The sequence below is a fragment of the Kribbella sp. NPDC104740 genome (assembly GCF_055583505.1).
The window spans coordinates 1,800,390-1,912,236 of record NZ_JBVJNV010000001.1 but is presented as its reverse complement, the minus strand read 5'-3'; the positions used below and the strand labels follow the sequence as shown (position 1 = coordinate 1,912,236).

Annotated in this window: 99 protein-coding genes, 2 tRNA genes and 2 riboswitches; of the genes, 43 read left to right on the top strand and 58 right to left on the bottom strand. The window is 68.5% G+C overall.

Features of this window, described 5'->3' with window-relative positions; all coding sequences use genetic code 11:
• Window positions 1–165: 165 nt before the first annotated feature.
• The 5 genes from ACZ6Z4_RS08950 to ACZ6Z4_RS08930 all read right to left on the bottom strand — a co-directional run bounded on the left by ACZ6Z4_RS08950 (window position 166) and on the right by ACZ6Z4_RS08930 (window position 7,212).
• A complete protein-coding gene (locus tag ACZ6Z4_RS08950) occupies window positions 166–1,230 on the bottom strand; it encodes a 2-dehydropantoate 2-reductase (protein WP_465560143.1) in 1,065 nt (354 codons plus the stop codon).
• Between the two features lie 12 nt (window positions 1,231–1,242).
• Window positions 1,243–3,018, bottom strand: coding sequence for a glyoxylate carboligase (gcl, locus tag ACZ6Z4_RS08945; RefSeq protein ID WP_465560140.1), 1,776 nt, complete (start codon window positions 3,016–3,018; stop codon window positions 1,243–1,245).
• A 16-nt stretch (window positions 3,019–3,034) separates the two neighbouring features.
• Entirely contained in the window at window positions 3,035–3,850 is an 816-nt protein-coding gene (locus tag ACZ6Z4_RS08940; protein ID WP_465560137.1) for a hydroxypyruvate isomerase family protein, read from the bottom strand.
• Between the two features lie 195 nt (window positions 3,851–4,045).
• Window positions 4,046–6,664: an FAD/NAD(P)-binding protein gene (locus tag ACZ6Z4_RS08935; protein WP_465560134.1), complete on the bottom strand. Its 2,619-nt coding sequence runs from the start codon at window positions 6,662–6,664 to the stop codon at window positions 4,046–4,048.
• Between the two features lie 110 nt (window positions 6,665–6,774).
• A complete protein-coding gene (locus ACZ6Z4_RS08930) occupies window positions 6,775–7,212 on the bottom strand; it encodes a MarR family winged helix-turn-helix transcriptional regulator (RefSeq protein WP_465560130.1) in 438 nt (145 codons plus the stop codon).
• 50 nt (window positions 7,213–7,262) lie between these two features.
• Here ACZ6Z4_RS08930 and ACZ6Z4_RS08925 point away from each other — a divergent pair, with 50 nt between their 5' ends.
• The 3 genes from ACZ6Z4_RS08925 to ACZ6Z4_RS08915 all read left to right on the top strand — a co-directional run bounded on the left by ACZ6Z4_RS08925 (window position 7,263) and on the right by ACZ6Z4_RS08915 (window position 10,052).
• Entirely contained in the window at window positions 7,263–8,705 is a 1,443-nt protein-coding gene (locus tag ACZ6Z4_RS08925) for an MFS transporter (protein WP_465560127.1), read from the top strand.
• 219 nt (window positions 8,706–8,924) lie between these two features.
• The gene (locus ACZ6Z4_RS08920) at window positions 8,925–9,128 is read left to right on the top strand and encodes a cold-shock protein (protein ID WP_012919747.1); all 204 of its coding nucleotides are present in this window, start codon (window positions 8,925–8,927) and stop codon (window positions 9,126–9,128) included.
• A gap of 147 nt (window positions 9,129–9,275) precedes the next feature.
• Entirely contained in the window at window positions 9,276–10,052 is a 777-nt protein-coding gene (locus ACZ6Z4_RS08915; protein ID WP_465560124.1) for a maleylpyruvate isomerase family mycothiol-dependent enzyme, read from the top strand.
• On the opposite strand, the gene ACZ6Z4_RS08910 is transcribed toward ACZ6Z4_RS08915, so the two are convergent.
• Window positions 10,049–10,516 carry a GNAT family N-acetyltransferase gene (locus ACZ6Z4_RS08910; RefSeq protein ID WP_465560122.1) on the bottom strand — a complete coding sequence of 156 codons (468 nt, stop codon included), beginning with the start codon at window positions 10,514–10,516 and terminating at the stop codon, window positions 10,049–10,051. The genes ACZ6Z4_RS08915 and ACZ6Z4_RS08910 overlap by 4 nt on opposite strands.
• Window positions 10,517–10,600: 84 nt before the next feature.
• Between ACZ6Z4_RS08910 and orn the strand changes: the two genes are divergently transcribed.
• From orn to ACZ6Z4_RS08885, 5 genes are all read left to right on the top strand, one after another.
• Window positions 10,601–11,209: an oligoribonuclease gene (gene orn / locus ACZ6Z4_RS08905; protein WP_363672599.1), complete on the top strand. Its 609-nt coding sequence runs from the start codon at window positions 10,601–10,603 to the stop codon at window positions 11,207–11,209.
• 46 nt (window positions 11,210–11,255) lie between these two features.
• Window positions 11,256–11,328, top strand: a tRNA-His gene (locus tag ACZ6Z4_RS08900).
• A gap of 321 nt (window positions 11,329–11,649) precedes the next feature.
• Window positions 11,650–12,792, top strand: coding sequence for a hypothetical protein (locus ACZ6Z4_RS08895; RefSeq protein ID WP_465560120.1), 1,143 nt, complete (start codon window positions 11,650–11,652; stop codon window positions 12,790–12,792).
• A 24-nt stretch (window positions 12,793–12,816) separates the two neighbouring features.
• Window positions 12,817–13,635, top strand: coding sequence for an Fpg/Nei family DNA glycosylase (locus ACZ6Z4_RS08890; RefSeq protein ID WP_465560117.1), 819 nt, complete (start codon window positions 12,817–12,819; stop codon window positions 13,633–13,635).
• Window positions 13,636–13,696: 61 nt separating this feature from the next.
• Entirely contained in the window at window positions 13,697–14,200 is a 504-nt protein-coding gene (locus ACZ6Z4_RS08885; RefSeq protein ID WP_465560114.1) for a hypothetical protein, read from the top strand.
• Here ACZ6Z4_RS08885 and ACZ6Z4_RS08880 read toward each other — a convergent pair.
• From ACZ6Z4_RS08880 to ACZ6Z4_RS08860, 5 genes are read right to left on the bottom strand one after another with little or no spacing between them, the layout of a single operon-like run.
• A complete protein-coding gene (locus ACZ6Z4_RS08880) occupies window positions 14,156–15,493 on the bottom strand; it encodes a Gfo/Idh/MocA family protein (RefSeq protein ID WP_465560111.1) in 1,338 nt (445 codons plus the stop codon). The genes ACZ6Z4_RS08885 and ACZ6Z4_RS08880 overlap by 45 nt on opposite strands.
• A 19-nt stretch (window positions 15,494–15,512) precedes the next feature.
• On the bottom strand, window positions 15,513–17,522 hold the full coding sequence (locus ACZ6Z4_RS08875) for a hypothetical protein (RefSeq protein ID WP_465560108.1): 2,010 nt from the start codon (window positions 17,520–17,522) through the stop codon (window positions 15,513–15,515).
• The gene (locus ACZ6Z4_RS08870) at window positions 17,519–18,820 is read right to left on the bottom strand and encodes an ABC transporter substrate-binding protein (protein WP_465560105.1); all 1,302 of its coding nucleotides are present in this window, start codon (window positions 18,818–18,820) and stop codon (window positions 17,519–17,521) included. Before ACZ6Z4_RS08870 ends, ACZ6Z4_RS08875 begins: the two co-directional genes overlap by 4 nt.
• A gap of 23 nt (window positions 18,821–18,843) precedes the next feature.
• Window positions 18,844–19,680, bottom strand: a complete 837-nt coding sequence (locus ACZ6Z4_RS08865) for a carbohydrate ABC transporter permease (RefSeq protein ID WP_465560100.1) — start codon at window positions 19,678–19,680, stop codon at window positions 18,844–18,846.
• Complete coding sequence (locus ACZ6Z4_RS08860; RefSeq protein WP_465560097.1) at window positions 19,670–20,575, bottom strand: carbohydrate ABC transporter permease; 906 nt, start codon at window positions 20,573–20,575, stop codon at window positions 19,670–19,672. The genes ACZ6Z4_RS08865 and ACZ6Z4_RS08860 overlap by 11 nt, the downstream gene beginning before the upstream one ends.
• A gap of 139 nt (window positions 20,576–20,714) precedes the next feature.
• On the opposite strand from ACZ6Z4_RS08860, the gene ACZ6Z4_RS08855 reads away from it, so the two are divergent.
• Entirely contained in the window at window positions 20,715–21,710 is a 996-nt protein-coding gene (locus ACZ6Z4_RS08855; protein ID WP_465560094.1) for a LacI family DNA-binding transcriptional regulator, read from the top strand.
• Here the strand turns inward: ACZ6Z4_RS08855 and ACZ6Z4_RS08850 are convergent.
• Together ACZ6Z4_RS08850 and ACZ6Z4_RS08845 are read right to left on the bottom strand one after the other, a co-directional pair.
• On the bottom strand, window positions 21,700–22,116 hold the full coding sequence (locus ACZ6Z4_RS08850; protein ID WP_465560091.1) for an MEKHLA domain-containing protein: 417 nt from the start codon (window positions 22,114–22,116) through the stop codon (window positions 21,700–21,702). The genes ACZ6Z4_RS08855 and ACZ6Z4_RS08850 overlap by 11 nt on opposite strands.
• A gap of 31 nt (window positions 22,117–22,147) precedes the next feature.
• Complete coding sequence (locus tag ACZ6Z4_RS08845; protein WP_465560088.1) at window positions 22,148–23,854, bottom strand: aminotransferase class V-fold PLP-dependent enzyme; 1,707 nt, start codon at window positions 23,852–23,854, stop codon at window positions 22,148–22,150.
• A 152-nt stretch (window positions 23,855–24,006) separates the two neighbouring features.
• On the opposite strand from ACZ6Z4_RS08845, the gene tenA reads away from it, so the two are divergent.
• The 5 genes from tenA (at window position 24,007) to ACZ6Z4_RS08820 (ending at window position 28,056) form a co-directional block, all read left to right on the top strand.
• A complete protein-coding gene (gene tenA, locus ACZ6Z4_RS08840; RefSeq protein WP_465560085.1) occupies window positions 24,007–24,675 on the top strand; it encodes a thiaminase II in 669 nt (222 codons plus the stop codon).
• The gene (locus tag ACZ6Z4_RS08835) at window positions 24,672–26,225 is read left to right on the top strand and encodes a phytoene desaturase family protein (RefSeq protein WP_465560081.1); all 1,554 of its coding nucleotides are present in this window, start codon (window positions 24,672–24,674) and stop codon (window positions 26,223–26,225) included. Before tenA ends, ACZ6Z4_RS08835 begins: the two co-directional genes overlap by 4 nt.
• 76 nt (window positions 26,226–26,301) lie before the next feature.
• Window positions 26,302–26,377, top strand: a tRNA-Lys gene (locus tag ACZ6Z4_RS08830).
• A gap of 388 nt (window positions 26,378–26,765) precedes the next feature.
• On the top strand, window positions 26,766–27,275 hold the full coding sequence (locus tag ACZ6Z4_RS08825; protein ID WP_465560078.1) for a phage integrase central domain-containing protein: 510 nt from the start codon (window positions 26,766–26,768) through the stop codon (window positions 27,273–27,275).
• Window positions 27,276–27,291: 16 nt separating this feature from the next.
• A complete protein-coding gene (locus ACZ6Z4_RS08820; protein ID WP_465560075.1) occupies window positions 27,292–28,056 on the top strand; it encodes a tyrosine-type recombinase/integrase in 765 nt (254 codons plus the stop codon).
• A gap of 107 nt (window positions 28,057–28,163) precedes the next feature.
• Here the strand turns inward: ACZ6Z4_RS08820 and ACZ6Z4_RS08815 are convergent, their stop codons facing one another.
• The 5 genes from ACZ6Z4_RS08815 to ACZ6Z4_RS08795 form a co-directional block, all read right to left on the bottom strand.
• On the bottom strand, window positions 28,164–29,156 hold the full coding sequence (locus ACZ6Z4_RS08815) for an alcohol dehydrogenase catalytic domain-containing protein (protein WP_465560621.1): 993 nt from the start codon (window positions 29,154–29,156) through the stop codon (window positions 28,164–28,166).
• A 67-nt stretch (window positions 29,157–29,223) separates the two neighbouring features.
• Complete coding sequence (asnB, locus tag ACZ6Z4_RS08810; RefSeq protein ID WP_465560072.1) at window positions 29,224–30,981, bottom strand: asparagine synthase (glutamine-hydrolyzing); 1,758 nt, start codon at window positions 30,979–30,981, stop codon at window positions 29,224–29,226.
• Complete coding sequence (locus ACZ6Z4_RS08805) at window positions 30,969–32,297, bottom strand: nucleotide sugar dehydrogenase (protein ID WP_465560069.1); 1,329 nt, start codon at window positions 32,295–32,297, stop codon at window positions 30,969–30,971. Before ACZ6Z4_RS08805 ends, asnB begins: the two co-directional genes overlap by 13 nt.
• On the bottom strand, window positions 32,288–33,034 hold the full coding sequence (locus tag ACZ6Z4_RS08800; protein WP_465560065.1) for a hypothetical protein: 747 nt from the start codon (window positions 33,032–33,034) through the stop codon (window positions 32,288–32,290). The genes ACZ6Z4_RS08805 and ACZ6Z4_RS08800 overlap by 10 nt, the downstream gene beginning before the upstream one ends.
• 1,084 nt (window positions 33,035–34,118) lie before the next feature.
• The gene (locus ACZ6Z4_RS08795) at window positions 34,119–34,499 is read right to left on the bottom strand and encodes a hypothetical protein (RefSeq protein WP_465560062.1); all 381 of its coding nucleotides are present in this window, start codon (window positions 34,497–34,499) and stop codon (window positions 34,119–34,121) included.
• Window positions 34,500–34,715: 216 nt separating this feature from the next.
• Here ACZ6Z4_RS08795 and ACZ6Z4_RS08790 point away from each other — a divergent pair, with 216 nt between their 5' ends.
• Window positions 34,716–37,166 carry an NACHT domain-containing protein gene (locus ACZ6Z4_RS08790; RefSeq protein ID WP_465560059.1) on the top strand — a complete coding sequence of 817 codons (2,451 nt, stop codon included), beginning with the start codon at window positions 34,716–34,718 and terminating at the stop codon, window positions 37,164–37,166.
• Between the two features lie 539 nt (window positions 37,167–37,705).
• Here ACZ6Z4_RS08790 and ACZ6Z4_RS08785 read toward each other — a convergent pair.
• Window positions 37,706–38,578, bottom strand: coding sequence for a MazG nucleotide pyrophosphohydrolase domain-containing protein (locus ACZ6Z4_RS08785; protein WP_465560056.1), 873 nt, complete (start codon window positions 38,576–38,578; stop codon window positions 37,706–37,708).
• Between the two features lie 139 nt (window positions 38,579–38,717).
• Here ACZ6Z4_RS08785 and ACZ6Z4_RS08780 point away from each other — a divergent pair, with 139 nt between their 5' ends.
• Genes ACZ6Z4_RS08780 through ACZ6Z4_RS08765 form a run of 4 tightly spaced genes read left to right on the top strand, consistent with a single transcriptional unit; the run spans window position 38,718 to window position 41,110 of the window.
• Window positions 38,718–38,960: an acyl carrier protein gene (locus ACZ6Z4_RS08780; RefSeq protein WP_465560053.1), complete on the top strand. Its 243-nt coding sequence runs from the start codon at window positions 38,718–38,720 to the stop codon at window positions 38,958–38,960.
• Complete coding sequence (locus ACZ6Z4_RS08775) at window positions 38,957–39,358, top strand: helix-turn-helix domain-containing protein (protein WP_465560050.1); 402 nt, start codon at window positions 38,957–38,959, stop codon at window positions 39,356–39,358. Before ACZ6Z4_RS08780 ends, ACZ6Z4_RS08775 begins: the two co-directional genes overlap by 4 nt.
• Before the next feature lie 3 nt (window positions 39,359–39,361).
• Window positions 39,362–40,249: an ImmA/IrrE family metallo-endopeptidase gene (locus ACZ6Z4_RS08770; protein ID WP_465560047.1), complete on the top strand. Its 888-nt coding sequence runs from the start codon at window positions 39,362–39,364 to the stop codon at window positions 40,247–40,249.
• Window positions 40,250–40,285: 36 nt separating this feature from the next.
• The gene (locus ACZ6Z4_RS08765) at window positions 40,286–41,110 is read left to right on the top strand and encodes a thymidylate synthase family protein (RefSeq protein ID WP_465560044.1); all 825 of its coding nucleotides are present in this window, start codon (window positions 40,286–40,288) and stop codon (window positions 41,108–41,110) included.
• On the opposite strand, the gene ACZ6Z4_RS08760 is transcribed toward ACZ6Z4_RS08765, so the two are convergent.
• Complete coding sequence (locus ACZ6Z4_RS08760; RefSeq protein ID WP_465560040.1) at window positions 41,107–42,120, bottom strand: nucleotide kinase domain-containing protein; 1,014 nt, start codon at window positions 42,118–42,120, stop codon at window positions 41,107–41,109. The two genes, ACZ6Z4_RS08765 and ACZ6Z4_RS08760, sit on opposite strands and share 4 nt — an antisense overlap.
• Window positions 42,121–42,227: 107 nt before the next feature.
• Here ACZ6Z4_RS08760 and ACZ6Z4_RS08755 point away from each other — a divergent pair, with 107 nt between their 5' ends.
• From ACZ6Z4_RS08755 to ACZ6Z4_RS08740, 4 genes are all read left to right on the top strand, one after another.
• Window positions 42,228–42,464 (top strand): hypothetical protein, encoded by a 237-nt coding sequence (locus tag ACZ6Z4_RS08755; protein ID WP_465560036.1) that lies wholly within the window; start codon window positions 42,228–42,230, stop codon window positions 42,462–42,464.
• 710 nt (window positions 42,465–43,174) lie between these two features.
• Complete coding sequence (locus tag ACZ6Z4_RS08750; protein ID WP_465560033.1) at window positions 43,175–43,738, top strand: hypothetical protein; 564 nt, start codon at window positions 43,175–43,177, stop codon at window positions 43,736–43,738.
• Window positions 43,739–44,341: 603 nt separating this feature from the next.
• On the top strand, window positions 44,342–45,721 hold the full coding sequence (locus ACZ6Z4_RS08745; protein WP_465560030.1) for a hypothetical protein: 1,380 nt from the start codon (window positions 44,342–44,344) through the stop codon (window positions 45,719–45,721).
• Window positions 45,722–45,963: 242 nt separating this feature from the next.
• A complete protein-coding gene (locus tag ACZ6Z4_RS08740) occupies window positions 45,964–46,257 on the top strand; it encodes a hypothetical protein (RefSeq protein WP_465560027.1) in 294 nt (97 codons plus the stop codon).
• Window positions 46,258–47,009: 752 nt separating this feature from the next.
• Here the strand turns inward: ACZ6Z4_RS08740 and ACZ6Z4_RS08735 are convergent.
• The 3 genes from ACZ6Z4_RS08735 to ACZ6Z4_RS08725 form a co-directional block, all read right to left on the bottom strand.
• Entirely contained in the window at window positions 47,010–47,663 is a 654-nt protein-coding gene (locus ACZ6Z4_RS08735) for a hypothetical protein (protein ID WP_465560024.1), read from the bottom strand.
• 143 nt (window positions 47,664–47,806) lie between these two features.
• Window positions 47,807–48,493, bottom strand: coding sequence for a hypothetical protein (locus ACZ6Z4_RS08730; RefSeq protein WP_465560021.1), 687 nt, complete (start codon window positions 48,491–48,493; stop codon window positions 47,807–47,809).
• 75 nt (window positions 48,494–48,568) lie between these two features.
• On the bottom strand, window positions 48,569–50,410 hold the full coding sequence (locus tag ACZ6Z4_RS08725) for a ricin-type beta-trefoil lectin domain protein (RefSeq protein WP_465560018.1): 1,842 nt from the start codon (window positions 50,408–50,410) through the stop codon (window positions 48,569–48,571).
• Window positions 50,411–50,568: 158 nt separating this feature from the next.
• On the opposite strand from ACZ6Z4_RS08725, the gene ACZ6Z4_RS08720 reads away from it, so the two are divergent.
• Window positions 50,569–51,600, top strand: a complete 1,032-nt coding sequence (locus ACZ6Z4_RS08720; protein WP_465560015.1) for a LacI family DNA-binding transcriptional regulator — start codon at window positions 50,569–50,571, stop codon at window positions 51,598–51,600.
• On the opposite strand, the gene ACZ6Z4_RS08715 is transcribed toward ACZ6Z4_RS08720, so the two are convergent.
• Complete coding sequence (locus tag ACZ6Z4_RS08715) at window positions 51,593–51,928, bottom strand: VOC family protein (RefSeq protein WP_465560012.1); 336 nt, start codon at window positions 51,926–51,928, stop codon at window positions 51,593–51,595. The two genes, ACZ6Z4_RS08720 and ACZ6Z4_RS08715, sit on opposite strands and share 8 nt — an antisense overlap.
• Window positions 51,929–51,944: 16 nt before the next feature.
• Window positions 51,945–52,499, bottom strand: coding sequence for a TetR/AcrR family transcriptional regulator (locus tag ACZ6Z4_RS08710; RefSeq protein ID WP_465560009.1), 555 nt, complete (start codon window positions 52,497–52,499; stop codon window positions 51,945–51,947).
• A 90-nt stretch (window positions 52,500–52,589) separates the two neighbouring features.
• Between ACZ6Z4_RS08710 and ACZ6Z4_RS08705 the strand changes: the two genes are divergently transcribed.
• Entirely contained in the window at window positions 52,590–53,603 is a 1,014-nt protein-coding gene (locus ACZ6Z4_RS08705) for an aldo/keto reductase (protein WP_465560006.1), read from the top strand.
• A gap of 133 nt (window positions 53,604–53,736) precedes the next feature.
• Window positions 53,737–55,575, top strand: coding sequence for a transglycosylase domain-containing protein (locus ACZ6Z4_RS08700; protein ID WP_465560003.1), 1,839 nt, complete (start codon window positions 53,737–53,739; stop codon window positions 55,573–55,575).
• On the opposite strand, the gene ACZ6Z4_RS08695 is transcribed toward ACZ6Z4_RS08700, so the two are convergent.
• The 5 genes from ACZ6Z4_RS08695 to ACZ6Z4_RS08675 form a co-directional block, all read right to left on the bottom strand.
• Window positions 55,499–56,422 (bottom strand): phosphotransferase, encoded by a 924-nt coding sequence (locus ACZ6Z4_RS08695; RefSeq protein WP_465560000.1) that lies wholly within the window; start codon window positions 56,420–56,422, stop codon window positions 55,499–55,501. The genes ACZ6Z4_RS08700 and ACZ6Z4_RS08695 overlap by 77 nt on opposite strands.
• Before the next feature lie 54 nt (window positions 56,423–56,476).
• Window positions 56,477–57,010 carry an EF-hand domain-containing protein gene (locus tag ACZ6Z4_RS08690; RefSeq protein ID WP_465559997.1) on the bottom strand — a complete coding sequence of 178 codons (534 nt, stop codon included), beginning with the start codon at window positions 57,008–57,010 and terminating at the stop codon, window positions 56,477–56,479.
• Between the two features lie 174 nt (window positions 57,011–57,184).
• Entirely contained in the window at window positions 57,185–57,811 is a 627-nt protein-coding gene (locus ACZ6Z4_RS08685; protein ID WP_465559994.1) for a DUF4304 domain-containing protein, read from the bottom strand.
• Between the two features lie 21 nt (window positions 57,812–57,832).
• Complete coding sequence (locus ACZ6Z4_RS08680; RefSeq protein ID WP_465559991.1) at window positions 57,833–63,556, bottom strand: RHS repeat-associated core domain-containing protein; 5,724 nt, start codon at window positions 63,554–63,556, stop codon at window positions 57,833–57,835.
• Window positions 63,557–63,570: 14 nt separating this feature from the next.
• Window positions 63,571–70,263, bottom strand: coding sequence for a LamG domain-containing protein (locus tag ACZ6Z4_RS08675; RefSeq protein ID WP_465559988.1), 6,693 nt, complete (start codon window positions 70,261–70,263; stop codon window positions 63,571–63,573).
• Between the two features lie 261 nt (window positions 70,264–70,524).
• On the opposite strand from ACZ6Z4_RS08675, the gene ACZ6Z4_RS08670 reads away from it, so the two are divergent.
• On the top strand, window positions 70,525–73,383 hold the full coding sequence (locus tag ACZ6Z4_RS08670; protein WP_465559985.1) for an AfsR/SARP family transcriptional regulator: 2,859 nt from the start codon (window positions 70,525–70,527) through the stop codon (window positions 73,381–73,383).
• A gap of 124 nt (window positions 73,384–73,507) precedes the next feature.
• A complete protein-coding gene (locus ACZ6Z4_RS08665; protein ID WP_465559982.1) occupies window positions 73,508–74,836 on the top strand; it encodes an FAD-binding oxidoreductase in 1,329 nt (442 codons plus the stop codon).
• Window positions 74,837–74,881: 45 nt separating this feature from the next.
• On the opposite strand, the gene ACZ6Z4_RS08660 is transcribed toward ACZ6Z4_RS08665, so the two are convergent.
• Genes ACZ6Z4_RS08660 through ACZ6Z4_RS08650 form a run of 3 tightly spaced genes read right to left on the bottom strand, consistent with a single transcriptional unit; the run spans window position 74,882 to window position 78,813 of the window.
• Entirely contained in the window at window positions 74,882–75,292 is a 411-nt protein-coding gene (locus ACZ6Z4_RS08660) for a DUF805 domain-containing protein (protein WP_465559979.1), read from the bottom strand.
• An 18-nt stretch (window positions 75,293–75,310) separates the two neighbouring features.
• Window positions 75,311–77,878, bottom strand: a complete 2,568-nt coding sequence (locus ACZ6Z4_RS08655) for a tetratricopeptide repeat protein (RefSeq protein WP_465559976.1) — start codon at window positions 77,876–77,878, stop codon at window positions 75,311–75,313.
• Window positions 77,878–78,813 (bottom strand): endonuclease/exonuclease/phosphatase family protein, encoded by a 936-nt coding sequence (locus ACZ6Z4_RS08650; protein ID WP_465559973.1) that lies wholly within the window; start codon window positions 78,811–78,813, stop codon window positions 77,878–77,880. Before ACZ6Z4_RS08650 ends, ACZ6Z4_RS08655 begins: the two co-directional genes overlap by 1 nt.
• A gap of 207 nt (window positions 78,814–79,020) precedes the next feature.
• Here ACZ6Z4_RS08650 and ACZ6Z4_RS08645 point away from each other — a divergent pair, with 207 nt between their 5' ends.
• From ACZ6Z4_RS08645 to ACZ6Z4_RS08635, 3 genes are read left to right on the top strand one after another with little or no spacing between them, the layout of a single operon-like run.
• Entirely contained in the window at window positions 79,021–80,601 is a 1,581-nt protein-coding gene (locus tag ACZ6Z4_RS08645) for a discoidin domain-containing protein (protein WP_465559970.1), read from the top strand.
• A 12-nt stretch (window positions 80,602–80,613) separates the two neighbouring features.
• Window positions 80,614–81,828: an MFS transporter gene (locus ACZ6Z4_RS08640; RefSeq protein ID WP_465559966.1), complete on the top strand. Its 1,215-nt coding sequence runs from the start codon at window positions 80,614–80,616 to the stop codon at window positions 81,826–81,828.
• Window positions 81,825–82,787, top strand: a complete 963-nt coding sequence (locus ACZ6Z4_RS08635) for a hypothetical protein (protein WP_465559963.1) — start codon at window positions 81,825–81,827, stop codon at window positions 82,785–82,787. The genes ACZ6Z4_RS08640 and ACZ6Z4_RS08635 overlap by 4 nt, the downstream gene beginning before the upstream one ends.
• On the opposite strand, the gene ACZ6Z4_RS08630 is transcribed toward ACZ6Z4_RS08635, so the two are convergent.
• The gene (locus ACZ6Z4_RS08630; protein WP_465559960.1) at window positions 82,770–83,906 is read right to left on the bottom strand and encodes an MFS transporter; all 1,137 of its coding nucleotides are present in this window, start codon (window positions 83,904–83,906) and stop codon (window positions 82,770–82,772) included. The genes ACZ6Z4_RS08635 and ACZ6Z4_RS08630 overlap by 18 nt on opposite strands.
• An 88-nt stretch (window positions 83,907–83,994) precedes the next feature.
• On the opposite strand from ACZ6Z4_RS08630, the gene ACZ6Z4_RS08625 reads away from it, so the two are divergent.
• Window positions 83,995–84,426, top strand: coding sequence for a PaaI family thioesterase (locus tag ACZ6Z4_RS08625; RefSeq protein WP_465559957.1), 432 nt, complete (start codon window positions 83,995–83,997; stop codon window positions 84,424–84,426).
• 37 nt (window positions 84,427–84,463) lie between these two features.
• On the opposite strand, the gene rox is transcribed toward ACZ6Z4_RS08625, so the two are convergent.
• Window positions 84,464–85,900, bottom strand: a complete 1,437-nt coding sequence (rox, locus tag ACZ6Z4_RS08620) for a rifampin monooxygenase (RefSeq protein WP_465559954.1) — start codon at window positions 85,898–85,900, stop codon at window positions 84,464–84,466.
• A gap of 203 nt (window positions 85,901–86,103) precedes the next feature.
• Between rox and ACZ6Z4_RS08615 the strand changes: the two genes are divergently transcribed.
• On the top strand, window positions 86,104–87,489 hold the full coding sequence (locus ACZ6Z4_RS08615) for a cytochrome P450 (protein WP_465559951.1): 1,386 nt from the start codon (window positions 86,104–86,106) through the stop codon (window positions 87,487–87,489).
• Window positions 87,490–87,491: 2 nt separating this feature from the next.
• On the opposite strand, the gene ACZ6Z4_RS08610 is transcribed toward ACZ6Z4_RS08615, so the two are convergent.
• From ACZ6Z4_RS08610 to ACZ6Z4_RS08600, 3 genes are read right to left on the bottom strand one after another with little or no spacing between them, the layout of a single operon-like run.
• Entirely contained in the window at window positions 87,492–87,878 is a 387-nt protein-coding gene (locus tag ACZ6Z4_RS08610; RefSeq protein ID WP_465559948.1) for a hypothetical protein, read from the bottom strand.
• An 11-nt stretch (window positions 87,879–87,889) separates the two neighbouring features.
• Entirely contained in the window at window positions 87,890–88,492 is a 603-nt protein-coding gene (locus ACZ6Z4_RS08605) for a hypothetical protein (RefSeq protein ID WP_465559945.1), read from the bottom strand.
• A 30-nt stretch (window positions 88,493–88,522) separates the two neighbouring features.
• Window positions 88,523–88,960: an Hsp20/alpha crystallin family protein gene (locus tag ACZ6Z4_RS08600; protein ID WP_465559942.1), complete on the bottom strand. Its 438-nt coding sequence runs from the start codon at window positions 88,958–88,960 to the stop codon at window positions 88,523–88,525.
• Between the two features lie 187 nt (window positions 88,961–89,147).
• Here ACZ6Z4_RS08600 and ACZ6Z4_RS08595 point away from each other — a divergent pair, with 187 nt between their 5' ends.
• Window positions 89,148–89,336, top strand: a complete 189-nt coding sequence (locus ACZ6Z4_RS08595; protein WP_465559939.1) for a hypothetical protein — start codon at window positions 89,148–89,150, stop codon at window positions 89,334–89,336.
• Here the strand turns inward: ACZ6Z4_RS08595 and glyA are convergent.
• From glyA to ACZ6Z4_RS08575, 4 genes are all read right to left on the bottom strand, one after another.
• The gene (gene glyA / locus ACZ6Z4_RS08590; protein ID WP_465559936.1) at window positions 89,333–90,619 is read right to left on the bottom strand and encodes a serine hydroxymethyltransferase; all 1,287 of its coding nucleotides are present in this window, start codon (window positions 90,617–90,619) and stop codon (window positions 89,333–89,335) included. The genes ACZ6Z4_RS08595 and glyA overlap by 4 nt on opposite strands.
• Window positions 90,616–90,996 carry a glycine cleavage system protein GcvH gene (gene gcvH, locus ACZ6Z4_RS08585; protein WP_465559933.1) on the bottom strand — a complete coding sequence of 127 codons (381 nt, stop codon included), beginning with the start codon at window positions 90,994–90,996 and terminating at the stop codon, window positions 90,616–90,618. Before gcvH ends, glyA begins: the two co-directional genes overlap by 4 nt.
• Window positions 90,997–91,004: 8 nt before the next feature.
• The gene (gene gcvT / locus ACZ6Z4_RS08580) at window positions 91,005–92,105 is read right to left on the bottom strand and encodes a glycine cleavage system aminomethyltransferase GcvT (RefSeq protein WP_465559930.1); all 1,101 of its coding nucleotides are present in this window, start codon (window positions 92,103–92,105) and stop codon (window positions 91,005–91,007) included.
• Between the two features lie 44 nt (window positions 92,106–92,149).
• Window positions 92,150–92,243, bottom strand: a riboswitch (glycine riboswitch).
• Window positions 92,244–92,336, bottom strand: a riboswitch (glycine riboswitch). It abuts the riboswitch before it with no gap.
• Between the two features lie 83 nt (window positions 92,337–92,419).
• Window positions 92,420–93,466 (bottom strand): mandelate racemase/muconate lactonizing enzyme family protein, encoded by a 1,047-nt coding sequence (locus ACZ6Z4_RS08575; protein ID WP_465559925.1) that lies wholly within the window; start codon window positions 93,464–93,466, stop codon window positions 92,420–92,422.
• A gap of 163 nt (window positions 93,467–93,629) precedes the next feature.
• Here ACZ6Z4_RS08575 and ACZ6Z4_RS08570 point away from each other — a divergent pair, with 163 nt between their 5' ends.
• The gene (locus ACZ6Z4_RS08570) at window positions 93,630–94,103 is read left to right on the top strand and encodes a carboxymuconolactone decarboxylase family protein (RefSeq protein WP_465559920.1); all 474 of its coding nucleotides are present in this window, start codon (window positions 93,630–93,632) and stop codon (window positions 94,101–94,103) included.
• A 31-nt stretch (window positions 94,104–94,134) separates the two neighbouring features.
• Here the strand turns inward: ACZ6Z4_RS08570 and ACZ6Z4_RS08565 are convergent, their stop codons facing one another.
• Window positions 94,135–94,671, bottom strand: coding sequence for a GNAT family N-acetyltransferase (locus tag ACZ6Z4_RS08565; protein ID WP_465559917.1), 537 nt, complete (start codon window positions 94,669–94,671; stop codon window positions 94,135–94,137).
• Window positions 94,672–94,726: 55 nt separating this feature from the next.
• On the opposite strand from ACZ6Z4_RS08565, the gene ACZ6Z4_RS08560 reads away from it, so the two are divergent.
• Window positions 94,727–95,218 (top strand): winged helix-turn-helix transcriptional regulator, encoded by a 492-nt coding sequence (locus ACZ6Z4_RS08560; protein WP_465559914.1) that lies wholly within the window; start codon window positions 94,727–94,729, stop codon window positions 95,216–95,218.
• A 21-nt stretch (window positions 95,219–95,239) separates the two neighbouring features.
• On the opposite strand, the gene ACZ6Z4_RS08555 is transcribed toward ACZ6Z4_RS08560, so the two are convergent.
• Entirely contained in the window at window positions 95,240–96,073 is an 834-nt protein-coding gene (locus ACZ6Z4_RS08555) for an ABC transporter permease (RefSeq protein WP_465559911.1), read from the bottom strand.
• Window positions 96,070–96,906, bottom strand: a complete 837-nt coding sequence (locus ACZ6Z4_RS08550) for an ABC transporter ATP-binding protein (RefSeq protein ID WP_465559907.1) — start codon at window positions 96,904–96,906, stop codon at window positions 96,070–96,072. Before ACZ6Z4_RS08550 ends, ACZ6Z4_RS08555 begins: the two co-directional genes overlap by 4 nt.
• A 160-nt stretch (window positions 96,907–97,066) precedes the next feature.
• Here ACZ6Z4_RS08550 and ACZ6Z4_RS08545 point away from each other — a divergent pair, with 160 nt between their 5' ends.
• Window positions 97,067–98,008: a GbsR/MarR family transcriptional regulator gene (locus ACZ6Z4_RS08545; protein WP_465559904.1), complete on the top strand. Its 942-nt coding sequence runs from the start codon at window positions 97,067–97,069 to the stop codon at window positions 98,006–98,008.
• On the opposite strand, the gene ACZ6Z4_RS08540 is transcribed toward ACZ6Z4_RS08545, so the two are convergent.
• The 5 genes from ACZ6Z4_RS08540 to ACZ6Z4_RS08520 form a co-directional block, all read right to left on the bottom strand.
• Window positions 97,992–98,132: a hypothetical protein gene (locus tag ACZ6Z4_RS08540; RefSeq protein WP_363672730.1), complete on the bottom strand. Its 141-nt coding sequence runs from the start codon at window positions 98,130–98,132 to the stop codon at window positions 97,992–97,994. The genes ACZ6Z4_RS08545 and ACZ6Z4_RS08540 overlap by 17 nt on opposite strands.
• A gap of 104 nt (window positions 98,133–98,236) precedes the next feature.
• Window positions 98,237–99,343: an NAD(P)/FAD-dependent oxidoreductase gene (locus ACZ6Z4_RS08535; protein ID WP_465559899.1), complete on the bottom strand. Its 1,107-nt coding sequence runs from the start codon at window positions 99,341–99,343 to the stop codon at window positions 98,237–98,239.
• A gap of 12 nt (window positions 99,344–99,355) precedes the next feature.
• Window positions 99,356–100,129, bottom strand: a complete 774-nt coding sequence (locus ACZ6Z4_RS08530; protein ID WP_465559896.1) for a hypothetical protein — start codon at window positions 100,127–100,129, stop codon at window positions 99,356–99,358.
• A 96-nt stretch (window positions 100,130–100,225) separates the two neighbouring features.
• Window positions 100,226–101,044 (bottom strand): SigB/SigF/SigG family RNA polymerase sigma factor, encoded by an 819-nt coding sequence (locus ACZ6Z4_RS08525; protein ID WP_465559893.1) that lies wholly within the window; start codon window positions 101,042–101,044, stop codon window positions 100,226–100,228.
• A gap of 162 nt (window positions 101,045–101,206) precedes the next feature.
• Window positions 101,207–102,034 carry an SAM-dependent methyltransferase gene (locus ACZ6Z4_RS08520; protein WP_465559890.1) on the bottom strand — a complete coding sequence of 276 codons (828 nt, stop codon included), beginning with the start codon at window positions 102,032–102,034 and terminating at the stop codon, window positions 101,207–101,209.
• Window positions 102,035–102,462: 428 nt separating this feature from the next.
• Between ACZ6Z4_RS08520 and ACZ6Z4_RS08515 the strand changes: the two genes are divergently transcribed.
• Window positions 102,463–102,696, top strand: coding sequence for a DUF397 domain-containing protein (locus ACZ6Z4_RS08515; RefSeq protein WP_465559887.1), 234 nt, complete (start codon window positions 102,463–102,465; stop codon window positions 102,694–102,696).
• A gap of 318 nt (window positions 102,697–103,014) precedes the next feature.
• Here the strand turns inward: ACZ6Z4_RS08515 and ACZ6Z4_RS08510 are convergent, their stop codons facing one another.
• Window positions 103,015–103,206, bottom strand: coding sequence for a hypothetical protein (locus tag ACZ6Z4_RS08510; protein ID WP_012919557.1), 192 nt, complete (start codon window positions 103,204–103,206; stop codon window positions 103,015–103,017).
• Between the two features lie 23 nt (window positions 103,207–103,229).
• A complete protein-coding gene (locus tag ACZ6Z4_RS08505; RefSeq protein WP_363672743.1) occupies window positions 103,230–103,424 on the bottom strand; it encodes a hypothetical protein in 195 nt (64 codons plus the stop codon).
• Between the two features lie 458 nt (window positions 103,425–103,882).
• Here ACZ6Z4_RS08505 and ACZ6Z4_RS08500 point away from each other — a divergent pair, with 458 nt between their 5' ends.
• Window positions 103,883–104,755, top strand: coding sequence for a helix-turn-helix domain-containing protein (locus tag ACZ6Z4_RS08500; protein ID WP_465559882.1), 873 nt, complete (start codon window positions 103,883–103,885; stop codon window positions 104,753–104,755).
• 9 nt (window positions 104,756–104,764) lie between these two features.
• Here ACZ6Z4_RS08500 and ACZ6Z4_RS08495 read toward each other — a convergent pair whose 3' ends face one another.
• From ACZ6Z4_RS08495 to ACZ6Z4_RS08480, 4 genes are all read right to left on the bottom strand, one after another.
• On the bottom strand, window positions 104,765–105,202 hold the full coding sequence (locus ACZ6Z4_RS08495; RefSeq protein WP_465559879.1) for a CYTH domain-containing protein: 438 nt from the start codon (window positions 105,200–105,202) through the stop codon (window positions 104,765–104,767).
• A gap of 216 nt (window positions 105,203–105,418) precedes the next feature.
• Window positions 105,419–105,793: a hypothetical protein gene (locus ACZ6Z4_RS08490; protein WP_465559876.1), complete on the bottom strand. Its 375-nt coding sequence runs from the start codon at window positions 105,791–105,793 to the stop codon at window positions 105,419–105,421.
• A 178-nt stretch (window positions 105,794–105,971) separates the two neighbouring features.
• Complete coding sequence (locus tag ACZ6Z4_RS08485) at window positions 105,972–106,523, bottom strand: DUF5753 domain-containing protein (RefSeq protein WP_465560618.1); 552 nt, start codon at window positions 106,521–106,523, stop codon at window positions 105,972–105,974.
• Window positions 106,524–106,606: 83 nt separating this feature from the next.
• Window positions 106,607–107,233, bottom strand: a complete 627-nt coding sequence (locus tag ACZ6Z4_RS08480) for a DUF2461 domain-containing protein (RefSeq protein ID WP_465559873.1) — start codon at window positions 107,231–107,233, stop codon at window positions 106,607–106,609.
• A gap of 31 nt (window positions 107,234–107,264) precedes the next feature.
• Between ACZ6Z4_RS08480 and ACZ6Z4_RS08475 the strand changes: the two genes are divergently transcribed.
• The gene (locus tag ACZ6Z4_RS08475) at window positions 107,265–108,389 is read left to right on the top strand and encodes a MalY/PatB family protein (protein ID WP_465559870.1); all 1,125 of its coding nucleotides are present in this window, start codon (window positions 107,265–107,267) and stop codon (window positions 108,387–108,389) included.
• Here the strand turns inward: ACZ6Z4_RS08475 and ACZ6Z4_RS08470 are convergent.
• Both ACZ6Z4_RS08470 and ACZ6Z4_RS08465 read right to left on the bottom strand, forming a co-directional pair.
• Window positions 108,319–109,515 carry an epoxide hydrolase family protein gene (locus tag ACZ6Z4_RS08470; RefSeq protein ID WP_465560615.1) on the bottom strand — a complete coding sequence of 399 codons (1,197 nt, stop codon included), beginning with the start codon at window positions 109,513–109,515 and terminating at the stop codon, window positions 108,319–108,321. The two genes, ACZ6Z4_RS08475 and ACZ6Z4_RS08470, sit on opposite strands and share 71 nt — an antisense overlap.
• 14 nt (window positions 109,516–109,529) lie before the next feature.
• The gene (locus ACZ6Z4_RS08465; RefSeq protein ID WP_465559867.1) at window positions 109,530–109,784 is read right to left on the bottom strand and encodes a hypothetical protein; all 255 of its coding nucleotides are present in this window, start codon (window positions 109,782–109,784) and stop codon (window positions 109,530–109,532) included.
• A 326-nt stretch (window positions 109,785–110,110) separates the two neighbouring features.
• Here ACZ6Z4_RS08465 and ACZ6Z4_RS08460 point away from each other — a divergent pair, with 326 nt between their 5' ends.
• Genes ACZ6Z4_RS08460 through ACZ6Z4_RS08450 form a run of 3 tightly spaced genes read left to right on the top strand, consistent with a single transcriptional unit; the run spans window position 110,111 to window position 111,820 of the window.
• Complete coding sequence (locus ACZ6Z4_RS08460) at window positions 110,111–110,512, top strand: ArsR/SmtB family transcription factor (RefSeq protein WP_465559864.1); 402 nt, start codon at window positions 110,111–110,113, stop codon at window positions 110,510–110,512.
• Between the two features lie 14 nt (window positions 110,513–110,526).
• Window positions 110,527–111,516, top strand: a complete 990-nt coding sequence (locus tag ACZ6Z4_RS08455) for a cation diffusion facilitator family transporter (RefSeq protein WP_465559861.1) — start codon at window positions 110,527–110,529, stop codon at window positions 111,514–111,516.
• 31 nt (window positions 111,517–111,547) lie between these two features.
• Window positions 111,548–111,820 (top strand): DUF1905 domain-containing protein, encoded by a 273-nt coding sequence (locus ACZ6Z4_RS08450; protein WP_465559857.1) that lies wholly within the window; start codon window positions 111,548–111,550, stop codon window positions 111,818–111,820.
• The last annotated feature ends 27 nt before the right edge of the window (window positions 111,821–111,847 follow it).

Sequence of the window (111,847 nt, the reverse complement as noted above, 5' to 3'; positions counted from 1 at the left end):
TACGGCAGGACCAGCAAGACCAGTGGGCTGCTCAAGAGACCACTGGTCCTACTGGTCGAGGTATGACACTGCGCCCGAAAGACCTCGCGGAGTCCTTCGGGCGCAGCGGGTGGAACAGGTGGGCCCGGAGGGCTGTCGGCAGGGCTCGCCTCCGGACCCGCCTGGTCAGGGGGTGGGTGTCGCCGACGGTGCCACCGCGGCCGGCGCCACCGAGCCGGGGATCCGGCCCGACGTCGGCGCGTGCGCGACCTTCTCGGTGGACGTCCCGACCTTGCTGGCCAGCAGATCGGCGACGGCGTGCACCGCACGCAGCGTGGGCGCCTTGGTCCCGGTCAGGTCGGCCAGCTCGACCACCGCGGCGAGGATCACGTCGAGCTCGAGCGGCTTGTCCTTCTCCAGGTCCTGCAGCATCGACGTCTTGTGCTCGCCGACCCGTTCGGCGCCGTCGATCCGCTTGTCGACCGAGATGTCGGGTTCGCAGCCGACCGCCCGGGCGATCTCCAGCGACTCCTCCATCATCAGCTTGACCATCGCGCGGGTGCCCTGGTGGGTGGCGATCTCGACCATGGTGGCCCGGGCCAGCGCGCTGATCGGGTTGAAGGCGGCGTTGCCGAGCAGCTTAATCCAGATGTCGTTGCGGACGTCGTTCTCGACCGGGCACTTCAGCCCGCCCGCGACCATCGCCTCGCTGAACTCCAGGCAGCGCTCGCTCTGCCCACCGGCCGGCTCGCCGATCGAGAACCGGGTGCCTTCCAGGTGCCGGACGACGCCCGGCCCGTCCAGCTCGGTGGAGCAGTACACGACGCAGCCGATCGCGCGTTCGAGCTGGATGACCCGGGTCACCTCACCACCCGGGTCGACCGACTCGATCCGGTGCCCCTCGTAGGGGCCGGCCAGCCCGTGGAAGTACCACCACGGGATGCCGTTCTGGGCCGCGATCACCGCGGTCTTGTCGTGCAGCAGCGGTTCCAGCAGCGGGCCGCTGGTCGCGTAGGAGTTGGCCTTCAGGCCGAGGAAGACGAAGTCGACCGGGCCGATCTCCTTCGGGTCGTCGGTGGCCGGGGTCTTCGCGACCCAGTCGCCGCGCGGGCTGTGCACCTGGACGCCGTTCTTCCGGATGGCGTCGAGATGGGCGCCCCGGGCCACCAGGTGGACCTCGGTCCCACCGCGGTGCAGGGCCGCGCCGACGTACGCGCCGATCGCTCCGGCGCCGAGAACTGCGACTCTCATCGGGTCCCTCCTTCAGTCTCGTAGGCCGGAGGCCGTCGGGATCGGGTTGACCACACCGTCCAGCTCGTCGAACTCGACGACGTTGTCCAGCTCGGTGCCCATGGCAACATTCGTGACGCGTTCCAGGATCACCTCGACCACCACCGGCACCTCGTGCTCGACCATCAGCTTCTTGGCCTCTTCCAGTGCCGGGCCGATGCCGTCGGGCTCGAACACCCGCAGCGCCTTGCAGCCCAGTCCCTCGGCCACCTTGACGTGGTCGACGCCGTACCCGCCGAGCTCGGGGGTGTTGATGTTGTCGAACGAGAGCTGGACGCAGAAGTCCATGTCCAGCCCGCGCTGGGCCTGCCGGATCAGCCCGAGGTAGGCGTTGTTCACCACCACGTGGATGTAGGGCACCTTGAACTGGGCGCCGACCGCGAGCTCCTCGATCAGGAACTGGAAGTCGTAGTCGCCCGACAGCGCGACGACCGTCGCGTCCGGATCGGCGACCGCGACGCCGAGCGCCGCCGGCCCGGTCCAGCCGAGCGGGCCCGCCTGGCCGGCGTTGATCCAGTGCCGGGGCCGGTAGACGTGCAGCATCTGGGCGGCCTGGATCTGCGACAGCCCGATCGTGGAGACGTAGCGGACGTCCGGTCCGAAGGCACTGTTCATCTCCTGGTAGACCCGTTGCGGCTTCACCGGGACGTCGTCGAAGTCGGTACGGCGTACCAGCGTGCGCTTGCGTTCGCGGCACTCGGCGGCCCACTGCGACCGGTCCGGCAGCGCGCCCTTGGCCATCCGTTCCCGGGTGACGTGGATCAGCGTCTCCAGCGCGGCCTTGGCGTCCGACACGATGCCGAGGTCGGGCGCGAACACCCTGCCGATCTGCGTCGGCTCGATGTCGATGTGGACGAACTTGCGCTCACCGCGGTAGACGTCCAGACCACCCGTGTGCCGGTTGGCCCACCGGTTGCCGATGCCAACGACCAGGTCGGAGGCGAGCAGCGTCTGGTTGCCGTAACGGTGCGAGGTCTGCAGGCCGACCATGCCGGCCATCAGCCGGTGGTCGTCGGGGATCGTGCCCCAGCCCATCAGCGTCGGCACCACCGGTACGCCGTGCAGCTCGGCGAACTCGACCAGCAGGCCGGCCGCGTCGGCGTTCACGATGCCGCCGCCGGCCACGATCAGCGGGTGCTCGGCCTCCGCCAGCAGGTCGAGCACCTTCTCCGCCTGGGCGACGCTGGCCCGCGGCGTCGCGATCGGCAACGGGACGTACAGCTCGGGGTCGAAGTCGATCTCGGTGAGCTGGACGTCCAGCGGCAGGTCGATGAGCACCGGGCCGGGACGCCCGCTGCGCATCACCTGGAACGCCTTCTGGAAGGTGCCCGGGACCTGGGCCGCCTCCAGCACCGTGACCGCCATCTTGGTCACGGTGGCGGCGATGGACGGTACGTCGATCGCCTGGAAGTCCTCCTTGTGCAGCTTCGCCACCGGTGCCTGGCCGGTGATGCACAGGATCGGGATGGAGTCGGCCGAGGCCGAGTACAGCCCGGTGATCATGTCGGTCCCGGCCGGGCCGGAGGTCCCGACGCAGACACCGATGTTCCCGGCCTCGGCGCGGGTGTAGCCCTCGGCCATGTGCGAGGCGCCCTCGACGTGCCGGGCCAGCACGTGCTTCAGCTCGCCCTGGGCCCGGACCGCGGCGTAGAACGGGTTGATGGCGGCGCCGGGAAGGCCGAACAGGTGGGAGACGCCTTCGCGCCGGAGGATCTCCACCGCCGCGCGGGCGGCAGTCATTCGTGGCATGCCAGCTCCTTGTCGGTCAGGACGATCGGTCGGTCAGCCAGCCGAAGCTGTCGGCGCTCGCGCCGGACGGCTTGTACTCCAAGCCGATCCAGCCGTCGTAGCCGGCGTCGGCCAGCTCGGCGAGGTGCTGATCGATCGGGATCGTGCCGGTCCCGGGCTCGTTGCGTCCGGGGGCGTCCGCGATCTGCACGTGCGCGATCCGGTCGGCGTACGTCGTGATCGCCTTGCTCACGTCGTCCCCGTTGACGGTCAGGTGGTACAGGTCGGCCAGCAGCCCGATGCTCGTGACACCGGACTCGCTGACCACGCGGTCGATCACCGCGATTGCGTCGGCCGCGGTCAGCAGCGGGTAGCGCTCGGCGCCGCTGACCGGTTCGACCAGCACGGTCGCACCGAAGGAGCCGGCCGCGGTGGCGGCCAGCGCGAGGTTCTCGGCGGCGAGCTCGTCCTGGGCCTGGGGCGCGAACCCCTCGACCCGGTTGCCGTACAGCGCGTTGAACGCTTGGCAGCCGAGGCGTTCGCCGATCCCCAGGGTGACCGCGATGTTGTCGCGGAACTCCAGCGATCGTTGCGGCCAGGACACCAGGCCGCGATCGCCACCGGGCATGTCGCCGGCGGCGAAGTTCAGCCCGGTGAGCTGGACCTCGGCGTCCAGGATGGCGCGTTCGAACGCGTCCACCTCGGCGTCGCCCGGCAGCGCGGAGTCGAACGGCCACCAGAACTCGACCGCTTCGAAGCCGGCCTTGCGGGCAGCCGCAGGTCTTTGCAGCAAAGGCAGTTCGGTGAACAGGATCGAGCAGTTCACGGAGAACTTGGGCAGAGCAGTCTGCATGGTCCCGCCTTTCGGAGGGGCTCGTGTATACCGCATACAGTAGGCCGAGCCCTGAGGGCGGTCAAGGCATGACCAAGGTCACATTTGGCGTCATCCGATAGACCTTGCCTACCAAGGGATTTGGAAAGCGCTCGCCCGAAATCCGGGCAGCCCGAGGGCCCGCAGTCCGTCGGCTGCGGGTCCTCGGGGGATCGGTCAGGCGGTCGCCGAGTGGGTCGTGAACGCACTGCGACGCCGGACGTCGAGCGGTGACGGCCGACGGCTGAGCCGCGCGTCGAGCAGCAGCGCGGCGTCGTCCCCACGTCCCGCGGAGGCCAACGCGTAGACCAGCGTCTCCTCCACGACGTCGCGCTGCGCGGCACTCCCACCGAGCGCGAGCAGCCGCGACGGCAACGCCTGCAGGATCACCAGCGCGGTCCCCCAGTCCCCCATCACGACCGACGACAGCGCCGAGCACAACGGCGCGACGACGTCCCGGAACACCGGATCCCCATGCCCGGCAGAGTTTCGCCGCAGCCGGTCGAGCCCCACGAGATCGTCAGCCGCCGCCAAGGTGAGCGCACTGTGCATCGCCGCGAACCCGGTCGGCGGCTGCACCAGCCAGCCCTCCGGAGCAGCAGCCACCACATCCGCGACCGGCAGCGGGTCCGGCCAGGCACCGGTCATCCGGCACCGCCACAGCAACGCCCCCGAGTCAACCAGCACTCGAGACCCGCTCACCCCAGGCGGAGCGAGCTGGCTGTAATACCTGCTCCGTACGGCGTCGACGTCGCCCATCATCAGCTCGTGCAGCGCCGCGTGCCACGAGAAGTGCGCGCGATGGTTGGCCTGCGGCCCACGCCGGCGGATCCACCCGTCCAGCCAGCGCAGCCCGGCGGTGTGCTGACCGGTCTCGTAGAAGACGTGTGCCCGGGCATGCACCGCATGTCCGGACGACGGCTCGATCGACAGCGCGTACGACGACAGCTGCTCGGCCTCACCCCAGCGCTCCTGCTCCTGGCGAACGAACGCCAACTGCCCGGCGTACCACCAGTCCCCGCCGTACGACGGCGCCAGACTCTCCACCAGCTCAGCCGTCTGGCTCCCCGACGTCAGCCCACCGAACGCAACAGTCGGTACGGCGACGCTGACGACCAGCGCGTCCAACGGGTACTCGCGCAGGTGATCCAGCAACGCCGAGGCGTCCGCGCGATCCACCCGAGCCGACACGGCCGCCAGGAAGCTCCGCTCGCGCCCGTCCAGCAGCCGGCGCTCCCCAGCCCGCTGCGCCGCGGCCAGCTCAGCGGCGACGTCGACGTCCATCCCCCACTCGTGCCCGAGCAGCGCCAGCGCCGCGTGCCCGAGCGCGAACTCCGGATCCTCGATCACCGCGGCCGCGACCAGCTCCTCCGCGCCACCCTGCAACCGAAGCAGCCGCCCCAACGCCGCGTTGTACGACGCGGCAGCCGCCGCGGTCGTCGTCAGCCTGAGTCCATATACATCGCTCTGCCGCCGCACAGCCGGCCGGTGGAGGTGGTCGACGACAGCCCGCGCGACCTCGACCGCCTGGCCGCGGATCTCCGGCATCGCGGTCGACTCCCACAGCGCACCGCGCCGCAGAGCACCCAGCGTCCACAGCGGCGCCCGCCGACCAGTTGCCCCGAGCACCCATCCGTCGTCGGCGGTGTCGAGGCCCAGCCCGGCCGGGCCGGTGCGAGCGAGGCCCCCGGCCAGCAACGTCGCGAGCAGTGGGTCAGCCGCCGGGTCGCCGACCGGGCCGGTGCAGTTGACCACGGCACCGACCGTCATCGCCGTACCGTCGCTGAGCAGCACGCGCACCGCGTCGCCCGTGTCCTCGGCCGCGACCACCTCGCCGCGATGCAGACACAGCCGCCCGGACTCGCGCACGGCCGCGAGCCGCTCCGCGGTGATCGGCGCCATCCGGTGCCGGTGCACGTCCCAGGTCCGCGCGTCGGTCCGCAGGAACTCGGCCTTGTCGTCCTCGGACAGGCTCTTCCACAGCTGCGCGGTGATCGGGCGCAGCCCGTCGATCGCCGCCCGCCAGTCACCAGTACGCCGTACTGTCTTTACTACGTGCCGCAGCACACCGGTCCGCAACGCCTGCAGATCGCCCGCCAGCTCAGCCGCGACCGGCGGCGTCTTCTCCGACCGGTGCACCGCCGGTACGACGCCATGGCGCGACACCGCGTGCACGCTGCGACTCGGCCGGTCCAGCGACAGCGCGACGTCGACCATCGTCAGTCCCGTGCCAACCAGCAGCACCTCGGACTCCGGCACAGCATCCAGCGCACCCGGAGCCCACGGGTCGGCCACGAACCGCTCCGACGACACCAGCCCAGCCGGCGCCCACGCGACACCAGGCGCCGTACCGGTCGCCAGCACCGCAGCACTCGCGACCAGCGACTCACCGGTGTCGAACCGCACGGTCACCTGCCGGCGCCCGGTGTGGTCGACGGCGACGACCCGGTCGTACCGTCGCTCCAGCACCGCCGACGACCGCCGCTCGCACTCCGCGAGGTGGTCGGCCAGGTAGTCGCCGTACCGGCCGCGCGCGACGAAGCTCGACGGCTTGATCTCCGGGTCGACCCGCTCCCGCAGCCAGTCGACGAAGTCGCCGGGCCGATCCGGCAGCGCGCTCATCCCGGCCGCCGGGACGTTCAGCAGGTGCCGCCCGTCGTCCGTCGAGTACGCCGGGCCGCGACCGGCGCCCGGATCGATCAGCACGATCCGCAGCTTCCGCCCGTCCGCGGCGTCCAGCAGCCGCGCCGCCACCAGCGCTCCGGCCGCCCCCGCGCCGATCACCGCAACCGTCATCCGACCCACCCCCCACAGGTGTAAAACTCTAGTTATTCACTAGAATTAATAGTCGAAAGTAACCGATCGCCCGGCCTTTCACCAGTCCCGCGACCGTCCGTGACGACCGCTCAGCTGTGCGTCGAACGCAGCGCGAGCGCGAGCTCCTCCAGTGCCGGCAGCGCGTCGATGATCGTCCGCGCCGACTCCTGCGGCAGCTGGTCGAGGCACTTCCCGATCGCCTCGGTCCGCAGCAACTTGATCCGCTGCTGCAGCTCGCGGCCCTGGTCGGTCGCCTCGACCTGGATCGCGCGCAGGTCCGCCGGGTTCGGGTCGCGCTGGATCAGCCCGAGCTCGGTCAGCCGCCCGATCACCCGGGAGACCATCGTCGGGTTCAGCCCCTCGAGCTGGGCCAGCTCGGTCAGGCCGAGCGGCCCGCGGAACGCGATCAGGCCGAGCACCGACGCCTGGGTCGGCGTCAGGCCCTCGTCGGTGGCCGTGGCGTTGAGCTCGCGCGCCAGCCGCGAGATCACGCCACGCAGCTTGTTCAACGTCTCGGTGTCGGACATCGTCTCTACCCCTTTATTGCCTGCTGGCAAGCAATGTACTCTGGCTGCTGATGGAACCCCAGAGTCTCCCAGCCAGCAGCCGCCCTTCCACCGACGGGCCGACCACGGTCGCCGAGCCGCCGGTCCTCGGCGGGGACGAGCCGTCGCCGCGGCGCTGGATCGTGTTCCCGATCGTCTCGATCGCGCTGCTGATGGCCTCGATCGACCAGACCATCGTGGCCACCGCGCTGATCGCGATCCAGCGCGACCTCGGCGCCCAGCTGAACTGGTCGGGCTGGACGATCACCATCTACGCGCTCGGCCAGATCCTGGTGATGCCGGTGGCCGGCCGGCTCGGCGACCAGTTCGGCCGGAAGAAGATCTTCCTCGGTGCCGCCGTGCTGTTCACGGTCGCGTCACTGGCCTGCAGCCTGGCCGACAACATCTACCTGCTGGTCGTCTTCCGGGCCTTCCAGGCGATCGGCGGCGGCGCGTTCATGCCGACCGCGACCGGCATCGTGGCCGAGCAGTTCGGCCGCGACCGGGACCGCGCGGTCGGCATGTTCACCTCGATCTTCCCGATCGGCGGCATCCTCGGCCCGATCATCGGCGGCGTCATCGTCACCTACTGGTCGTGGCGGGAGATCTTCCTGGTCAACGTCCCGGCCGGCGTCCTGCTGATCCTGCTGGCCTGGAAGTTCGTCCCGCACAGCGCGCCGAAGAAGGCGGCCCGGATCGACCTGGTCGGTGCGGCCTTCCTGGCCCTGACCATCCTGCTCGGCATGTACGGGATCAGCTCGCTCGGCAGCGGCGGTGCGTCCCCGACCGACCCGCTGTTCATCGCCAGCGAGGTGCTCGCGCTGCTCTTCGGGTTCCTGTTCGTCCGGCACGCCAACCGGGCCGCCAACCCGTTCATCCCGGTCCAGCTGCTGCGCGGCCGCGGCTTCGCGGTGATGAACGCGATCAACCTCCTGTACGGCGCCGCCGTGCTCGGCTTCGGCGCCCTGGTCCCCCTGTACGCCGAAGCCCGCTACGGGATCCAGCCGCTCCAGGCCGGAACGTTGCTCACGGCAAGGGCCGTCGGGATGATCTGCGTCGCCGGGCTGGCCGTGTTCGCGTTGCGGCGGACCGGCTACCGGGCCCCGATGATCGGCGGGTTCCTGCTGGTCGCCGGCGGGATGACGATCATGTCGCTGGCGCCGCACGGCCTCACGCCGTACGCGTGGCTGGCCGCGGCCGCCGCCGTCACCGGCATCGGGATGGGGCTGTCGATCCCGGCGTCGAACAACGCCTCGCTGCAGCTCGCGCCGGACCAGATCTCGGCGATCGCCGGGCTGCGCGGGATGTTCCGGCAGTCCGGCGGGATCATCGCGGTCTCGGTGACCACGGCGATCCTGTCGCACGCGGCCACGCCCGGGATCGCGCAGGCGCACAGCTTCGTGGTGTTCGCGGCGGTGCTGGTGCTGATCATCCCGTTCGCGTTCATGGTCCCGGACCACCGTGGCTCCTGGTAGCCGCTGTGGCGGCTCTCTGTACTCGCAGTGATTTCGTGCTACCGTTTCCGTCGGTTGCAGTTTTGCAGTTCCACGTTCGTTCTTGAAACGCCCGCGGGAGATGTGATCCGCAGGGCGTTTTCTCATTTCCGGGCCACGGTCCGGGTGGGAGGGCTCGTTCGGCAACCCAGGTGCCGGCGACCGCCGGACCTGATACCCGCCCCACCAAAGGAGCAGATCATGGCCAGCGGAACAGTGAAGTGGTTCAACGGCGAAAAGGGCTTCGGCTTCATCTCGCAGGACGGCGGCGGCGCCGACGTGTTCGTGCACTACTCGGCGATCGCGACGGACGGCTTCCGGACCCTGGACGAGAACCAGAAGGTCGAGTTCGACCTGGCGCAGGGCCCGAAGGGCCCGCAGGCGGAGAACGTTCGCCCCGTCTGAACCCTCAGTACGTAGCAGGCCCGCACCGACTCGTCGGAGCGGGCCTGTTCCGTTTCCTGCTCCGAACGGAGCGGCGACTCCCCTGTGTCCTGGCCTCACCACGTGCAAGGCTGACCGGCAACGTCACCGCCAGTCGGAGGTACCGCGATGGACCCGCAGGCCTACTTGTCCGGAGTCGTCGAGCAGACGGCCACGTTCGCCGGCTGGGTGGACGGCGCCGACGGCTCCGCGCCGGTCCCGACCTGCCCGGAGTGGACGCTGACCGAGCTCGTCGACCACGTCGGCTCGACCCAGCGGGAGATCGCGAAGCTGGTCGGGGAGCGGATGATGGATCCGGGCCCGGCCTTCGCCAGCTACACCCCGGGGCCGACCGACCCGGCCGCCTGGCGCGACTGGCTCAACGAGAGCGCCGCCGAGGCGCAGCGCGCGTTCGCGTCGGTCACCGAACAGACGCCGGTCTGGGACCCGTCCGGCGGCGACGCGGGCGTGCAGTTCTGGTCGCGCCGGTTGTTCGGCGAGGCGTGCGTGCACCGGGCCGATGCGGCCTCCGCGCTCGGTACGACGTACGAGCTGGAGCCGGACGACGCCGTCGAGGCGATCGAGGACTGGCTCGACACGATGACCTCGCAGGGGTACTGGGAGCACCGGCCCGGCTTCGCCGACGCGATGCGCGGCAACGGCGAGACCCTGCACTTCCACGCGACCGACGCCGCCGGGGAGTGGGTGGCCCGGCGCGAGCAGGACCGGGTCGCGCTCGAACGCACGCATCTGAAGGCCGACGTCGCCGTTCGCGGACCGGCCGCCGACCTGCTCTTGGTGCTGAGCCGGCGCCGCCCGCTCGCCGAGGCGCCGCAGCTGGAGGTGCACGGCGATCGGGCGCTGCTCGACCTGTGGATCGACCACATGGACTGGGTGACCGGCTAGGTCGTCCAGCGCTCCTCGCCGTCTTCCACGTGATCAGTCTTGTGCAGGCCGGCTGCGGCGGCCACGGCCTGTGACGCCTTGTGCTCGGGGTGCACGTGCGCGATGACCGTGCGGTCGCCCAGCCACTGCACGAGCCCGACCGCGGCCTCCCGCGCGATCCCCTGCCGGTGCCACCGCTTCCCGACCACCCAGGCAACCTCGGCGACGTCCGTCACCGTCGCCTGCACGAAGCCGACCAGTACGCCGTCCAAGCTGATCACCCAGTTCAGCCAGTACTCCCCCGGGTGCCCCGGCCCGGCGACCTGGCGCCGGTAGCGCTCGGTCAGTACGTCGACCGACGGCGCCTCCCCACCGGTGAACTCGTAGAGCTCCGGCGCCGCCAGCACCGCCGCCATCTCCTCGGCGTACCGGACCTCCAGCGGCAGCAGCTCCAGCCGGGCGGTCGTGAACCTCGTCGCGATCATCAGCACACCGTACGGGGCGCCACGCCCGGGCGAATCGGCTGCCGGGCGCGACGCACGGACCCCCTCGCCGTAAGGTGGGCTCCCATGAACGACCGGCTGGTGTGGATCGACTGCGAGATGACCGGCCTCGACCTGGCGAACGACGCCTTGATCGAGGTCGCCGTACTCGTCACCGACTACGAACTCAACGTCCTCGGCGACGGCATCGACGTGGTGATCGCGCCGCCACAACAAGCCCTCGACCAGATGGGCGACTTCGTCCGCGACATGCACACCGCGTCCGGACTGCTCGAGGAACTCCCGCACGGCATCCCGCTCGCCGACGCCGAGCAGCAGGTGCTCGAGTTCATCAGCGGGTACGTCAAGGAGCCGCGCAAAGCCGCCCTGGCCGGCAACTCCGTCGGCACCGACCGGACCTTCCTGGTCCGCGACATGCCCAAGGTCGAGTCCCACCTGCACTACCGCAACGTCGACGTCAGCTCCATCAAGGAACTCGTCCGGCGCTGGTACCCGCGGGTCTACTACGCGACCCCCGCCAAGAACGGCAACCACCGCGCACTGGCCGACATCACCGAGTCGATCTCCGAACTCCGGTACTACCGGCAGACCGTTTTCGTGCCCCAGCCCGGCCCCGACAGCGACACCGCGAGAGCGGCCGCGAGCCTGGTCAGCACCCCGATTTCCGACAACTGACCATCGTCGGTATGCTTACCCAGCCGCTGCAGTTGAAGCGGCAATGGTGGGTGTAGCTCAGCTGGTAGAGCACCTGGTTGTGGTCCAGGTGGCCGCGGGTTCGAGTCCCGTCACTCACCCTCAGGCGAAGGCGATCTGTGTCCGCGGAAAGCGCGGACCGGGTCGCCTTCGGCATGTTGTGCGCCTTCGCTTCGCTCGGCGCGGGGCGGGGGCTTCGCCACCCGCACCCCCTGGGCCTTCGCTTCGCTCGGCCGCTGTGGCTGGGGTTCGCTGTGGGGTGGCCTTCGCTTCGCTCGGCTGCTGGGGCTGGGGTTTGCTGCGGTGGCCTTCGCTTCGCTTGGCTGTGATTCAGCTGCAATCTCTTCGCGATGTCACGCTCTGCAACCGTCCATAAACTTACAGCGACATCAATGAATGCCACCGGCTGGAGGTAGATCTTCATGCGGGTCAAATTCTTGGCGGTTGCTGTTTCGGTTGCTCTGCTCGCGATGCCGTCGCTGAGCTACGCGCAGAGCTCGGGCAGCAACGGTAAAAAGGGAAAGCAGTACGAGGCCGAGTGGAAAACACTCAAAGCGCTCGACCCGAAGTACGAGGTGTTGCAACTCACCACCTCGAGCAAGCTCGACAACAAGATGTATCTCGACGTGAACCCGTACGTTCCGGACCTGAAGTCCGTCGTGTTCATGTCGGACCGCGACGGCGCGGAGAACCTGTACCTGATGTCACTCAAGGACGGGTCGTTCGTGCAGGTGACCGCGTCCGACGACCTGGACGGGAACCACGCCAACGTCTCGGCCGCGACCAACGAGGCCTTCTTCCGGGAGGGCCGGACGATCAAGCGGGTCGGTCTGACCGAGCCGTGGAAGGAACGAGAGGTCTACACCGCGGACAAGAAGTACGAGATCAAGGGGATCGCCGCGCTGACCGCGGACGGGGAGACGATGGCGCTCTCGCTGCACACCGGCGGGACCAAGAACGGCCAGTCCGACCTGGTCACGGTCGACGTGCGCGAGCGCACGCAGACCAAGGTGAAGACCATCGAGGGCAAGGTCGACCACGTGCTGATCAACCCGACCGGCACCACCCTGCTCTACCACGTCCAGGATGAGCACGAGATCGGCGTCGTCGACATCAAGTCCAAGGAGAAGAAGATCCTGACCAAGTCCGGCGAGCACGGTGTGCACCCGTTCTGGGGAAACGCCACCAACGCGGCGTACGTCCGGAAACTCGACGACGACGACAACAAAACGCCGCAGGAACAGATCATCATCTACGACATCAAGAAAGACAAAACCAAGAAGTACGACATCTACGAGAAGGGAAACCACTTCGCGACGAATCCCGACGGAACGCTGCTGCAGGGCGACGGGCAAACTCCGACGGATCCGTACATCTACTACTTCACCCCCAACGACGACGGCACCGTGAATCCGACGAAGATGTTCAAGCACGACTGTTCGGACCCGTGCCACGAAGACGAGAACCTGCACCCGCACGCGGCGTTCATCAACGACACGGACCTGATCTTCAACACCGACCGGGCCGGCAGCGGCGACGTCTACCTGTTGCGGAAGAAGAAGTAGCCGCAGGACAGCTACGCTCGGGGCGTGCCTGAGCTTGTTGAGGTTGAGTCGGCTCGGTCGGTGATCGAGAAGCATGGTCTGGGGCGGCGCATCGTCGACGTCGACGACAGCGACTCCTTCGTGTGCCGGCCGCACCGGCCGGGGGAGATTCGGGATGCGCTGGTCGGTGGGGTTCTGTTGAACGCGCGGCGGCAGGGCAAGAGCATGTGGTGCGAAGTCCGCGGGGGCTCGAGCACGATCAGCCTCGGCATTCATCTCGGGATGTCGGGGAAGATCGTGGTGGCTGATGCCGACGGCGCCGAGATCGACGGTGGGGACTACTGGGAGGGGCGGCGGGAGGTCGGGGACTACTCGTGGGCTCGGTTTACGCTGGCCTTTGAGGACGGTGGGCGGTTGATGTTGGTCGATCCGCGGCGGTTGGGGCGGGTCAGGCTGGATCCGCCGGTGGGTGAGCTCGGGCCGGATGCGCAGACGATGACGCCGGACCAGTTTCGGGCGGCCTTGAGCGGTGGGTCTGCTCCGGTCAAAGCGCGGCTGCTTGATCAGCATCGGGTTGCGGGGATCGGCAATCTGCTGGCCGACGAGGCGTTGTGGCGGGCGAGGCTGCATCCGGGGACGAACGTCCGGGATCTGTCGCCAGCGCAGATCACCAAGCTGTTGCGTTCGATCCGGGCCACGATCGCCGCAGCTTTTCGCGGTGGCGGGGTGCACACGCTGACGATCGTTCCCTGGCGGCGGGCGGGTGGTACTTGCCCGCGCGATCACGCTCCGATGACCACCGGCACCGTTGGAGGGCGTACCAGTTGGTGGTGCTCGGTCGAGCAGGTGCTCCCGGAACGCTGAACTCCGGCTGGTTCCGTGTTTGAGCGGGATTTGAGCTGGTGGGTTTGAGAGGATCGCCGGGATGAAGTCGTCGGGGAGTGTGTGGTTCGTCTACGGGGTCGCTGTGGTGGTGACCTTCTTGATCGGCCTGCTCTCTTTCACCGTCTTCGTGCTCTCCAAGGTCTTCGGGTCCTCCGAGCCTGAGCCCGCGCCTGCTCCGCCGCCGGTGACTCAGGCTGCTCCTCCACAGACCACCGCTGTTCGGGTGTACGAGGTACGACCGGTAGTCGCTGACAAGCGGCAGGTCGTCCTCATCGTCGCCACGCCGGTCGGTTGCACCCAGGCCCTCCGCGCGTCGACGTACGCGGAGGGGCCTGGTGCTGTTGCGCTGCGGGTCACTCAGCAGGCCTGGGCCGGTTGCGAGTGGCAGCGCAAGCCCGTGCTCGCCACCGCGGCCAAGCCGGTGGGCAACCGGTCGTTGGTTATCAACGGCGTGCTCTGGACGCGTACCGCCGGCGGCTACCAGCAGGCGCTCGGCACGTCATCGGTCCAGCGGCAGTCCGAAGTCCTTGATGCTCACCGGTAGACCCGACTCCAGCGACTGGTTCGCCGCGATTCCCACAGCGACACTGCGCAGCCCGTCGCGGTAACCCGCCCGCCGCTCCAGCGGGTCCGGCGTACCGGTCGGGCGGAACACGTCGTCCAGCAACTGGTTGTCGCCGCCGCCGTGCGCGCCCTCGCCCTGCGGGATCTCGATCTCGCGCGCCTGCTCCCAGTGCCGCTGCAGCAGGATGCGTTCGCCCGCGGGCCGTGGGTTCGCCGTACCGCCGGTGGTCGGGTCGTCGGGGTTGACGCTCGGGTCCACCGCCGCTGCGACGCTGTCGACGAAGCTGCGCTCCACGACCTCCAGCTCCAGCCGGCCCTCGGTGCCGTTGACCGACACCCGGTAGCCCTCCCAGGGCGCGTGGGCGTTCAGCGAGTACGTGAGGATCGCGCCGGAGCGGTAGGTGACGAGCAGCCCCATGTTGTCCTCGATGCTGATCCCCGGGCTGAACACGTCCTGGTCGCGGATGTAGCCGTCGTCGCCCTCGGCGTCCAGGTACAGCGCACGCAGCTTGTCGTCCGCCGCCAGGTCGAGCGCGAACGGATCCGTGGTCAGGCCCGGCGATCCCGCCGACCGCACCGGACGATCGGTCAGCCCGCGCTCGGCAGCGTTCTTGTCGCCGTAGAAGCGCAACCCGCCGGCAGCGGTCACCACCTCCGGTACGTCGGCCAGCCACCAGTTGACCAGGTCGAAGTGGTGGCTGGACTTGTGCACGAGCAGCCCGCCGGAGATCTCCTTGCGGCGGTGCCAGCGGCGGAAGTAGTCGGCGCCGTGCACGGTGTCCAGCGCCCACTCGAAGTGGATCGAGGTCACCTTGCCGATCGCGCCGTCGGCGATCAGGCGGCGGAACTCGCTGTTGCGGGGGGAGTAGCGGTAGTTGAAGGTCACCACGAGATCGCCCGACGATCCCTCGACCGCGGCGACGATCTCCTGGGCCGGGTCGAGCGCCGTCGTCAGCGGCTTCTCGACGACCACGTCGCAGCCCGCTTCGAGCGCCGCGACGGCGTACCGGTGGTGGGTCGCGTCCGGAGAGGTGACGATCACGACCTCCGGCCGCTGCTCGTCGAGCAGCCGTGCGAAGTCGTCCGGCCCGTAGTGCGGTGGCGCGGTGCCCCCCGCTGCGGTCACCACCTCGTCGTAGTACTTCATCCGGGTCGGGTTGGTGTCGCACCAGGCCACGAGCGTGCCGACGTCGGCGTACGTCGAGGTGAGGGCGCCGACGTACATGCCGGCGCGCGAACCGGTCCCGACCAGGGCGTAACGGCGGTTGTTCACGAGTCTCCTTGGATTGGCTTCAGGGTGAGCGGTGCAGTCCTTCGTGCCGGACGGTCCAGTCGCGGGGGAACGCCGGCTCGACGCCGTCGGCCCCCGCCGCCAGCAGCGCGACGGCGGCGAGCAGGCCGCCGTTGCCCGGGAGGTAGACCGGCAGCGACGGGGTCTGCCGGTTGTGCCCGTTCGCGAGCACGTCGTTCTTGGTGGCCTTGAGCAACAAGGCGTCGACGGCCAGCTCGGGCTCGCCGAGCCGTGCCGCGGTCATCGCGATCGCCGGGTAGTCCCAGCCCCAGGTGCTCTCCCAGTCCCAGTCAGCCAGTACGCCGTCCAGCGTGCGCCGCATCGTGGCGCGGTCGACGTACCCGGTGTCGGGGACCAGCCCGAGCGCGTACAGCATCGACGGATGGTCGGCGCGCACGGTCTCGCCCTCGATCGCCGCGTAGCAACCGTCCTCGACCGGCACGGGCACCAGCCCGTCGGCCACCTCGGCCCAGCGCGGCTCCAGCGGCAGCCCGAGATGCTCCCGCCATTCCTGCGCGACGAGCAGCGCCCATCGCCAGTACGCCAGCTCGAACGTCGGGTTCACCAGCTCGCCGCGGATCGCCGAGTACGACTCCTGCGCCGGGATCAGCGGCGGCCCGAGCTGGTAGCCGCGCGCGGTCTTCACGGCGTACGACGCCATGAACTCGGCGCTCTCCAGCACGATCCTGCCGTACCGCTCCACCGCATCCACCGACCCCGTACGCCGAACCAACTCGGCCAGGTAGATCGGATGCGGCTGCTGCCAGACCAGGAACGGCCCGATGCTGCTCGGGCTCTCCCGCCCGTCGGGCGCGACCTGCTTCGGCCACCGCACCCCGGCGTACCCCTGCAGCCGCGCAGTCTCCCGCGCGACCGGCAGGATCCGCTCGTACCAGCCCAGGCTGCGTTCGAGCAGCTCCGGTCTTCCCCACAAGGCGAAGTGCGCGCCGTGCCACCAGTGCATCTCCAGGTGGAACCTCCCGCGCCAGCTGTTGCAGAGCAGCCCGGTCTCCTGCGGCGGGAGTGAGCCGGCGCAGTTGATCGCGGTCAGGTACTGCGAGAGCACCACGCGCCGCTCGATCTCGGCCGCGCGGGCGTCGCCCTGCAACTCAACAGCAGCGCCGGACTCCCAGAACCTCGCCCACGACTCCCGGCACTCCACCTCCAGCGCCGCGAACCCCGCCGGCACCGCTCGCTGCTCCCCCGAGAACCCGACCCGCAGCTCCAGCACCTCAGCCGTTGCCCTGAGCAAGAACTCGTGCGTCCCGATCTGCTCCAGCCGCGCGTCCTCGGCCCCGACCGTCACCCAGTACCGGGTCCCGTCCAGCCGCCGTTCCAGCAGCCAGCCGCCGTCGACCTCGTGCACCGTCGTCGTGTGCGCCCCAGGCCGCTCCCAGTCCGCACCGTTGCCCCAGGCCCCCGACCCGTACGGGAACGCGAGCCGCACCCCGAGCCGCGCCGTCGACTCCACCCGGACCGCGATCACGTCCTCGTCCGGTGCACACAGCGTCCGCACCCGTACACCGTGCCCGTCGACCACGAACGCGCTGTCGATCACCCCACCCCACAGGTCCAGCCGCTGCCGAGGCTGGGTCGCCTCCCCCGGCAGCACGAACCCGATCTGCCCGAGCTCAAGCCGGTGCGGGTTCGCCCGCAACCACTCCTCGGCGGCGGTCTGCTGCGGCTCGTCCGTCGTCGCGAGATCCATCTCCGCGCCGAGATCGACGTACGGGACCGGGCCCTTCGGCGTCGCGTACTCGCGCCGCGTCTCGCTCAGGTCGTGCGCGCCCGGGAAACTGTGCCAGCCCCACTGCGACAGCGTCCCGAGCAGGCTGCCGGTCGGCTCACCCTCGGTTCGGGGCGCGACCGGGTAGCGCTCGGGCCAGGTCTGCAGCCCGGTCGAGTCCACGGTGAAGCACAGCTCCCCGTTGCCCACCGACAGCGGTGCCTCCGGTACGACGCCCATCACCTCGACGTCGTACCGGCTGACCAGCGCCCGGCGGTCGATCACCGAATCGCCGCCCCGAGCTCCTCCAGGAACCGCTGCGCACCCTGAGCCGGGGTCTGCCGGTTGAACAGCACCTCGGCGTTGGTCCGGTCCAGGATCTTGATGCTCTCGGTCGACCCGGTCGGCCCGATGATCAGCGCCGGCCCGACCTTCGGCGCGATCGCCGCGATGAAGTCCGCCGACGCGGCCTCGTCCTTCGGCAGCGAAGGCTTGACCGCGGCCAGCACCTCGGAGTTCGCCGGGATGCCGCGGTTGGCCAGCGTGATCTTGCCCGCGGCCGGGTCGTTGACCAGGAAGTTCACCAGCTTGGCCGCGGCCTCCTGGTGCTTGGTCCGCGCGCTGATCGTGTAGATCTGCGACGCCTGCAGCCACATCCCCGGCTTGGTCGCCGCCCCCTCACCCGGCGCCCGGAGCAGCTGCAGCTCCGAACCCGATGCCTTGCGCAACGAGCCGAGCTGGTTGGTCCAGTCCAGCTGCATCCCGGCCAGGCCGCGACCCATCAGGCTCTGCTCGGGCGCCGGCTGGCCGACCAACTCCGACGTCACCGCGGCCGGCGGCGTACCGCCGGAGTCGCGCAGCTTGGTCGTCATCGTGAACCAGTCGGTCAGCGTCCCTTCGCTGATCCCGACCTTGCCGTCGGCGGTGTAGAGCGACTCGCCGCGCTGCCGGGCGTACAGGTCGAGCACGTCGGCGCTGGTCGGGTCCTCCGCGCCGTACGTGCCCTTCGGCGACTTCTTCGCGAGCTCCTCGGCGATCCGCGCGAAGTCGTCCCAGGTCCAGGCGCTGTCGTCGGGCAGGGCGACGCCGGCGGCCTTGAACACCTTCGGGTTCACCACCACGCCGTACGCGTTCACGCCGGTCGGTACGCCGTACTGCTTGTCGCCGAAGTTCCCGTTCGACAGCGACGCCTGGTCGATCTTGTCGGTCTTCAGCGTGTCCTTGACCTCGGCCAGGTCGAGCAGCGCGCCGCGGTCGCCGTACTCCCGCGGGTAGGCGCCGCCGAGCGTGATCACGTCCGGCGCGTCGTTGGCCGCGACACTGGTCGCGAGCTTGTCGAAGTACCCGTTGAAGTCGCCGTACTCCGGCTTGACGGTGATGCCCGGGTTGGCGGTCTGGAACGCGTCGATCGCCTTCTGGGTGAGCGCGGCGCGGTCCTGGTTGCCCCACCAGGAGAACCGCAGCGTGACGGGCGCGTTCGGATCGTCCGAGGCTCCGCCGGAGTCGCCGCCGCAACCCGGCAGCGCGAGGAGCAGTCCGGCCAGACCGAGCGCGGCGATCCGCCGGTACGACGAGTACTTCATGAGCGTGGTCCTTTGTCCGGTGGTCATTTGAGCCCCGTGGTGGCGATGCCGCGGGTGAGGTAGCGCTGGCCGGCCAGGAAGAAGCCGAAGATCGGCACCAGCGCGACCACCGACATCGCGAACAGCGGTCCCCACGACGTCCCGCTCTGGGCGTCCATGAAGGAGCGCAGCGCGACCGGCACCGTGTACTTGTCCGGGTCGGTGAGGAAGATCAGCTGGCTGAAGAAGTCGTTCCAGGTCCAGATGAAGGTGAACACCGCCGACGTGGCCAGCGCCGGCAGGCACAGCGGCATCACGATCCGCGCGTAGATCCGGAAGTGCCCGCAGCCGTCCAGGCGCGCGGCCTCGTCCAGCTCGCGCGGCAGCCCGCGGATGAACTGGACCATCAGGAACACGAAGAACGCGTCGTGGGCCAGGAACTTCGGCACCACCAGCGGCAGGATCGTGTTGATCCAGTCCAGCTTCGAGAACAGCACGTACTGCGGCACGATCAGCACGTGGATCGGCAGCATGATGGTGCCGAGCATCAGCGCGAACCAGAGCTTCTTCAGCGGGAACTCGACCCGGGCGAACGCGTACGCCGCCAGCGAGCAGGTGAGCAGGTTGCCGACGATCGCCAGGACGGCGATCAGCGCCGAGTTCCACAGGTAGTGCTCGAACGGGTGCGCCAGCGCCGTCCAGCCGTCGGTGTAGTTGGAGAACTGCACCTTGCTCGGCAGCAGCGACGGCTCGCGGAAGATCACCTCGGTCGGCTTGAACGAGCTCGACAGCAGCCAGAGCAGCGGGTAGAGCATCACGAAGCCGAACACGATGATCAGCGCGTGCTTGAGCAGCGGCTTCGCGCGCGTTTCACTCGTCACCGTAGAACACCCATCGCTTGGCGAACAGGAAGTTGATCGCGGTCAGGACGGCGATGATCGCCAGCAGGACCCAGGCCATCGCGGAGGCGTAGCCCATGTGGAAGGAACCGAAGCCCTCGTCGTACAGGTAGAGCGTGTAGAGCAGCGTCGAGTCGGCCGGGCCGCCGGTGCCGCCGCTGACCACGAACGCCTGGGTGAAGCTCTGGAAGGCACCGATCACCTGGAGCACCAGGTTGAAGAAGATGATCGGCGTCAGCAGCGGCAGCGTGATGTGCACGAACGTCGTCCACCGGCCGGCGCCGTCGACGGCGGCCGCTTCGTAGTACGACGCCGGGATCTGCCGCAGGCCGGCCAGGAAGATCACCATCGGGGCGCCGAACGTCCAGCCGTTCAGCAGGATCAGCGTGCCGAGGGCGAAGTCCGGGTGCGCGATCCAGCTCTGGCCCTCGATGCCGACCTTGGCCAGCAGGTCGTTGACCAGGCCCTCCTGGCCGAAGATCTGCCGCCAGAGGATCGCGATCGACACGCTGCCGGCCAGCAGCGACGGCAGGTAGAAGACCGAGCGGTAGAAACCGAGGCCGCGGACACCCTTGTTCAGCACGATCGCCAGGCCGAGCGCCATCAGCAGCTGCAGCGGCACCGAGACGAACACGTACTGGAAGGTGACCAGCAGCGACTTGTGCAGCCGGCGGTCGGACAGCATCTCCTGGAAGTTGGCCAGGCCGACCCACTCCGGCGGTTTCAGCAGCGAGTAGTCGGTGAAGGCCAGGTAGAGCGACGCCAGGATCGGCCCGAGCGTGATCGCCACCAGGCCGATCAGCCACGGCGTCAGGAACAGGTAGCCGGTGACCGCGTCGCGGCGGCGTTGGCTGTACCGCGTGTGGGTCACGGTCACCTCCGAGTGAGTAACCGGTTTCTAGCAGGGTTGCTTGAAACGTGTCAACGGGTCACGCGTGTTGCCGAAAATGTTTCGTCCTGAGCGCTGATGGCTCTATGGTGGCGCGGGAGACCGGTTTCTCGAATGGGGGTTGGATGTGGACGAGCAGGTACGGGCGACGGCGAACATCCGCCGCGTCGCCGAGGCCGCGGGGGTGTCCCGGGCGACCGTCTCCCGGGTGATGAACGGGCACGCCACCGTCGCGCCCGAGCTCGCCGAGCGGGTGCTGACCGCGGCCCGCGCGCTCGACTACGCGCCCAGCCAGGTCGCCCGCAGCCTGGCCCTCGGCCGGACGGCGACGATCGCGCTGATCGTGCCCGACCTGTCGAACCCGATGTTCCAGGACGTCCTGCGCGGCCTCTCGCTGGCCGCGGGAGCGGACGGGCACCGGCTGCTGATCGCCGAGTCCAACGAGCAGGTCGAGGACGAGGAGGTGCTGGCTCTCGAGGCCCGGCGGCGCTGCGACGGCGTCGTACTGGCTTCACCGCGGCTCCCGACCGCCGACCTCGAACGACTGGTGCCGCAGCTCGCGCCGCTGGTGCTGATCAACCGCACGCTGCCCGGCGTACCGTCGCTGTCGGTCGACTACGCGGCGGGGATCCAGGACCTGGTCGCGCATCTCTTGTCCTTGGGGCACCGCCGGATCGTCTACCTGGCCGGTCCACCCGCCAGTACGTCGAACAGCGAGCGCCTGGACGCGCTCGTCCGCCTGTCCGGCAACGCCTTCACGCTCACCCAGATCGCCTGCGGAGCGACCTTCGAGAACGGCCACGCGGTCGCCGGCGAGGTCGCCGGCAGCGGCGCCACCGCCGTCATCGCCTACAACGACATGGTCGCCTTCGGAGCCCTCAGCGGCCTGCACGAACTGGGCGTCGACGTCCCCGGCCAGATCTCCGTCACCGGCTTCGACGACATCCCGTTCGCCCGCTTCACCACCCCGCCGCTCACCACAGCGGCCGTCCCCCGCAACACTCTCGGCAACCAGGCGTGGCACCAACTCCAGACCCAGCTCACCGGCCCCACAGCGCCCGAAGCAGTCGCTTTCCGCCCCCGCCTGCTCGTCCGCGGCAGCACCGGGCGGCCTACGAGCTGAGGTCGGTCCAGCTACCGATCCGCGCCGCTTGGCCGTGGGATGCGCCGTCCGCATCCACCAGGTTCCACAGCGTCACGTCCTCGATCCGGAACCTGCGGCCGCTCTTGCTGATCCGCACCCCGGAGTACCCGCTGCCGAACCCGTTCTTCTCGACGCGCTTGAGGAACTCGTCCCGGTCCTCCTGCCGGTCGGGCTCGGCCGACAACCGCGACGGCAGCCCCCGGAACTCCTCCGCGGAGTACTCGAAGAGCCGCAACGCCGTCGCGTTCGCGTACGTGAAGAGCGGATCGGCCGAGGTGTCGTGCGCGAGCAGCCCGAAGTCGGCGTTGTCGAGGTCGTCCCCGAGCGGCACACCCACCAGCCGCTGGTAGCTCCCGGTCAGCAGGTCGAAGAACTCGTTGTCCACAGCACCCAAACTAGGTCGGCCAGGCAAACATCTAACGGACTACCGGTGACAAGCAGCTGCTCGGCAGGTCGAACCAGCGCAGGTGGTCGAAGTCGCTGTTGACCGTGCCCTCGGCCTCCTCGTCGGCGTGCTGGCACGCGGCCAGCAGCTCCCGCGCCTCGGTGAGATACCCCTCCAGCGCCGACTCCGGCGCGGTCGTGGCGTGCCGCGGGTAGCGCAGCGCGCCGTCGCGGTCGTACCCGACCTGGGACAGCCGCAGCGGCGGCTCGACCGGGCCGCGGTGGTGCCGCCACAGCCCGTTCGACGGGTCGAAGCGGTAGTCGCCGAGCAGCCGCCAGCCCTCCTGGGCGATCAGCTTCACCGCCGCCACGACGTACGCGAAGACGGCCTCGGAGATGAAGTAGTTGAAGTTGACCCGCACCCAGCCGGGCTTGATGCCCTCGCAGCCGTGCACGATCTCCTCGGCGAACTCCGCCGAGCGGGCCAGGTCGATCCCGAGCAGCGTGTGCCCGTACGGCCCGGCGCACGAGCAGCCGCCGCGGGACTGGATCCCGAACAGGTCGTTGAGCAGGGCAACCACGTAGTTGTGGTGCAGGTAGCGCCCGGACGGCGCCTTCACCACGAACGACACGATCGACAGCCGCTCGGAGTCCAGGTTGCCGAGGATCTCCAGGTTCGGCTCGGCCCGCCAGGCCTCGACCGCGCGCCGCAGGTACGCGTCCTCGTGGGCGCGGATCACGTCGATCCCGACCGCCTGCTTGAGCTGGAAGACCAGACCGGCCCGGATCGACTCGATGATCGCCGGCGTCCCGCCCTCCTCGCGGTGCACCGGGTCGTCGAGGTAGCGGTGCTCGGTCGGGTTCACGTAGGCGACCGTTCCACCACCCGGTACGTCGGGGACGCGGTTGCGCAGCAGCTCGCGGCGCGCGACCAGGACGCCCGGCGTACCGGGGCCGCCGATGAACTTGTGCGGGCTGAGGAAGATCGCGTCCTTGTAGGCCAGCGGGTCGTCGGCCCTGCCGCCGTACATGTCGATCTCGATGTACGGCGCGGCCGCGGCGAAGTCCCAGAACGAGAGCGCGCCGTGGCGGTGCAGCAACGCCGAGACGCGATGGGTGTTGCTGACGATCCCGGTCACGTTGCTGGCCGCCGAGAACGAGCCGATCTTCAGCGGGCGGTCGGCGTACTCGACGAGCTTGGACTCCAGCAGCGGGATGTCGATGTGCCCGTCGGCGTCCTGCCCGATCACCACCACGTCGGCGATCGACTCCCGCCAGGGCAGCTCGTTGCTGTGGTGCTCGTACGGGCCGATGAAGACCACCGGCCGCTGCGCGGGCGGGATCGTATCGGTGAGGTGGTACTCGTCGTCGAGCGAGGCCGGGATCCGCAGCCCGAGGACGCCGATCAGCTTGTCGATCGCGCCGGTCGCGCCGGAGCCGCAGAAGATCACCGCGGTCTCGGCGTCGCCGCCGACACTGCCGTGGATGATCCGCCGGGCGTCCTCGCGCAGCCGAGTGGTCTGCAGGCCGGTGCCGCTGGACTCGGTGTGGGTGTTCGCGTAGCGCGGCAGCACCTCGTCGCGGATGAAGTCCTCGAGGAAGGTCAGCGCCCGGCCGGAGGCGGTGTAGTCGGCGTAGGTGACGCGGCGCGGTCCGTACGGGCCGGGCATCACCTGGTCGTCACCGATCACCGACGCCCGGATCCGGCGCAGCAGCGGGGTGTCTGGCGGCATGCTCATGGCAGGACCGTACGGCGGCTCCATACACACCGCGTCGACGTCCGATCGTTGCTCCCCCATGGCGCCAGGGTAAGGCCGGAACGTGATTTTCGTCTCGCGTACGGCGGCCGTGCGCTCGCTAGGGTTCTGGCAGTCGAGCGAGGAGATCGAGGATGACGTTTTCCAGCGAGCTGTGGGACGCCGGGGCCGCCAAGGTGTACGCCGAGATCCTCCGGCACCCGTTCATCACCGGGCTGACCGACGGGACACTGCCGCACGAGAAGTTCCGCTACTTCATCGTCCAGGACAGCCACTACCTGCGCGCCTACTCCCGGGCGCTGGCGCTGGCCGCCGCGCGGGCCACCGACGAGGACGCGGTCAGCATGTTCGCGCGGCACGCGGCCGAGGCGATCGACGTCGAGCGCGAGCTGCACACGTCGCTGCTCGGGTCGCTCGGGCTGACCTCGGCCGACGTCGACGCGACCGGGTCGGGGCCGACGACGACGGCGTACATGTCCTACCTGACGGCGGTCTGCGCGACCGGGACGTACGCCGAGGCGGTGGCCGCCGTCCTGCCGTGCTACTGGATCTACCGCGACGTCGGCCGCGAGCTGCTGAAGCAGTCGTCACCGGACCCGGTGTACGCCGAGTGGATCGCGTCGTACGGTTCCCCGGAGTTCGACGCGGTCGTAGAGTCGGTGCTGGCGGTGACGGACGCGCTCGGCGCCGAGGTCGGCCCGGGCGAACGCGATCGTTGCCATCGGCACTTTTCCACCACGACCCGGTACGAGTGGATGTTCTGGGACGCCGCGTACCACGAACTGGAGTGGCCGGTCCGATGAGGGATTTCTACGACGTCGTGATCGTCGGCGGCGGGCACAACGGCCTGGTCGCCGCCGGCTACCTGGCCGGCGCCGGCCTCAGCACCCTGGTCGTCGAGCAGCAGCCGCACACCGGCGGCGCCGCGGTCAGCGAGCAGGTCTTCCCCGGCGTCGACGCGCGCCTGTCCCGCTACTCGTACCTGGTCAGCCTGCTCCCCGACAAGATCGTCGCCGACCTCGGCCTGTCGCTGGAGCTGCGCTCCCGCTCTGTGGCGTCGTACACGCCGGTACGCCGCGACGGCCGCGACCTGGGCCTGCTGGTCGAGCGCCCCGAGGGGGCGTTGACCCGAGACTCGTTCCGGGCCTTGACCGGCGGTGACACCGAGTACGAGTCCTGGCAGCAGTTCTACAGCTCGGTCTCCGACCTGGCCGCCACCCTCGCGCCCACCCTCCTCGAACCCCTCCAGCCCGCGTCAGCTCTGCGCGCGCGAGTCGACCCCACCCTCTGGTCCGAGCTCGTCGACCGCCCCCTCGGCGAATCCATCGAACGCCGCTTCACCGACGACACCGTCCGCGGCGTCGTCGCCACCGACGGCGTGATCGGCACCTTCGCCCGCCTCCACGACACCTCCCTCCTCCAGAACCGCTGCTTCCTCTACCACCTGATCGGCAACGGCACCGGCGAGTGGCGAGTCCCCGTCGGCGGCATGGGCGCCGTCACCACCGCCCTCCACCAGGCGGCAGTCCGCGCCGGCGCGACGATCATCACCGACGCCGCCGTCACCACCGTCGAAGCCGACGGCAAGTCAGGCTCAGTCACCTGGCTGGGCGGCGACGGAGAGCGAACAGTCGACTGCACCTACGTCCTCGCGAACGTAGCCCCCGCCGTACTGGACCGCCTCCGCGGCAGAACCCCCACGTCTTCACCCGAGGGCTCCCAACTCAAGATCAACCTCCTCCTCACCCACCTCCCGGCGTTGAAGTCCGGCGACGACCCCCACCGAGCCTTCGCCGGCACCTTCCACATCGACGAGAACTACTCTCAACTGGAAACTGCCTACACCGAGGCCGCCGCCGGCACCCTCCCCGCCGTCCCACCCTCAGAGGTCTACTGCCACTCCCTCACCGACCCCTCGATCCTCAGCCCCACCCTCGCCGCCTCCGGCCACCACACCCTCACCGTCTTCGGCGTCCACTTCCCCACCCGCCTCTTTGCCGAAGACAACGAAGCGACCCGCACCGAAGCCACCCGACGAGTCCTCGCCGGCCTGGACAACTACCTGTCCGAACCCCTCGAGTCCTGCATAGCGCTGGACGCCAACGGCCACCCCTGCGTCGAGTCAAAAACCCCTCTGGACATCGAGTCCTCCATCGCCATGCCCAGCGGCCACATCTTCCACAACGACCTCACCTGGCCCTGGACCAACGACGCTTCCGAGGCAGGCACCTGGGGCGTGGAAACCGACCTCCCCAACCTCCTCATCTGCGGCTCCGGAGCCCAAAGAGGCGGCGCCGTCAGCGGCATCCCCGGCCACAACGCAGCCCACGCGATCCTCACCCACCACCCCTGAAAGAACCGATTTTTCATCTCCCCCACTCCCCTGCTACTGTTCTCTTCGTTCGAAGGAAACACCAACTGAACAACACGCGCCGCTAGCTCAATTGGCAGAGCAGCTGACTCTTAATCAGCGGGTTCGGGGTTCGAGTCCCTGGCGGCGCACCAGCATCGAGGCCCAGGCAGACATCGCATCTGTTCCTGGGCCTTTGTGCGTTCCCGCGCACGCTTGACGCACGCTTTTGCGTCGCTGAGCTCACGAGACCGATCCAGCTCACCGCTGTCGACAGGTCGCTGTCACTTTCTCTCACGTCCTACGTCCACCTCAACACTCCTACCCCTCATCACTGTGCGTTACATCACAACTCCCCACCCTCCGAGACGTTGAGCGATCACAAACTCACGAAGTCGGAGGTGTGACATGGCACGCCAGCCGCTGCCCGTAGGGACCTGAGGCCGTATCCGCACCCAGGTCGACAAGAAAGACGCGAAGGGCAAATCGCTCAGTGTTTGGGCCCGAGCGAACTTCCGCGACCACGACGGCAAGGTCCGCGTCGTGTCGGCCTACGGCAAGAACACCTCAACCGCGGAGGCCAACCTCCTCAAGAAGCTGAAAGCCCGCGCCACAGCCGCCCAGGCGGGCAAACTCACGGCGATGCACAAGATCGCAAAGGCGATCGATCTCTCGGTGGAGAGGTTTGCCACCCTGGTCGCCGATGGACACCGCTCACCGACCTCCCTCGACACCTACCGCCGAGCCATCAAGAACCACCTACTGCCGGCCTTCGGCGAGCTTCGGATCGGCGAGGCCAACACCTCGCGGATCGACCGAGCCATCACCGAGATCAAGACTCGCTCCGGCGCCCCCACCGCAAGAACCTGCCGAAGCATCATCTCCGGCGTCATGGGACTCGCCGTCCGCCACGGTGCCATCCACACCAACCCCGTCCGCGACGTCGATCGAATCGAACACAACACTAAGAAACTCCCCCCGCGCCCTGACTACCGACGAGATCCACGCCGTCCGCGTCCACCTCGAGAACCACGAGCTGGCTGTCCGAACTGACCTGCCAGACCTCGTCATGTTCATGCTCGGTACGGGCGTACGCATCGGCGAAGCCCTGGCAGTCCTCGGCAACCAGCTCGACCTGACGACCGGCCGAGTCCAGATCACCAGCACGATCGTCCGCGTCAAGGGTCAAGGCCTCCTCAGGAAGACCACCAAGTCCAAGGCCGGCCAACGCGAACTAATCCTCCCCCTGTGGTTACTCGTAATCCTCCGACGACGCGAAGCAGCCGGTCTCCTTCGCCTCGAAGGTCCCGTGTTCGCAGACACCGACGGCGGCTATCGTGACCCCTCCAACGTCCGATGCTCCCTCCGCACCAGCCTCTCCCCTATCGGCAGCACCGCCCGCCGAGACCTGGGCCTCGCGCTCCGCACAATCAGACGCAGCACCAACATGACCCGCAAGACCGTCGCCGACACCCTCCAATGGCCGCAGACCAAGCTAGAGCTAATCGAGACCGGCCGAGTCAAGATCGACAAGCAGCTGATCAACGACCTCCTCCGCGTCTACGACGTCGCCATCTCAGCAGCTCTCGAAGTCCAGATCCAAGCGGCAATCGAGCCTGCAGGCGTCGATCTCCTTGCCTGGATCACCTCGCACGTCTTCCGCAAGACGACGGCCACGATCCTCGACAACGACGGCCAAACTGCCCGCCAGATCGCCGACCAGCTCGGCCACGCCCGCGTTTCCATGACCCAAGACGCCTACCTCGGCCGCAAGGCGGGCGATGCCAGAGCAGCCGAGGCGCTCCAGCGCGCCCTCGACCCCACCGTCGAATAGCCCAACAGAAGCCGTCGCTTGCTCCTAGCCATCTCGCGGTGCCCGGGAGCAACGACTCGAACCTCGATACCGGAGCTCTCACCTGCTCGCCAGTTGGCGCCAGGCGTCTACCCGGCGAAAGTGACGACGTTCTTCACCTGGGTAAGCGGATCGAAGTCAAGCGCTTTGGCTGTATCGCCAACCGGCCATCTGGTGATAGCGGGACCAAAGGTCGCTGGCCAGGCTTTCTCGATGACAGCGAGCTGAGCGATCGCGTCCAAAATGTGTTCATGGGCTGCGTTCACGCTTCCCAGCACTGTCTTGTTCGACTGGACGAGGGTGGAGGCGACCTCACTCACGTCGATCTGGGGCCTTGACGGCAGGCTCGGTGTGCCCAGAAGGCAGATGACTGCATTGGGCGGGGTCTGCAGAAGTGCTCTGATAATTAGATCCCCGGCTCCCGCCGCATCCACAACCACATCTGCGCCTGCAAGTGCGCTGTCTACCAAAGCGACCCCTTCTTGCTCCACTTGAATGAACTCCGCGCCTAGTTTAGATCCGAGTCGAGCGCGTGCTGAGACGGATGGAACCACGTCGAGCAGCCGCACGAGCCGATTCTGCAAGCGAAGCACGGCGGCAGTCAGCAGACCGATGGGGCCAGCGCCGATGACGACCACATTGAGGCCCCTGCCTGAACGAACCGCTTCCACCCGCTCTAGCAATTGCACCATTTTCATCACCACGGACAACGGCTCGAGTAGCACGGCGACAGGCCGGAGCTCCTCGCCGAGCCCGACCAGAGCGTTCGCCGGCGCGACCCATCGCTCAGCCATAAATCCGTGTCGGCCTCGGATACCTCGCTCGGTCCACAGGTCGTTTGTGCACATGTCGGCGCGCCCACGGAGGCACTGCGGGCATGGCAATGGATCAGGTTCACGAACCCGGCACGTCACGAGTTGACCCACGGATAAATTCACCTCGGGTGGGGCGAAGAGGACACGCCCGAGTCCTTCGTGACCCAACACCAGGTAATCGACCCCCGGGGGAGGCCTGCCTTCGGCACCGCGGACGATGTGGACATCTGTGCCGCAGACCCCTACCTCGACCGTCTCGACGAGCACTTCGCCGGGGCCCGGTTCGACTGGCTCAGGGATATCTGCGATCACAATACCTGGTGCACATTTCCGATTAAGCACGACAGCGCGCAAGCCAAGCACCCCCTTGAGGCGAGGTCAACGAGGACACCCACAGTTCATATATCAGTACTCGAAACAGGAAAGTGGGATCAGTGTATCTCGCCCCAGGACGGAGCAAACCTTCCATTGCTGACCTATCAATCATTCCGGCTTGCACCAACCTCCCTTCCGGGATAGTTTCAGAGGCTATCGGCAGCAGTTGCGACCAAACATGGTCGATCGGCGGATAGAAGGGCCGCTTGCCACGGAAGGTGATATCGGACACTAGGCTACCCGCGATCCTCTGCAGCAGAAGTTTCCCCGGCAAACTCCTGCCTGACAGCACAGCTTCGATAAAGCGGTAGTCGACGTAGGGTACCCGTATTTCCACTCCGCATGCCATTCCAAGACTGTCTAGCTGCGCCAGACCGTTCGACCGAAGGTACCCGGAAATCAGAAAGGAGCGAAATGCATCCTCGTACGAACCGCCGAGGAGTCCAGGGAAGTGGCGCATTCGGTCGCGCAGCGCCGGTTGCAGCGCCTCGCCATAGACCTGTGCACTGAGAGCACTGACTGCCCGGAACTCTGGATTCCATTGATAAGCATCGAGGTACCCGTCGGCGCGACTCCTCCCCACGGACAGGGCTTCGCGTGCCCAGGGGTACCCCCACATGACCTCGTCAGGTCCATGTCCTGTCAGCAGCACCTTGACTCCGTCGGCGCGACAAGCGGAGGCCAAAGCGAGGTAGGCCGGACCCGTCCAGTCTGCGATCGGCTCGCTCCCTTGCATCGCTCCGCGGAGCAGCAACTGATGGTAGTCCGGGAGGGAAATGACGAGTTCACGAAATTCGAGGTCGAGCGCAGCCGCAGTCTTCGCTGCATGCTCTGCTTCGTTGTGACCACCCCAGCCAAAGGTGACCGAGTAACACCGCGGTCTTGCCGATCTGCGGGCAAGATGGGCCAGCAACGTGCTATCCACGCCGGAACTGAGAGCCAAGGCGACATGGGCGTCGGCCTGTACCTGCTGGGCGACTGCTTCAGTCAGTTCCGCCGCGGCGAGGGCAGCGATCTGGTCCGTAGACTCGACTCGTCTGGGCCTCGCCGACCACCAGCGCCGAAGTCTGCTTTGCCATAACGGCGAACGTTCCAGTGTTAGGACGTGGCCGGCCGGCAGTTTTCCGACGTCGGTGATCGCGGTCCGCGGGTCGAGGAGGTATCCGAAATGGAGATACTCGTCTACCGCGGCCGGAGACAAAACGAAGTCTGGGTCATCAGCGATCAGGCTCCGGACATCGGACGAAAATTCAACGAAATCATCTGTCAGCCGGTAGACCAATGGCTTCTCACCCAAGCGGTCACGGATGAGGTGGAGTTGCTCGCGAGATGAATCCCAGAGCGCAATCGCGAAGGGACCACGAAGCTGGGAAAGGAATTCTAGACCGCGCTCTTCGTAGAGGTGCGCAATTATCTCGCCATCCCCCGCAGTCGACAATCGGTGCCCACTCCGCGTGACCATGGTACGGAGTTCCTTGGCGTTGTAGATCTCACCGTTGAAGACGACCTGGATCTGCGAATCGCAGCCACTCAGCGGCTGCGCGGAACCTTCCGGGTCGATGACAGCGAGTCGAGCACTGGCCAGCGTGATGCCAGGTCCATCCCAACTGGTGAGGTCGTCAGGACCACGATGACGCAGACGCCTGATCATCCGCAGGACCCGTCCGCGCCGATCAGGACCGGCCGACAACTCGAAGATGCCCGCTATACCGCACATATCGCGCAACTTTTGGCCATACCCCAGTAATGTAAACCCGAGTTGCCCTCAAACCTGCGCGACCGAAGTGACGGCGCATCACATGCGTCGAAGACGACTCCGCCGCGATTGATGAAGAAGTCGACTGCAAGCCGGCAGGGGTTGTCGGTGAGTTCCGGATGATCGACCGCGAGTACAACGACATCGGCTTCCTCGAGAGCGGAGGCGAGGTCCGACACGATGCGCGTCTCAGACGCGAACTCGTTGGTCGTGTGGTCGACGTATGGATCCCAAACTAGTACAGCGCCGACGTCGCAGGCGCGCGGAACCAACTCCCGGGACAACGCTCCGCCGGTGTCACCCACTCCCGCCTGGAATCCGGCCCCGATGAGCAGCATCGTCGGCCGAATGGCGCGGGCGACCTTGAGATGGCGAACCACCTTCTCTATGATCTCGAGTCGTTGCGCTCGGCTACGCCGCTGCGCGAGTCTGAGCAGCCCGTTCGAGTTGTCAACTAGCGTCATGTCGGTCAGAGCACTCAGTGCGGCGAGGTCCTTACTGAGACAGGAGTCGGTCAGTCCAGGGCGGGCTCTCAGAAGGTCACTGCTCAGCCGGGAGTCGAGGGCAACAGATCGGAGAACGACGGCACCGTCAATCCCCAAAGAGGCGCACATGCTCGCCATGTCCGCGGCGAGAACCTTATTGACCGCCAATGCCGCGTTGCTGAAGTGCTTAACTGCTTCTGCCTCGGCCACGGTATGGCGTTGAATCAGTCGGTCCGCATAGCCAAAAGAGTGCAAAAGTTGACTCATTCTGCCTGCCGCCGACGGTGAGCAGCCGATCACGACCCGATCCGGGTTGCGGATGTCCGCCAGCGCGGTCCCCTGATTCAGAAACTCCGGCCAGTATACGTACTTGTCCTGAATATTGCCGAACTGTGGGTCAGCCAATAGCTGCTCACCGACGCCAGGTAGCAGCGTAGAACGGATGACGAGCAACTCATGCCGCTCTGGCTCCCAGTATCTGCCAATAACCGCCTGAAGGATCGACAAATCGAGCGTTTCGTCACCCGCGGTTGGGACCGGCACTGCGAGGATGAGGACGGCGGGATCCGTGGACCTGTATTCAGGCCCGACGAACTGGATGCCACCGTTCGCCGACGCGCCACACAGCTCTGCGGCCAGACCAGGTTCAGCGAATGGCGGAAGCCCAACGATCAACCGGGCGAGCCTACCAACATCCGGCTCTACACCGACCACTCTATGGCCGGAGCCGACGGCCAGCAATGCGGTCGTCAGTCCAACGTATCCCTGGCCGACCACCTCGATCATTTCCATGTAGCGGACCTCGTCTCGCTCGCTACGTAGATCAACTCCGGAGGCGACGCCCGTAGACCGTCGATCTTCGTATGGAATGCCATGAAGACTTGATTCCTACTGCGCAGGACGTGCCCTTGTTTGTGTTGCTTCAGGTCTAGAAAACCTCGGATCGCAGCCTCGGTCCCCATGCCCCAGACCCCACAGCAGACAAGAGAGAGCGACTTCGGTGACCGGCAGGTGAAAAGAAAGCCGAAGTCCTCTTGCAGCCCCCCATCGGAGTCTCTCTTCGGTACGTAGGACTGGTTACCATACGATGCCGTGTGCTCGGGGTAGTTGAGCCGGAACTGAGGATGTGATCGCAGCAGCCGGCGCGACTCGAGGTTGACACTCGGTCCACCGATCGAGATGGTCAGCGAGTAGCCCGTCCGAACCGCGTCGTCAGTGGTGAAGTCGATTTTCACAGATCGGCGCACGGACCGGATTGCCAGCACGAGCTGAGCGATGCCGATACCTTCAGGCATCGGCATGATCAGAACATTGGGTGGGAACGTTGCCGCAGAGTTCTCCTCCTTCACCAAGAACTCGCCGACCCTAGCGCTAGGCAGGACGACCTGCACCCGTCGGTCGACGGGAATGAGCCGCATGAGATGCCCCATCTTCCGGGCGTATTTCGTTCGCGTGAGAAGAACTCCGATGCCGAGGCCGATCAGGGCTGATACTAGGCCGCCGACGACATTGATGGTGAGATCCTGCATCCACGCTCCCTCGCTCCGGGCTGAACGTCCAGGCCGCGCCGCCCCAGGGTTGCGAACGGGTGATGTCATCATCCGTATCCGACTGGCCTTTGGCCAGACTTCGGCCATAATTGCCGCGCCTCTGACGCTGGCACTGACAGGCCGACAGGTATCAGCGGTCGCCTGGCAATCACGACCCAGCATCCGCTGGCGCGGCGGACTCGCTGGACGCGCCTAGCACTAGCAAATTTCGCCCTCACCCAGAGGACACCACGCTGAAAGTGGTCACCGCAAACGATGGCGCGCGGTCATGCCAATGGAGATCCAAACGTTCGGTCGATATCGAAGTCCCGTTCTCAGCGATGTACTTTCCGGAATCGACTTCAACGGGTCGGCTTAATCAGGCCCATTGGATGTTCCGGGGCCTGCAGGCAGCCGACGGTGAACCGCCGACCCGCGGCCTGGCCGGGGTGTGCAACATACGGTGGGCAGAGCTGTAAGAGACACCGGGCTACGAGATCGAGGAGGCCCAGATCCTGGTGGGAGGTGACTGGGGCGGTGAGCTTTAACACCCCAGTTTCATCGCCGTCGCACAATCCGGGACCTCAACCGCACGATGGTCGCGGCCTATTGGCGAGATAGTTTCCTGCGAGCCGGACTTGTCGGTCGTCGTTGATCAGCAGGCAGAGCATCCCTGAGGTGACCAACTCCGGCCGCGATCCACTTAGGGCTGGGCAGCCTGATGGCCCGGTTGCAATGCTGCATCGCGCCGGCCAGGGTGGGCTTGTCGACGGCAGCGAGCCGGGTCATACGTCCGTCCGCCAAGTCGTCGACCTCGGTGTCGAGCGGCGACTTGGTCACCCGGCCCTGTCGTTTGGCAACGTCCGCGGAATAGTCGTAGCTGGTCAGGATGCCTCGCGCGCGGTCCCGCTCGATCAGCCTGAGCATTCGCCCTGGGCAACGTTGACCCAGAGCCGGGACCTCACCGGAGCTGGCCGGCCCGGGCGGAGTTGACCAACTCGATCAGCGGCTGGTCCATCATCACCCACCGGATTTATGCATACGCCAGCTCTTGAAGAGGTGTGGCTTAGTGTGATCTGCGCAGCTACATCGTGATGCTGCCGAGGTGATCCCCGCCGATATTTATCTGCCGCGCAGAGTCTTGCGCGCGAGCGACGATAGTCGAGGTATCACGATCGGGGCGGGCGGCCAGCAGGTACGTCTCGAGATCTGCTTTCAGCAAAGGGTCAGCGGAAATTTGATGTACGAGCAGTTCCGTCAGAGGAGACAACTGCTCAGTCTGTCCCGCTTCTAAAGCGTTCAAAGCGGATTCCGCCTGGTCATCGTCGGCCAACGCATCGCGGACGCGTTGCTTGAGGTTGGCAATGGCTGCCCAAGCTGCCTTCCCAGCCCCGCCAGCTACCTCCCCGAGGGCCTTCGCTGCGAACAGGCCGAGCGCTGCAGTGGCCAATGTCGCGGGATCCATACCTGCCCCCAACGTTCTTCAAGGTCATGTCATGTCATGTCCTGATTGGATCAGGACATGACATTGCGGCTTGAGCTAGGCAACCACACGGCGCAGGGCCTGACAAGGGCTGGGCCTCGGATGACGACTGGTGCAATATAAGGGCAAGGGCGTCAGGTCGGAGTCCGTTGAGATGCGGGCGCACGCAGGCAGGAGGTCGGGCGAACAATGGACGAAGTGCCCGAGATCGTGGCTCGCGATCACTCCCGTCTGATCAACATCGGTGGAGACCATTACGGCCCAATATTGATGAGCGCCGCCGCGAAGGCTTCCATGGAAAATTCGTTACATCAACTCCCAGACGAACCTGAAGACTTTTCCGGCCGCAGTGAAGAAGTGAAAAGGTTGGTCCGGCTGTGTGAAGCGACGGATCGTTCGATCATCAACGTCTATGGAATGCCCGGGTCCGGTAAGTCCACCTTGGTTGTACATGTGGCCAGAAAACTATCAAGAAAGATCCAAGGATCTGAGATCTACCTTGACCTTCGAACGAGAGAGGGATCGCGCATAGATCCGGAAGATGTAATCGGCGGGCTATTAGTAAGCTTGGGTGTGCCAGTAACCGAAATCCCAGAAGGATTAGGCCTTCGCTCGTCGATGCTAAGATCGATACTCGCGGTCCGAAAGTTCATCATGGTGTTGGACAACGCGGTTGATGCGGCGCAGGTGCTGCCCATGCTTCCTGGCGACGGGAACTGGACCGTATTCATTACAAGCTGGGAACCATTGGAAGCGCTTCCGAGGTGCGAGTGGGTTCACTTAGGGCGACTGGGCGTTACTGACGCTCGTAGGCTTCTGCTGCTTATCGCCGGGCGCCAGTCTGCCGAGTCGGATCGAATTGCCATATCGACTGTTCTTGATTGGTGTGACAGCCTGCCGCTCGCTCTTCGGCTCGCAGGTGCGCTAATAAGAAGACGTCCGCATTGGGAGTGGAACGAGCTTGCTACGAGGCTAGCTGAGACCGGCGCCGGCATCCCGAGCAAAGCTTCTGACGACCTTGCCGAGCAGGCGAGTTTCAGGTTGGCGTACGATGAGTTGTCGAAGGCAGGAGCGAAAGCCTTCCGACTATTGGCCCTCGCTCCCGGTCGTCAAATACCGTTCGATCTTGCTGTGGTTTTGATGGCTGGGCTCGACGGCTCCGCCGATGAAATACTCGATGAACTAATCATCCGGCAACTAATTCAGTACTCAAACCCAAAGACGCTTGAGATTCATGACCTTCTCTGGCTCTTTGCATTGCGAAAATTGACCGAATGCGATTCCGACGCGGTCCAAAGCGTCGCCGTAAACCGAGTCACGGCATGGTCAATCAAGAAGGCTGGCTCGGAATACCCGCACAAGATCCTCAAAACACACACCCAGGTTCCGTCACTGACGGCGGAGCGTTTCCTGGACTTGAGATCGACCTATATAACCCGGACGGTCCGTATGAAGTCTCGGGAAGACTACCTGACTAATCTCGAAAGCGTCTTCCCCGTTCCGCATCGCCGCCTCGTGCTCATAGCGGAAGGCGGGACCGGCAAGACGACCCTCGTGAATTGGGTTTGCGTCAGCTCAGCGGAGGAATTGGTTGCCCAGCGTCCGGTGTCGATCCCGTTCCTGATTCTTGCTCGCGAAATACATGCTCATGCAACCGAGGTTGCCGACCTCGCCACTGTTATTCTGAAGGTCCTTCGCCACCGGTATCGTCACGAATTAACGCGGGAAGGGTTACATCAGCTCTTCTTGGCAGGAAAGGCAACTCTGATAGTCGACGGCCTGGATGAGGTCGTCGACATTGAGTCTCGCCTCGCGCTAATCTCGGCGATCGATCGATTCGGGGGGCTCTATTCATCGGCGGCGATACTCGTCACGACTCGTCCGTACATTGGCCTGATGAATGAATTGAACGGATTCACCGCAGTGGGCCTTGAGCCGCTCACGAGTGATGAGACTGCGAGTTATGTGTCGAACTTCCGACTTGGACGCCCGGAGGTAGCGGAGCAGTTTTCGGTCGAATACGCGGGACTCAAAGTCGAAACCGCGGAAATCGCGGCCCAATTGGCAACTCCTCTGGGCCTGCAAATGATGCTTCGATTGTATTTAGAGCGAGGCGTTTTTCCGCGCGACTACTATGAACTCATCGAGTTGTCACTGGGCAATTGGTTGATGCGCGACATGACGCGAGGCATCAGCTCGGAATTGCCAGCATCTGCGATTGCAGTAATGCTCGAGAAAGTCGCATACCGAATGCAAGCCAATTCAGATTCTCGGAATGTTGTTTCGCTTCCGGATCTTTCTGCTATAGTATCGGGCCTGAGCTTGCTGGGCACGCGGAAGATTCTCGAAATCATCCGGTACCGTGTTGAGATATTCTCGGAAATTGGCTCCGATGGCGATGGGCAGCCACTATTCGCCTTTACCCACAACGTCTTTCGTGAGTATTTGGCAGCGCGCTATTTGGCGCGGGGACCGACACGATGGATGATATCGACTGTAGCGAAGATATGCGACGACCCGGCATGGAACGGAGTAATCGGTATATTGCTGACCCGATTGAAGCGCTGGCGCGGATCACGTGAGGCGACGGATCTCCGCGACGCCCTGGATCAAGTACATTCAGGTGGCAGCCCGAATCCAGGATCGTAGGGCACACGGCCAAGATTCTGTTTCGTTGGATTGACGACAAACACATCCGGGCTGGGACGGACGACCAGGTCGTTGGAGGCCGGCGCTGCTCCACGCGGGGTGTCATTCGTGAGCCGCTGAGGGATGCCCGGGGTCGAAAGCACTACATGTCGAGCCCGGCGAACGGATTGCATGCCCTTCGGCACTACTACGCAAGCATCACTCTGGCCGATGGGGTCAACATCAAAGAGTTGGCTGAGCACCTCGGTCGCGGGAGACCCCGGCTTCACCCTCCAGCTCTACCCCCACATGTTGCCGTCGTCGCATCAGCGGGCGCCGAAGGCCATGGACTCCAGGTTGGCCCGTTTCTTCTCTCTCTCAGATCTCACGAAGCAGGGTCGGAACAGGGCCCCGGCGGTTTCGTTGGGGCCGCTTCTTTTTCTGGTGCTTACCAGGTTCCCCGGGCTTGCCCGGTTCCTCCAGCTGGCGCAACTCGACCACGTCCCTTCGGCATGGGCCTCGTCATCTGAGTGCGATCGAGGCGATCAATACGCGGTCGATCACACCACCGTCAGCGTCTGAGCCTCCAGGTCCAACTCCAGCTGCCCCGCCCCTTCCCCGCGGAGCTTCCACCAGGCCCGATAGCCGGTCAGGATCGCATGCTCCCAGTCCGCCGCTCGACAAGCGCCGACCTCGAGATGCGCCGTCATCTGACCGATGGTGGTCAACAGCTCGTGATCGATCCGTGTCACATCACGGAGGTACCCGTGGCGCGCGGCGTAGGAGAAGACGAGAGCGGAGATCCCCTCCTCGATCGCAATGGCGCGTCCGCCATCTTCCATCTCGTCGAACTCGGACCGACTCCTGCGCTTGCAGCCGAGTAGGAAACGACTCACCGGCGACCAGCCGAGCACTGCCGCATGCGCCAGGTGGAACACGTCGTGATAGCGGTAGTCGTCGTCGACCCGCGAGGCGTTCGTCAGCGGATCTCCGGCCGGCGTCCCGTCAGCCCTGGTGACCGTGACGACCTCGCGGCCATCTTCGGCTACCGTCGTCGCGAACGTCACGACAGTCTTCCGCGGCAGCTGCTCATGTGCCGGAAAGTCATCATCGAAGAACGATCTCTCCGACAGCGGCGTCGTGCGCCATCGGTCCTTGATCTTCTCGATGCTGGCGACCGCGATGTCATCCAGCGACAGATCGCATCGGTGGGCCAGGGCTGCGACGTACCAGAGAACGTCCCCCAGCTCCTCGCGCATCTGCCCCTTGCCCTGCTCGAAGGCCGCGCCGTCACGCAACATCTTCTTGTAGATCGTCGCCACCGATCCTGCCTCCCCGGCCAGGCCTAGCAACGGGACTGTGACCGGATCCGTTCCCTCAGCCGCAGGCTGGAGGGTTTTGACGGCTGCCTGCTGGTACCGGCTGAACTCCATTGATCCTCCTTGTCGGATCTGCCGACATTGTTGTTGGATTTCTCGACTCCTGTCGTATACTAGGACATGTCGTCGGAAAACAAGACAACGAGGAGGAGATCTGAGCACCCAGGTCCCTACCGCTGAAGAGATCACCTCGGTGATCATCGACTTCCTGGCGGAGCTGCTGGATCAAGACCCGTCGCAACTGCAGTCCGAGCTCGTCACCGCGGGCGCAGAGTTGCCCGTCGACTCATTGCTGATCGTTGAGATCCTCACCCGCCTGGAAGAGCACTTCGGCATCAGCATCCCAGCCGATGCCGAGGCTGCGCGCTCAACACGATCGGTCCGGACTTTCTCCCGGACCGTTCTCGACACGATCATCGAAGGGCAGCAACCATGACACCTCCATCGTCAGACCCCCGATCGCGCGACCCGGAGCTCGAGCGTCTGGGTGAACGGCTCCGCACGAAGCGCGACTACCTGGGGATGTCGCAGCAGTACGTCGCCGACAACACCGGCATCCCCCGCAGCGCGGTCAGCGACATCGAACGCGGTGCCCGCCGCGTCGACAGCCTCGAACTCAAGAAGCTTGCCAGGCTCTACCGCCAGCCAGTCTCGTGGTTCCTTTCCGAGGAGAACGAGCCCGACATCGGTGAGCACGTACTGGCCGGCCTCCCGCGAGCACTGTCCGAACTCACGGAGGGAGACCGGCAGGAAGTGCTGAACTTCGCCCGGTACCTGCACTTCAAGCAAGTAGCCGAGCAGCAGGACGACAGCAGTTCGGAACCAGAGGGGTAGCCAATGGATTGGAATCTCGCGCATCGCATCGCCGGGATGGCGGCCAACCAAGCTCACCGCGACCTCGAGATCGACCGTACGACGTACGTCCCCGTCCACCGCGCCTTGCGCTCCGCCGGCCTGCAAGGGATCGCCAAACCGATGCCGCGGCTGTTCGGGGTCTACTTCTCCCCCGCGGACAGCGGACCTGCTGTCCTTCTGAATGCCGGGCTGGACATCACCAACCAGCGCCACACGGCGGCCCATGAACTCGGCCACCATCGTCTCCATCATGCCACCGCGGCCGACATCGAGCTCGACCGATCGATCACCTGGGGCGACCGCAGCTGGCCGGATCACGAGAAGACCGCCGAAGCGTTCGCAGCGTGGTTCCTGATGCCACAGCCCGCCGTTCGTGCTGCAATCGAACGCATCGCCAGCAACCGAGCTCTTCAGCCCACGCACGCTTACCTCATCGGTCGGGCGCTGGGAACGTCCTACGCGGGGACGGTGCGTCAACTGCTCAACCTCAGGCTGATCTCACGTGTGACAGCCGGCCAGTGGACTTCCATTCCCCCGTCCAAGCTCAAGCGGAAGCTGACCGGAGGGAGACCAGTCTCAGGTACGGCGCACGTCCATGTGATCCTGCCCAGCACCGTCGATCAGATCTTCCATGTGGATGTCGGAGACATCCTCGTCCTGTACATCCCCGACGCTCAGTTCGACATCGTGCCGGAGCTCGCCGCCTGGACCGAGCTCGGACGGGCCGGGTATGCCCCGGCGGTCACGGTGACCGATGAGCTGACCGCGAGTTGCACAGTCGATCTGCACACGTCAACGGCCAACGAGCCGCTGACACTCCGGCTTGTCCGGGAGTCCGTCCGAAGCGGAGACGACCGAACCTGGCCGTGACGGTCCTGTCGGCCTCCCGAGATCCTAGGAGTCGCCATGCACACATTCGTCGTTGAGCAGCCCGACATCACTGCCGCCTGGATCGCGGCGTGCAACGAGCTGGACAGGAACGAAAATCCGGACCACAGCGCCTACCACACGGTAGTGCGCATCACCGACCCGAGCCGCGACGATCTAGCCTTCCGAGCCGACCTCGACCGCGTTCGTGAACGCGCGCTGAAGGCCGACGACTACTCGCCGACCGAAACGGTAGCCAACACCATCTTTCCCAGGGCATTGGCCGCGTCGAGCGAGAGCCATGCGGATCTGGTGAAGCGCTACCGAAGCATGTACGCCCGCGTCCGGCGATTCCCGAAGAACCAGCGCGACACCTACTTCGGCCGGCTGGTCGCTTACCCCGGCCGGGGAGACAAGCCTCCCGTCGATCAACTGGGAAGGGTGATCGAGCGGCTCAAGAATGAAGCAGCTGGACCAGGTCCGAAGACCGCCGCGTACGAGGTTGATGTCGCCGACCCAGCCGTCGACGGCGGACCCACCGAAGATCCAATCGTGTCGCTGGACGCGCATGTGCATCGCGGTGGCCACGACAACTACACCCGCGGCTTCCCTTGTCTGAGCCACTGCTCGTTCCAGCTCGAGAAAGGCCAGACGGTCCACCTGACCGCGTTCTACCGCTATCACTACATGGTGGACAAGGCGTACGGGAACTACATCGGCCTCGGCCGCCTGCTCGCACATGTCGCAGGTTGCGCAGGCCTGCAGGCCGGTACGCTGACAGTCATGGCCGGCTACGCCCGACTCGAGAAGACCAAACTGGTACGGCCTCTTCTCCGGCAGACTGAGCCGATGATCTCCTTCTAGAGGTTCAAGCCCCACTTGGGTGGGAACCACGCTGTCAACGCCTCAGGGTCGCGCCGGTACGTTTGCTTGATTCGGCTGCGACCGCTGAGGCCTTGCACCTCCGGGTGTGCGACTCTCGCATATTTGTCAACCTCGCAGAACAGGTTCTGGCAGTCGATCAGTTGCAACGGTCTGCCTTTCAAGCCCGCAAACGACAGTCCAAGCCGCTCGAAGTGATCGGCCTGGGAGTCAGCCATGTAGCTGATGATGTCAGCCTCGATGCCGTCCGCGGCCGGTCCGAAGCACTTGCGAATACCATCTCTCGCGCCAGGTCCAGGTACCACGAAGTCACTTTCGAAGAAGGGCATCTCGTCGGCGTAGTTCAAGTCGATCAAGTACTGGTACGCCAGGAACGGCCCGATCGCAGGGTACCCAAGCAGGACCTCGTACGCCTGTCTCATCGAAGGCGCGGTCAGAACGCGTTCTGGCGCAGCTGAGGTCATCATCAGCTCCAGCAACCGTAAGTGATTGCGGTGCTTGCGGTCGGCACCCAAAGCCGGCGGCGGGACGATGTAGGCCGCGGAGTACAGCCGCTCGTTCCTGGAGAACGCTTCCGAGAGCACATCGTCGTAGCGCCGGTAGTCGTAGTCCTCCCACAGCACCTGGCCGAGAACGGTGGTCAACAGGCCCCAGGTCGACTGCTTGTTGAAGACCTTGAACAGCATCGTGCGGAAGAAGACCTCTTCCCACGCAGGCGATCCGCTGTAGACGACGTCGGTGAGAAGTGTCTGGCTGACTCGATCGGCCGCGCGAAAGCAGTTCGTGAACCGATGCTGAGTGAGGATCGGGTCATCGGTCCACGGCTGCGGCTTCCCTGCGAGCCGCGACTCGTAGACCTGTTGTCTCGCTGCCGCAAATCTCCAGTAGGTGTCGAAAACCGGCGTCGTACTCAACGTGCGACCGGCCACCCGCACCCGGGGTGACCCACCCAGGCGATCCGACTTGTCTCGGTTCTGCAGCATCACCGGCATGCTTGACTATATAATCTTTATATAGTCCTTGTCACGAATGGAGGCGCGTGGACAAGCTGTGTCATCAAGCTGAGCGACGGACAACTTCCATCGCCTGGCCTCGCGACGTGGACGATCGCCTCAACATGCTGGTTCGGCTTGCCGCTCTGGCCGGCGAGCGGACCTCACGCGTGGAGATCCTGGCGGCGATGGTCAGCGCCGTGGAGACAGACCCGGAGGCGCTAACAAGCCTTCTGCACTCCTACCGCCAACTCTCGGCAGATGCTCTTGCCGAACAGAACGAACGCAATGATCTGCCTGTGATTCGCACATCAGGTCGGCGTCGGTCAACCAAGTCGAGTTGAGACGCGCTGCCAACGACCGGTAGCCATGAGATCCAACACACGTGTAATCCCAAGCAGACCTCACGACACACGGTTGCTCGATCGGTAACAGTCGCCTAGCGGCTCGCGTGTGTCGACTACCAATATGGGTCCAACGAACACGGTTCGATCAAGATCGACGACCACGGCAAGCCGTTCGAATTCACTCCGCTGAGGCGCAGGCAGTCCGGTCGGCTCTGGACCGTCAACTCCAGCGGTAGTCACGTCAACGAGGTCGATGCCCGCACCGACGACACTCCGGTGGCAAACTGTTGAGCCTTCTGAAGGCTGCAGGCCAGCCTTTAATGAGGCGTGACGGTTGATCTCCCAGGTCTCCTCCACCCGGAGCAGGCCCCCACCCGACGTGATGCAGTTCTTAGGCCAACACAGCAAGGAACCCAAGGTCGCGATTAAGGTACCGGAATGCCGCCGAGGTAGCACGTCACCGGCTTCTTCGACCCGGCGTTCACTCTCGACTACCTCCGTCGACCCGCCGAGTAATCAGCAGTCCTCAGTGTCGTGCTCCACGTAAATCAGTAGTCAATTCGAAGCCTGGGGGAACGATGGCATCACCCGAATATGTGCGTAGCCGTGCGGCCGCTCGAAGGGAACTCCGGTCCCTCCGAGCCGCTGCCGGTGAACGGCAGCACGGGGCAGGCTGGCCGCACTGGACTCTCGTCGTAACTAGCATCGTGACCCTGATGGTGGCGACCCTCAGCGCGGTAGTCAGCCTGACGACCGCCAGTTCATCGGCCGACGAGGTCCGCCAGCAGGAAGGCCGTGAGAAAAAGGCCGCTCTGTACGCCGCATACCTCAGTGCCGTCAGGGCGATGGACACAGCAGCCGATAACGCGACCATTTCGGTCGATCGCTACCTGAGGAACTCACGTAGGCCCTCGGACACAGTGGGGCGAGCGGACGCACTCGACGAACTCGGCAAAGAGCTCGGCGTGCTTCGTCCAGCCTCAGAGGAGTTCTTCAAGCAAGGTGATCAGGTCTTCGTCTACGGTAGCGACACCGCCTACGAGATCCACATCCAGCTCACGCAGGCCTTCTCCAAGGAGAACAGCGATCTCAAGGCCGCCCTCGGCCGAGCCTCCACCGTCGAGGCTCTCATCAAGGTCGAAGGACCCGAACTCCTCCGCACATTCAGAGAGCGTTCGGCGACCAAGGCCGCCGTCGCACGACTGGTCGCCAAGTTCCAGCTCGCCTTCTGCGGAGAAGTGTCGCCAACTCCGCGCGACGGTTGCAAGTGAGCCGCGGCGCGCTGGGACGCCGCCGGCCCCATATGCACCGCCCTGCAGCGGTTCCCCGGACGAGAGCGCCTGAGCGGCCGATCGCCGAGACCGGCTTCCCACGTCACCACTCAACTGGAGCGATGCGGCGAACATGAAACAGATCGCTGCTTCTGGGCGATTGACCAGAAGAGACCCGCCTACGGGCGCGGGAGGTACATACGGGGGGCGTCGATGAAGAAGCACGCGATCGCATCAGTGGTTGTGGTGGGCCTGGTGTTCAGCAGTTGTACTGGGAGATCCGGGAGCCCCGACTCGGGAGGATCAACATCGCCGTCCCCCCGGAGCCAGGCGACCAACCCTGACTGGCAGGTGGATGTACCTCAAGAACTGAAGGGTCACGAGATCGAGGTTGATGAGACCCCGGAGGCGCCAGCCAGCGGCTGGGGTTCGGTGCCTGCCGGAACTCAGCGAGGTGGCTCCGCAGTGGAGATCCGGATCAGCGGAGACAGTTTGGAGGGACGGAGGGCCACTCTTTCTCGTCGTCTCAGCAGGCCCGCGCCAAGTGATCGTTCGATTGCTTTGGCCTATCTATCCGAAGAGACGGGATTCTGGACTCCCGTCGTGACCACACTGAGCGCTGATCGCCAGACCCTAACAGCGCAAGTTGACCACTTCTCGCTGTGGGACGACCTGACTGCCACGATCGGCGATGTCACTGGTAACCGCGGCAAGCCGCCCATCTGCACAGGCAACGTCCCTCGGTGGGCGGGCGAGATCGTGTTCCTCGATGACGCGAACGCGCCGCTCCGGAGCTGTGCAGGATCCGATCCGCAGCATCCCGAGTTGCTAGTCGTCAAGGTCTCGAACAACCGAGGATATGGATTCGGACTTCAGACGGCAGTCTCGCCGGAGTGGGCCTGGTCGTCTCCAGGAGGTTTCTCTGGTCCTGAGAACTTCCTCACCTGGGGAATAGCGGCGGGCTTGTCTCTGCCGGAGACAGCCCGTCGAGCACTGGTGGGCGGCGCGTTCCTTCCTCCAGGTGGCGAATTGCATCTCGGTTTCAGCGAATCTCAAGTGCGGAGCATTGGTAACCGCGCCCTCCTCTCGGCCACCACAGATCTGACGTATGTCATAGCAGGCGTAGCGTACAAAGCAATCGTCGGCGGTCTTGGAAAGGGCAACGAAGCCGTTGCCGCGGCCGCCAGCCTGCTCGCCGCCTGGCAATGCCTCCACGACTTCGGGAGATCGAGGGACTGGGAGAGCGTCAGGACGGCGGCCTATGAGTGCGCGGTCTCGAACTTTGACGACGTCAGGAACTTGATCGTCGACCTCGGCAGTCGTCTACCGGTGAGCGAAGCAAGCCTCGGCGCCGCCGCAGCGGCTGCCCAGAGGGCCTTGATGGCGATCTTCGCGTTCTCCACGGGATTCACACTCGGCGAGTACCTGTCCGATCTTCGACTGGATCGCGCAGCGTACGACGTACGAGTGTTCCCGCGACCGGTGCCTCGCACCCTCGATCTCACCCTCGCCCCCGGTCGCCTCGGCACCCTGAAGATTGGCATGACGGGCGCCGAAGCAGTGCGAACGGGCTACATCAGGCGGGCTTCAGGCGAGATCTGCGGACGAATGTACGACAACAGCGCCGCGCTGGAACGGCTCGTCGGCGAGCAAAGCGTCTACCCGGACTTCCGGTTCCGAGACAACCCGGATGATCTCGATGCCATCCTGATCAAAGGACCACAGCCCAGGACAGCGGACGGCATCAAGATCGGTACAACCCTCAGCCGGCTTCGAAGCACCTACGGCTCTCGACTGGTCGACATTGGGCCAGATCATTTTCTGGATCCCACCAACACCGAGCCGGACTACGCCCTCTTCGACGGGCAGGGAGCGTTGATCTTCGGCATAGGAGAAGAGGGCGGGGAGAAGTTGATCTCGTGGATCTGGATCACGAGCGGTTCCAATCCCCAGACGATCTACCGCCCGTTCGGTGAATGCTGAGCAATACTCCTGATCGTGGAGAATGAGGGTCGTCCGATCGCGAAGCGGCACCACACTGTGCCGCAGTTCTACCTGCGCAGATCCGCCGACAGCGACAAGACCGCGACTCTGCGAATCCCCGGCGCCAGACGAAGGTCACATCGTCGGGACACCAGTGGTGGAGACCCTTGACTTTGTCTGATGTCTCCAGGCTTCATGTTCCCCTACCGGTCCGGAGATGCTGATCGAATCAATGGGGGATCGTGAGTGAACATGCGAAGGACGGATCGCTGACCGAGGCCGCGCTGCGGGATCGCCTAGCTACTGACCTCAGCATCGTCGGACCCGGACTTGAACTGATCGAGGTCGAGTTTTCGCTGGCGAATGCTGATGGCTCCGGTGGATCGATCGACATCCTCGCCCGCGACCCGGCTGGGCTCGTCGTCATCAAGCTAAAGAAGGCAGACCAAACTGCCCGTCAAGCCCTTCACGAGCTCGGACTCGATCCAAGTGAGCGTCCTAGCGCTGACTACATAGAGTGTCTGAGTGTCAAGTGACGGAACTTATTCACAGGCCGCTTGAACAGGATCGTTCTTCTAGGGGATCGTGCTTCCCATGTTCAGGTCAACGCACCACTTAGCGCACCACTCTCAACGATCACTGACGACGACCGTCCACCAGTCCCAACAAGTCATACTTGGAGAACGCGCAGGTCAGGACCACTTTCCGCAACGATTGATCGGCGATGACAATCGCGGGACGCAAATCAGCGGGTTCGGGGTTCGAGTCCCTGGCGGCGCACATCAAGCCCAGGTCACGTGAGTGATCTGGGCTTTGTCGTTGCTGGGGTCCTCTTGGGGTCTGGTTGGCGCGGGCTGAGCGTCTTGGTACGGGTGCGGTACGGGCAGGGGTGCGTCGGCGTACGGATCTAGCCTTGCGGCGAGGTTCGCGGGCGGGTTCGGGCTGCTCAGGAGGATCGATGAAGAAACGTGCGCTGAGGACTGCGGTGGGGCTTGCGGCGGTGCTTGGGGACTCATGGTCGCCGGTCCCGCGGAGGTGGGGGGGACGGGGTGGTGTCTGTTCGGGTGTACACCGCGGGGTCGTCCGGTAGTGGCGGGCTGGCGCGGGCGGATGTCGACTTCTTCTCGGCGAAGGTCATCAAACGGTGACCGGGTCGGCGCCGGTGGCCAGGGCAGGGCTGCGGGTGTGTGTGTCTACAGCTGGGCCGGCGACCAGCGGTGCAAGGAAGCATTCCTGGACAACCTGTACACCTGAGCCCGGTGACATGCCGGACCGTCGAGGGTGAGGTTCAGGAGGGCTTCCCGTCACGCCAAGGCGTCCGCAGCAGGGCGATAGAGGCGGCGATGAGCCACAGGCCGAAGGCTACGGAGCCAGTGCCTCCGGTCCAAAAGCCCGATAGGCAGAGCAAGCCGACGGCGTACGACGCCCAGATCGCCCACCGCGGCAAGCTCCGCGTCCGCTGACCGATCCGGGCCGTCACGGCGACAACCACCGCACCGCCGACCAGACCGGTGAGTGCTGCGACGACGCTCGCCGTACCGAGCACCCGAGCGACATCCGGGTCCGGAGTGAACTCGGTCGACCACGCGCTGAACGCGGTCGACACATCAAGCGAGACGCCGGTGATCATCAGGCCGCCGAACAGCGCTGCGGCTGGGACGATCGCGTGGGTGAGTGGGTCGCTGCCGGACAAGCGGTCCAGGGCCTGACGCAGCCCCACTGCGAACCACAGCAGCAGAGCCACGCCCACGCTGAGCAACGGCAGGCCGATACCGGCCGCGGTCTGGCGTGTGTCGTCGTTGAGCCTGCGCAGGATGTCGGCATCCGATATTCCAGGCGCGTCGACGCCCACCGATGCACACAACGCCACCGCACCACCGAGCAGTACGACGGAGGCGATGCCGGCCCACCCGGCCCGGCGAAGAGCTTGTGACCCGTCCATGCTGCCCCTCCCCGGGTGCACGCAGTAGCGCCGATCCGAGTGTGCACACGCTCTGATCGCGCCAGCAAGACACAGACCCCAACCGCAAGGCGACTCAGCCGTACGACGTACAGCCCAGAGACCGCCTGCACGTCGAGGTGGACTCAGACTCGCTGGAGGATTCGCTTCGCGGTTCTTCGGACGTAGGAATCCGGGTGGTCCGTGGCGAAAGCGGCGACCACGTCGTGGTGTTCGCCGGACCATTGGCGGCCGAGGACTTGTAGAGCGAAGGCAGCTCGGTGGTCGGTCCAGGTGCCTTGGTCGTCGTGGAGGATTCTGCTGGCCAGGCCGGTGGCCTGCGGGGACTTGAGTTTGGCCAAGGCGTCGAACCAGTACGCGCGGAGATCTTCGTCGCCGGCGAGAGTGGGGTCGTCGGCCATTTCGAGGACCAGCTGGAGATCGGCCGGCTTGACGCCGTACCGGTAGGCCTGGCCCAGGAGACCCAGGAGCTCGCGGTTGTTCGCGGTGCGGGCTCCGGCGTGCCAGGCGTCTCGGGTCTGGAGGGCGATCTCGGTGAGGAGAGCGTGGACCGCGGCGAGATGGTAGGAGCCACGGAGGGCTTCGAGCAGTGCCTGTAGGACCTCGGGGCGTGGCCGCGAAGCCACGATCTGGCGGCAGCGGGACAGCATGGGCTTGTCGAGGGCGAGGACCCAGTCCTCGCCGAAGTGCTCGTTGGTTGAGAGGTCGAGATCGAGAGCCCTCGCCAGGTACTGCTCGGCCTCGAGGTACGCCGGGTCGTACATGAGGTACTTCTGGAACTCCGCTTGGTGGCTGAAGGGCTCGAGCGTCACGTGGCTGCTCCCCTGATGTGTGGCTCCAGGGGATGGTAGCGGGAGCCCTGGTCAGGGCAGGGCTCCCGCGAGACGCTACGCCGGGGTCGTCCAGCGTTGGTTCGCGCCTCCCGTGCAGGTCCAGATCTGCAGGCGTGCACCATCAGCTGAGCTGTTGTCGCGTACGTCGAGGCAGGTGTTGCTCGCCGCGTTGATCAGCGTGCCGTTGGAGCGGGTCCAGCGTTGGTTGGGGCCGCCGAAGCAGTCCCAGAGTTGTACGGCGGTGCCGTTGGCGGTGCCGTTGCCCGTCACGTCGAGGCACTTGCCGAGGGCTCGGATGGTGCCGTCGGTGCCGACGGTCCACTGCTGGTTGGGGCCGGACGAGCAGGTCCACAGCTGGGGCTGGTTGCCGTTGGCGGTGGAGCCGTTGGTGACGTCGAGGCACTTGCCGGCGAGGCCGGTGATGGGGCCGGTGTTGCCGCCGGTGGGTGGGTTGGTGCCGCCGTTGCCGGGCCAGGTGAAGGTGGCCATGGCGCCGCCGGGGAGGTTGTAGCCGAAGTTCTGGCCGCCGAAGGAGACCTGGAAGTTCTGGGTGCCGCCGCTGTTGATGGCGACCAGGACGATGGTGCCGTCGGGGTTGCGGAAGGCAACGTTCTGGATGCCGCCCTCGCCGTAGTTGGTGGAGTCGATCCGGACCGCGCCGGGGCGGACGAACTTGCTCAGGTGGCCGAGGACGTAGTACTCGGCGTTGTAGGCGACGTTGTTGCCGTCGACGGTCGCGACGCCGGTGCAGTTGCCGCAGCTGCCGATCACCGGGCCGTTGGCGTTGTTCAGCGCCATGTTCCAGGTGGTCACCGTGCGGGCCCAGTTGCGCGTCGTACCGATCGCGAGGTTGATGCCCTGCCAGCGCAGCGAGTCGCGGAACGTTGAGGCGTCGTCACCGGACTTGGTGCCGGAGCACTCGGTGAAGAAGATCTCCTTGTTCGGCTGCGCGTTGCGCACCACCGACTGCCCCGACGGGTTGCCGCCGTAGCAGTGCCAGGCCGAGCCGACCACGTTGTTGCCGGTGCTGTTGTTCACCGTCTGCGCGTACGACGTGTCGTCCCAGTTGTGGTCGTAGCCGAGCATCCGCGCGTCCAGCCCGGCCGCGCGCAGCTTCGGCACCAGGTTGTTGATGATGTTGCTCTGCTGCCCGGCCAGCATGTACATGCCGGGGTACCCGGGCGGCGAGAACTTCGGCTCGTTCTGCACGCTCAGGTAGTCGATCGGTACGCCGGCCGCCTGGTACGCCTGGGTGAACTTGACCAGGTAGTCGGCGTACACCCCGATCCGGCTGTCGCTGAGCGAGCCGCCGATCAGATTGTTGTTGTCCTTCATCCAGGCCGGCGCGCTCCACGGCGTCGCCATCACCGAGATCTCCGGGTTCAGCGCCAGCGCCTGCTTGACCAGCGGCAGGATGTACGCCTGGTCGTGCGCGATCGAGAACCGGGACAGGCTCGGGTCGGCGGCGCCGTCGTTGTAGGTGTAGAAGCTGCGCGAGAAGTCCGACGCACCGATCGGCTGGCGCAGGAAGCTGAGGCCGATCCCGCTGCCGCGGTTGAACAGTGCGTTCATCACCTCGTCGCGGCGCGGTGAGTTGAAGATGTTCCACGCTGCCGCGTCGGTGAACGAGGCACCGAAGCCGACCATCGACTGGTACGTCGTCCCGGGGTTGACCGAGATCGTCGGCCCGGAGCCGCCGGAGCCGAAGCTCAGGTCGCCCTGCCGGCCGAGCAGGCTGGAGCGGTTCGGGGTGGTCAGGTAGACCGCGACGTTCGGCGCGGCCGAGGCGGTCTGGGCCGGAACCGTCAGGCAGGTGGCCGCGACGACGGCGGCCGCCGCGGCGGACAGGACGACGCCACGGCGGCGCCGGGCGCGGGGTTTCCAGAAGGACGACATGACTCTCCTTGCGGGGGCGGGCGACCGGCGCCGGGGGCACGCGCCGGTCGAGATGGTCATGCACATGCCCGATCACCAGAACCGAGCATCCTGCAAAAACTGTTTCATCATGAAACAGCACCACCGCAATCACGTCAATGGTCCGTTAGACTGCGGCGATGAACGGGTCGCGCGGGCGCCGGAGCGCGGCCCTGGTGGAACCGCGCACCACGTTGCGCGACATCGCCGCGGAGACCGGGGTCTCGATCGCCACCGTCTCCCGGGTGCTGAACGACCACGAGAACGTCGCCCCGCGGACCCGCGACCTGGTGCTGCAGGCTGTCGCCCGGCGTAACGCCGGCGACGAGCCGACCGAGGAGCTGGGCGCGATCTACGTCCGCTGCCCGTACCTGCTCACCGACTACTTCGGCCTGATCGTGTCGTCGATCGCCGAAACCCTCGCGCTACACGGCCGCCGCCTCGTCCTGGACGCCGGGGAGTCGGGTCAGGAGACCGACGTCCTCAGCGGGCTGCCGGACCAGGACGGCGTCGACGGCGCGATCCTGATCCTGCCGCCGGAGTCGGCGCGCGAGCTCACCACCCTGTCCCGCTCGGGCTTTCCGTTCGTCGTAGTCGACCCCCGGCAGCCGCTGCCGCCGGACGTCGCCGCAGTGTCGGCCGCGCACGCCTCCGGCGCGAACGCGGTCGTCGCGCACCTGACCGCGCTCGGCCACCGCGACATCGCGGTGATCGCCGGCCCCGAGGAGTGGCTGGCCACCGACGCGCGGATGGTCGGGCACCGCGCAGCGCTCGCCGCTGCCGGCACGTTGTTGCCGCCGACAAGGATTCGCTACGTCCACCCCACCATCGAGGACGGCCGCGAGGCCGCCGACCAGCTCCTCGACCTGCGCCCACGACCGACGGCAGTTGTCTGCTTCAACGACAAAGTTGCCGTGGGCACCTATCACGCGGCGCGCGCCCGCGGCCTCAGCGTCCCCGGCGACCTGTCGATCACCGGCTTCGACGACATCGACCTGAGTGCCGCGATCGACCCGCCGCTGACCACCGTTCGTCAGCCCCTGCAGGAGATGGGCCGGATCGCGGTCACCCAGCTGATGCGTTTCCTGGACGGCCACCAGCCCGAGGCGCTCCATCTCGAGCTGGCCACCCAGCTCGTCGTGCGCGGCTCGACGGGGCCGGCAGCTAGCTAGGCCCGCCGCCGTACCCGATCTCGTTGCCGTCCGGGTCCCGGTACGTGATCTTCCGTACGCCGTTGTCGTACGTCTCCCGCAGCGCCGGCTCGACCCCGCGCGCGGTGATCGCGTCGACCACCGCGTCCAGGTCCTCGACAAACAGCGTCACCAGCCCGGCACCCGCCCGATCAGGCAGTTCCTGGACGTAGACGTACTGGTGCTCCCCCACCGACCACACCGCCTCGACGTCGTTCGGGAAGAACGCGGGCTCCGCACCCAGCAGCTTCCCGTACCACTCGACGGCCGGCTTCAGCTCCCGCACCGGTAACCCGGCAAACAAGTCCATCCGGCCATTACACCGGCTAGCTGCCCAGCAGATCCAGCGCAGCCGCGAGCCTTTCCACCACAGCGTCCGACGCCTCACCCTGCAGCGCGGTGTTGTCCAGCACGTTCCGCAGCAGCTGTACGCCGCTGCAGACCGCGATCAGCAGCGCGGCGCGCGCCGACGCGTCGATCCCGTCCGGCAGCCCGGCGGCGAGATCGCGCTGGTAGTGCCCCGCGAGATGCCGCTGCATGATCTCGACCGCGCGCGGGCTGCCCGCCGAGCGGATCGTCAGCAGCAGCCCCTTCGACTGCCCCTCGGGCGGGTCGCTCAGCAGCGAGCGCGCCATCACCAGATTGTCGCCCGGCAGCATCATCAGCGGGTGCTCGTAGGTCTTCTCGACGACCTGCTCGAACAGCGCTTCCTTCGACCCGTAGTACCGGGTGATCAGCCGCGGGTCCACGCCGGCGCTGCCCGCGATCGTCCGCGTGCTCGCACCGTCGAACCCGTACGCCGCGAAGGCGTCGACCGCGGCGGCCAGGATCCGCTGCCGGGTCGCTTCGGCATCGCGGGTCGCCCGCTGGACATCCGGCATGAGCGCAGTCTACGGGACCGGCTGGATTTGTCCCCACCTGAGGACATACACTTGTCCCCAGATGAGGACATCCACCGGAAGGACCCTGAAATGACCATCCCCACCCGCCTGCTCGGCCCCGGCAAGCTCCAGGTCGGCGCGATCGGCTTCGGCGCGATGAGCTTCGCCAACCCGTACGGCCAGCAGGGCAGCTACGACGCCGACCAGGCCGCCCGCGAGATCCTCGACCAGGCCGCGAAGCTCGGCGTGACGCTGATCGACACCGCCGACGGGTACGGCGACAGCGAGGAGATCCTCGGCCGCGCCCTGGCCGGCCGCCGCGACGACTTCGTGGTCGCGACCAAGTTCGGGATCGTCGCGGCGCCGTTCGGCGGCGGCGAGGCGAAGATCGACGGCAGCCGGGCGTACGCGCGCGAGCGCCTGGAGCGGTCGCTGCGGCGGCTCGGCACCGACCACATCGACCTGTACTACCAGCACCGCGTCGACCCGGCGATCCCGATCGAGGACACCATAGGCGCGATGGCCGAGTTCGTTGCCGAAGGCAAGGTCCGGTACCTCGGCCTGTCCGAAGCGGCGCCGGACACCATCCGGCGCGCGCACGCGGTGCACCCGATCACCGCGATCCAGACCGAGTGGTCGCTGTGGGAGCGCGGGATCGAGCGCGAGGTGCTGCCGCTGACCCGGGAGCTCGGGATCGGCATCGTGCCGTACAGCCCGCTCGGCCGCGGCGCGCTGACCGGCGCGATCGCGTCCCGCGAGGACCTGACCGGCGCCGACCACCGCGCGACGATGCCCTGGTACTCCGAGCAGAACTTCGACCACAACCTCAGCACCGTCGAGATCGTCCGCGGGATCGCGGCAGAGCTGGAGGCGACGCCGGGGCAGGTCGCGCTCGCCTGGCTGCTCGCCAAGGCGGACGACGTGGTCCCGATCCCGGGTACCCGGCGGGCGGCGTACGTCGAGCAGAACAGCCTCGCGGCTCACGTGACGCTCGCGCCGGAGCACCTCGCCGCGCTCGAGCGGATCACCGTCGCCGGCGACCGCGAGCACGACACCGCCGTCGACGCGCAGAACTGGTTCAACGGCACCACGCCGACTCGCTGACGCGGCAACCAGCTCGCCTCGGTCATTGAGAGGAGGCGATCGTCCTTCCGGATGAAATGACGGGAACACGTGCACCACCGAGCGTGGTCGCGGCGTCCTGGTGGGTGACATCCGCCCCCACCAGGAGGTTCCCGTGCGTCAGCAGGCCGTCCGAAGCAAGTGGCGCCGCCGGATCGTCCGGATCGCCGGCTGGGGTCTCGGGCTGACGTTCGTCGCGGTGATCGGCGGCGTCGCGGCGTTCTTCACCGGCTACGCCCGGACGACCGTCCCGGACCCGAACACCGAGTTCGAGGCCAACACCACGATCGTCACGTACGCCGACGGCCGCACCGAGATCGGCGCGTTCTACGAGCAGAACCGCCGGTCGTTGCCGCTGGCCCAGATCCCGCGGCACGTCCAGGACGCGGTGATCGCGGCCGAGGACCGCAGCTTCTGGACCAACGGCGGCGTCTCGCTGCCCGGGATGGCGCGGGCCGCGGTCGCGATTGCTCGCGGCAAGCAGTTGCAGGGCGGCTCCACGATCACGCAGCAGTACGTGAAGATCATGTACCTCACCCAGGAACGCACGATGGGCCGCAAGCTCGACGAGCTGTTCATCGCCACCAAGATCAGCCGCACCCAGGACAAGGCGACGATCCTCGGCAACTACCTGAACACGATCTACTTCGGCGAGGGCGCGTACGGCGTCCGCGCGGCCGGCCAGGCGTACTTCGGGGTCGACCACCCGAAGGATCTGAGCGTGCCGCAGGCGGCGTACCTGGCGACCGTGCTGAACAACCCGACCCGGTTCGACGCCGATCTGCCGGGCGCAGGGAAGCGGATCCTCGGCCGGTACAAGTACGTGCTGAGCGGGATGGCCGAGCTGGGCACGATCAGCGCGGGCCAGTACGACGAGTACAGCAAAGCGCTGCCGCCGCTGCGGAAGAAGGCCAAGGGCAACCGGTACGCCGGGCCGAAGGGCTTCCTGCTCGACCTCGCGCGCCGGGAACTCGGGCGGTACGGGTTCGAGGGCGACCGGCTCAGCGGTGGCGGGCTGCGGGTCGTCACGACCTTCGACGCGGGGCTGCAGGCGAAGGCGGTCGCGGAGGCCGCGGCGGGCAAGCCCGCGGGGGTGGGCGACCTGAAGACCGGCCTCGCGTCGATCCGGCCGGGCACGGGCGAGCTGGTGGCAGTTGTCGGGGGCAACGACTTCCTGGCCAGCCAGGTGAACTGGGCCACGCGGAAGGCGCCGCCGGGGACACTGCTGCGGCCGTTCACGATCGCGGCGGGGCTGGAGGATCGCGCGGCCGAACGACGCCCCGAGGGCGGCCGGGACACCGGGGACGGCCGAGACGGCGGGGACGGCCGGGACACCGAGCCCTTCGAGGTCCCCTTGTCGGAACCCGCCCTGAACAAGGCGTTCTTCCGCCTGGTCGACTCCCGGCGCGGGCACCTGGTGTCGACCGCGGCGGAGCACGCCGGCATCCCGCCGATCCCCGCCGCCGACCGCCCGGCGCCCGGCCTCGGGCCGGACGCGTTGGCGTCGCCCGTCGACCTGGCGACGGCGTACAGCACGTTCGTGGCGGGTGGGCGACGAGTGCCGGTGCACGTGATCAAGGAGGTCCGGGACTCGCGCGGCAAGGTGCTGTGGTCGGCCGTGACTCACCCAGGGCTGAAGCCTGTGCAAGCGCTCGCGCCGGAGATCGCGGAGCTGACCGGACGGGTCGTCGGCAGCGGTCGGTCAGCAGTCGTGAACGGGCTGAGCGTCGAGAAGCGCCGGTTGAACGCGAAGTGCCGCTGCAAGGCGCAGAAGGGATTACAGCCGCTGGCTGCCTGGTACGTCAGGATCAGCCCCGACCTGGCCACCGCTGTGGTGTACCGAGCCGGCAAGGAAGGCGAGTCGGCGATGCCTTCCCTCAAGTGGCCGACAGCGATGTGGGAGGTGCCCCGGCGCGATACAAGCGAGCGGGGGCTTGATCGAGCAGGGCGGTGAGGGCGACGTACGGCTGGTTCCAGAGGATCTCGGCGCGAGCGTTGTGCAGCGCCGGCCAGAGGCTGGCGGCCCACGCGACCTCCAGCTCCTCGGGGGTGAAGGCGCGGTGCTCCTGGTACGCCGCGAGGAAGGCTTCGGAGGCCGCGAGCGGAGCGAGGGTCGGGGTCTCGGCGCTGGCGAACGCTCCTGACGCCGCGCCGGCCAAGGCTGCTTCGGGGAGCCAGGCGATGCTGTCCCAGTCGTGGACGACGAAGGGCTGGTCGCCGGACCAGCGGAGGTTCTGAGCCTCCCAGTCGGCATGTCCGAGCACGCGTGGGAGGTCGGACGCGAGCAGACGCCGACGAGTGCGGGAGGCGATGTCCAGGAGCTCAGCAGGGAGAGAGTCAGCGCCGGGGCGCTGGTCGTGCACGGGATTCGGAGGCCAGTACCCCGGGCCGTCGTGGGCCCAGCGCACCCACTCGGGGTTGGTCACCACCGATCGAAGCTGCCTGGTCACCGCTGTCACAGCTGCCAGCAGCCGAGCAGAGGCTGCAGCGCTGTCGGCGCCGCGGGCAATCTCTCCCCCAGGCCGCCACTCCTCAGCGTGGACGGCGAGACCCTCGTACGACGTCGCTTCGGTGAGCGGACGCGGGCACGGAAGGCCGGCATCGGCCACCGCGCGCTGCACAGCCAAGCAGGTCGGCACCCGCCCGGTCGGATCCGGCCGGGACTTGATCACCACCTCGCGCCCGTCGTCGAGCCGCACGGCCTGAACGTCGGACATCACGCTGGCCGCCATCAACTGCTCGCACGGAGAGGCGCCGAGCTCACGCTCGCACCAGCGGGAGACCCACGGCTCGATCGGCATACCCCGACTCTCCCACTGGTTGCCCCAGGCGCGGGCAACCAGTGGGAGCTTCCGTCAGTACGGCCCGAACACCCACTGGGACGGCGACTTCGGGTCGTCGCCGATCCAGAACTCCGCCCAGAGCTCGCGGAACTCCTCGCGGGACAGCTGGCCGTCGCCGTTGCTGTCGAGCTTGCCGAAGACCTCCTCGACGCCGTCGGCGGTGCCCTTCCAGGCCTGGACGACCTGCTGGTGCTCGGCCAGCGCGATCCGGTCGTCGCCGTTCTGGTCGACCGCGTCGAACATCGCCTCGGCGGTCGCGTAGACCGCGTCGTCGATCGCGGGTAGCTGGTCGACGACCGTCATCAGCTCGTCGAGCGAGACCCGGTCGTCGCGGTCGGCGTCGGCCATCGAGGCCACCGCCGACCACCAGCCCATCATGATCGCCCGCATCCGCTCGTGGTCGTCGGTGCCCGGCGTCCAGCCCCGGATCCCGACCCAGCGGGCGGTCAGTGTCTCGAAGTCCGCCTCCTCCAGGTAACCGTTGCCGTCGGCGTCCATCGCGTTGAACACCCCGGCGATCTTCTGCCGCTGAAACTCACTGGCCATCCGTCTTCCCCTTTCACCGTTCCCGGTGTCCGGTTCGGACGCTACGCGGCCCACGGCAACTCCGCGCCTCCGGCAACTACCGCGACGTGTCGCCGCAATAGACCGTGGCCGGCGGGCCGATAACCCGGGGTTGACAACCCGAAAACCCGTGGCCCACGGACCTTTCTCCCGGGGTCAGCGCTTGGAAGCCGCGTACGCCCGGGCCCAGCGCGCCAGCTCCCCGGCGGCGGGCCACTCCGCCGGGTCCTTAGCGTCGTACCACTCCAGCGCCTTCTCCAAAGCTTCCGACGGCCCATCCTCGACCAGGAGCATGACCTCGCCGTGGCCGAGGCCCGGCTTGTAGGTCTGCTCCTCGATCATCTCCAGGAACTCGCGCCGGTCGAGCATCCGGAGCAGCATCGGGACGGTCTCGGAGCGCAGGACCTCGGCCAGGCGCTCCCCCACCCGCGGTACGTCGTCCGCCGAGGCGATACGCCAGCGTTCGGTGTCCCACTCGTCGGCGCCGAAGCCTGCGGGCGCCTCGACCACGCCCTGCCACAGGCCGTCGCCGTACTGCGGTTTGCGGGCGGCGGCCGCGGGCTGGTCGTGGGTGATCCAGGCCCACTGGGCGGTGGGGAGCGCGCTGACGTTCACCACGAACTCGGCGTGCTCGCCCACCTGCGTCTGCCAGCGCCGGAAGACCACGAACACCAGGTCGCCGGTGCTCGCCTCGCGCCGGAACACCTTTCCGGCCTTGGTGAACCCGTGCTCGGTGAGCACCGGCGTGACGTGGTCCTTCAGCAGCTGGTCCAGCGGATTCATACCCCGATTCTCACCCAAGGATCAGGCCACCATGTCGCTCGGGTCCCGGCGCATGCTGTCGCAGATGCCGGCCATGTCGAACAGGCACAGGCCCTCCTTGAACTGGTCCTCGGAGCTCATCCCGGGCGGTGGGCCGCGCAGGATGTCGGGGATCAGCGGGACGATCATCAGCGGCCCGCCGAGCTTCGGTCCGCCCCGGACGCCGCCGCGCGGCACCGGCACCTTGCGCGGCTCCTCCTTCTTCCCGTCGGCCTTCGGCGCCGGGACCCGGATCGGCGGCTTCTCCGGCGCCTCGTCCTTCTCCCGGTAGGTGTAGAGGATCGCGCCCGGGTACTTGCTCTTGCTCGCCGTGTCGACACCGCCCGGGTGCACGGTGATCAGCTCGTCCTTGCCGCGGCCGTTCTTCCAGGTGAACGTCCAGTCCTCGCCGAGCAGGAAGCCGGTGTCGATGACGTCGCGTTTGAAGGCCGCCCGGGCCGCCGTGACGTAGCCGTTCACCTCGTTCTGCACCACCGTCGGCGTGTAGGCGTGCCCGGACTTCACCTCCCAGATGTACATCTGGGTGCCGTCGTCGTACATGATGTCGGCGTACCCGACGTTGCCGGTGCCCTGTTTGGAGGCCTTCGGGATCGCGGTCCCGGTGGTCTTCAGGTACTTCGGGTCGAAGCCCTTGATCTTGGCCGGGCCCATCGCGATGATCTTCTTCTTCGACTCCGCCACCACCGCGTTGTGGCGCAGCGTCAGGTCGGCGTACCAGGGTCGCTTGGCGGCCCGGTCCATCGCGATCTGGAACTCCTCGAGGACGTCGAGGATCGCCTTGAAGATGTCGCCCCACATCTGCCCGGTGGGGTCGCTGAACGTGATCGGGCTGTTGTTCGCGTAGCTGTAGGCGTTCAGCTGCTGCGGGTTGTTCGCGTCGATCACCGGGTCGACGGACAGGAACCGTCCGGTCGCCGGGTCGTACTGCCGGGCGCCGAGGTTGACCAGGTCGGTCGACTCGTCGACGGTCCCACCGACGAACCCCTTCGTGCCCGGGAACGCGACCGCCGCACCCCGCGCACCACCGAACGGTGTCTGCCGCCGCTGCTGCACCGCCAGGTCGTCGGCCGAGATCGCGACCTGCTGCGTGCCCTGGTGGTCGCTCGCCAGCCAACTCAGCTTCCCGCCGGTCCGAACAGCGACCGGCTTGCCGCCGTGCCCGTAGTACCGGGTCCCGACGACCTTGCCGCTCGCCTTGTCGAGGCGGAACTCCTGGCTGCCGACGTACAGCGTCGTGCCGGTCGGGTCGCGCCGGATCAGCCGGCTGCCGTTCGCCTCGTACAGGTACTCCGTCGACTGCAGCCCCTCGACGACCTTCCCGAGCTGCCCCTCCGGGTTCCAGCTCAGCTGCTGCGTCGACCCGCCGACCGTCCGCGTGGTCGTGTTCCCGGCAGCGTCATAGGCGAACTCGTCCCGCCCACCACCGGCAGTCTGTACGGCGGCCAGCGCATGCGGCTGGTCCTGACTCCCCGCGGCCGGGTAGGTGTAGGTCCGCGAGACGTCGCCCGCGGCCGTGTGCTGCACCTCCGACACCCGGTTGCCGACCTTGTCGAGCCGGAACGACTGCCAGTACGGCGCCGGCCCGCCGAGCCCCGCCACGGTCGGAGCCGCCGCGCAGTCCCCGGACGACGGTGTCCAGGCCTCGGTCATCCGCTGCAGGTAGTCGTGCTGGAAGCACTGCACGTCGGCCGGCCGGTCCTGCGGCCGGTCGGCGATCTGCGTCAGGTTGCCGGAGGCATCGTAGGTGTAGTTGACGTCGGCAACCATCGGCTGCGGGACCTCGGCGTCGACGATGCTGCGGGTCATCCGCCGGGTGTTGTCGTCGTAGTAGTACGACAGCCAGGCCCGGTTGGTCCCTTCGCCCAGCTGGATCCGCTGGGCCTCACCGAGGCTCGTGTAGAGCGTCTCCCCGACGTACGTCGTGGTCCCGCCGTCGAACCCACCGGTGGTGGTCAGCGGCCGGCTGTCGTCGTCGTAGGTGTAGTTGATGCTCTCCAGCGGCAGCCCGCCACCGGCCGGCAGCGTCTCCCCCTTCGGGCTGCCGTCGTCGTTGTACTTCTTGATCGACTGGTAGGTCCCGGCCAGCGCGCCTTCGACCTCGGGGATGACGGTCGACGCGACCAGCGGCTGGTTCAGTGCCGTGTACGCACTGATCTTCTGCACGTACGCCGACCCGTTCACCCACCGCGTCGTCGCCGCGACCGCACCCTTGCCGCCGACCGCGGTGTCGTAGTTCCACTCGGCGAGCTTGGTCCCGTCGAGCCCGCCCTGGAACACGCCGGTCCGGCGGCCCAGCTCGTCGTAGGCGAACGACAGCCGCACCCCGCGCGCGTCCAGCGACGTGACCGGGTGACCGCCCAGGTCGTACGTCGTGAGCGTGGTGCCCTTGTCCGGGTCGTCGGTGCGGACCGCCCGCCCCTGGGCGTCGTAGCTGTAGCTCCAGGTGCTGCCGGCCGGGTCCCGGACGGTCGCGACCTTTCCGGCGAGCGTGTACGTGTACGTCGTCTCGTCGTAGCCGCCGGTCGTCGTGCCGTCGTGGTACTGCCGCAGCGCGGTGACCTGCCCGCGGGAGTTCGCGATCGTCGTGGTCGCGATGCCACCCGCGGGAGGCGTCGAGTGCACGCGGTCGCCGCCGTACCGGGTGCTGGTGCGCCACTTCTCGTAGCCGTGGCCCTTGAAGATCGACTCCAGCGCCCGGCCCGCGCCGTCGTACCAGGTCTCGGTCAGGCCCGGTACGGCGGTGTCCGCCGCGACCCACAGCGTGCTGTCGACCGCGCCGTCGGTGTAGTACGGCTGGGTGGCCTTCCAGACCCGGCCCTGGGTGTCGTAGCGGGTGTCGGCGATCAGCCGCCCGCCGCCCGGCGCGACCTGCTGCACCTGGCGGACGCGGTAGAGGCCGTCGTACAGGGTGTTCTTGGCGGTGTAGCGCCCGTTCGGGCCGATCGTGCTCGAGGTGATCACGGTCGGTGCGTCGTTGCGGATCAGGTACTCGAACTTCGCGTTGCCGCCGAGGCCCTTGGCCCGGGAGCGGTTCGGCTGCCACAGCTCGGTGGTCCGGCCGATCGCGTCGTAGGCGATCTCGCTGACCCGGCCGTTCACGTCGACGGCCTTGACCGGGGTCCCCCAGGCCGGGTCGAGCTCGGTGGTGCCGGTGTGGCCGAGCGCGTTGGTCGTGGTGGTGACGGTCGTCGGCCCGCCTTCGGCCGGCGTGAACGACGCCTTGCTGACCTCACCGAGCGGATCGGTGACGGTCAGCACCCGCCCGTGCAGGTCGTACGTCGTCCGGCTGTGCGCGTAGTACACCGGCTCGGACCCCGGGTGCTCCTTCATCCGCTCGTCGAGCGTGATGTCACCGGTCGTCGGCGCCGCCCCCGGCTCCTGGCCGTCGAAACCGGCCCGGGTGTCGGAGATCGCGTCGGCCGGGAAGACCGGCGTCGAGCCGCAGTCGGTCGCGACCGTCTGCACGCGGGCCGGGAAGCCGACCAGCCACTTGCTCTCGTTGCGGTGGTACGTCGTGCGCTTGCACTGGTCGTCGTCGGCGGTCGCCTCGTCGCCGAGGTCGTTCACCGAGACCGGCAGCCCGAGGTCGTCGTACGTCGTCTCGGTGCGCGTGATCCGGCGCTGCCCGTCGGCGAGCGTGGTGAAGCTGCGGCTCGTACCGGGCCGGACGATGTAGGCCTTGAGGTCGCCGCGGGTCGCGGTCGGGCCGCGGACCACCGGTCGGTTGATCACCTTGCTGACGACCTTGGTGTCGTCGCCGTCGTAGGTGATCGTCTCCAGTTCGCTGCCGCTGAGCCAGTCGTCGTCGGTGTACTTCGCGCCTTCGGAGTCCGCGACCTCGACCGGCTTGGTACCGCCCTCGGGCCGGGCCCGGTCGCCGTTCATGCCGCGGTGGAAGCGCTGCTCCACGAGGCTGACCGGTCCGGCCGGGTCGTCCGGCGTACCGGTCCGGACCCGGACCTTGGCGAAACCGCGGAACTCGTTCCAGGTCTTGCGGTCGGCCGGGGTGAACTCGGAGGTGTCGTAGTGCCAGGCGGCGCCGTCGAGGTACTCGTAGCTCTCCACCTGGGTGGGGTTGGAGCTGATCCGGTCCGACTGGGTGACCTGCGTGACGACGTACTTGTGGAAGTAGTCGGTGCGCTCCGGCAGCCCGGGCTTGTTCCAGCGCACCGGGAAGCAACGCCGGGTGTTGGTCTCGGCGTTGGCCGGCAGCGAGGTCGCGCTGCAGTCGCTGTCGTAGTGGATCGAGGTCACGCCGCCGGACTCCGACACGATGCCGGTGACCCGGTACCGGATGAGCGGACCGACGCCGTCCACCTGGACGACCCGGTTCGGCATCTTGGCGCCCTCGAAGGTGACCGCCGGCAGCGGGACCGACCCGCCGGCCAGGCCGGTCTGGGTGATCGACTTCAGCCAGAGCGCGGCCTTCTCTTTGTCGCCCGGGTCGGGGTACTGCTGGTCCAGCGTCCACTTGTCGACATCGGCGTACGCCGAACCGCGCAGCACCTGCGTCGTGACCGCGCTCAGCCGCTGCGTGCTCCAGAACGTCGGGACGTGCTTGTCCTTGCAGGTCGCCGCGTCGCAGCGGTCCTTCAGCGCGACGTCCGGCCAGTTGTCCGGCTTGTCGAACGTGCACTGGCTGCCCGGGACGCACCGGTCGGCGACGTCGAAGACGACCCGGCCGGTGGCCTGCAGGTTCCGCGCGGTGTGCAGGCCGTACTCGATCTTGGCCAGCGTGCCGCCGCGGACGTAGGTGACCGCCGCGTCCTTCGCGTTCTGCCCGTACTTGTTGGTCTCCTTGCGGTACGTCAGCAGCATCTCGTTGCCGTGCCGGTCGACGACCTTGTCCAGGTTCCAGCGCCAGGCCTGCACGCAGTGCGAGGCGTCGAAAGTGCTCTTGTGGCAGGGTTCGCCGTTGTCGTCGCCGTACACCGGGACGGTCCAGGTCGAGTCCGCCTCCGGCCGCGAGCCGAAGAAGTACTGGGTGCCCTCGACCGAGGTGATCTTCCAGGACTCGCCGTTGTCGTCACCGTTGCCGGTGCCGGTCAGCCGCTCGATCCGGGAGCCGTCGTCGTTCTTCTGCCGCCAGCCGTTCGCACCGAGGACGAGCTGACCGCCACCTCCGCCGTACGACGCCGACGCGTTGTCGGACTTCCAGCACAGGTCGCCGACCTGCGGCGGGGTGGTCCCGCCGTCCTTGTCGGTCGCGCACCCGCCGTACGAGCGTTCGACGTAGCCCTGCGACAGGTCCCAGCCGTCGCCGACCCAGGACGCCTGGTTGTTGGTCGCGCTGGTCCGGCCGTCGACGGTCGACGACGCGTACGACAGCGCGAGTTGCGGCTCCAGCCCGCCGGGCGCGGGCGGGACGCGCAGCGGGTAGCTCCACCGGAAGTCGCCGCTCTGCTTGGAGACCTCCCAGAACGCCGACGGCGACAGGTCGGTCGCACCCGCCGTACCGCCGCCCGGCGGTGCCGGGGAACCGACCGGCTGGTCGCCGCGCAGCGCGTTGGCGCTGGCCTGGTCCTGCGGGCGGGCGCCCATCGACTGGCTGCTCACCGGAACGGTCGGGGTGGTCGGCAGCGGGACCGACGGTCCCCCGCCGGCCGCGACGGCCGGGCCGCCGCTCACCGCGACCGGGCCGAGCAGCGCGAGGGCAAGGACCGTGATCAGACCGCGACGGCCGTACTTACCGAGCTGACGACGCACGTTTCCTCCTGTGCTCATGAAAGGACCGGCGGTGCCGTGGGGATGTGACCGAGCAGGCGCTCGACGGTGTAGCCGTCGCAGGTGGTGCTGCGGGAGGTGAACTTCTGCCCGTTGACCGCGCACCGGTACAGCGGCACGGTCGTGATGCCGGCGGGCGGTTCGGTGTAGAGGTAGCCGAGCGTCGTGAGCTTGGTCTTGCCCTCGCAGGCCGCGTCGACCGAGCTGAACTCGTCGGTGTCGCTCAGGCAGCTCAGCAGCGGCTGCGTTCCCGGCAGCTGCGTCCGCGGCAACCAGCCCAGCGTCCCCTCGAGCTTGTACGACGGTGCCGTCCAGGAGACCGTCGCCCAGTGGTCGCGGTTCTCGACGCTGTAGTACCGGCCCAGTGGTGCGTACGCCGCGGCGTACCCGAGCAGGCCTTCCTGTGTCGCGCCCTCACAGTCCGCGTTCGGCGACTCCAGGTGGTCCGGCCCGAAGTTGCACCGGTAGACCGGGACGGTCGCGACGCCGGCCGGCGGGGTCGTCCAGAGCCGGCCGATCGGCCCGACCACGGTCTTGCCCTCGCAGTCGGCCTGGAGCGACGTGAACGCGTCGGCCCCGATCTTGCACCCGTGCAGCACCCGCGTTCCGGGGCCGTCGGCAACCAACAGCCCGAGGGTCCCTTCGAACCGGTACCCCGGCCGGACCGGCTTGTCGGTGCTGTCGGTGTAGTGGTCGCCGGCCGCGTTCAGGTAGCGCCCGAGCTGGCCCTTCGGCGGCGCCGCCCAGCCGCCGCGCTGGGCGATCTCGGCGTCGGTCGCCACGCCCTGCTGGGTCATCACCTCGTCGATCGACCCCGGGAAGAAGTCGGCCGGCTGGGCGTCGTACTGACCGCGCCCGATCGTGAACGCGGCGTTGGCGTTCGGCAGCGGCGGCACGTCGTTGCGCGTCCCGGCGAGCTCGCCGTCGACGTACAGGCGCAGTTGCCCGGCGGGGCGGTCGTAGACGCCGGTGAGGTGGGCCCACTGCCCCGCCGACGGCGCCTTCGCCGACACCGCGTACGCCGACTCGGCGCGCTCGGAGTCGGAGCCCGGACCGCCGAACACCCAGCGGTCGAGCCCCGGCCGGTACTGGATCACGAAACCGCTGCGCCGCTGCCCGTCCTGGGCGACGACCGTCGCGACCTTGTTCTTGTTCGACAGTTTCGCCCAGCCCGACACGGTGAAGCTGTCGGCCATCACGACCGCCCGGAACTCGGTCCGGACCGAGCCCGTGCTGCCGTCCAGCTGCAGCGCCTTGCCCTGCGGGGTCACTCCTTCGCCGTACGAGACGCCGCCGGTGGCGGTGCCGTGCGCGAGCCGCCAGCCGTAGTCGCGCGAAGTGCCGTCGTCGAAGCGGTAGAAGTCCAGCCCGACCGCCTTGACGTCGTCGTGCACGAGCCGGACCTCACCGCCGCTGAGCGCCCGCCCGAAGGTCCGGACGTCGTCGATCCCGCGCGCGAAGAACTCGGCGTTGGCACCGTTCAGCTTGCTCCGCCCGATCGTGAACGGCCCGGTGGTCGCGGCCGGCTTCACCCCGGTGATTGCCCCCGACAACGTTCCCTGCACGTAGAGCCGGAGCTGCTGGGTGAACGCGTCGTAGACCACCGTGAGGTGCGTCCACTCCGACTTCGCGGCGGCCTCGGTCGAGGTGACCGTGCCCCCGGTGGCGCCCGGGACCACGACCGCCCACTTCCCGGTGTCGTCCTGGTACTGCAGCATGAACGCGCTGTTCTGCGCGCCGTCCTGGGCCAGGATCGTCCGGCGCCCGGTTGTCGTCCCGGTCAGGTAGACCCAGACCGACGCGGTGAAGCTCTTGTCGGTGTCGAGCACCTTGCCGGCGGTCTCGGCGTACTGGTTGACGCCGTCGAACCAGCCACCCGGGCCGGTCCGGCCGCCGATCCAGGTCGCGCCGTTCTTCAGCGTCGCGGTCTGGCCGCGGACACTGTCGGCCGCGGTCGTGCCTGTGTTGTCGTCGAGCTTCCAATGCCCGGCGTCGGCGGGCGGAACGGTCTCCGGCGTCTTGGCGACCGGGTACGCGCGGAACAGGTTGGAGATCCGGCTCTTGTCGAGCGCACCGGCGTACAGGCGGACGTCGTCGACACTGCCCGGCCAGTACTGCGTCCGGTTGCCACCGGCCAGACCGCGACCGATCTGCAGCTTGCCGCTGGACGCCCAGGCGTTGTCGACCGTGCCGTCACCGACGCGGCTGCCGTCGACGTACAGCAGGATCTGGCCGGTCTTACGGTCGTAGACCCCGGTCAGCAGCGTCCACTTGGTGATCTCGGCCGGCAGCGTCGAGACCGCGGCCTTCAGCGGTGGACCGCCGTCGGTGTTCGGCAGCTCGAAGATCCAGGCGCCGCACTTGTTCGGGTCCGGGTCGATCCCTTCCAGGCAGAGGTTCTGGTCCAGGTCGGCGACGTGCCCGAGGCGGAACTTGCTGCCCGTCGTCCCGTCCACGCTGACCGCGGTGAACTGCGACTCCGGCTCGCTGCGTCGGTCCAGCTGGACCCAGGCCGAGACGGTGAAGCTGTCGTCGGTGCGCAGGTCGACGCCGGTGCTCTGGACGGCGTCGTCGGTGCCGTCGAGGTGGATCGCGTTGCCGATCCGGCCGGGGGCGCGGGACGCGCCGCCGACCGTCGTACCGGCGCGGGCGCCGACCGTGTCGGCCGCGTTCGCGCCGCTCGGCTCGTCGAGCTGGTAGTGGTGCACCAGGCTCAGGTCACGGCCGGCCATCGCCCGGATCTCCTCGGCGAACAGCACCCGGCTGTAGACCGAGACGTCGTCGATCGCGCCCGGGAAGTACTCGATGTACTGCCCGCCCCACAGCGAGCGGCCGATCTGGAGCTTGCCGGCCGCGTGGTCCCAGCCCTGCGTCCACGGCCTGCTCGCGGCCAGCACGCCGTTGACGTACAGGTTGATCTGGTGCGAGCCGGCGTCGTACATCGCGACCAGGTGCGTCCAGACACCGGCCTGCGCGGTGCCGCCGAAGACCTCGCCGCGGGTCGCGCCGCCGTCCACGTCGGAGCCGAACATCACGAACGACCAGCGGTTGTCCGGCGTCGCCCGCAGCTTGAACGGGCTGACCCGGGTGCCGTCCTGCGCCACGACCGTGCGCAGCTGACCGTCGCTGTCGAGCTTGGCCCAGGCCGCGACCGAGAAGCTCTTGCGGACGTCGATCGAGTGCGGCGCGGTGACGTGCGTGCTGGTCCCGTTCAGCCGGACCGCGAGGTCGGTCTGGTCCGGCACGTTGCTCTGGCCCGCGGTCCAGTCCGGACTGTTGCCCAGTTCCCCGTTCTGCGCCGGGACCCGGCCTTCGGCGTTCCCGTCCAGCTTCCACTCGCCGACCGCGACCTTGTCCCGGCTGACGATGCCCTGGACCTCGGTCGCGGACAGCGCCCGGTGGTAGGTCCGGACCTCGTCGACCAGTCCCGGGAAGTGCTCGGTCAGCCCGCCGTACAGCCGGGCCCGGCCGACCGCGAACGGGCCGTCCGCGCTCCAGGTGACCTTGCCGGTGTCGGTGGCCGCCTCCAGGCCGTTGACGTACAGGGTGCCCTTGCCCGCGACCGCGTCGTACACGCCGGTGACGTGCGTCCAGGTGTCGGCGCTCGCCGTCCCGAGCGAGTGGACCGAGACCGGGAAGTCGGTGGTCTCGTCCGAACCCGGCATCACGAAGCTCCAGCCGGTCTCGCGCTGCTGCAGCAGGAACCCGCTGCCCCGCTGACCGTCCTGCGCCACGATCGTGGCCGCCGCGCCGGTGCCCGACAACTTGCGGGCCTTCACCCAGGCCGACACGGTGAAGCTCTCGTCGGTGCGGACGATCGGCCCGCTGGTCGCCGCGAAGTCGTCGGTGCCGTCGAGCTCGAGCCCACCGAACACCGCACCGCCCTCGCTGACCTTGTCGCCGTTGGCGTCACCGGTGAACTTCGCGCCGTTCTGCAGGACCTGCTTCTCGCCCTCCAGCAGCCCGTTCGCCGCCGTGCTGCCGTCGATCTCGTCGTACTTCCACTGCCCGGCCTGCACGTTGTCGCGGCTGACCGCGGCCTTCACCTCGTCCGCGCTCAGCGCCCGGTCGTACACCTTGACCTCGTCGACCATGCCGGGCCACGGGTTCGCCGACTGGGCGTTCCAGCGGCTGGTGCCGACCTGGAAGTTGCCGCCGGCATTGAAACTCTCCGGCACCGGCTGGGTCCCGGCCGGTTCGCCGTTCACGTACAGCTGGATCTTGCCCGCCTGCCGGTCGTACACGCCGGTCAGGTGCGTCCAGGTCTTCACCCGGGCCGGCATGCTCGACCGGATCACCGCCCCGGCGGCGTTCGTGTAGTCGTCGGTCGCGGGTTTGTAGAACTCCCAGTGGTCGCCGGTCGCGAGCCTGCGGTAGCCGAGGAACAACCCGCTGACGCTCGTCCCGGACTGCGAGACCGCGGTGAAGGTGTTGTCGTCGACGACCGGGCGCTTGTCCAGGTTCACCCAGGCCGACACGGTGAAGCTGGTGTCGGTCCGGATCGCCGGCGGCGCCGTCATCGTCGAGCCGTGCTCGCCGTCGCTGCGCAGCGCCGAGCCGAGCGCGCCCGGCGTGTACGTCGTACCGCCGGTCAGCGTGCCGTCGCGGTCACCGAGAAACGCGGAGTCCTTCGCCGTACCGTCGAGCGAGTACTGCGCGATCGGCCCGTTGCCGGCCCGGACGTAGAAGTGGTGCTGGCTGATCTTCGACCGGTTGTCGGCCCGGTCGGCGGCCTGCACGAACAGGTCGCGCGGCCCGTCCCCCGGCGGCGTCAGCTCGAGCAGCGCCTTGCCGCCGAGCGCGTCGGCGTCGACCCGGTTGGTCGGCGGGCTGGTCCAGCCCCAGTAGAAGTGGTCGATGTCGGGGGCGTTCTTCGCGGACAGCGTGAAGGTGTCCTTGACGCCCTCGCCGCCGTGCCAGCGGTTGTCGGCCTTGTAGAGCCGCGCGTCGATCCCGGGCTTCTGGTTGTCGTCGTCGGGAGCGTCCCGGTCGACCGCGAACGGCCCCGGTCCCCTGGCGTAGTCGCCCTGGTCGTACTCGTCCGCGGCCCGCAGGTACCAGTCGATCGTCGTGTTGTGCTTGGTCGTCAGGTCCAGCGTGGTGCTGTGCGCGGCACCGGTGATCTGCCAGACGTTCGGGTCCACGTCGGCCCGCACGCCGTTGGTGTAGACGTCGTACTCCGGCCGCAGGTGCTGCCCGGGGTCGTTGTCGGACAGGTGCCCGATCAGCCGGATGCTGGAGCCGCCGAGGTACGGCGTACCGGCACAGTGCTTGCACGCGGCCGGCAGCGCCGGGTCCGTCGACAGCGCGTACGCCGGGTTCGGGCGCCGGTTGAAGTTCACCTTCAGGTAGGTCTGGTTGGAGTCGTAGCGGCGCCAGGCCTTCTGGTCGCCGCTGTTCTCGGCCTTCAGGTAGTACGTCGAGATGCCGCCACCGTCGTTGTGGTGGATGCTCGTGCCGGCCGAGAAGCCGACCGGGTTGCGGCCGCAGCCCGGCACCGACTTGGTGTCCAGGTGCCCACCACCGGGCCGGTTGCTCCACTTGGTGTTGCCGTCGATCCGGGGACCGGCGATCCACAGCTGGTGGTTGCGGGCTGCGGCGCAGTCGGGGCCGCTCTCCATGATCGTGTCCAGCGTGACGCTGAGGATGCGGGTGCCGCCGAGGCCGCCGGTGTTGTACTGGAAGTACGACCAGCCCTCACCGATGCCACCGCACTCGCCGCGGCCGTTCCAGCACTGGCCGGTCTGCGCCCACGGGTGCGACGCGCTGCTGTTCCAGCGCGCCTGGTCCGAGCCGGACAGCACCGACGTCCAGCCGCCACCACCCCAGTTCCAGCCGATCGTCGACCAGTCCGGGTCGATCGTCACCGGGTACTCGGTGGCGCGGCCGGTCAGCAGCGACTTGTCGGGGACGAGCGTCAGCTTGTCCTTGCCGACCGCAACGGCCGCGCGAGACCGGCGGTTGCCGGCATCCCACATCAGCGACTCGGGCGCGCTGAACAGGACCTTGCCCTTGGCATCCTTCGCCTCCAGGGCACCGGTCGGTCCCGCGGTCAGCGTGACGCCGGTCGTCTTCAGCCCGAGGTCGAGCTTCGCGACCCGCGTCGCGGCGGCGGAGTTCTTCACGACGACGTACTGGCTGTAGCCGTCGGGCTTCGCCTTCAGGACCAGGTCGACGCCGGGCAGCACCTCGGCGTACGTCGCCTGGGCGCCGCTGAGCTTCGGGGCGGGCAGCCGGCCGGGCCAGGACAGCGTGATGCGATGCCCGTCCTTGCCGTACGAGACCAGCGGCGTCGCCGTACCGCCGCCGGAGAAGGCCAGGTCGAGCGGCAGCGCCTTCGGGACGACGGCGCCGCCCTTCGCGCGCTGCAGGCCGGTGTCGACCGGGACCCACCGGCCGTTGCGCTGGACGCGCTGCGGGGTGGTGCTGATCACCGAGGTGAGGGTGCCGTTCGGTTCGGCGTACAGCTGTCTGGTCTCGGTGCGGCCACCGGCGACCTCGACCCGGGTGCCCTTGGCCTTCGCGGTCGCCAGCGCGGTGGACTCCTCGCTCGGCCTGCGTTCGTTCAGCTCGGTCCGCGGTGGCGCGGGTTCCGGTCCCGCGGCCTCCCGGCCGGTCGGCAGCAGACCGCAGCCCGAGGCCACCAGCCCGATCGACGCCAGCACAACAGCAGCCATCCGTGCTCTCACGGCATTTCCTCCCCAGAGGGCCCACCCCAGCGACCCGTCAGCGTTGTCCGCGCTCTTCCGTCGCCCCCACGACGGACCGCAGGAGAAGAATGGGGAGCCGGACCCGGGGGCCGCCAGCCTTTCCACCGACGCTCAACAGCTGAAATCGATGTCCACGCCCGCCGGGGACCCGGGTGTCCAGGGCGTCTATGCGGCGTGTATACAAGTTGTGAGATGATGTTCGTTGAATGCTGAATCACTCTCTCTCGGGGCAGGTGAGGTGTGACGGAGAACCAGACCGCTTCCTGGTTCACCGTGCTCGGGCCGGTACGCGCCTGGCACGGGTCGACGGAGCTGCGGCTCGGCTCGCCGCAGCAGCGGGCCGTGCTGGCGGCGCTGCTGGTCCGCGAGGGCGCGCAGGCCACCATCGGTGAGCTCGTCGACGCCGTCTGGGGCAGCGGCGACATCCCGGACTCGGCCGCGCAGACGGTCCGGACGTACGTGCACCGGCTCCGCCGGGTGCTCGACCCCGGGCAGCCGGCCGCCCAGTCGGTGATCGCGTCGATCGGTGACGGGTACGCGCTGACCGCCACGCCGGGGACGCTGGACCTCGGGGTGTTCCGGCAGCACGTCGCGGACGCCCAGGCGGCGGCGAACTTCCGTGACCAGGCGCGCGCCGAGCGGCTGCTGCGCGAGGCGCTCGCGCTGTGGCACGGCACCGCGCTGGCCGGCATCCCCGGTGAGTACGCCGAGACCCAGCGGGTCTACCTCGGCAAGCTGCGGCTGGCCGCGCTGGAGATGCTGATGACCGCGCAGCTCGAGCTCGGCGCGGCGACCGAGGCGGCGGCCGAGCTGGCGACGATCACCGCCGACCACCCGTACGACGAACGCTTCCGCGAGCTGCACATGACCGCGCTCTACCGGTCCGGCCGCCAGGCCGAGGCGCTCGCGGTCTACCAGGACTGCCAGAAGCTGCTCGCGAACGAGCTGGGCATCGACCCGGGCCCGGCCCTGCAGGACCTCCACGAGCAGGTCCTCCGCGGTGAGGTGCCGCTCGGCCCCGGCCATCAGCCGGCCACCGGCGCGAGCCCGGCATCCCGCGCAGGCACCGGCTCCGTCCCGGGAGCGACCTCCGGCGACCCCGTGGCCCCCGTCCCCGCCCAGCTTCCCGCCGACCACCGCGCGTTCAGCGGCCGCAAGGCCGACCTGCTCGACGCCGTCCGGAACCTCGACCGCGAGGACGGCCGGGCGAGCGTCGCGGTGATCACCGGTATGGCCGGCGTCGGCAAGACCACGTTCGCCGTCCACCTCGCGCACCGCTTCACCAGCCGCTACCCCGACGGCCAGCTCTACCTCGACCTGCGCGGTTTCGCCTCCGGCGCCGAGCTCGTCACGCCCGAGGACGCGCTGCGCTCGCTGCTCGAAGCGCTCGACGTACCGACCGAGACGATCCCGAAGGACCTGGCCGGGCGGGCCGCGATGTTCCGCACGCTGCTGTCCGGCCGCCGGATCCTGCTGCTGCTCGACAACGCGAAGAACGCCGAGCAGGTCCGCCCGCTGCTGCCCGGCGAGGCGACCTCGCTGGTCCTGATCACCAGCCGCGACCGCCTGACCAGCCTGCTGGTCACCGACGACGCGGACCTGATCACGCTCGACGTCCTGGACCCGGCCGAGGCCCGGACCTTCCTGGTCGGCAAGCTCGGCGCCCGCCGGGTGAACGCCGAGCCGGAGGCGGCCGAGGAGATCCTGCGCCGCTGCGGCCGGCTGCCGCTGGCGATCTCGCTGGTCACCGCGCGCGCGATCGTCAACCCGGGCTTCAGCCTGGCCGCGATCGCCGCCGAGCTCAGCCACGGCGACGGCCTGGACGCGTTCGAGGACCTCGACGGTCCCGACGTCCGCTCGGTCTTCTCCTGGTCGTACCAAGCGCTCAGCGCGGACGCCGCGCGGCTGTTCCGGGTGATGTGCCCGGCGCCCTGGCCGCGCTACGACCTGACCGGCGCGGCCAGCCTGATCGGGCTGCCGGTCAGCGAGACCCGGCGGCTGATCGCCGAGCTGAGCCGGGTCAACCTGATCACCGAGGAGCGTCCCGGCGAGTTCGCCTTCCACGACCTGGTCCGCGCGTACGGCGTGGAGAAGGCCGCCGCGGGTGACGCGCAGGAGCGCCACGACGCCCTGGTGCGGGCGCTCAACCACACCCTGCACACGGCTCGCGGCGCCGCCGTACTGCTCAACCCGGGTCGTCGGCAGTTCCCGCTGGTCCCGCTGCGCGCGGACGTCACGGTCCGGCCGATCGAGGACCGCGCGGCCGCCTGGGCCTGGTTCGCCGCACACTGGCCGGTGCTCGGGACCTGTCAGCGGCTGGCGGCCGAGGCCGGCCTGGACGAGTACGTCGGCCAGCTGGCCTGGACCGTGGGCACCTATCTCCTGCGCTCCGGTCAGTGGAACGAGATGCTCGGAATCTACGAGCTCGCACTGGCCGCCGCGACCCGGCTGAACGACCAGTACCTGATCGGAATCGCCAGCCTGGTGGCCGGCAAGACCGAGACCTGGCTGCACCACTACCTCACCGCCGGCCGGCACCTGAACCGCGCGATCGCCGCTTTCCACTCCGTCGGCAGCTCGGCCGAGGAGGCCAGCGCGATCGACAGCCTCGGCGTCCTGCACAGCTTCCAGGGCCGATCCACGGAGGCGATCGCGCAGTTCCGGCGGGCCGTCGACCTGTCCACGGACGTGTCCTCACGGGCCAGCGCGCTGAACAACCTGGCCAACGAGTACAACACCACCGGCGAGTACTCGGTCGCCGTACCGATCAGCCGGCAGGCGGTCGCGCTCTGGGACAGCAACGGCGACCAGCACGCGCTCGCGAACGGCTGGGACACGCTCGGCACCGCGCAGCGCGGGCTCGGTCACTACGAGGAAGCAGCCGGTTGCTACCGGCAAGCTTTCGAGACGTTCCACGACCTGGGGAACCAGTTCAACGAGGCCCGGACGCTGCTCAACTACGCCACGACGCTGGAGGCGCTCGGCGACTGTGCGGCCGCGCACGGCGCGCGCGAGTCGGCGCGCGGCATCCTGCGCGACCTCGACCACCCCGACGCCGCCGAGCTGGCCGGCCAGTGTGAGCCGACCTTGGAGCGCTGAGCCGCACGGTGGGCGGGCCTGAGCGGACGTCCATCAGTTGTCTATCCAGCATCCGGACACTGGAAACCGGAGCACCGCCAGGCTCCACCGTGCAGCCGATCCCTGTACCCGAAGGAGCCCCCAGATGTGTACCACCGGCCTCCCGCCGAGACCCCCGAGCGCCGCGTTCAGCGGCCGGGTGCTCGGCCCCGGGGACCCCGAGTACGACGCCGCCCGGACCGTGTTCAACGGGATGGTGGACCGGTTCCCGCAGCTGATCACCCAGCCCTCGACGGCCGACGACGTGGCCGCCGCGATCCGGCACGGCGTCGACGCCGGCCTGGAGATCGCGATCCGGTCCGGCGGGCACAGCCGGCAGGGCAACTCCACCACCGAGGGCGGCCTGGTGATCGACCTTCGGCGGATGAACTCGATCAGCGTCGACCCGGTCGCCCGGACCGCCCGCGTCGGCGGCGGCGCGACCTGGTCCCAGCTCGGCCGGGCCGCGCAGGAGTACGGCCTGGCCGCGAACGCCTCCCGGCACACCCCGTCCGGCGTCGCCGCGTCCAGCCTCAGCGGCGGGTCCGGCTGGCTGGAGCGGCAGCTCGGCCTGGCCTGCGACAGCCTGATCTCGGTCGAGCTGGTGACCGCCGACGGCCGGCAGGTGACCGCGAGCGAGACCGAGCACCCCGACCTGTTCTGGGCGCTGCACGGTGGCGGCGGCAACTTCGGCGTCGCGACCGCGGTGACCGTCCGGCTGCACCCGATCCCGACCGTGGCAAGCCTCACCTTGCTGTGGCCGTGGTCGGCGTACGGCGAGGTCGTGCGGACGTTCCGTTCGGTGTTCGAGGCCGACCCGTCGCCGGCGCTCAGCGGCGCCGTCGTCGCGGTGACCGATCCGCCCGGGACCGTCGTACCGGCGCAGCTGCACGGGCGGCTGGTGACGAAGGTCGAGGCGGTGCACACCGGCACGACGGACGAACTGCTGGAGCTGATCGACCCGCTGCGCAAGCTCTGCCCGGCGACCTTCCAGGTGCGGACGTCGCCGTCGGCCGCCAACCGGCTCAGCCCGAACGGGCCGCCCGGGCTGCGCAGCCACTGGCGGCCGAACTACCTCGAGTCGCTGTCCGACCAGGCCATCGACGAGTACGCCGAGTGGATCGCGCAGGTCCCGGACCGGACCGTCGCCCGGGTGCCGCTGCTGCCCTGGAGCGGAGCGGTGACCGCCGGCGCCGACCGGTGGCCGGGGCCGTTCCGCAGGGCGCCGTGGATGCTCGGGGTGCTGGCTCGCTGGGACTCACCGACCCGCGACGACCGTGCCGTCGGGTGGATCCGGGCGATGCACGACCTGCCCAGCCACCGGGCGCTGGACACCCGCTTCGACCCCGCGGACGGGGCGAGGCTGGGCCGGGTCAAGTCGGCGTACGACCCTGGGAACGTGTTCCGCCTGAACCAGAACATCCGACCGACCTGAAACGCATCGAGCCCTCGCGCACCGGTGCGCGAGGGCTCGGCGCGGTCAGACCGTCGGGTACCCCGGCTCCGCGCTGCCCGCCGCGGTGCCGAACCGCTCGCCGGCCTTCGGGTCCGGCCCGTACTTGTTCTCGCCGGCGGTCCCTTCCAGGATGTTGAACACGAGCAGCACGATCAGGCCGATGCCGGTCAGGCCGATCAGGATCCACCAGCCGGTGCGGCCGGTGTCGTGCAACCGCCGGACCGTCACGCCGAGGCTCGGCAGCAGGACGAGCAGGGAGTAGATCCCGCCCAGCACGCCGGTGCCGGACGCGGTGTCGGTACCGATGGCGCGGTCCACGATCGCCAGCACGATCGAGACGATCACGTTGAACAACGTGAACATCCAGAACTCCTGGCGGCGGGCCCGGCCGGTGAACACGGCGTACTTCTTCAGGACATCGACGTACCAGTGCATGACGGTTCACTCCGATCATCAGCCACCTGGCCGACCCAGGTCGTGCGAATCCAATGCCCTCCCCGGCGTGGGGGCCAAACGTGCGAGCAGGTCCTCGACACGTTCGGACCGGCCGGTGCGGCGGTGGGTCTGCCAGTCGTCGGCGGTCATCACACCGGCCACCAGGGCGAGGGCCTCGTCGAGCTCCTCGGCCAGGTACGGGTTCGGGATCGCGAGGCGTTCGCCCATCGCCTCCTCGGCACCGAACAACCGCGCCGACGTGACCGCGTCCCCCTCCCGCGCGAGGATGCTCATCATCGTGTTGGAGAACGCCATCGTCAGCGGCGGGCTCCCCAGGCAGAGCACCGACGGGATCAGCCCTCGGGCCAGCTCGTCCGCCTCCTCCACCCGCCCGACAACCGCCAGCAGGTAGGCGAGATTCTGCCCCTGGACGGCGCTCTCGTGCTCGTCGCCAACAGTGTCGAGCACAGCGAGCGACTCCCGCAGCAGCGCCTCGGCCCGGTCGTGGTGACCGAGTTCTTCCTCGACCCCCGCGAGGTTGCCGAGCATCCTCGCCAACCGCCCGGCGTCGTCGAGCTCGCGGTGCAGCTCGAGCCCCTCGGTCAGCGTCTTCTGGGCAGCTTCGAGCTCACCCTGATGGCGTTGCGCCGTACCGACCAGGCTCATCGCCCAGGCGACGCCGGACCGGTCGTCGAGCGACTTCGACAGGTCGAGCGCTCGCGTGGCCTCGGCGAACGCACGGTGCGGTTCTCCCTGCGTGAGCAGGAGATTGGCCAGCCCGCGCAGGCACGCGGCGAGCTCGATCGAGTGCTCCGCCGTACCGGCGCGAGCGAGCGCCTCCTCGTGCCTCCGGCGTCCCTCCGCGACGTCGCCGGTGAGCACCCAGATCCAGCTCAGCGCCGCGCACACGCGGACTCCCTGCGCACCCGTTGCCCAGGACAACGCCGCCCGGAAGTTGCCGAGCTCGGTCTCGACCCGGTCGAGCGCCGTCCCGTGCCGGGACTCGCGGAGCCCGCGCAGGCTGTCGCCGAGCTCGGCGTAGTACGTCGCGTGCGCCGCGCGGAGCTGCTCCAGCTCGTCGGTCTCGGCGAGCTTCTCCCCGGCGTACTGGGCGATGGTCTGGAGGAACGCGATCCGCGTCGGGGTGCCCTGGGTGACGGTGATCAGGTTCGCGTCGTGCAACTCGGCGACGACGTCGAGCGGGTCGACGGTGTCGGCGGCGATCGCCGTGATCGCGGCCAGATCGGCGCCACCGGAGAAGACCGCGAGCCGCCGGAAGACGCGCTGGTGCTCGGGCCTGAGCAGGTCGTACGACCAGGCGATCGTGTCGCGCAGCGTCCGCTGCCGGTCGGGGGTGACGCTGCTCGTCGAGGCGAAGTCGAGCGGATGGTCGATCCGGTCGAGCAGCTCCTCCATGCTGAGCACCCGAACACGCGGCGCGCACAGCTCGATCGCCAGCGGCAGCCCGTCGAGCCGCTCGCAGATCTGCGCGACCAGCGCGAGATCCGGACTGAACCCAGGCTGGACGGCGGTCGCCCGCTGCACGAACAGCTCGACCGCCGCCGACGTCGTCTCCAGCGGGGTCACCAGATGCTGCCGCTCGGCGACCAGCCCGAGCGGGCGCCGCGACGTGGCAACGACCTTGACCTGCGGCGCCCGGTCGAGGATCTGCGCGACCACGCGGTCGGCGCCGTCGACCTGCTCGAGGTTGTCGAGGACGAGCAACAAGGTGCGCTGGGCGAGGTACGCCGTCAGCCGCGCCGGCGGCCGCTCCCGCGGCGGAACGTCGAGGCCCTCGGCGATCGAGGACCACATCACCTCCTCCGACACCGCCTCGGCCAGCGGCACGAAGTACGCGCCACCCGGGAACTGGTTGACCGCCCCGGCGGCCGTCGCGATTCCGAGCCGGGTCTTGCCCGCGCCACCCGGCCCGACCAGACTCACCAGCCGTACGTCGGGCTGCCGGATCAGCTCGCCGAGGCGGGCCAGGTCGGCGTCCCGCCCGAGCAGCGCCGTCGCCGGGACCGGCAGGCTGGTCGCCGTACCGAGCGTGCGGGGTGGTGGGAAGTCCGCGTCCAGGCCGAGCACGGTGACCTGGAACAGCCGCTCGGGCTCGGGGATGTCCTTCAGGTGATGGGTTCCGAGGTCGCGCAACACGGCGCCGTCCGGCAGCGCCTGCCGGACCAGCTCGCCCGTCGTCGCCGAGACGATCACCTGCCCGCCGTGCGCGGACGCGGCGACGCGGGCCGCGCGGTGCACGTCCATCCCCCAGTAGTCGCCGTCGGACAGGCCCGGCGTACCGGTGTGGATGCCCATCCGGACCCGCAGCCGCTCACCACCCGGCCAGGCGTGACCGGCGAGCCGGCGCTGCCCGTCGACCGCGGCCGCGACCGCGTCGGCGGCCGACGGGAACACGACGAAGAAGCTGTCGCCCTCGGTGCCCTGCTCGACGCCGCCGTACGCGCGCCAGACCTGGCGCAGGATCCGCCGGTGCCCTTCGAGGGCCTCGAGGTAGCTGTCGCCGAGCCGGCGCAGCAGCACGGTCGACCCCTCGATGTCGGTGAACACCATCGAGACGGCGGCCATCAGATCGTGAACTCCACCCAGAGCGGGTAGTGGTCGGAGATCCGGAACGACAGCTGCGACTTGGTCAGCCCGTTCAGCACCAGCGGGACGAAGTCGAGACTGCCGCAGCGGTTGGTGAAGGTGAGCCCGTTCAGCATCGGCGGCAGGTCGGGCCGGGTCGGGTCGTTGAACCAGGCGATCTGGTCGTAGTAGTGGTGGTCCTTGTCGTTGTCGAAGATCGTCCGCGGCACCAGGCCGAGATCCGGCGGCGGCCAGAGCCCGGTCGAGACGAACGCCGCGAACAGCGGGTCGTCGATCCGGTCCAGGTTGAAGTCGCCGAGCACCAGCAGGTTGTGGTTCCAGTCCTTCGGGCGGTCGGCCCACTTGCGCATCCAGTCGGCGAAGGCCTGCACCTCGCCGAGCCGGTCCTTCGGGCCTTTGCCCCACAGCACGTGCACGGTGGTCAGGATGAAGTCGGTGCCGCCCCGCACGAAGGCCGCCGCGTACGGCGTCCGCGCGAACTGCTCGACCTTCCGGCCGGCCGCGTCCTCCTCCGCCGCGGGCGGCAGGACGATCTCACCGACCAGCCCGGACGGCTGCACCCGCTCGGAGTCGTAGACGTAGGCGAGCCGCTCGGCGTTGCCCGCGGTCCCCTCGGTCGCATCGGACACGATCACCCGGTAGCGCGGACCGAGCTGCTCGAGCAGCGCCAGCAGCGCGGTGGTGTCGCGCTTGCTCTCCTGGATCGCGGTGACGTCGAACCGCTCGACCACCGTCGCGATGCAGGCCAGCGCGTGCCAGTCCCGTTTCGGGGTGTCGTTCGGGCCGGACTGCCACTTCGGCGTCAGCCCGCCGAAGCCGCGCACGTTCCAGGTCCCGATCAGCAGGTTGTCCTTCACCTTGGCCGGCAGCTGCTGGTCCAGCGCGGCGCCTAACCGGTTCAGATCCTGGGTCACCGCTTTCGGTGCCGGACCGGCCGGCCTCACCACCGCACGCGCCACGATTCCCCCGCCCCACAACGAAAACCCGGTCACCCCAACCGTTGCACCGAGCCTGATCGAGCACCCGGCGTCCGTCAAGAGGGCCGCGACCTCTGGACCAGGCATTAATTGTTAGGTAAGTTTCCTAACAGTTATCTCCCGATCGCCCCCTCAGGAGTTCTGATGACACTGCGAAGACTGCTCGCTGTCCTCCTCCCGCTCCCCCTGCTGGTCGCCCTCGGCGGCGCGCAGGCCAACGCGGCCGACACGTTGCTCTCGCAACGACAACCGGTGCTTGCCTCCAGCATCGAAGACGACTCGTTGCCGGCCACCCTGGCCGTCGACGGCAGTACGACGACCCGCTGGGCCAGCGCGGAGGGCGCCGACCCGCAGTGGATCCGGGTCGACCTCGGGCAACCGGCCGCGATCCGGCGGGTGAAGCTGAACTGGGAGGCCGCCTACGCCAAGGCGTACCGGATCGAGGTCTCCGACAACGGCACCGACTTCAGCACCGTCAAGGAGGTTGCCAACGGCAACGGTGCGACCGATGACCTGACCGGGCTGAACGCCCGCGGGCGCTACGTCCGCCTGGTCGGCACGCAGCGCGGTACGTCGTACGGGTACTCGCTGTGGGAGCTCGAGGTCTACGGCACCGCCGACTCCAGCGGCGACACCCAGGCGCCGACCGTCCCGACCGGCCTGCAGAGCACCGCGGTCACCGCGACCTCGGCCGCGCTGAAGTGGACCGCCTCGACCGACAACGTCGGCGTCAGCGGGTACGACGTGCTGCGCAACGGCGTCGTCGTCGCGTCGACCGAGGCCACGACGTACAACGACACCGGGCTGACCGCGAGCACGGCGTACCAGTACGCCGTACGGGCTCGTGATCTGGCCGGCAACCAGTCCGGGACGAGCACGGCGATCACCGTGCAGACCAGCGCGGGCGGCGGCGGCGCGTTCGTGCTCGCCGCGGCCGGTGACATCGCCGACCGCTGCACCGCGTCCGACTCCAACTGCGTGCACCCGAAGACCGCGCGGCTAGTGCAGGCGATGAACCCGGCGAACGTGATCACGATGGGCGACAACCAGTACGACGACGCCCACCTGTCCGACTTCAAGGCCTACTACGACAAGACCTGGGGCAAGTTCAAGGCGATCACCAAGCCGATCCCGGGCAACCACGAGTCCTACGACGACACCCCGTTCGCCGGCTACAAGGCGTACTTCGGCTCGCTGGCAACCCCGCAGGGCAAGCAGTACTACAGCTGGGACAAGGGCAACTGGCACTTCATCGCCCTCGACTCCAACGACTTCGTCACCGGTGAGGACAAGGCCGAACCGGCCCAGCTGACCTGGCTCAAGCAGGACCTGGCGAACAACACCAAGGGCTGCATCGCGGCGTACTACCACCACCCGCGGTTCAGCTCCGGCGACCACGGCGACAACCCGGACAGCATCGCGCTCTGGCAGACCCTGGTCGGCGCGAAGGTCGACCTGGTGCTGAACGGGCACGACCACCACTACGAGCGGTTCCTGCCGCAGAACGTCAACGGCCAGGTCGACCCGAACGGGCCGGTCCAGATCATCGGCGGGATGGGCGGCGCGCCGCTGTACGACGTGCACTCCGCGCACCCGGCGACGGCCAAGATCCTCTCGACGTACGGCGCGCTGAAGCTCTCGATGACCGACAGCACCTTCTCCAGCCAGCTGATCGGGCTGGACAGCAAGGTCCTCGACAGCAGCCCGACCTACAGCTGCCACTGACGGGAACGGCTGATGTATCTGGCGAACAGCCGGGTCGGCGGTACCCCGTGGCACCGCGTCCCCCCGAACGTCCTGGCCCTGGGCGTCGTCAGCCTGGTCACCGACATCTCCGCCGAGATGGTGACCGCCGTGCTGCCGCTCTACCTCGTCCTCGGCCTGGGCCTGAACCCGCTGCAGTTCGGCCTGCTCGACGGCCTGTACGCCGGCTCGACCGCACTGCTGCGCCTGGTCGGCGGCCACCTGGCCGACCGCTGGCAGCGCCTGAAGTCGGTCGCCGGGATCGGCTACGGGCTGTCGGCGATCTGCAAACTGGGCTTACTGGCTGCCGGCTCGTCGGTCGCAGCCATCGGCGCGGTCCTGGCCATCGACCGCGCCGGCAAGGGCATCCGCACAGCCCCGCGCGACGCGCTGATCTCCCTGAGCAGCTCCCCCGAAACCCTCGGCCGATCTTTCGGTGTCCACCGCGCGCTGGACACGTTCGGCGCGTTCCTCGGCCCACTGGTCGCGGTCGCGGTGCTGTGGGCAAGCCTCGGCTCGTACGACGCGGTGTTCGTCTTCAGCTTCTGCATCGCGGGGTGCGGCGTGCTGCTGCTGGTGCTCCTGGTGCGTGACCATGAGCCTGCTACGAAACCAAAGGTCGTTCCTTTGAGAACCATGGTCGGGTTGCTGGCCATCCCCTCCTTCAGACGTTGTTGCTTGTGGGCGGCCGGGCTCGGCCTCGTGACGATCACCGACTCCTTCGTCTACCTCGCGCTGCAACGCCGCTGGGAGATCGAGAGCACCTGGTTCCCGCTCCTCGCGCTGGGGACGACCGGCTCGTTCCTCCTGCTCGCCGTCCCGCTCGGCCGGCTGGCCGACCGGGTCGGGCGCTGGAAGGTCTTCCTCGGCGGCCACGCCGCACTGGTCGTCGCGCTGCTGATGCTCTGCGGCCCCTCGACCAGCCCGTGGCTCGCGATCGCCGCGCTCCTGCTGCACGGCACCTTCTACGCCGCGACCGACGGCGTACTCCCCGCGACAGCCGGCCCGCTGCTCCCCGAGCACCTCCGCGCCAGCGGCCTCGCCCTGCTCCAGACCGGCCAAGCCCTCGCCCGGATGGTCTCGGCGGTCCTCGTCGGCCTGGCCTGGACGCTCTGGGACCTGCGCCCCGCCCTCGTCGCAACCACGATCGCCCTGCTGCTGGTCACCCTCGCGGCCGCCGCATTCAAACCCTGGGAGGCGAAGCAATGAAGAAGCTGCTACTCGGCCTGATCGGCGCCCTGGTCCTGATCGGCGGCGGCCTCACCTACGTCGTCTCCGCCCGCGGCAGCGGCCCCTCGGTCGACGCCCGGCCGGTGACCCACGGCGCGATCACCCTCGAACCCGGCAAGCTGCTGTTCCGCAACACCGCCGCCGGCCCGTCGTACGGCAAGCTCGCGCAGGACGGCGCGACCCGCACCATCGCCGACCTGCACTGCGACCGCATCGCCGTTGCCCACGGCACCGGAATCTGCCTGCGCTCCAAACCGGGATCGTTGCCTCCGCTCAGCGAAGTCCTTGTCCTCGGCCCCGATCTCGCAGTGCGTCACAAGCAAACCATGCCCGGCACCCCGAGCCGCGCCCGCGTCTCCCCCGACGGCAAGCTCGTCAACTGGACCCTCTTCGTCACCGGCGACTCGTACGCCGCCACCGGCTTCTCCACCCGCAGCGGCCTGTACGAGGTCGAGTCCGGCCGCCTGGTGAAGAGCATCGAGGAGCTTCCGGTGTTCGTGAACGGCCGCCGCTACTTCGCCCACGACTCCAACTACTGGGGCATCACCTTCGCCGCCGACGGTTCCCGCTTCTACGCGACCCTCGGCAGCAAGGGCAAGACCTACCTGATCGAGGCCGACTACCGCACCTACCGCGGCACCGCGATCCTCGAGAACGCCGAGTGCCCGTCCCTGTCCCCGGACGGCCGCCGGGTCGCCTACAAGCAGAAGAACCCCGACGGCACCTGGCGGATCGCCGTCCTCGACCTGGCCACCCGCCGGGTCAGCTACCCGCCCGAGTCCCGCCACCTCGACGACCAGGTCCTCTGGAAGGACAACAGCACGCTGCTCTACACGCTGCAACGCCCCGACAAGGGCACCGACATCTGGTCCACGCCGATCACGGGCGGTGCGCCGAAGCTCGTCGTACCGGACGCCGCCTCACCCGCGATCACGTGACGCCAGCCGCAGCGCCGGCAGCATGACCAGGACGGTGCACGCGACCGTCAGCTCCGGCCCGAGCCCGGCGAGCAGCACGCCGGTCAGGGTCGCGCCGACCGCCATCCCGAGATCGAACGCCGCGTTCCAGATCGCGCTCACCGCCGAGTACCCGGCGGCCGGCACGCGGTGGTACATCAGCGCGAGCGTCACGTTCTGCAGTACGCCGAACCCGGCCCCGAACACCGCCGCCCCCGCGATCACCGCACCCGGCGTGTGCACCGCAGCCAGCGCCGCGACACCTACGACGCACAGGAGGGCGCCGGGGACGAGGAGCCCACCTTGTCCCCGGCGGTCGCCGTACCGGCCGGCGAACCAACGCGCCGCGGTGCTCGTCGCGGGCTGCACGAAGAGCGCGACCGCGACGACCCAGGTCAGCGGCCCGGTCAGCACCAGCGGCAGGAACGTGACCAGCACACCAGCAGCCGTCGCACACAGCGCGAACAAAGTGGCAGGCCGAGTCAGCCCCGGATTACGCAGCCCGACGACCAGCCCATGATCCTTGGCTCCCTCCGCCTCCCGCTTCGGCAACCCCGGGATCGTCACCAACGCAACCAACGGCGCCAGCGCAGTCGCCACGAACACCACCGCGTACCCCCACCGCTCAGCCGCCAGCACCCCCAACGGCATCGCCACCAGCCCCGGAACCCCCGCCACCAGCCCCACCATCGCGAGCCCCTCGCCCCGCCGTTCCGCCGGAATCAACGCGGCCGTCAAGGCGCCCCCGGCAACCACCGAGATCGCGAACCCCACCCCGCGCACCGCGCTGACCGCCAGGATCACAGCAGTCCCGTCGTACGCCGCCAGCACGAAAGCCGGTGCCCCCAGCAAGAACAACCCGACCGCCAACGTCCACCGGTAGCCCAGGGCAACGGTCAGCCGAGGCGTCACCATCTCGGCCAGCACCGTCGCGAACAACAGCACCCCCGTCGCCAGCCCACCCGAAGCCACCGACCCGGCATACGCCGGCACCACCGCCAACGGCAGGTAGAACCCGATCCCCGACCCCAGGATCGACCCGAACCGCAGCAACAACGCACGAGAAACCAAGGACGGTCGCGAAGCAAGGTCAGTAGCCATACCCCGACGCTAGAAACAAACCGGCCCCCACTGAAGATCCAGTTCCGCTCTGGTAAACAGGACCAGTTGCCCGCGTACGCTGACCGGCATGGACGAGGCGACCCCCGAGATCCAGGCCCGAGTGACAGCGAGCTTCGAGCAGCAGGGCCTGATGGCCCACCTCGGCGCCCGGCTCACCCACATCGGCCCGGGCCTGGTGCACATCCAGCTCCCCGCACGGCCGGAACTCACCCAGCAGCACGGGTACTTCCACGCCGGCGCGACCAGCTCGATCGCCGACAGCGCCGGCGGGTACGCCGCGTTGACGCTCTTCCCCGAGGGGAGCACGGTGCTGACGGTCGAGTTCAAGCTCAACCTGCTGGCGCCGGCCGAGGGCGACTACCTGGAGGCGGTCGGGAGTGTGCTGCGACCGGGGCGGACGTTGACGGTGTGCCGGCTGGACGTGTTCGGCGTACGGGGTGACGAGCGGAAGCTCGTCGCCGCCGGGCAGCAGACGCTGATCCAGGTACCTGAGCGGTGATTTGTCCAGGAAAGTTCCGGGGGCGGCCGTCGGGGCTCTACGCCCCCGTCGAGCGCTGACCGAACCACCGTGGGAGGTGGGCGACCAGGTCCGCCTGGTCCTCGCCCACCCATGCGACGTGGCCGTCCGGGCGCAGCAGTACGGCGGGGGCGTCGAGCTCCTCGCTGACGTCGACCACGTGGTCGATGCGGTCCTCCCAGCCGGTTGCTGACAGGCTGCCGGTCTGGTCGAGCAGGATGCCGCGGCCGGCGTGCATCCGGTCGTAGAGGCGGCCGCCCTTCAGTTCGACGTCGCGCAGCCGGCGTCCGAGCAGCTCGTGGCCCTCCTCGCCGAAGTCGTAGCGGATGTTGGTCGCGACGATCTTCTCGGTCAGCAGCCGGTTGACCTCGTCGAACTCGACCAGCTCGGTCAGCAGTCGGCGTACGGCCTGCGGGCCGGGCTCGAGTGACATCAGCAGACTCTGCGCCCGCGTGTTGTCCAGTACGTCGGCCGCGACCGGCCGGCGCTCCTGCTCGTACGTCTCCAGCAGCCCGTTCGGCGCCCAGCCGTTGAGCTCGCCGGCCAGCTTCCAGCCCAGGTTGAACGCGTCCTGGACGCCGAGCCCGAGGCCCTGCCCGCCGACCGGCGGGTGCACGTGGGCCGCGTCGCCCGCCAGCAGCACCCGGTCGACGTGGTACCGGTCGGCCAGCCGGGTGCTGTCGCCGAACCGGGACAGCCAGACCGGCGAGTGCACCCCGAAATCGGTGCCCGCGACAACGATCAGCTGCTGCCGAAACTCCTCGAACGACGGCGGCTGCGACCGGTCCTCGGCGACGTCCGCGGCCGGTACGCCGATCCGGTAGGTGCCACCGGCCAGCGGCATCAGCCCGAACCGCGGCTGCGTCCGGCGTACGTCGGTCATGATCTCGGTCACCGTCTCCGGCGACACCGCGACCGACATCTCCCCGAGCAGCGTGTCGTCCGTGGACGGCTCGCCGGGGAACCCGATCCCGAGCAGCTTCCGGACCGTACTGCGCCCGCCGTCGCACCCGACGACGTACCGGGCCCGCAACGACGACCCGTCGGCCAGCTCGACGTCGACCCCACGCTCGTCCTGCCGCAACCCGACGACCTCGTGCCCGAACCGGATCTCCGCCCCCAGCCCGACCGCGTGCTCGGCCAGGATCGCGTCGATCTCCGGCTGCGGGATCCCGAGCGTGTACGCATGTGCCGAGTCCAGCGGCACCGCCCGCGGCTTCGAGATCCCCGCGAAGAACCCCGCCGCCGGATGCTTCGTCCCCACCGCCAGCAGCTTGTCCAGCAACCCCCGCTGCGCCATCACCTCGATCGTCCGCGCATGCATCCCCAGCGACCGCACCACCTTGGTCGGCTCCGCCGCCTTCTCCAGCACCACCACACCCACGCCGTGCAGCCGCAGTTCCGCCGCCAGCATCAATCCCGTCGGCCCACTACCCACCACGAGAACGTCAGTCACAGGTCCCCATTTCCCCGAGCACTTTCCTTCGAACTCGCAGGATCTTCCCCCACCACCTGGGCCTTGCGGCAAGTCCCCAGGTGCGCTATAACCTGATTACGGCAGGGAGATACTTTCCCTGCTTTTCTGCTGTCCGGGGCCGGCTGAGCTGCTGAGTCGTCGGCCGCGGTTTGTCCCGACCGGGCACGGGCACCAGTGGCGGCATGGCGAGTCAGCTTCCCACCGCCTCGGTCGTGGACTCCGCGCGAGCCCTCCGGGACATCCTGCTACCGGTCGCGGCCCAGGGCGCGATCGTCCGCCGCCCGCTCTGGTCCCAGCTCGCCGACCGATTCGCCACCGACGACCGGTCGCTGCGCCGAGCCCGTGCGCTGCGCCGCAAGTACGGCGACGGCCCGGTCCTGCTCCGCATCCCCGGCCGCTCGCTCGCCCTCGTCCTCGCGCCCGCGGACGTGCACCGCGTCCTCGCCGAGACCCCGGACCCGTTCTCCGCGGCCACCACCGAGAAGACCGGCGCCCTCGCCCACTTCCAGCCGCATGGCGTACTGGTCACCGATCCGCCGCTGCGCGCACCCCGCCGCGAGCTCAACGAGCAGGCCCTCGACACCCACCGGCCCGTCCACCGCCACGCGGACACGATGCTGACCGCGATCACCGAGGAGTTCAGCGCCCTCCACGGCACCCTGGGCTGGACGGACTTCCGCGAGCTCTGGTCCCGCGCCGTCCGCCGGATCGTGCTCGGCGACGTCGCCCGCGACGACACGCTGCTCACCCAGCACCTCGACGCCCTCCGCGCCGACGCCAACTGGGCCCAGTTCCGCCCGCGCAACACCCGCCGGCGCGACCAGTTCCACCAGCAGCTCGCGCCGTACGTCGAGCACCCGGCGCCGGGGAGCCTCGTCTCGGCGCTCCCGCCTGCGACTCTCGCGCCCGGGCCCCTCCCGCCCTCGGGCCGCCCGCCCGCGACGTTCCCGCCCTCGGCTGTCTCGCCCGGGACTCTCCCGCCCGACGGACTCGACCCGGCCGGCCAGGTCCCCCGCTGGTTGTTCGCCTTCGACGCGGCCGGGATCGCCCTCTGGCGTCTCCTCGCCGTACTGGCGGCCCGCCCCGACCTCCTCACGACAATCGTCGCCGAAGCCGAGCACCCCGACCGCTCACCACTCCTCGCCTACACCGGCGCCGCCGTCCAGGAGTCCCTCCGCCTCTGGCCCACCACCCTCGTCCTCCTCCGCGAGGCCGCCCGGCCGACGACCTGGAACGACGCCATCGCCCCCGCGAACACCGAGTTCGCCGTCGTCAGCTCGATCTTCCACCGCGACGACCAGGCGATCGACTACGCCGACCAGTTCACCCCCGAGATCTGGCTGGACGGCCGCGCCGACGGCGACTGGCCCCTGCTCCCCTTCAGCGAAGGCCCAGCAGTCTGCCCCGGCCGCAACGTCGTCCTCCTCACCACCAGCGCCGCCACCAGCCACCTCGCCCAGCACCACACCCTCGACGTCGACCCGACAACCCGCGCGGCCCTCACCCGCCCGGCACTCCCGAAAACCCTCGACCACACCAGAATCCGCCTCGGCTTCTGGCCTCGCTGACCTCACCCGGCAGCGGCGTACAACCGAAAGGCGGTCCCGCCCACGGCCCCCAGCTGCGGGTCCGGATCGAGCAGCCGCACACACGTCCCGGTCCGGTCGGCGAACACGGCGTACCGCCCGAGCGCCGTGCTGACCGGCGCGATCAGCCAGTCGAGCTCCTCGTGGGTGCGGTAGAAGTCGTCGACACCGCCCACGTCGTACACCCCACCGGCGCCCAGCGCCGCCTCGGCCGGATCCCGGACGAGCACGATCGTCGCCTGGCTCCCAGGCGCCGCGAGCAACGCCGTCTCGTCGTCGGGCCAGCCGACAGCCACCAGCCCGAGCCCTCGGTAGTACTCCACACTCGCCTCCAGGTGCTCCACCGGTCGCACCTCGAGCAGCAGTTTCATCGTTGTCCCCTTCACCTCTCCGTACGCCGTACGCCGGCCGCGCGGGCCTCGTCGGTGCGGTCGCCGACCGCCGAGATCCGCTCGGCCAGACCCGGATGCTCGCCGGCGAGCCGCGGGCCGGCATCGGCCAGCGGCCCGAGCAACGCCGCCGAGTCGCTGCCACCGAGCGCGTCGTGCACCCGGTCCACGCTCGCCTGCGTCGGCCGGTCCAGGCCGTCGAGCGCGCTCACCTGCCCGGCGAGGCGGCGCAGATCAGCCGCGTTGTCCCGGGCCCACGCCACCACCGCCCGGTCCCCCGCGCGCTGATCACGCGCCGCGCGCACCCGCTGTTCACCGGTCATCGCCGGCGCCTCGAGATCAGCGTTCAGCCGCAGGTACCGCTTCTCCGCGGCCTGCCGGCTCGCCACACCGAGGGCGGGGGCGAGGTCGGCCCAGCTGACCCCCGCCGCCCGCGCGGCGTCGATCAGCTGGGGCTCCCACACCGTCAGCTGCTCCCGAAGAGCCCGGATCCGCTCCAGCGCGGCCAGCAGCTCCGCCCGGTCGGCGGCGTCGCCTCTCCGCTCGATCGCCGCACTCACGAACGCGAGCGCCGCCGCCGTACCGTCCTGCTCCATCGGTTCTCCCACCTCGCAGCGGTCACCTGGTCAGGTGCCGAGCTCCTGCCGCTCGTTGCCTGCGGCATCGATCTGGATCTTCCGCGGCTTCGCCCGGGCCGCCACCGGGATCCGCACGGTCAGCACGCCGTTGTCGTAGGCCGCCGCGATCCCGTCCGCGTCCAGCCCGTCGCCGAGGAACAGCTGCCGCGAGAACACCCCGAGCGGCCGCTCCGCCACCTGCATCTCGACCCCGTCGGCCACCGCCGCCGGCCGGCGCTCGGCCCGTACGGTCAGCACGTTCCGCTCGACGTCGAGGTCGATCGCGTCCGCCGCGACGCCGGGCAGGTCGAACAGCACGACGTACTGGTCGCCGGAACGGTAGGCGTCCATCGGCATCGGGTTCGGCCGGGTCCACGTCCCCGGCGCCCCGCTCACCTGCTGGGCCAGTCGGTCGAGCTCGCGGAACGGGTCGGTGCGCATCAACATCGTTTCCCACCTCCACAGATCGTTGTCCGGTCTGTCAACACGCAGCACCGTTCTAACATGTCATCGGAAAGCTGACAAGATCCTCGTCATCCATCCGCTGACGGTTTCCGCATGCCCGCGGGTACCGGTCAGCTGGTCCGTCTTGCAGCAGGCGGGTTCTCGGGGGGCGCACCGGAAGGACACGACGATGACCGTCGGCGGCGTCGACACCTACTACGACTACGACGAGCAGCAGTGGAAGCACCGCAAGCTCGGCGGTGGACCGGTACGGCGGAAGCCGGTCTGCCCGCTTCCGAAGACGATTCCGGCGGAGATCCCCCGGGAGGAGGCGGCCGACCAGCGGGTAGCCACCGAGCCGCCGCCCCGGAGGTTCTAGGCGTACAGCGGGTGAGCAGCAGCCAGTACGCCGACCCGGCGCTGCAGGTCTGACAGGTCGGCCTCCGCGTCGGCGGTCAGCGCCTCGGCGATGATGTCGGCCACCTCGGCGAACGCCTGCTCGCCGAAGCCGCGGGTCGCCAGCGCCGGCGTACCGATCCGCAGACCCGACGTGACCATCGGCGGCCGCGGGTCGAACGGGACGGCGTTGCGGTTGACGGTGATGTCGATCGAGGCCAGCCGGTCCTCGGCTTGCTGACCGTCGAGCGTGCAGTCGCGCAGGTCGACCAGGACCAGGTGGACGTCGGTCCCGCCGGAGACCACTGAGATGCCGTGCTTGGCGACGTCGGGCTGAACCAGCCGCTCGGCGAGGATCCGTGCGCCGGCGAGGACGCGTTCCTGGCGCTCGCGGAACTCCTCCGAGGCGGCGATCTTGAACGCGACCGCCTTGCCCGCGATCACGTGCTCGAGCGGCCCGCCCTGCTGGCCGGGGAACACCGCCGAGTTGATCTTCTTGGCCAGGTCGGCGTCGTTGGTCAGGATGATCCCGCCGCGCGGGCCCGCCAGCGTCTTGTGCGTGGTCGACGTCGTCACGTGGGCGTGCGGCACCGGCGACGGGTGCAGCCCGGCCGCGACCAGCCCGGCGAAGTGCGCCATGTCGACCATCAGGTACGCACCGACCGCGTCGGCGATCCGGCGGAACTCGGCGAAGTCCAACTGCCGGGCGTACGCCGACCAGCCGGCCACGATCAGCTTCGGCTGGTGCTCGTGGGCCAGCCGCTCGACCTCGGCCATGTCGACGCGGTGGTCGTCGGCGTTCACCTGGTACGGGATCACGTCGTACAGGCGGCCGGAGAAGTTGATCTTCATCCCGTGCGTCAGGTGGCCGCCGTGCGCCAGGTTCAGGCCCATGATCGTGTCGCCGGGCCGGATCAGCGCGTGCATCACCGACGCGTTCGCCTGCGCACCGGAGTGCGGCTGCACGTTCGCGTACGCCGCCCCGAACAGCGCCTTGACCCGGTCGATCGCGAGCTGCTCGATCACGTCGACGTGCTCGCAGCCGCCGTAGTACCGGCGGCCCGGGTAGCCCTCGGCGTACTTGTTGGTGAGCACCGAGCCCTGGGCCTGCATCACCGCGGCCGCGGTGTGGTTCTCCGAGGCGATCATCTCCAGGCCGTCGCGCTGCCGGGTCAGCTCGTCGGCGATCTTCACCGCGATCTCCGGGTCGAGGTCGGCCAGGTCCGCGTTCAGGCTCGGGGCGACGACCTGCTGGAAGGCGCTCACAGCTCACCACCGTGCTTGGCCGCGTAGTCCTCGGCCGACAGCAGCGGGCCGTCGGCGGTGGCGTTCACCTTGAACAGCCAGACGCCGTACGGGTCCTCGTTGATCGCGGCCGGGTCGTCGGCGACCGCGGGGTTGACCTCGACGATCTCGCCGGTCACCGGCGAGTACAGGTCGGAGACGGACTTGGTGGACTCCACCTCGCCGCAGCTGTCCCCCGCGGTCACGCTCGCGCCGACCTCGGGCAGCTCGACGTAGACGATGTCGCCGAGCGCGTCGGTGGCGATCGCGGAGATGCCGACGGCAACGACGCCGGCGTCCTCACGGGCCACCCACTCGTGCTCGTCGGAGTACTGCAGGCCGGCCTTGACGGTGGGCATCTCGGTCCTCACTTCTGGCGCTGGTAGAAGGGCAGGGTGGTCACTTCGAACGGCTCGGGCGTCCCGCGCAGGTCGACGTGCAGTGCGGTGCCCGGCTCGGCGTGCTCGACGTCGACGTAGGCCAGAGCGACCGGTACGCCGAGCGTCGGGCTCGGCTGCCCGGAGGTGATCTCGCCGACCACGACACCGTCCTTGAGCACCGGGTAGTGGCTGCGCGGCGCGCGCCGGCCGGCGCCGGTCAGGCCGACGAGCTTCCGGGCCGATCCCGTTTCCTTGCGCTGGGCAAGGGCGTCCCGGCCGACGAAGTCCTTGCTGAGCGCAACGACACCGCCGAGCCCGGCGGCGTACGGGTCGCCGTCGCGCGACAGTTCGTTGCCGTACAGCGGCATCCCGGCCTCGAGCCGCAGCGAGTCGCGCGCGGCCAGACCGCACGGGGTCAGCTCGCCATCCTCGGCGACGGCCTCGATCGCCTGCCAGACCTCGGCGGCGTCGTCGTTGCCGACGAAGATCTCGAACCCGTCCTCGCCGGTGTAGCCGGTGCGCGCGACCGGGAGGTTGCGGTCGGCAAGCGTCACCTCGACGGCGGCGTAGTACCTGAGCTCGGTGAGGAGCTGCTGCTGGTCAGCCGGGACCAGGCGGAGCAGGATCGCCTCCGCCTTCGGGCCCTGGACGGCGATCAGCGACGTCCGCGCCGAGGCGTCGTCGACGGTGACGGCGAAGTCCTTCGCACGCTCGGCGAGCGCCGCGACGACGGTCTCGGCGTTGCCCGCGTTCGGGACGACCAGGAACGCGTCCGGACGCCGGTAGGTGATCAGGTCGTCGATCACGCCGCCGTCCTCGGCGCAGATCAGCGAGTACTTCGCCTTCCCCTGCGCCATCGCGGAGATCTTGCCGACCAGCGCGTGGTCAAGGAACGCCGCGGCGTCCGGGCCGGTCACCCAGACCTCACCCATGTGGGACAGGTCGAAGAGCCCGGCGGACCGGCGTACGGCGTGGTGCTCGGCGAGCTCGGAGCGGTACTTGAGCGGCATCTGCCAGCCGCCGAAGTCGGTGAAGCTCGCGCCGAGGCGCTCGTGCTGGGCGCGCAGCGCCGTGTACTTGTCGGGCATGGGAACTCCAGAATCCGGGTGGCAGGCGCCACGCGATCAGGGTTCCTCCCCGCTCTGTATCGGACCTGAGAGTTTCCGCGCCGGGACCTGCGCTTGCACCGTCGGTGAGCCGGACGACCGGCTGCTTTCCAGAGTTGCCTGACCGCGGCGGTACGGGGGCCTGAGAGATTCCCGGGGAGGGTTTGCTCCTACGGCACCTGCACGGCGGCAGGATTCTCCCGCCGCGGATCATCAGCGTGTTCAGTTGTCGCTGGCACCCTAAGCGGGCCGCCACCGGGCGCGCAAGGCGGCCGCGTACCGGCGGCGCGTTCGGGTCAGGGCAGCTGCAGACCGAAACCAGGCCGGTCGGGGACGGTGAGGTTGCCGTCCGCCCACGCGTACGCGCTGGTGTCGAGGCCGACCGTCTCGCCGGGCACGCCCTCGACCGTCGGGACGTTGCCGAGGCCCGCGGCCAGCTGTGCGGCGTACAGGGTCTTGAGTGGGAGCCCCCACGCGTGCGGCGACGCCTGGCAGCTCACCCGGGGCATCACCTGGCGCCAGCTGGTCAGCCCGAAGCTGACCACGTCCATCAGCAGGACGTCGATGTCCCCACGGTCGGCGATCTCGAGCAGCGGCTCCAGGTCGGGATTCGACTCGCCCTCCGCGATCAGCGTTCCCGAGCCGTTCAGATGCTTCTTCAGGCGTGCGAGATCAGCCGCGTCGTCGAGGAACGGCTCCTCGACCCAGTACAGCTCGCAGTCCGCGACCGCCTTCAAGTACTCGAGGAAGCCGTCGCAGTCGTACCCGTCGTTCGCATCCACCAGAATCCGGTGCTCCGGGTACGCCGAACGCACGGCCCGCGTCACCTCGATGTCCCGCGCGTCACCTTCGGCCCGGGACATCCACCGGTTCCCGCGCCCGATCTTCAGCTTGAACGCCCGGTACCCCGCGGCGTCGTCGGCCGCGCAGTGCGCCAGCACCTCGTCGACACCGCCCGGGCCGTCGAGATCCGCGAAGTAGATCGCGCCGTCGTAGCAGGCGACCGTCGTACTGCCTCTGGATCCCAGCATCGCGTGCACCGGCAGATCGAGGATCTGCCCCGCGAGATCGTGCAGCGCGAAGTCCAGCCCCCGCAACGACTCGTCCCGTACGCCGCTCGCGGGGTCGATCAGCTCCCCGACCGACTTCCCGATGACGTCGGGCACCGGACCGGCTTTGAGGCCCCACCCGGTCTTTCCGGTGTCGGTCCGCAGGACCACGACCTCGTCGACGGGACCGTCCCCGTGACTCCCCAACCGGGCGTTCCGGCCGATCGTCCGCGGGTAGCGGGACCGGATCGTGCTGACCTCGACGCTGCTGACGAAATGGTGGTCCAGAGACATCTGCACTCCCAACGGCGGCTTTCCCCGAGTCTGCTGCGCCGCCGGACCGCGCAAACCTCGGCACCGTGAGCGAGACGTGGGTCACACCAGCTCGTTGTCACAACCCCCGGGGTGACGTCTGTCAAAGGGGTGACAACAGACGAACGTTCTGAGGAGACCCGTGATGGACGCCCGCATCGATCTGCACAGCAACCCGCTCGCCGGTCAGGTCCTGAAGTACATCAACTCGGCCGGGCACGCGGTCGGGAAGTCGAGCCTGCCGATGGCGACGCAGGAGTTGGTGAAGCTGCGTGCCAGCCAGATCAACGGCTGCGGTTTTTGCACCGACATGCACTTCAAGGACGCCGTCGCCGCCGGTGAGACCGCGCAGCGGCTGAACCTGGTCGCGGCCTGGCGGGAGGCGACGGTGTTCACCGAGCCCGAGCGCGCCGCGCTCGAACTGGCCGAGGAGGGCACCCGGATCGCCGACGCGGCGGGTGGGGTGTCCGACGCGGCGTGGGCCAACGCCGCGAAGCACTACAGCGAGGACGAACTGGTGGCGCTGGTCTCGATCATCGCGATCATCAACACCTACAACCGGATCAACGTGATGGTCCAGCAGCCGGCCGGCGCGTACGAGCCGGGCATGTTCGGCTGATCACGCCGGGATCGTGGTGTGTTTCGGCTGATCACGCCGGGATGGTGAAGTTGATCAGGCCCCCGTCGCGTTCGGCGGGGGCCTGCGGCCAGCGGCGGCGGATCAGCCGCAGCGTGCGGTCGTTCGCCGTACTGACGACGAGCAGGAGCTGACGAGCGCCGGCCGCGCTTGCCCGGGCGCCGACGAGATTCAGCAGCCGAGTGCCGAGGCCGCGGCCCTGGTAGGGGTCGTCGACAATGGCGGCGAGCTCGGCCGTCGGTACGCCGGTGGCGCCGTGCGCCCAGGCCCACATCGCGTGGGCGACCAGACGATCGTTGCTCTCGGCAACCCAGGACTCCCCGGTCGAGCTGAGCATCGGGTCGACGACCGCCGGGCGCGGTGGATGGCCGACCGCGGTCTGGAAGCGGAAGTACAGGCTCAGCTCGGACATCTGGTCGAGCATCGCGGACAACCGCGCGCGATCACCCGGGCCGGTCGGACGGAGCAGCACACCAGGCTCCCCCGGCCCATCCAGCTGCACTACGCCGTCCGCCGGGACCCGCTCACGGAGCACCTGAGTCTGATTCACAGATTCAGGGTGGCTTGGGTTGGCTGAGTCTGTCAAGTGGACTTATCGTGGTCGCATGACCGAGCCGGAGACGATGCCCGAGGCGCTGCGCTGGTCGACCGCGAACTGCACGATCTCGCGCACGATGGAGATCCTCGGCGAGAAATGGACCTTCCACGTCCTGCGCGAGGTGTTCGTCGGGCTGCGCCGCTTCGAGGACATCCGGACCCGCACCGACATCCCCCGCCAGGTGCTCACCGACCGCCTCGCCCGCCTGATCGACCGCGGCCTGCTGCGTCGCGTCCCGTACCGGCTGCCGGGCCAGCGCGAGCGGTACGAGTACCGGCTCACGCAGGCCGGGCTCGACCTGTACCCCGTGATGGTCGCGCTGGTGCAGTGGGGCGACGAGCACCTCCCGCTCGACGACGGCCCGCCGCTGGTCGCCCGGCACCGCGGCTGCGGAGAGGAGGTCACGGTGACGATGCAGTGCGCGGCCGGGCATGCGCCGGAGCCGCGCGAGGTCGCGTTCACCCCTGGGCCGTCGGCGCAGCCCCGCATCGCCGACTGACCGCCCGCGCCGCGCGGAAGCTCACGCGATCCGCTGCAGCGCGCGCTCACGCCGTACGGCAACCGACGAACCCGACTCCCGCCGCGCCATCCGGCGCAACAGCACCGGCGCCACCAGCAACCCGGCCACGCCCCACAGACCAAGCACTCCCACGGTCTCCAAGTGCCGCCAGGACTCCCCGATCTCCACCGCCACCGTTGCATCAGGCAACAAAGCCGCCCGGGTCCCCAGTCCCAGCCAGTAGATCGGCGACACCTGCGCGACGACCTGCACCCATCCCGGCAGCGCGGTCAGCGGGTAGAAGATCCCCGAGATCGCGATCATCCCCAGCACCGGCAGCTGCACCACGCCCTGCGCCCGCGCACTCGGAAACGCCGACCCCAGGACCGCACCGATCGGCAGCGTCGCCACCAGCCCCAGCGCCAGCACCCCGAACAAACTCAGCACCGACCCCACCCCGAACACCAGCCCGTCCACGAAGAACAGCGCCGGCACCACGAGGATCACCAGATCCGCGATCAACCCACCGGCCACCGACACCACCTTCCCGACCAGGTAGGCCCGCATCCCGTACGGCGTCGCCTTCGCCCGCAGCAGCGTCCCGTCCTCGCGGTCGGCGGTGAGCTGCTGGCTCATGCTGACCATCCCCATCGCCGCGTTCATCCCGAGAATGCTCGGCAGCGCCAGCGTCCCGAGCAGGATCCCGGTGCCGCCGAACTCGCGGTTCCGCAGGAAGAACAGCGCGACGAGCATCAGCACCGGCCACAGGAAGTGGCTGACCAGATCCCCCGGGTTGGTGAACGACTGCCGCAGCTCGATCACGCCGCGCGCCCAGCCCAGCCGCCACGCGTTCATCGGCCCACCAGTTCCAGGTACGCGTCCTCGAGCCGCGCCCGCCGCACTTCCAGGTCGCTCACGTCCTCGCCGTACCGCGCGAACAGCTCGCGGGCGAACGCCGTCGACTCCCCGGTCAGGTCCGCGTACGCCGTACCGCCGACGCGCCAGCGCACCTCGTCCTGCCCGGCGATCTGTCGCGTCAACTCGTCCGCGGTCCCGCTGGCGAGTACGCGCCCGCCGGCCAGGATCAGGATCCGATCGGCCAGCTTGCTCGCCTCGTCCAGGTCGTGCGTCGTGAGCAGGATCGTCGTCCCGAGCTCGTTCGCGAGCCGCCGGACCAGCTCGTGGAAGGCGTGCCGCGCCACCGGGTCGAAGCCGGTCGTCGGCTCGTCGAGGAACAGCAGCTCCGGCCGCCCGACGATGCCGATGGCAACATCCAGCCGCCGCCGCTGCCCGCCGGACAGCGTCTTGAGCTTGTGCCCCGCGCGATCGGTCAGCCCGACCAGCTCGATCAGCTCGTCGACGTCCCACGGGTCCGCGTAGTACCGCCCGAGGTGGGCGAGCAGCTCGCGCACCCGCCATTTGCCGTGATCGCGCCACGACTGCAGGACGACGCCGAGCTTGGCCCGCCAGACCTCGTCACCGCGCGCCGGATCCACCCCGAGCACGGCCACCGCGCCCGCGGAACGCATCCGGAACCCTTCGAGGATCTCGATCGTGGTCGTCTTCCCCGCGCCGTTCGGCCCGAGCAGCGCGAGCACCTCACCGGCTCCGGCGCCGAAGCTGACCCCGTGCAGCACGTCGGTCGCGCCGTACCGCATCCGCAGATCGCTCACCGCTATCGTTTCCATAGCTGTGAACGTAGATTGCAAGTCGCTCACCGGACAACGCTTGTCGTCGCTGAGAAGCCTTGTTTTTCGCCGGATTGAGCGATTCAATGCAATGACGCTGACGGTGAATGCATCCATCTGTTGCAATGAGCTGCCGACGAACGCACCGAGGAGACCCGCGATGCCCGGCGACCGGCTGACCCACGACGAACGCCGCACGATCGGCGCCGGCCTGACCGACGGCCTCGGGTACGGCGAGATCGCGCGCGGCCTGAACCGCCCGACGTCGACCGTCACCCGCGAGATCGCCCGCAACGGCGGCCCGCACGGCTACCGCCCCGACCACGCCCACCACGCGACGGCGTACCGGGCTCGTCGCCAACGCCCTACCGACCGCGCGGCGACCGCGCTCGGCGAGAGCCGCACCGACGGTCTGAATCCCCAGGCGGTCGCGGCCTTCACCGAACGCCTGGCCGACTCGATGACCATCAACGGCGTCCCGCGGATGGCGTCCCGTGTCCTCGCCCACCTCTACACAACCGACCAGCCCAGCACCACGGCCGCCCACCTCGTCCATCAGCTCCAGGTGAGCCCGGCGTCGATCTCGAAGGCGATCAACTACCTCGAAGAGCTGCAGATGCTCCAGCGCACCCGGGACCCGCTGACCCGACGCGACCACTACGCGATCGCCGACGACGTCTGGCTCCGCGCCTGGCAGACCAGCGCCCAGGCCAACACCAGCTGGGCCGACACCGCCCGCGAGGGCACCGAGCTGTTCACCCCTGACACCCCAGCCGGCGCCCGCCTGGCCGAGATGGCGCGCTTCTTCACTCAGCTGAGCGCCGACATGTCTGGTACGACGCCGTCACCGGCCGCCGAGGACACTGCCACCGTTCTGGCCGCGCTGCTCCACGCCCAGCGCCCGCTGACCGCGGAGGCGCTGTCCGAAGCCCTGGCGTGGCCCGTCACTCGCGTCACCGAGGCGCTGGCCGCCGCCGAAACCTACGCGCCGTACACGGACCCGCTGGCTCTCTCCCGCCCCACGCCCACGACGTACACCGTCATCGCCGCGCCCGGCCGCCTCACGCCGGCCCAGCGTCAGGCACTCAGGGCAGCAGATTGACCGGGACGACCCCCGCGAGCACGAGCACGATCAGCACGAGCCCGACCACGGTCGCGGCCCACTCCTCACCGGAACGCAGCCACCCACCCCGCTGCTCCTCGCGCACCTTCGTCTCGTTCGGCATGCCAGCCACCGTAGAAGGAATTCAATCCCCAGTGGCCAGATCGACAAATCTTCCGCATCCTGAGACGCCGACGCGCTGGTCGAGCGCACCGCCCGCACGCCACCTCAACGCCCGATCAGCGCCCGCAACACCCGCCCGGTGATCCGCCCGTCCGCCAGCCCGAGCGCCACCAGATCGTCGAACACCCGCTGATCCCGCGCCGCGCCCCGAATCCCCGCATCAAGAATCCGAGGCGAACCCGACAGCCGCCCAGCCAGCGTCGCATCCCGAAAATGCCCCGCCAGCGGCCGAACAAGCTGCCGATACCGCGCACCCGCCCCCGCACCAACCACAGCTGCCCGACCGGCATGCAGACCGGTCGCCACCGCGTAGTAGATCCCTTCACCCGTCATCGGGTTGATCAGCCCCGCCGCATCCCCCGCCAGCAACACCCTCCCGCGAGGCGGCCTCCAACTCCACGTCGTCAGCGGCAGGTGATGCGCTTTCCACGACGTCCCATCCCGCGTCGAGTCCGGCAGCAGCCGCTCCAGCTTCTCCAACAGATCCGCCCGCGTCGGATGCGGCCGCCCCGGATGCAACGCCTCCCCGTACCCGACGTTCGACAACCCGTCCCCCCGGTCGAACGACCACGCGTACGACGGCTGCCGCCCCGGCCCGTACACGATCACCTGCCGAGCCTCGCGCCCCGGCCGCGTCGGCGCATAACCACGGAGAGCCAGCGCAGCCGGAGCCGGCTCGAGACCGAGTGCTCGTCGTACGACGGACTGCGCACCATCAGCCCCGACCACCACCTTCGCCGCGATCGACTCGTCCAGCAGCACACAGTCCTCGCGCACCTCGATCCCCCGCACCCGGTGGTTGACCAGCTGCGCCCCCGCAGCGACCGCCGCCTCGACCAACCGCGCGTCGAACACCTCCCGCGGCACCACCCAGGTCGCCCGCTCCATCTCCCGATCGACCGCCAGCCCGTCCCGCTCCAGCGAGAGCCGGCGCACCGGCGTCCAGTCGTCCAACAGCCCACTCACGCCCACCGACGCCAGCAGATCGAGCACGTGCGGCGCGATCCCGTCCCCACACGTCTTGTCCCGCGGAAACCCGGACCGATCCAGCAGCAGCACCGACATCCCAGGCCGAGCAGCAAGCGCCCCCAACGCAGCCGCCGCACCAGCCGGCCCGGCCCCGACGATCGCCAAGTCCCACACGGGTTTCATCGACACCGACTGCTAGCGTTCCGGGCGCCGGCGGCTGCGCGGCGTACGGCGGGCAGGCGGCACGCTCGGCGGAGTACGGCGGCGGACCGCCCGGCGGTCCGCGTGCGCGGTGCCCTCTCCGACCGGTGTGATCGGCCGCGGCTCGTCGAGGTCGATCACCCGCGGCACGTACTCGGGCAGCGGCTCGTCGTATTCCTCGAACTCCGGCTCCACCTCGACCACCGGCTCGGGCTTCGGAACCCGCACCGGAACCCGGGCCGCGGCCTCCTTGCTCGCGCGCGGCTTCTCCTCCTCCAACGACGCGACGGCAGGCGCGGCCACCGCGACCGGGACCGCCTTCACCGGCCACCGCGTCTCGACGTTCACCCCGAGCACCCGAACGAGCTTGCCCAGGACAACGATCGTGAACGCCACCGAGACCACGCTGCAGCCGGCGAAGAGCACCGCCTGCCAGCCCGCGCCCCAGTTCGACGGCTCCGCGCGCCGCATCGCCGCGAGCATCGCGACCACGACGGCGTTGGTCAGGCCGAGCACGACCGTCGCCAGCACGGTCCAGACCAGCTCGCGCCGTTCCAGCCCGACGTCGTCGGCGGCGGCAACCAACCCGGCGACCAGCCCGGCCAGCACCGGCACGGTGTAGACCAGCGCCAGCGCCAGGCCGGGGCTGGCGACCAGGTAGAACACGTCGAAGACGAGCGCCGTACCGGCCAGAGCGGCGGCGAAGCCCACCACCATCCGCGGATACCACCGCACCACGGCGATCGCATCCTTGGGCAACGTCCACATCAACCGGTAGTACAAGGCCCTCGTTTTCCCAGGCTCGTTCCAGCGTTCACCGCCATTGTGCCCGGCCACGGGCGCGGTGAACGCCAACCACACGCCTCAGGCGGCCGCCGGGAGCGGAGTGAGCTTGGCCCGGAGATCGTCGAGGATGCGCCGCAGAACCCGGGAGACCTGCATCTGGCTGACCCCGATGTCCTCGCCGATCTCGGACTGGGTCCAGCCCTCGACGAAGCGCAGCTGCAGGATCCGGCGTTCGCGCGGTCCGAGATCCTCCAGCACCGGTTGCAGCATGTCGACCGCTTCCAGCTGGTCGATGCTCGCGTCCTCGTCGTCCGGTACGACGTCGGCCAGGGTCAGGTCAGCGTCGCCCTCGGCCGGGCGGTCCAGCGAGAGCACGTTGAAGCAGCCGCGCGCAGCGAGCGCCTGCTCGACCTCCGCCAGCTCGACGTCCAGGTGGTCGGCGATCTCGGCCGGCGTGGGTTCACGGTTCAGCCGCTGCTCCAGCTCCGGCAGCTTGCCGGAGATGCTGCCCTGCAGCTCCTGCAGCCGGCGCGGGATCCGGACCGTCCACGCGCAGTCGCGGAAGTAGCGTTTCACCTCGCCCCGGATGGTCGGGATGGCGAAACCGATGAACGGGGTGTCGGCGTCCAGCCGGTAGTGGTGCGCGGCCTTCAGCAGACCGAGCGAGGCGACCTGTTCCAGGTCGTCGGCCTCGGCCCCGCGTCCGCGGAACCGGCGGGCGATGCCCTTGGCCATCTCCAGATTGAGCTCGACGACCTGTTCGAGCAGCCGCTGCCGCTCGACCTCGTCGTTGCTGGCGGCACGGATTTCCAGGAGTTCGTGAGTGGCGGCCTCGCGCGCGGCACGATCGGCCGCGGTCGAACACTGGGTCGGAACGGTACTGAGGGTGGTGACCATTTCAACGACCTCGCGACAGGAGTCACGGCGTGGCACATCTCTGGACCACAGGTGTTGCCTGGGCAGCCCGTACCCCGATCGCCGCGATGCCATGCACGGCGTACGACGAAGGCGCGCGCCCCGGATTCGGAGCACGCGCCTTCGGAGTACAGAACGGACAGGTCAGACCTTCTTGGCGATCCCGCCCATCAGGATCTTCTGGTACGGCAGCAGCTCGTCGACGTCCGGGATGTCGCCGTCCGGGTCGGCCGGGTTCCAGCGCTCGAGGAAGTCGATGCCCGGCGGCACCAGCGGCATCCCGAGGAAGTGCTGCTCGATCCGCTCCGGGGTCCGGATCCAGCCGTTGCCCAGGCTCTCCAGGCCGGCCTGCTCGATCGCCTTCTGCAGATCCTCGCCGGTGTCGACGAAGTCGGTGATGAACAGGTAGCTGCCGGGGGCGAGGGTGTCCATGATCGTGCGGACCCACTCGTCGGGCTTCTCGTCGTCGTGGAAGTGCATGTGGATGCCGACGATCATCAGCGCGACCGGGCGGCTGAAGTCCAGGTGCGTCTTGATCTCGTCGTTGTCGAGGATGCCCTGCGGGTCGCGCAGGTCGGCGGTCACCACGATCGTGCTGTCGTTGGTGGCCAGCAGCGCCCGGCCGTGCGCGAGCACGATCGGGTCGACGTCGACGTAGACGACCTTGGCGTCGGGGTTGATCTCCTGCGCCGCCTGGTGGGTGTTCTTCTGGGTCGGCAGGCCGCTGCCGATGTCGAGGAACTGGTCGATCCCGGCCTCGCGGACCAGGTACTGCACGCCCCGGACCAGCGCGGCCCGGTTGTCGATCGCGCACCGACCGGCGTCCGGAACGAACTTCAGGTAGGTCGCCGCACCCTCACGGTCGGCGGCGAAGTTGTCCTTGCCCCCCAGCAACGCGTCGTACACGCGCGCGATGGTGGGAGTGGAGGTGTCGAACGCCGGAGTGGACTCCGGGCCGTCGGGGTTCGCCATCGACGCAGCCTTTGTGTTGGAGGAATCAGTGCCGTCACTGTAGTGCATTTTGATACCAGTCGGACCCTGGATCACCCGGTCCGTGGAAGTTCGCCGGCCCCGATCCGAAAAGCCTGATTTCTCAACTAGGCAAGGGGATCCGGGCCGCGGGCCCGAGGTGTACCGGGACCCGCACGCGAGTACGCCGGACCGGAGGCCCGCGGGAAGTCTGCCCACCTCGGGCGTCGATCAATCACTCGACGGCCGGCAGGCGCGGAAGCGGTCCCGGAGACCCGTTTTTCCTCACCCAAAGCGACATCTTCGGCCACTACGACACGCCTTCGACCACGCTCCGTATTGGACCGGACACGAGGCCCCCCAACGTGTACGATGCAAATGCAAGCCCAAATGCACGTGCATATGCCAAAGACGTACGGAAGGTGCAGCTGATGACTGCTGTCTACAACGGCATGCCCGGCGACGCGATGAGCGAGCTGACCTGGCGCAAGAGCCAGCGCAGTGGCCCGCAAGGCAACTGCGTCGAGGTGGCGAAGCTTCCCGGCGGCGGCGTGGCGATGCGCAACTCGCGTCACACCGACGGCCCGGCCCTGGTCTTCACCCAGGCGGAGATCGAGGCGTTCCTCGGCGGCGTCCACGACGGCGAGTTCGACGACCTCGCCTGAGCGGCCCCCAAGACGAGAAGCCCCCTCACCGGGCGAGCGGTGAGGGGGCTTCTTCATGTCCGGGGCCGGTTCCCGCGCGGCCGGTACGCCGTACGCCGGCCGCGCGCCCGGCCGGGGCCGGGCATGACAAAAGGCCGTCCCTTGAGGAGGAGGACGGCCTTTTGCCCAGCCGTCCCTTGAGGAGAGAGACGGCCTTTCCATCGAGGCGCTCCGGGAACCATGGAGCGGTGGTGCACCGCCGGCGGACCCGATCACTGGCCCGCGGACGGTCGATCAGAGTGCTGTATTACCAGGGCGCCGCCAGGGCGCGCTGCGGAGCTACTGAACCGTGAGCGGCCAGAGCTGCTCGCTGCGCGGCAGTTCCGAGGCGCTGCCCGGGCCCGCGGCGTTGTCGACGGTGATGCGCAGACCGGTGAACTTGGGCGTCATCACCCGCTGGTAGCGCGAGGCCCGGTCCGGCTCCGCGACGTACTCGGCGATCAGGTGGTCGCCCAACCAGATGCGCACCATTTTCCGTCCTCCTCGATCGGCGTTCATGGACTCAGGCTCACGATCGGGTCGCCGTCGAGCTGACGGACACCGCGCAGCCATCCTTCGAAGGCCCAGCGCTGCTGCTCGGGGCAGCGCGCCACCAGTTCCTGGATCTCCCGTTCGGTGAGCTCGTCGGGCGCACGCTCACCGGTCTTCGTGGGCCCGTACTCGACGGGCTGTGCGTCGTGGTCACTCATCGACTCGGGTACCCCAACCAGTCATGCCGGCAGCGTGCTGCCGACGGGCCAAAGGTCCGGCCTGCTGGTTCGCGCCGGTGACAGTCGATGTCACTTGGCGCGAGATCCAGCTCACCTTCTGTGCATGAAGCAATCATGGCGTCGGCACGCTGCGAATGCAAGCGCCCGATGCACGTGCATTCGCACGTTTTGCGTTTGTGACCTTCCGGAGACCCGATTCAGGCTCAGCAGGCGGTGGACAGGCGTGATTTCGCCGTTCCCGGGCCCAGGGATTGACGCTACTATGTCCGGACAAAGTGATAGTCAGTCGTGACCCGAGCGGCCCCGGGGATGACCCTGGGTAGTGGTTCGGACGCGACCACGACTCATAAGTAAGAACTTCGACAGATCACCGTCCGAACGTGCGATGATTTGGCTCGGGGTCAGACTGAGGCACAGCTGGGGCGTCGGAGGTGAGTGTGACGGAGTCGGGCGCGCAGAGCGGGCCGACCGCACTTCGCATCATCCTGGGCGCGCACCTGCGCCGGATGCGTGAGGCAGCCGGTATCACCCGCTCCGACGCGGGTTGGGAGATCCGCTCGTCGGAGTCGAAGGTCAGCCGGATGGAGCTCGGCCGGGTCGGGTTCAAGGAGCGCGACGTCGCAGACCTGCTCCGTCTCTACGGTCTGGACGACCCCGAAGAGCGTGAGCGGCTGCTGTCCCTCGCGCGCGACGCGAACAACCCGGGCTGGTGGCACCGCTTCGGCGACGTGCTGCCGAGCTGGTTCCACTCCTATCTGGGGCTCGAGGCGTCGGCCCAGCTGATCCGTACCTATGAGTTGCAGTTCGTGCCCGGTCTGTTGCAGACCGAGGAGTACACGCGCGCCGTGGTCCAGCTCGGCCGCGGCCTGATCCCGGCCGACGAGGTCGACCGCCGGGTCTCGCTGCGACTCGGCCGTCAGGAGGTGCTGACCCGCCCCACCCCGGTCCGCCTCTGGGCGGTGATCGACGAGGCCGCCCTGCATCGGCCGATCGGCGGCGTGAAGGCGATGCGCGCGCAACTGGAGTCGCTGGTCGAGGCGACCCATCTGCCGAACGTGACGCTCCAGGTGATGCCGTTCGACGCCGGTGGCCACGCGGCGACCGGCGGTGCGTACAGCATCCTGCGTTTCCCCGAGCAGGACCTGCCCGACATCGTCTACATCGAGCACCTGACCAGTGCGCTGTACCTGGACAAGCTCGAGGACCTCGACCAGTACACGGCAACCATGGAAGCGCTGTGCGTCGCAGCTCCCCCACCGCACAAGACCCGCGACATCATCGCCAAGATCCTCAAGGAACTCGACGACTGACCGGGGACCTCACTCAGGGAATCTGAGGTCGGAGATCTGCGCCAGATCGATCCCGTAGCGGGCATAGACCTTGACCGTGTTCTCGCCGGTGAGCTGAGCCGCAGGGAAACCCAGTTCCTCGCTGACGCGGATCACATGCTCTCGAGACCGGCCCTCGATCTCGAGGTACGGCGGAATCAAGGGCCACCGGTCGATCTCCAGTTCGGCCCCGCCGAGCTCGAAGCTCACCCGCCGGTTCTCCTGGTAGGACTTGGCCACGAATCCCATCCGGGCCAGCAGACTGTTGGTGACCTCGAAGTCGTTGACCACCACTTCGGTCTCAGTCGTCCCGTCGATCCCGTCGTGCGCAATCTCCTTCACGGTCAACGTCACCGCTGCGCCGTTGTCCCGCAGCCGAATCGATCGGGACTCGTCGCCCGCCTGAATGTCGTAGACGTACCGCCGCATCAGCCGCTCCCCGACTCGCCGGCCACCTGAGCGGAGAATCCGGCCGGCCAGCTCCGATGGGAGCCGAGAACTGACATCCGTTCTGCTCCCCAGGCAACGGGTGGATCCGCCGTACGGGCTGTTGAGGTGTTGGTCATCGTCATCCTTCCGGATTCGCGAACTGTGGAAGGCGGGACAGACACGGGCGCAAGAGGTCCGGCGTGTCTGCCCCGCGGCTCAGTGCGTACGACCTGTGAGCACGAGCGGGTGACCGGTGAGCCGCTCGAGCAGCATCTGCCACTCGTGGGGGTTGCCCAGCGGAAGGAGATGTCCGCGGGAGGGAACCGCTACCGCCGCTCCGCCGTTGCGACAGGTGACCGCCTCGATGAGCGCCCGCATCGCTTGGCCGGAGCTGTCTTCTTCGATGAAGAGTGGCCCGAGGAGGTATCCATGGTCAGTGGCTGCTCTGTCCGCTGCCTCGTGAACCGCAACAACATCGCGGATTCTGCTGGCGAGTTGCTCCTGGGCATAACAGAGAAGCGTGCGCTGTGCAGCCAGCTGCGGGGCCACCGAGCGGATCGGCCACGGCGTCAGGCTCACGTAGATCGTCACACAATGACCGTACGGAACGTGACGAGTGCCTCACCATACGAATCTGAGGGGCCGATCAGGGAGATCGGCGGGCCGATCGGTACACACTTCGGCGCTTCGGCTTCGCGTTCGTACCCAACGGCACCAGAAACGCAAGGTTGTGGACAAGCGAAGGGACCGGCCGCGGCTCAGAACTGTCTTACTGTTCGATCAACGTGGCGATCAGCGCACCGGTGTCGCGCGGGCTCAGGGCCATTGCGCGCAGGTGATCGAAGACCAAGCTGTACCGGTCGATCTCCGCTTCCGACTCCAGGAAGATGTCTCCGGCCAAACTCTCCACACACACGATGTCCGGCGCTACGGTTCCGAAGCCGAGCCGTACGAAGGCGCCGCTCATTCCAGGATGAGCGCCCCTGTCGAACGGAATCACCTGCAGCGTGATGTTGGGACGCTGGCTCAGCTCCAGCAGCCGGCCGAGCTGCGCCCGCATGACGGCGCGACCGCCGACCTCTCTTCGAAGGGCCGCCTCGTCAACCACTGCCCAGAACTCCAGCGGATCGCGCCCCTCCCTTTCTCGCGTCAGGAGAACTTGCCGTCCCATTCTCGTGCGCACGTGCGATTCGATCTCATCGGCGTGCATCGGCAAGCTGTCGACCAGCGCTGCACGGGCGTACTCCTCCGTCTGGAGGAGGCCCGGGACGAACAGCGACTCGTAGTTGTGTGCGGCTTTCGCATCGGACTCGAAGCTGATGTAGGCCGCATAGCCTTGCGGGATGACGTCCTACCAGACGGCCTGGGCTTGGTTCACAACCTCTCGTACGAGTACCCACGAGGTCAGGCGTTGGCGTCCAGCCAGTCGAGCAACGGCGTGACCGCGCGCCAGTCGTCGCGGATCCGCTCGGCCAGTTCAGCGGTGTGGATGACCGGCTCGAAGCCGTACGACTTGTTGACCGCGAGCGACTTGTGTCGCAGCAGCTCGATCCGCGGGTGGCTGGCGTCGTACCCGCGCGGGGTGGTCTTCAGCTTGTCGCCGTCGATCGCCCAGCCGGCGGCGGTCAGCTCGTCGAGCAGCTTCTCGAGCTCCTTGCCGCGGCGGTCCTCGTCGATCGCGGTCCGGATCCGGCCGAGCCGGTCCGCAGCCGCCTCGTAGAAGCCGGCGCCGACCCGGACACCCGGCGCCGAGACCTGCACGTACCGTCCGGTCGACGGACCGGTCGGCAGGAACGCGCCCTGATGCGTCTTGTACGGCGTCTTGTCCTTGGCGAACCGCACGTCGCGGTACGGCCGGAAGATCTTCGCCGCCCCGAACTCCGCCTCCAGCTCGGCGAGCAACGCGGCCATCGGCACCCGCACCGACTCCTCGTACACGTGCTTGTGCTCGGCCCAGAAGGTCTTGGTGTTGTCCATCTCGAGGTCGTCGTAGAAGTCCAGCGCGGCGACCGGGAACCCGGTGAAGCTCATACGTTCACCTTAGTGTCAGTAGCCTGAACCGATGCTGACGGTTCCCCCGTACGACGTCCTGCGGCAGCGCCGCAGCGAGAAGTGGTCCGGCCTCGCCCCGGGCGTGATCGGCGCGACGGTCGCCGAGCTCGACTTCGATCTCGCGACTCCGATCGCGGCGGTGCTGCAGGAGGCCGTCGTCCGCGGCGACCTCGGCTACGCGCCCGGCGTCTCGCCCCGGCTCCGCGCGGCGTTCACCGGCTTCGCGGACCGGCGGCTCCGGTGGCGGGTCGATCCGGATCAGTTGACGCTCGTTCCCGAGGTGCTGATCGGCCTGATCGAGTTGTGCCGGGTGCTCGCGCCAGGCGGCAAGGTCGGGTTCGCGACGGCTGGGTACCCACCGTTCCTGCTGCAGCTCCCGGCGGCCGGGTTCGACGTACGGCACCTTCCGTTGCGCGCCGACGACTCGTTCGACCTCGACCGGTTGACCGCGGAACTGCGCGACGGACTGCGGGTGCTGATCCTGGCCAGCCCGCACAACCCGACCGGACGGGTCCTGCCGCGGGCCGAGCTCGAGCAGATCGCCGAGCTGTGCGCCGAGTACGACGCGTGGGTGCTCGCGGACGAGATCCATGCGCCGCTCGTGCTTCCCGGCGCCGAGTTCGTGCCGTGGCTGGAGGTGTCGGACGCAGCGCGGCAGCACGGGATCGCGTTGACGTCGGCGTCGAAGGCGTTCAACCTGGCCGGGCTCAAGTGCGCGCTGATGGTGACGGCCTCGGACCGCGCGCAGGACGTCGTCCGCCGGTTGCCGTTCACCGCCGACCAGGTCGGGCTGCTCGGGCTGCTCGCCGCGGAGACCGCGTTCGCCGAAGGCGACGACTGGCTCGACGCGTTGGTCGCGCAGCTCGGCCGCAACCGCACACTGATCGGTGAGCGGCTGCCGGCCGGGATCAGCTGGTCGCCGCCGCAGGCGACGTACCTGGGCTGGCTGGACTGTGCGGGGCTCGGCCTCGCGCCGGATCCCGCGGCGTTCTTCCTGCGCGAGGCGAAGGTTGCCCTGGGCACCGGTTCTGACTACGACCCGGCGGCCCGCGACCGGGTGCGGCTCAACTTCGGGACCGGCGCCGGGCAACTCGGCGAGATCCTCGACCGGATGACCAGCGCTCTGGCGCGCTGAAGAAGGCCCGGATGTCGGCGACCAGGACGGCCGGTTGTTCGAGGGCGGCGAAGTGGCCGCCGTCGGGGTAGCTGGTCCAGCGGACGATGTTGTCGGTGCGGTCGGCGATCGCGCGCAGCGGGATGAAGTTGTCGTGCGCGAAGTCGGCGAGGGCGGTCGGTGTCCGGGACGGTTCGGCCGGGCGGCCGTGGTGGGCGCGCTCGTAGTAGATCCGGCCGGCCGAGCCCGCCGTACCGGTCAGCCAGTAGAGCATCACCGTGGTGAGCAGGTGGTCGCGGCCGATCGGTTTCGACGGGTCCGCCCACTCGTGGAACTTCTCGGCGATCCACGCGAGTTGGCCGACCGGTGAGTCGACCAGCGCGTAGGCGAGCGTCTGCGGCCGGGTCGACTGCAGGTCGGCGTACCCCTGCTTCTCCTGCTGCCACGCGCGCATCCGATGCCAGGAGGCGATCGTCCGCGCCCGCTCGGACGGGTCGAGGTCGGCCAACTCCTGCTCGGTCGGCTCTGATGTCGCAGCGCCACCGGGCAGCAGATTGAGATGTACGCCGATCACCTGGTCCGGCCGGATCCGCCCGAGCTCGCGCGAGATCGCCGCACCCCAGTCCCCACCCTGTACGCCGTACCGCCGATGCCCGAGCCGGTCCATCAGCTCGGCGAAGGCCCGCGCGATCCGGTTGACCTCCCAGCCCGGCTCGCTGGTCGGCCCGGACAGGCCGAACCCCGGGATGCTCGGGATCACCAGCTCGAACGCCGGCGCTCCCCCGGCGCCGTGCGCCCGCGGATCGGTCAGCGGCCCGGCGACCTCGACGAACTCCGCGATCGAGCCGGGCCAGCCGTGCGTGAGCAGCAGCGGGATCGCATCGGGCTCCGGCGAAGCGACGCGGGCGAAGTGGATCCGGGTGCCGTCGATCGTGGTGGTGTACTGCGGCCACTCGTTCAGCCGCGCCTCGGCGGCCCGCCAGTCGTACTCGTGCCGCCAGTACTCGGCGAGCTCGCGCAGGTGGTCGCGCGGTACGCCGTATGCCCAACCGACGCCGGGCAACTCGTCAGGCCAGCGGGTCAGGTCGAGCCGCAGCGCGAGGTCGTCGAGCTGCTGCTGCGGGATCGCCAGCCGGAACGGTTCGATCGGCGCCGCGGAGGTCAGGCGTTCACCTGCCGGTCGTGGACCTTCTTCAGGACCAGCGCGAGCACCAGCGCCAGGACGCCGGCCACCAGCATCACGGTCACCAGCGTGACCGAGTTGTCGAGCTTCCCGTCGCAGGCCATCGGGGTGATCCCCCCGGCCGGCGAGAACGCCGATCCGCAGTCGACACTGCCCACCGACACCGACCGGAACCCGAGTCCCAGGCCGACCAGCAGCAGCACGACTCCGGCGGTCGCCAGAATCTTGTTCATCGTCGTCACGATCGCGCCGACACCATCTCCCGCGGGCCGGCCAACGGCACGACCCGACTGCCCCGTAACACTTCGTTCACTCCCGACCTCGACCGACACCTTTACGAACTTACGGTCAGCTGTTCGCTGAACCACCCCGACAGAGCCGTCAGCAGCGATTCTTCACACAGTCCTTACTCAGGACAAACCAGCTCGTCACGATGGTCTCAGAGCACGATACGGGCAGTGACAGTGGCATACCAGTGCCAACTTCGCGGTGGCGGTGCAAGCGGTTCCGACACTCCGGTTGCTGGCTCCGGTGGCCTCGGTGCTCTACCGTGTGACGTATGAAGAGTTCTGCAGATGTGCAGTCTGCTGCCGACGCCTGCGCGGTGAAGCTGGTCGACCCCAAGCGGGTCGCGGCCGTCCACGCCAGGATGCCGTCCGAGCAGGACGTCGTCGACACCGCCGACGTGTTCGGGCTGCTCGGCGACCCGCGGCGGCTCAAGCTGCTGGTCGCCCTGCTCGACGGCGAACTGTGCGTCTGCGACCTCGCCGCGGTCAGCGGCCTCAGCGAGTCAGCGACCTCGCACGCACTGCGGCTGCTCCGCGCGCATCGCGTGGTGTCCGTACGACGGGACGGCCGGATGGCGTTCTACCGGCTCGACGACGCCCACGTCCGGATGCTCGTCGACCTCGCGGTCGCCCACACCGAGCACACCGACGCGATCCACCCGGAGCGTGGCTGATGGGGAAGGAATCGGTGGACGCCGCACGCCCTGCAGCTGCGGCCGGGCACGGCCATGGGCACGGTCATGGCGTCAGTGCTGATGCCGACCGGAAGTTGCTGAGTGGTGCGCTTGCGCTGATCCTCGCGTTCATGGCCGCCGAGGTGGTCGTCGGGTTCGCGGCCGGCTCGCTCGCGCTGATCACCGACGCGGCGCACATGCTCACCGACGCGATCGCCATCGCGCTCGCGCTGCTCGCGATCCGGCTCGCCGCGCGTCCGCCGGTCGGCGGTTTCACGTACGGGTTCAAGCGGGTGGAGATCCTGTCCGCGCAGGCCAACGGGATCACGCTGCTGCTGCTCGCCGCGTTCTTCGTGTACGAGTCGGTGCAGCGGATGATCCACCCGCCGGAGGTCGAGGGCGTGCTCGTCCTGATCACCGGTGTGGTCGGCATCTTCGTCAACCTCGCCGCGACCTGGCTGATCAGCAAGGCGAACCGGTCCAGCCTGAACGTCGAGGGCGCGTTCCAGCACATCCTCAACGACCTGTTCGCGTTCATCGCGACCGCGGCCGCCGGGCTCGTCGTCCTGCTGACCGGGTTCACCCGCGCCGACTCGATCGCCGCGCTGATCGTCGCCGCGCTGATGCTGAAGGCCGGGATCGAGCTGGTCCGCGCCTCCGGCCGGATCTTCCTCGAGGCGGCCCCGGCCGGACTCGACCCGGCCGCGCTCGGCCGGGAACTGTGCGGTGTCGAGGGCGTCGTCGAGATCCACGACCTGCACGTCTGGGAGATCACCTCCGGCGAACCGGCCGCCTCGGCGCACATCCTGGTCCGCGAGGGCCTCGACTGCCACCTGATCCGCGAGCAGGTCGAAAAGCTGCTCGCCGAGCGCCACCACCTCACCCACTCCACGCTCCAGGTCGACCACGCCTCCGGCGACACCCCCGAGCTGCACTGCTCCGACTCCCACGGAATCGTGCACCGCGCCCCCGATGTCGAAAACGGCGCGACGGCTTCTACCTAGGGGTGAGAGCACCCGATCCGAGGAGGAACCGATGAGCACCCTGGACCACGAGTTCACCGCCGAACTGCTGACCAGCGACGCGAAGGGCGGCTGGACGTACGTCGTGATGCCGGGCTCGGCCGAGTTCTTCGGCACCCGCGGCCTGGTCAAGGTCCGCGGCACGATGGACGGCCACCCGTTCGAGAGCGCCTTCATGGCCCTCGGCGACGGCACCCACAAACTCCCGGTCAAGGCGGACGTCCGCAAGGCCATCGGCAAGAGCACCGGGGCCGAGATCACCGTTCACCTCTCGGAACGCCTCTGACCGCCCGACCCCGCCCGACCCCGCTCG

What these genes read in the sequence shown, in the direction of transcription:
- ACZ6Z4_RS08550 (WP_465559907.1), bottom strand. Translation starts at nt 96,906, where the DNA reads ATGGAAACGATAGCGGTGAGCGATCTGCGGATGCGGTACGGCGCGACC.
- ACZ6Z4_RS08895 (WP_465560120.1), top strand. Translation starts at nt 11,650, where the DNA reads ATGCGGGTCAAATTCTTGGCGGTTGCTGTTTCGGTTGCTCTGCTCGCG.
- ACZ6Z4_RS08725 (WP_465560018.1), bottom strand. Translation starts at nt 50,410, where the DNA reads ATGTCGTCCTTCTGGAAACCCCGCGCCCGGCGCCGCCGTGGCGTCGTC.
- ACZ6Z4_RS08600 (WP_465559942.1), bottom strand. Translation starts at nt 88,960, where the DNA reads ATGTTGATGCGCACCGACCCGTTCCGCGAGCTCGACCGACTGGCCCAG.
- ACZ6Z4_RS08870 (WP_465560105.1), bottom strand. Translation starts at nt 18,820, where the DNA reads ATGAAGTACTCGTCGTACCGGCGGATCGCCGCGCTCGGTCTGGCCGGA.
- ACZ6Z4_RS08575 (WP_465559925.1), bottom strand. Translation starts at nt 93,466, where the DNA reads ATGTCTCTGGACCACCATTTCGTCAGCAGCGTCGAGGTCAGCACGATC.
- ACZ6Z4_RS08775 (WP_465560050.1), top strand. Translation starts at nt 38,957, where the DNA reads ATGACACCTCCATCGTCAGACCCCCGATCGCGCGACCCGGAGCTCGAG.
- ACZ6Z4_RS08805 (WP_465560069.1), bottom strand. Translation starts at nt 32,297, where the DNA reads ATGGAAATGATCGAGGTGGTCGGCCAGGGATACGTTGGACTGACGACC.
- ACZ6Z4_RS08605 (WP_465559945.1), bottom strand. Translation starts at nt 88,492, where the DNA reads ATGGAGCAGGACGGTACGGCGGCGGCGCTCGCGTTCGTGAGTGCGGCG.
- ACZ6Z4_RS08710 (WP_465560009.1), bottom strand. Translation starts at nt 52,499, where the DNA reads ATGCCGGATGTCCAGCGGGCGACCCGCGATGCCGAAGCGACCCGGCAG.
- ACZ6Z4_RS08925 (WP_465560127.1), top strand. Translation starts at nt 7,263, where the DNA reads ATGGAACCCCAGAGTCTCCCAGCCAGCAGCCGCCCTTCCACCGACGGG.
- orn (WP_363672599.1), top strand. Translation starts at nt 10,601, where the DNA reads ATGAACGACCGGCTGGTGTGGATCGACTGCGAGATGACCGGCCTCGAC.
- ACZ6Z4_RS08475 (WP_465559870.1), top strand. Translation starts at nt 107,265, where the DNA reads ATGCTGACGGTTCCCCCGTACGACGTCCTGCGGCAGCGCCGCAGCGAG.
- ACZ6Z4_RS08525 (WP_465559893.1), bottom strand. Translation starts at nt 101,044, where the DNA reads ATGGTCACCACCCTCAGTACCGTTCCGACCCAGTGTTCGACCGCGGCC.
- gcvH (WP_465559933.1), bottom strand. Translation starts at nt 90,996, where the DNA reads ATGCCCACCGTCAAGGCCGGCCTGCAGTACTCCGACGAGCACGAGTGG.
- ACZ6Z4_RS08785 (WP_465560056.1), bottom strand. Translation starts at nt 38,578, where the DNA reads ATGGAGTTCAGCCGGTACCAGCAGGCAGCCGTCAAAACCCTCCAGCCT.
- ACZ6Z4_RS08950 (WP_465560143.1), bottom strand. Translation starts at nt 1,230, where the DNA reads ATGAGAGTCGCAGTTCTCGGCGCCGGAGCGATCGGCGCGTACGTCGGC.
- ACZ6Z4_RS08930 (WP_465560130.1), bottom strand. Translation starts at nt 7,212, where the DNA reads ATGTCCGACACCGAGACGTTGAACAAGCTGCGTGGCGTGATCTCGCGG.
- ACZ6Z4_RS08845 (WP_465560088.1), bottom strand. Translation starts at nt 23,854, where the DNA reads ATGAGCATGCCGCCAGACACCCCGCTGCTGCGCCGGATCCGGGCGTCG.
- ACZ6Z4_RS08655 (WP_465559976.1), bottom strand. Translation starts at nt 77,878, where the DNA reads ATGGCCGCCGTCTCGATGGTGTTCACCGACATCGAGGGGTCGACCGTG.
- ACZ6Z4_RS08510 (WP_012919557.1), bottom strand. Translation starts at nt 103,206, where the DNA reads ATGGTGCGCATCTGGTTGGGCGACCACCTGATCGCCGAGTACGTCGCG.
- ACZ6Z4_RS08685 (WP_465559994.1), bottom strand. Translation starts at nt 57,811, where the DNA reads ATGAATCCGCTGGACCAGCTGCTGAAGGACCACGTCACGCCGGTGCTC.
- ACZ6Z4_RS08660 (WP_465559979.1), bottom strand. Translation starts at nt 75,292, where the DNA reads ATGCACTGGTACGTCGATGTCCTGAAGAAGTACGCCGTGTTCACCGGC.
- tenA (WP_465560085.1), top strand. Translation starts at nt 24,007, where the DNA reads ATGACGTTTTCCAGCGAGCTGTGGGACGCCGGGGCCGCCAAGGTGTAC.
- ACZ6Z4_RS08625 (WP_465559957.1), top strand. Translation starts at nt 83,995, where the DNA reads ATGGACGAGGCGACCCCCGAGATCCAGGCCCGAGTGACAGCGAGCTTC.
- gcvT (WP_465559930.1), bottom strand. Translation starts at nt 92,105, where the DNA reads ATGCCCGACAAGTACACGGCGCTGCGCGCCCAGCACGAGCGCCTCGGC.
- ACZ6Z4_RS08570 (WP_465559920.1), top strand. Translation starts at nt 93,630, where the DNA reads ATGGACGCCCGCATCGATCTGCACAGCAACCCGCTCGCCGGTCAGGTC.
- ACZ6Z4_RS08715 (WP_465560012.1), bottom strand. Translation starts at nt 51,928, where the DNA reads ATGGACTTGTTTGCCGGGTTACCGGTGCGGGAGCTGAAGCCGGCCGTC.
- ACZ6Z4_RS08560 (WP_465559914.1), top strand. Translation starts at nt 94,727, where the DNA reads ATGACCGAGCCGGAGACGATGCCCGAGGCGCTGCGCTGGTCGACCGCG.
- ACZ6Z4_RS08920 (WP_012919747.1), top strand. Translation starts at nt 8,925, where the DNA reads ATGGCCAGCGGAACAGTGAAGTGGTTCAACGGCGAAAAGGGCTTCGGC.
- ACZ6Z4_RS08645 (WP_465559970.1), top strand. Translation starts at nt 79,021, where the DNA reads ATGACACTGCGAAGACTGCTCGCTGTCCTCCTCCCGCTCCCCCTGCTG.
- ACZ6Z4_RS08885 (WP_465560114.1), top strand. Translation starts at nt 13,697, where the DNA reads ATGAAGTCGTCGGGGAGTGTGTGGTTCGTCTACGGGGTCGCTGTGGTG.
- ACZ6Z4_RS08555 (WP_465559911.1), bottom strand. Translation starts at nt 96,073, where the DNA reads ATGAACGCGTGGCGGCTGGGCTGGGCGCGCGGCGTGATCGAGCTGCGG.
- ACZ6Z4_RS08545 (WP_465559904.1), top strand. Translation starts at nt 97,067, where the DNA reads ATGCCCGGCGACCGGCTGACCCACGACGAACGCCGCACGATCGGCGCC.
- ACZ6Z4_RS08465 (WP_465559867.1), bottom strand. Translation starts at nt 109,784, where the DNA reads ATGAACAAGATTCTGGCGACCGCCGGAGTCGTGCTGCTGCTGGTCGGC.
- ACZ6Z4_RS08515 (WP_465559887.1), top strand. Translation starts at nt 102,463, where the DNA reads ATGACTGCTGTCTACAACGGCATGCCCGGCGACGCGATGAGCGAGCTG.
- ACZ6Z4_RS08595 (WP_465559939.1), top strand. Translation starts at nt 89,148, where the DNA reads ATGACCGTCGGCGGCGTCGACACCTACTACGACTACGACGAGCAGCAG.
- ACZ6Z4_RS08640 (WP_465559966.1), top strand. Translation starts at nt 80,614, where the DNA reads ATGTATCTGGCGAACAGCCGGGTCGGCGGTACCCCGTGGCACCGCGTC.
- ACZ6Z4_RS08520 (WP_465559890.1), bottom strand. Translation starts at nt 102,034, where the DNA reads ATGGCGAACCCCGACGGCCCGGAGTCCACTCCGGCGTTCGACACCTCC.
- ACZ6Z4_RS08820 (WP_465560075.1), top strand. Translation starts at nt 27,292, where the DNA reads ATGTTCATGCTCGGTACGGGCGTACGCATCGGCGAAGCCCTGGCAGTC.
- ACZ6Z4_RS08720 (WP_465560015.1), top strand. Translation starts at nt 50,569, where the DNA reads ATGAACGGGTCGCGCGGGCGCCGGAGCGCGGCCCTGGTGGAACCGCGC.
- ACZ6Z4_RS08800 (WP_465560065.1), bottom strand. Translation starts at nt 33,034, where the DNA reads ATGCAGGATCTCACCATCAATGTCGTCGGCGGCCTAGTATCAGCCCTG.
- ACZ6Z4_RS08630 (WP_465559960.1), bottom strand. Translation starts at nt 83,906, where the DNA reads ATGGCTACTGACCTTGCTTCGCGACCGTCCTTGGTTTCTCGTGCGTTG.
- ACZ6Z4_RS08665 (WP_465559982.1), top strand. Translation starts at nt 73,508, where the DNA reads ATGTGTACCACCGGCCTCCCGCCGAGACCCCCGAGCGCCGCGTTCAGC.
- ACZ6Z4_RS08935 (WP_465560134.1), bottom strand. Translation starts at nt 6,664, where the DNA reads ATGACGGTTGCGGTGATCGGCGCGGGGGCGGCCGGAGCGCTGGTGGCG.
- ACZ6Z4_RS08795 (WP_465560062.1), bottom strand. Translation starts at nt 34,499, where the DNA reads ATGGATCCCGCGACATTGGCCACTGCAGCGCTCGGCCTGTTCGCAGCG.
- ACZ6Z4_RS08915 (WP_465560124.1), top strand. Translation starts at nt 9,276, where the DNA reads ATGGACCCGCAGGCCTACTTGTCCGGAGTCGTCGAGCAGACGGCCACG.
- ACZ6Z4_RS08770 (WP_465560047.1), top strand. Translation starts at nt 39,362, where the DNA reads ATGGATTGGAATCTCGCGCATCGCATCGCCGGGATGGCGGCCAACCAA.
- ACZ6Z4_RS08695 (WP_465560000.1), bottom strand. Translation starts at nt 56,422, where the DNA reads ATGCCGATCGAGCCGTGGGTCTCCCGCTGGTGCGAGCGTGAGCTCGGC.
- ACZ6Z4_RS08765 (WP_465560044.1), top strand. Translation starts at nt 40,286, where the DNA reads ATGCACACATTCGTCGTTGAGCAGCCCGACATCACTGCCGCCTGGATC.
- ACZ6Z4_RS08505 (WP_363672743.1), bottom strand. Translation starts at nt 103,424, where the DNA reads ATGAGTGACCACGACGCACAGCCCGTCGAGTACGGGCCCACGAAGACC.
- ACZ6Z4_RS08530 (WP_465559896.1), bottom strand. Translation starts at nt 100,129, where the DNA reads ATGTGGACGTTGCCCAAGGATGCGATCGCCGTGGTGCGGTGGTATCCG.
- ACZ6Z4_RS08690 (WP_465559997.1), bottom strand. Translation starts at nt 57,010, where the DNA reads ATGGCCAGTGAGTTTCAGCGGCAGAAGATCGCCGGGGTGTTCAACGCG.
- ACZ6Z4_RS08635 (WP_465559963.1), top strand. Translation starts at nt 81,825, where the DNA reads ATGAAGAAGCTGCTACTCGGCCTGATCGGCGCCCTGGTCCTGATCGGC.
- ACZ6Z4_RS08495 (WP_465559879.1), bottom strand. Translation starts at nt 105,202, where the DNA reads ATGCGGCGGTACGTCTACGACATTCAGGCGGGCGACGAGTCCCGATCG.
- ACZ6Z4_RS08540 (WP_363672730.1), bottom strand. Translation starts at nt 98,132, where the DNA reads ATGCCGAACGAGACGAAGGTGCGCGAGGAGCAGCGGGGTGGGTGGCTG.
- ACZ6Z4_RS08460 (WP_465559864.1), top strand. Translation starts at nt 110,111, where the DNA reads ATGAAGAGTTCTGCAGATGTGCAGTCTGCTGCCGACGCCTGCGCGGTG.
- ACZ6Z4_RS08480 (WP_465559873.1), bottom strand. Translation starts at nt 107,233, where the DNA reads ATGAGCTTCACCGGGTTCCCGGTCGCCGCGCTGGACTTCTACGACGAC.
- ACZ6Z4_RS08735 (WP_465560024.1), bottom strand. Translation starts at nt 47,663, where the DNA reads ATGGACGGGTCACAAGCTCTTCGCCGGGCCGGGTGGGCCGGCATCGCC.
- ACZ6Z4_RS08535 (WP_465559899.1), bottom strand. Translation starts at nt 99,343, where the DNA reads ATGAAACCCGTGTGGGACTTGGCGATCGTCGGGGCCGGGCCGGCTGGT.
- gcl (WP_465560140.1), bottom strand. Translation starts at nt 3,018, where the DNA reads ATGCCACGAATGACTGCCGCCCGCGCGGCGGTGGAGATCCTCCGGCGC.
- ACZ6Z4_RS08940 (WP_465560137.1), bottom strand. Translation starts at nt 3,850, where the DNA reads ATGCAGACTGCTCTGCCCAAGTTCTCCGTGAACTGCTCGATCCTGTTC.
- ACZ6Z4_RS08705 (WP_465560006.1), top strand. Translation starts at nt 52,590, where the DNA reads ATGACCATCCCCACCCGCCTGCTCGGCCCCGGCAAGCTCCAGGTCGGC.
- ACZ6Z4_RS08760 (WP_465560040.1), bottom strand. Translation starts at nt 42,120, where the DNA reads ATGCCGGTGATGCTGCAGAACCGAGACAAGTCGGATCGCCTGGGTGGG.
- ACZ6Z4_RS08610 (WP_465559948.1), bottom strand. Translation starts at nt 87,878, where the DNA reads ATGAAACTGCTGCTCGAGGTGCGACCGGTGGAGCACCTGGAGGCGAGT.
- asnB (WP_465560072.1), bottom strand. Translation starts at nt 30,981, where the DNA reads ATGTGCGGTATAGCGGGCATCTTCGAGTTGTCGGCCGGTCCTGATCGG.
- ACZ6Z4_RS08450 (WP_465559857.1), top strand. Translation starts at nt 111,548, where the DNA reads ATGAGCACCCTGGACCACGAGTTCACCGCCGAACTGCTGACCAGCGAC.
- ACZ6Z4_RS08835 (WP_465560081.1), top strand. Translation starts at nt 24,672, where the DNA reads ATGAGGGATTTCTACGACGTCGTGATCGTCGGCGGCGGGCACAACGGC.
- ACZ6Z4_RS08910 (WP_465560122.1), bottom strand. Translation starts at nt 10,516, where the DNA reads ATGATCGCGACGAGGTTCACGACCGCCCGGCTGGAGCTGCTGCCGCTG.
- ACZ6Z4_RS08615 (WP_465559951.1), top strand. Translation starts at nt 86,104, where the DNA reads ATGGCGAGTCAGCTTCCCACCGCCTCGGTCGTGGACTCCGCGCGAGCC.